Annotated in this window: 112 protein-coding genes (2 of these 112 cut by a window edge); 31 read left to right on the forward strand and 81 right to left on the reverse strand. The window is 35.3% G+C overall.

Translation table 11 applies throughout. The features are described 5' to 3' along the window. From PGC35_RS00305 to PGC35_RS00395, 19 genes are all read right to left on the reverse strand, one after another. Window positions 1-824, reverse strand: partial view of an FtsW/RodA/SpoVE family cell cycle protein gene (locus PGC35_RS00305; RefSeq protein ID WP_275790332.1) — the 5' portion only. 253 nt of this gene lie to the left of the window's left edge; the window shows 824 of its 1,077 coding nt (coding positions 1-824); the start codon lies at window positions 822-824; its stop codon lies beyond the left edge, outside the window. Window positions 825-858: 34 nt separating this feature from the next. Then, complete coding sequence (gene murD / locus PGC35_RS00310) at window positions 859-2,214, reverse strand: UDP-N-acetylmuramoyl-L-alanine--D-glutamate ligase (protein WP_375217768.1); 1,356 nt, start codon at window positions 2,212-2,214, stop codon at window positions 859-861. Between the two features lies 1 nt (window position 2,215). Beyond that, a complete protein-coding gene (gene mraY / locus PGC35_RS00315; RefSeq protein ID WP_053590099.1) occupies window positions 2,216-3,187 on the reverse strand; it encodes a phospho-N-acetylmuramoyl-pentapeptide-transferase in 972 nt (323 codons plus the stop codon). 51 nt (window positions 3,188-3,238) lie between these two features. Beyond that, window positions 3,239-5,089, reverse strand: a complete 1,851-nt coding sequence (locus tag PGC35_RS00320; protein WP_056829050.1) for a penicillin-binding transpeptidase domain-containing protein — start codon at window positions 5,087-5,089, stop codon at window positions 3,239-3,241. A 116-nt stretch (window positions 5,090-5,205) separates the two neighbouring features. Beyond that, window positions 5,206-7,368, reverse strand: coding sequence for a penicillin-binding transpeptidase domain-containing protein (locus tag PGC35_RS00325; protein ID WP_375217769.1), 2,163 nt, complete (start codon window positions 7,366-7,368; stop codon window positions 5,206-5,208). A gap of 35 nt (window positions 7,369-7,403) precedes the next feature. Further along, window positions 7,404-7,772, reverse strand: coding sequence for a cell division protein FtsL (gene ftsL / locus PGC35_RS00330; protein ID WP_053590101.1), 369 nt, complete (start codon window positions 7,770-7,772; stop codon window positions 7,404-7,406). Beyond that, window positions 7,773-8,723 carry a 16S rRNA (cytosine(1402)-N(4))-methyltransferase RsmH gene (gene rsmH / locus PGC35_RS00335; protein ID WP_375217770.1) on the reverse strand — a complete coding sequence of 317 codons (951 nt, stop codon included), beginning with the start codon at window positions 8,721-8,723 and terminating at the stop codon, window positions 7,773-7,775. A 14-nt stretch (window positions 8,724-8,737) separates the two neighbouring features. Beyond that, window positions 8,738-9,169 carry a division/cell wall cluster transcriptional repressor MraZ gene (gene mraZ, locus PGC35_RS00340; RefSeq protein ID WP_053590103.1) on the reverse strand — a complete coding sequence of 144 codons (432 nt, stop codon included), beginning with the start codon at window positions 9,167-9,169 and terminating at the stop codon, window positions 8,738-8,740. 62 nt (window positions 9,170-9,231) lie between these two features. Further along, complete coding sequence (locus PGC35_RS00345; protein ID WP_275790286.1) at window positions 9,232-9,495, reverse strand: hypothetical protein; 264 nt, start codon at window positions 9,493-9,495, stop codon at window positions 9,232-9,234. 124 nt (window positions 9,496-9,619) lie between these two features. After that, window positions 9,620-11,239, reverse strand: a complete 1,620-nt coding sequence (bshC, locus tag PGC35_RS00350) for a bacillithiol biosynthesis cysteine-adding enzyme BshC (RefSeq protein ID WP_375217771.1) — start codon at window positions 11,237-11,239, stop codon at window positions 9,620-9,622. Window positions 11,240-11,404: 165 nt separating this feature from the next. Next, a complete protein-coding gene (locus PGC35_RS00355; RefSeq protein WP_375217772.1) occupies window positions 11,405-11,773 on the reverse strand; it encodes a DUF3397 domain-containing protein in 369 nt (122 codons plus the stop codon). Between the two features lie 4 nt (window positions 11,774-11,777). Then, on the reverse strand, window positions 11,778-12,659 hold the full coding sequence (locus tag PGC35_RS00360) for a 2-dehydropantoate 2-reductase (protein ID WP_275790291.1): 882 nt from the start codon (window positions 12,657-12,659) through the stop codon (window positions 11,778-11,780). Window positions 12,660-12,724: 65 nt separating this feature from the next. Then, window positions 12,725-14,266 carry an acyl-CoA carboxylase subunit beta gene (locus tag PGC35_RS00365; RefSeq protein ID WP_375217773.1) on the reverse strand — a complete coding sequence of 514 codons (1,542 nt, stop codon included), beginning with the start codon at window positions 14,264-14,266 and terminating at the stop codon, window positions 12,725-12,727. A gap of 160 nt (window positions 14,267-14,426) precedes the next feature. Next, window positions 14,427-14,639 carry an acyl-CoA carboxylase biotin carboxyl carrier protein subunit gene (locus PGC35_RS00370; protein WP_053590107.1) on the reverse strand — a complete coding sequence of 71 codons (213 nt, stop codon included), beginning with the start codon at window positions 14,637-14,639 and terminating at the stop codon, window positions 14,427-14,429. Continuing rightward, window positions 14,636-15,997, reverse strand: a complete 1,362-nt coding sequence (locus tag PGC35_RS00375) for an acetyl-CoA carboxylase biotin carboxylase subunit (protein WP_375217774.1) — start codon at window positions 15,995-15,997, stop codon at window positions 14,636-14,638. The genes PGC35_RS00370 and PGC35_RS00375 overlap by 4 nt, the downstream gene beginning before the upstream one ends. Before the next feature lie 158 nt (window positions 15,998-16,155). Next, window positions 16,156-16,548, reverse strand: coding sequence for a transcriptional regulator (locus tag PGC35_RS00380; protein ID WP_275790300.1), 393 nt, complete (start codon window positions 16,546-16,548; stop codon window positions 16,156-16,158). 374 nt (window positions 16,549-16,922) lie between these two features. Then, the gene (locus PGC35_RS00385) at window positions 16,923-17,687 is read right to left on the reverse strand and encodes an enoyl-CoA hydratase/isomerase family protein (RefSeq protein WP_375217775.1); all 765 of its coding nucleotides are present in this window, start codon (window positions 17,685-17,687) and stop codon (window positions 16,923-16,925) included. A gap of 92 nt (window positions 17,688-17,779) precedes the next feature. Next, window positions 17,780-17,953, reverse strand: coding sequence for a 50S ribosomal protein L32 (rpmF, locus tag PGC35_RS00390; RefSeq protein WP_053590111.1), 174 nt, complete (start codon window positions 17,951-17,953; stop codon window positions 17,780-17,782). A gap of 24 nt (window positions 17,954-17,977) precedes the next feature. Continuing rightward, entirely contained in the window at window positions 17,978-18,517 is a 540-nt protein-coding gene (locus PGC35_RS00395; protein ID WP_053590112.1) for a YceD family protein, read from the reverse strand. A gap of 181 nt (window positions 18,518-18,698) precedes the next feature. Here PGC35_RS00395 and PGC35_RS00400 point away from each other — a divergent pair, with 181 nt between their 5' ends. Further along, window positions 18,699-19,913 carry a nucleotidyltransferase gene (locus PGC35_RS00400; protein WP_375218262.1) on the forward strand — a complete coding sequence of 405 codons (1,215 nt, stop codon included), beginning with the start codon at window positions 18,699-18,701 and terminating at the stop codon, window positions 19,911-19,913. Window positions 19,914-19,917: 4 nt separating this feature from the next. On the opposite strand, the gene PGC35_RS00405 is transcribed toward PGC35_RS00400, so the two are convergent. Next, window positions 19,918-21,000, reverse strand: coding sequence for a SepM family pheromone-processing serine protease (locus PGC35_RS00405; RefSeq protein ID WP_375217776.1), 1,083 nt, complete (start codon window positions 20,998-21,000; stop codon window positions 19,918-19,920). Between the two features lie 60 nt (window positions 21,001-21,060). Here PGC35_RS00405 and PGC35_RS00410 point away from each other — a divergent pair, with 60 nt between their 5' ends. Continuing rightward, window positions 21,061-21,942 (forward strand): hypothetical protein, encoded by an 882-nt coding sequence (locus PGC35_RS00410; RefSeq protein WP_375217777.1) that lies wholly within the window; start codon window positions 21,061-21,063, stop codon window positions 21,940-21,942. Window positions 21,943-22,051: 109 nt separating this feature from the next. Here the strand turns inward: PGC35_RS00410 and coaD are convergent, their stop codons facing one another. The 3 genes from coaD to PGC35_RS00425 all read right to left on the reverse strand — a co-directional run bounded on the left by coaD (window position 22,052) and on the right by PGC35_RS00425 (window position 24,626). Continuing rightward, window positions 22,052-22,537: a pantetheine-phosphate adenylyltransferase gene (coaD, locus tag PGC35_RS00415; RefSeq protein WP_053590114.1), complete on the reverse strand. Its 486-nt coding sequence runs from the start codon at window positions 22,535-22,537 to the stop codon at window positions 22,052-22,054. Between the two features lies 1 nt (window position 22,538). Further along, window positions 22,539-23,105 carry a 16S rRNA (guanine(966)-N(2))-methyltransferase RsmD gene (gene rsmD / locus PGC35_RS00420; RefSeq protein ID WP_053590115.1) on the reverse strand — a complete coding sequence of 189 codons (567 nt, stop codon included), beginning with the start codon at window positions 23,103-23,105 and terminating at the stop codon, window positions 22,539-22,541. A 102-nt stretch (window positions 23,106-23,207) separates the two neighbouring features. After that, window positions 23,208-24,626, reverse strand: coding sequence for a hypothetical protein (locus PGC35_RS00425; protein ID WP_375217778.1), 1,419 nt, complete (start codon window positions 24,624-24,626; stop codon window positions 23,208-23,210). A gap of 43 nt (window positions 24,627-24,669) precedes the next feature. Here PGC35_RS00425 and PGC35_RS00430 point away from each other — a divergent pair, with 43 nt between their 5' ends. Next, entirely contained in the window at window positions 24,670-25,065 is a 396-nt protein-coding gene (locus PGC35_RS00430) for a DUF7147 family protein (protein ID WP_375217779.1), read from the forward strand. A 6-nt stretch (window positions 25,066-25,071) separates the two neighbouring features. On the opposite strand, the gene PGC35_RS00435 is transcribed toward PGC35_RS00430, so the two are convergent. After that, window positions 25,072-25,344, reverse strand: coding sequence for a YlbG family protein (locus PGC35_RS00435; protein ID WP_053590118.1), 273 nt, complete (start codon window positions 25,342-25,344; stop codon window positions 25,072-25,074). Between the two features lie 134 nt (window positions 25,345-25,478). On the opposite strand from PGC35_RS00435, the gene PGC35_RS00440 reads away from it, so the two are divergent. Then, entirely contained in the window at window positions 25,479-26,381 is a 903-nt protein-coding gene (locus PGC35_RS00440; protein WP_053590119.1) for a glycerophosphodiester phosphodiesterase family protein, read from the forward strand. Between the two features lie 253 nt (window positions 26,382-26,634). On the opposite strand, the gene PGC35_RS00445 is transcribed toward PGC35_RS00440, so the two are convergent. Beyond that, window positions 26,635-27,084, reverse strand: coding sequence for a YlbF/YmcA family competence regulator (locus tag PGC35_RS00445; RefSeq protein WP_053590120.1), 450 nt, complete (start codon window positions 27,082-27,084; stop codon window positions 26,635-26,637). An 82-nt stretch (window positions 27,085-27,166) separates the two neighbouring features. On the opposite strand from PGC35_RS00445, the gene PGC35_RS00450 reads away from it, so the two are divergent. Beyond that, window positions 27,167-27,664: a PaaI family thioesterase gene (locus tag PGC35_RS00450; RefSeq protein ID WP_375217780.1), complete on the forward strand. Its 498-nt coding sequence runs from the start codon at window positions 27,167-27,169 to the stop codon at window positions 27,662-27,664. Here PGC35_RS00450 and PGC35_RS00455 read toward each other — a convergent pair. After that, window positions 27,613-29,235, reverse strand: coding sequence for a UDP-N-acetylmuramoyl-L-alanyl-D-glutamate--2,6-diaminopimelate ligase (locus PGC35_RS00455; RefSeq protein WP_375217781.1), 1,623 nt, complete (start codon window positions 29,233-29,235; stop codon window positions 27,613-27,615). The two genes, PGC35_RS00450 and PGC35_RS00455, sit on opposite strands and share 52 nt — an antisense overlap. Here PGC35_RS00455 and PGC35_RS00460 point away from each other — a divergent pair. Next, entirely contained in the window at window positions 29,212-29,919 is a 708-nt protein-coding gene (locus tag PGC35_RS00460) for an amino acid kinase family protein (RefSeq protein WP_375217782.1), read from the forward strand. The two genes, PGC35_RS00455 and PGC35_RS00460, sit on opposite strands and share 24 nt — an antisense overlap. Window positions 29,920-29,922: 3 nt before the next feature. Here the strand turns inward: PGC35_RS00460 and PGC35_RS00465 are convergent, their stop codons facing one another. Next, entirely contained in the window at window positions 29,923-30,996 is a 1,074-nt protein-coding gene (locus tag PGC35_RS00465) for a CAP domain-containing protein (protein WP_375217783.1), read from the reverse strand. 152 nt (window positions 30,997-31,148) lie between these two features. Between PGC35_RS00465 and PGC35_RS00470 the strand changes: the two genes are divergently transcribed. Next, complete coding sequence (locus PGC35_RS00470) at window positions 31,149-31,514, forward strand: YugN family protein (RefSeq protein WP_053590125.1); 366 nt, start codon at window positions 31,149-31,151, stop codon at window positions 31,512-31,514. A gap of 111 nt (window positions 31,515-31,625) precedes the next feature. Next, complete coding sequence (ytvI, locus tag PGC35_RS00475; RefSeq protein WP_375217784.1) at window positions 31,626-32,690, forward strand: sporulation integral membrane protein YtvI; 1,065 nt, start codon at window positions 31,626-31,628, stop codon at window positions 32,688-32,690. A 49-nt stretch (window positions 32,691-32,739) separates the two neighbouring features. Here the strand turns inward: ytvI and PGC35_RS00480 are convergent, their stop codons facing one another. The 7 genes from PGC35_RS00480 to cyoE form a co-directional block, all read right to left on the reverse strand. Continuing rightward, window positions 32,740-33,201 (reverse strand): DUF420 domain-containing protein, encoded by a 462-nt coding sequence (locus tag PGC35_RS00480; RefSeq protein WP_172794277.1) that lies wholly within the window; start codon window positions 33,199-33,201, stop codon window positions 32,740-32,742. 36 nt (window positions 33,202-33,237) lie between these two features. Then, window positions 33,238-34,149 (reverse strand): cytochrome c oxidase assembly factor CtaG, encoded by a 912-nt coding sequence (gene ctaG / locus PGC35_RS00485; RefSeq protein WP_056827414.1) that lies wholly within the window; start codon window positions 34,147-34,149, stop codon window positions 33,238-33,240. A 1,073-nt stretch (window positions 34,150-35,222) separates the two neighbouring features. Next, entirely contained in the window at window positions 35,223-35,555 is a 333-nt protein-coding gene (gene ctaF, locus PGC35_RS00490) for a cytochrome c oxidase subunit IVB (RefSeq protein WP_053590129.1), read from the reverse strand. Window position 35,556: 1 nt separating this feature from the next. Then, window positions 35,557-36,183: a cytochrome (ubi)quinol oxidase subunit III gene (locus PGC35_RS00495; RefSeq protein WP_375217785.1), complete on the reverse strand. Its 627-nt coding sequence runs from the start codon at window positions 36,181-36,183 to the stop codon at window positions 35,557-35,559. Between the two features lie 2 nt (window positions 36,184-36,185). Beyond that, complete coding sequence (locus tag PGC35_RS00500) at window positions 36,186-38,048, reverse strand: cytochrome c oxidase subunit I (protein ID WP_375217786.1); 1,863 nt, start codon at window positions 38,046-38,048, stop codon at window positions 36,186-36,188. Window positions 38,049-38,080: 32 nt separating this feature from the next. Further along, on the reverse strand, window positions 38,081-39,163 hold the full coding sequence (coxB, locus tag PGC35_RS00505) for a cytochrome c oxidase subunit II (protein WP_375217787.1): 1,083 nt from the start codon (window positions 39,161-39,163) through the stop codon (window positions 38,081-38,083). Between the two features lie 100 nt (window positions 39,164-39,263). Continuing rightward, entirely contained in the window at window positions 39,264-40,187 is a 924-nt protein-coding gene (cyoE, locus tag PGC35_RS00510; RefSeq protein WP_375217788.1) for a heme o synthase, read from the reverse strand. 325 nt (window positions 40,188-40,512) lie between these two features. On the opposite strand from cyoE, the gene PGC35_RS00515 reads away from it, so the two are divergent. Continuing rightward, window positions 40,513-41,424 carry a COX15/CtaA family protein gene (locus tag PGC35_RS00515; protein ID WP_375217789.1) on the forward strand — a complete coding sequence of 304 codons (912 nt, stop codon included), beginning with the start codon at window positions 40,513-40,515 and terminating at the stop codon, window positions 41,422-41,424. Between the two features lie 1,132 nt (window positions 41,425-42,556). On the opposite strand, the gene pyc is transcribed toward PGC35_RS00515, so the two are convergent. The 3 genes from pyc to PGC35_RS00530 all read right to left on the reverse strand — a co-directional run bounded on the left by pyc (window position 42,557) and on the right by PGC35_RS00530 (window position 47,566). Next, on the reverse strand, window positions 42,557-46,000 hold the full coding sequence (gene pyc / locus PGC35_RS00520; RefSeq protein WP_375217790.1) for a pyruvate carboxylase: 3,444 nt from the start codon (window positions 45,998-46,000) through the stop codon (window positions 42,557-42,559). Between the two features lie 16 nt (window positions 46,001-46,016). After that, on the reverse strand, window positions 46,017-47,183 hold the full coding sequence (locus PGC35_RS00525) for an FtsW/RodA/SpoVE family cell cycle protein (protein ID WP_053590136.1): 1,167 nt from the start codon (window positions 47,181-47,183) through the stop codon (window positions 46,017-46,019). Window positions 47,184-47,284: 101 nt separating this feature from the next. Continuing rightward, complete coding sequence (locus PGC35_RS00530) at window positions 47,285-47,566, reverse strand: Fpa/YlaN family protein (RefSeq protein ID WP_053590137.1); 282 nt, start codon at window positions 47,564-47,566, stop codon at window positions 47,285-47,287. 178 nt (window positions 47,567-47,744) lie between these two features. Here PGC35_RS00530 and PGC35_RS00535 point away from each other — a divergent pair, with 178 nt between their 5' ends. After that, window positions 47,745-48,242 carry a hypothetical protein gene (locus PGC35_RS00535; RefSeq protein WP_053590138.1) on the forward strand — a complete coding sequence of 166 codons (498 nt, stop codon included), beginning with the start codon at window positions 47,745-47,747 and terminating at the stop codon, window positions 48,240-48,242. 11 nt (window positions 48,243-48,253) lie between these two features. After that, window positions 48,254-48,457, forward strand: coding sequence for a YlaI family protein (locus PGC35_RS00540; protein ID WP_053590139.1), 204 nt, complete (start codon window positions 48,254-48,256; stop codon window positions 48,455-48,457). Window positions 48,458-48,713: 256 nt separating this feature from the next. Here PGC35_RS00540 and PGC35_RS00545 read toward each other — a convergent pair whose 3' ends face one another. Together PGC35_RS00545 and typA are read right to left on the reverse strand one after the other, a co-directional pair. Then, window positions 48,714-49,040 (reverse strand): YlaH-like family protein, encoded by a 327-nt coding sequence (locus PGC35_RS00545; RefSeq protein WP_231687550.1) that lies wholly within the window; start codon window positions 49,038-49,040, stop codon window positions 48,714-48,716. A gap of 21 nt (window positions 49,041-49,061) precedes the next feature. After that, window positions 49,062-50,909 carry a translational GTPase TypA gene (gene typA, locus PGC35_RS00550; RefSeq protein ID WP_053590140.1) on the reverse strand — a complete coding sequence of 616 codons (1,848 nt, stop codon included), beginning with the start codon at window positions 50,907-50,909 and terminating at the stop codon, window positions 49,062-49,064. A 106-nt stretch (window positions 50,910-51,015) separates the two neighbouring features. Between typA and PGC35_RS00555 the strand changes: the two genes are divergently transcribed. Beyond that, window positions 51,016-51,201 carry a YlaF family protein gene (locus tag PGC35_RS00555; protein ID WP_056827425.1) on the forward strand — a complete coding sequence of 62 codons (186 nt, stop codon included), beginning with the start codon at window positions 51,016-51,018 and terminating at the stop codon, window positions 51,199-51,201. A 35-nt stretch (window positions 51,202-51,236) separates the two neighbouring features. Here the strand turns inward: PGC35_RS00555 and PGC35_RS00560 are convergent, their stop codons facing one another. Both PGC35_RS00560 and PGC35_RS00565 read right to left on the reverse strand, forming a co-directional pair. Further along, on the reverse strand, window positions 51,237-52,028 hold the full coding sequence (locus PGC35_RS00560; RefSeq protein WP_056829058.1) for an inositol monophosphatase family protein: 792 nt from the start codon (window positions 52,026-52,028) through the stop codon (window positions 51,237-51,239). 103 nt (window positions 52,029-52,131) lie between these two features. Next, the gene (locus PGC35_RS00565; RefSeq protein WP_375217791.1) at window positions 52,132-52,329 is read right to left on the reverse strand and encodes a hypothetical protein; all 198 of its coding nucleotides are present in this window, start codon (window positions 52,327-52,329) and stop codon (window positions 52,132-52,134) included. 158 nt (window positions 52,330-52,487) lie between these two features. Here PGC35_RS00565 and PGC35_RS00570 point away from each other — a divergent pair, with 158 nt between their 5' ends. After that, on the forward strand, window positions 52,488-53,135 hold the full coding sequence (locus PGC35_RS00570; RefSeq protein WP_375217792.1) for a YktB family protein: 648 nt from the start codon (window positions 52,488-52,490) through the stop codon (window positions 53,133-53,135). Between the two features lie 81 nt (window positions 53,136-53,216). On the opposite strand, the gene PGC35_RS00575 is transcribed toward PGC35_RS00570, so the two are convergent. Then, on the reverse strand, window positions 53,217-53,486 hold the full coding sequence (locus PGC35_RS00575; RefSeq protein WP_053590144.1) for a UPF0223 family protein: 270 nt from the start codon (window positions 53,484-53,486) through the stop codon (window positions 53,217-53,219). Between the two features lie 12 nt (window positions 53,487-53,498). Further along, window positions 53,499-54,458 (reverse strand): NAD(P)H-dependent flavin oxidoreductase, encoded by a 960-nt coding sequence (locus PGC35_RS00580; protein ID WP_056827428.1) that lies wholly within the window; start codon window positions 54,456-54,458, stop codon window positions 53,499-53,501. Between the two features lie 202 nt (window positions 54,459-54,660). Here PGC35_RS00580 and PGC35_RS00585 point away from each other — a divergent pair, with 202 nt between their 5' ends. Beyond that, complete coding sequence (locus PGC35_RS00585; RefSeq protein ID WP_375217793.1) at window positions 54,661-56,130, forward strand: aminotransferase class I/II-fold pyridoxal phosphate-dependent enzyme; 1,470 nt, start codon at window positions 54,661-54,663, stop codon at window positions 56,128-56,130. A 54-nt stretch (window positions 56,131-56,184) separates the two neighbouring features. Here the strand turns inward: PGC35_RS00585 and PGC35_RS00590 are convergent, their stop codons facing one another. From PGC35_RS00590 to PGC35_RS00605, 4 genes are all read right to left on the reverse strand, one after another. Continuing rightward, a complete protein-coding gene (locus PGC35_RS00590; RefSeq protein WP_375217794.1) occupies window positions 56,185-56,859 on the reverse strand; it encodes an LrgB family protein in 675 nt (224 codons plus the stop codon). After that, window positions 56,860-57,243, reverse strand: a complete 384-nt coding sequence (locus PGC35_RS00595) for a CidA/LrgA family protein (protein WP_256363910.1) — start codon at window positions 57,241-57,243, stop codon at window positions 56,860-56,862. Between the two features lie 118 nt (window positions 57,244-57,361). Continuing rightward, window positions 57,362-58,177, reverse strand: coding sequence for a polysaccharide deacetylase family protein (locus tag PGC35_RS00600; protein WP_375217795.1), 816 nt, complete (start codon window positions 58,175-58,177; stop codon window positions 57,362-57,364). Between the two features lie 87 nt (window positions 58,178-58,264). Next, on the reverse strand, window positions 58,265-61,312 hold the full coding sequence (locus PGC35_RS00605; protein WP_375217796.1) for an efflux RND transporter permease subunit: 3,048 nt from the start codon (window positions 61,310-61,312) through the stop codon (window positions 58,265-58,267). A 104-nt stretch (window positions 61,313-61,416) separates the two neighbouring features. Here PGC35_RS00605 and PGC35_RS00610 point away from each other — a divergent pair, with 104 nt between their 5' ends. Continuing rightward, entirely contained in the window at window positions 61,417-62,043 is a 627-nt protein-coding gene (locus PGC35_RS00610) for a TetR/AcrR family transcriptional regulator (protein WP_053590150.1), read from the forward strand. 46 nt (window positions 62,044-62,089) lie between these two features. Here PGC35_RS00610 and PGC35_RS00615 read toward each other — a convergent pair whose 3' ends face one another. From PGC35_RS00615 to PGC35_RS00640, 6 genes are all read right to left on the reverse strand, one after another. Then, on the reverse strand, window positions 62,090-62,875 hold the full coding sequence (locus PGC35_RS00615) for an SDR family NAD(P)-dependent oxidoreductase (protein WP_375217797.1): 786 nt from the start codon (window positions 62,873-62,875) through the stop codon (window positions 62,090-62,092). Window positions 62,876-63,304: 429 nt separating this feature from the next. Further along, on the reverse strand, window positions 63,305-64,717 hold the full coding sequence (lpdA, locus tag PGC35_RS00620) for a dihydrolipoyl dehydrogenase (RefSeq protein WP_053590152.1): 1,413 nt from the start codon (window positions 64,715-64,717) through the stop codon (window positions 63,305-63,307). Window positions 64,718-64,720: 3 nt separating this feature from the next. Next, window positions 64,721-66,094, reverse strand: a complete 1,374-nt coding sequence (locus PGC35_RS00625; protein ID WP_375217798.1) for a dihydrolipoamide acetyltransferase family protein — start codon at window positions 66,092-66,094, stop codon at window positions 64,721-64,723. 31 nt (window positions 66,095-66,125) lie between these two features. Then, window positions 66,126-67,103 (reverse strand): alpha-ketoacid dehydrogenase subunit beta, encoded by a 978-nt coding sequence (locus tag PGC35_RS00630; protein WP_375217799.1) that lies wholly within the window; start codon window positions 67,101-67,103, stop codon window positions 66,126-66,128. A gap of 3 nt (window positions 67,104-67,106) precedes the next feature. Next, a complete protein-coding gene (gene pdhA, locus PGC35_RS00635; protein WP_375217800.1) occupies window positions 67,107-68,219 on the reverse strand; it encodes a pyruvate dehydrogenase (acetyl-transferring) E1 component subunit alpha in 1,113 nt (370 codons plus the stop codon). Between the two features lie 257 nt (window positions 68,220-68,476). Continuing rightward, a complete protein-coding gene (locus PGC35_RS00640; protein WP_275784314.1) occupies window positions 68,477-69,124 on the reverse strand; it encodes a YkyA family protein in 648 nt (215 codons plus the stop codon). 133 nt (window positions 69,125-69,257) lie between these two features. Here PGC35_RS00640 and def point away from each other — a divergent pair, with 133 nt between their 5' ends. Further along, window positions 69,258-69,815 (forward strand): peptide deformylase, encoded by a 558-nt coding sequence (gene def / locus PGC35_RS00645; protein WP_053590157.1) that lies wholly within the window; start codon window positions 69,258-69,260, stop codon window positions 69,813-69,815. 764 nt (window positions 69,816-70,579) lie between these two features. On the opposite strand, the gene PGC35_RS00650 is transcribed toward def, so the two are convergent. Then, window positions 70,580-71,515, reverse strand: coding sequence for a carbohydrate kinase family protein (locus tag PGC35_RS00650; protein WP_375217801.1), 936 nt, complete (start codon window positions 71,513-71,515; stop codon window positions 70,580-70,582). Window positions 71,516-71,531: 16 nt separating this feature from the next. Continuing rightward, window positions 71,532-72,308, reverse strand: coding sequence for a Cof-type HAD-IIB family hydrolase (locus PGC35_RS00655; RefSeq protein ID WP_375217802.1), 777 nt, complete (start codon window positions 72,306-72,308; stop codon window positions 71,532-71,534). Between the two features lie 283 nt (window positions 72,309-72,591). Between PGC35_RS00655 and PGC35_RS00660 the strand changes: the two genes are divergently transcribed. The 3 genes from PGC35_RS00660 to PGC35_RS00670 all read left to right on the forward strand — a co-directional run bounded on the left by PGC35_RS00660 (window position 72,592) and on the right by PGC35_RS00670 (window position 75,226). Continuing rightward, window positions 72,592-72,801 carry a DNA-dependent RNA polymerase subunit epsilon gene (locus tag PGC35_RS00660; RefSeq protein ID WP_053590161.1) on the forward strand — a complete coding sequence of 70 codons (210 nt, stop codon included), beginning with the start codon at window positions 72,592-72,594 and terminating at the stop codon, window positions 72,799-72,801. A 3-nt stretch (window positions 72,802-72,804) separates the two neighbouring features. After that, window positions 72,805-74,472, forward strand: a complete 1,668-nt coding sequence (rnjA, locus tag PGC35_RS00665) for a ribonuclease J1 (RefSeq protein ID WP_053590162.1) — start codon at window positions 72,805-72,807, stop codon at window positions 74,470-74,472. A 127-nt stretch (window positions 74,473-74,599) separates the two neighbouring features. Then, window positions 74,600-75,226, forward strand: a complete 627-nt coding sequence (locus PGC35_RS00670; protein WP_375217803.1) for a LysE family transporter — start codon at window positions 74,600-74,602, stop codon at window positions 75,224-75,226. Here PGC35_RS00670 and PGC35_RS00675 read toward each other — a convergent pair. The 3 genes from PGC35_RS00675 to PGC35_RS00685 form a co-directional block, all read right to left on the reverse strand. After that, window positions 75,211-76,560, reverse strand: coding sequence for an amino acid permease (locus PGC35_RS00675; protein WP_375217804.1), 1,350 nt, complete (start codon window positions 76,558-76,560; stop codon window positions 75,211-75,213). The two genes, PGC35_RS00670 and PGC35_RS00675, sit on opposite strands and share 16 nt — an antisense overlap. A 209-nt stretch (window positions 76,561-76,769) precedes the next feature. After that, window positions 76,770-77,429 (reverse strand): potassium channel family protein, encoded by a 660-nt coding sequence (locus tag PGC35_RS00680; RefSeq protein WP_053590165.1) that lies wholly within the window; start codon window positions 77,427-77,429, stop codon window positions 76,770-76,772. 72 nt (window positions 77,430-77,501) lie between these two features. Further along, window positions 77,502-77,945 carry a TlpA family protein disulfide reductase gene (locus PGC35_RS00685; RefSeq protein ID WP_375217805.1) on the reverse strand — a complete coding sequence of 148 codons (444 nt, stop codon included), beginning with the start codon at window positions 77,943-77,945 and terminating at the stop codon, window positions 77,502-77,504. A 194-nt stretch (window positions 77,946-78,139) separates the two neighbouring features. On the opposite strand from PGC35_RS00685, the gene PGC35_RS00690 reads away from it, so the two are divergent. From PGC35_RS00690 to PGC35_RS00715, 6 genes are read left to right on the forward strand one after another with little or no spacing between them, the layout of a single operon-like run. Further along, window positions 78,140-78,682: a helix-turn-helix domain-containing protein gene (locus PGC35_RS00690; protein WP_375217806.1), complete on the forward strand. Its 543-nt coding sequence runs from the start codon at window positions 78,140-78,142 to the stop codon at window positions 78,680-78,682. 18 nt (window positions 78,683-78,700) lie between these two features. Beyond that, window positions 78,701-79,807 carry an ABC transporter ATP-binding protein gene (locus PGC35_RS00695; RefSeq protein WP_053590168.1) on the forward strand — a complete coding sequence of 369 codons (1,107 nt, stop codon included), beginning with the start codon at window positions 78,701-78,703 and terminating at the stop codon, window positions 79,805-79,807. After that, window positions 79,797-80,621, forward strand: coding sequence for an ABC transporter permease (locus tag PGC35_RS00700; RefSeq protein ID WP_056827463.1), 825 nt, complete (start codon window positions 79,797-79,799; stop codon window positions 80,619-80,621). The genes PGC35_RS00695 and PGC35_RS00700 overlap by 11 nt, the downstream gene beginning before the upstream one ends. After that, window positions 80,605-81,408 carry an ABC transporter permease gene (locus tag PGC35_RS00705; protein ID WP_375217807.1) on the forward strand — a complete coding sequence of 268 codons (804 nt, stop codon included), beginning with the start codon at window positions 80,605-80,607 and terminating at the stop codon, window positions 81,406-81,408. Before PGC35_RS00700 ends, PGC35_RS00705 begins: the two co-directional genes overlap by 17 nt. Beyond that, complete coding sequence (locus PGC35_RS00710) at window positions 81,405-82,478, forward strand: ABC transporter substrate-binding protein (RefSeq protein WP_375217808.1); 1,074 nt, start codon at window positions 81,405-81,407, stop codon at window positions 82,476-82,478. Before PGC35_RS00705 ends, PGC35_RS00710 begins: the two co-directional genes overlap by 4 nt. Window positions 82,479-82,535: 57 nt before the next feature. Continuing rightward, entirely contained in the window at window positions 82,536-83,816 is a 1,281-nt protein-coding gene (locus PGC35_RS00715) for an MFS transporter (protein ID WP_375218263.1), read from the forward strand. 42 nt (window positions 83,817-83,858) lie between these two features. On the opposite strand, the gene PGC35_RS00720 is transcribed toward PGC35_RS00715, so the two are convergent. From PGC35_RS00720 to cbpB, 11 genes are all read right to left on the reverse strand, one after another. Then, window positions 83,859-86,456, reverse strand: a complete 2,598-nt coding sequence (locus PGC35_RS00720) for a VWA domain-containing protein (protein WP_375217809.1) — start codon at window positions 86,454-86,456, stop codon at window positions 83,859-83,861. After that, window positions 86,440-88,197 carry a vWA domain-containing protein gene (locus tag PGC35_RS00725; protein ID WP_375217810.1) on the reverse strand — a complete coding sequence of 586 codons (1,758 nt, stop codon included), beginning with the start codon at window positions 88,195-88,197 and terminating at the stop codon, window positions 86,440-86,442. The genes PGC35_RS00720 and PGC35_RS00725 overlap by 17 nt, the downstream gene beginning before the upstream one ends. 11 nt (window positions 88,198-88,208) lie before the next feature. Continuing rightward, on the reverse strand, window positions 88,209-89,084 hold the full coding sequence (locus tag PGC35_RS00730) for a DUF58 domain-containing protein (RefSeq protein ID WP_375217811.1): 876 nt from the start codon (window positions 89,082-89,084) through the stop codon (window positions 88,209-88,211). Continuing rightward, entirely contained in the window at window positions 89,081-90,073 is a 993-nt protein-coding gene (locus tag PGC35_RS00735) for an AAA family ATPase (RefSeq protein WP_375217812.1), read from the reverse strand. Before PGC35_RS00735 ends, PGC35_RS00730 begins: the two co-directional genes overlap by 4 nt. A 12-nt stretch (window positions 90,074-90,085) precedes the next feature. Further along, a complete protein-coding gene (locus PGC35_RS00740; protein ID WP_375217813.1) occupies window positions 90,086-91,600 on the reverse strand; it encodes a hypothetical protein in 1,515 nt (504 codons plus the stop codon). Between the two features lie 13 nt (window positions 91,601-91,613). Then, on the reverse strand, window positions 91,614-92,456 hold the full coding sequence (locus tag PGC35_RS00745) for an ABC transporter permease (RefSeq protein WP_053590178.1): 843 nt from the start codon (window positions 92,454-92,456) through the stop codon (window positions 91,614-91,616). Then, window positions 92,457-93,386: an ABC transporter ATP-binding protein gene (locus PGC35_RS00750; protein ID WP_053590179.1), complete on the reverse strand. Its 930-nt coding sequence runs from the start codon at window positions 93,384-93,386 to the stop codon at window positions 92,457-92,459. Next, on the reverse strand, window positions 93,383-95,788 hold the full coding sequence (locus tag PGC35_RS00755; protein ID WP_375217814.1) for a DUF7408 domain-containing protein: 2,406 nt from the start codon (window positions 95,786-95,788) through the stop codon (window positions 93,383-93,385). Before PGC35_RS00755 ends, PGC35_RS00750 begins: the two co-directional genes overlap by 4 nt. 84 nt (window positions 95,789-95,872) lie before the next feature. After that, complete coding sequence (locus PGC35_RS00760) at window positions 95,873-96,751, reverse strand: transcriptional regulator CcpC (protein ID WP_056827480.1); 879 nt, start codon at window positions 96,749-96,751, stop codon at window positions 95,873-95,875. Between the two features lie 3 nt (window positions 96,752-96,754). Further along, window positions 96,755-98,224, reverse strand: a complete 1,470-nt coding sequence (locus PGC35_RS00765) for an MDR family MFS transporter (protein ID WP_375217815.1) — start codon at window positions 98,222-98,224, stop codon at window positions 96,755-96,757. 64 nt (window positions 98,225-98,288) lie between these two features. Beyond that, entirely contained in the window at window positions 98,289-98,741 is a 453-nt protein-coding gene (gene cbpB / locus PGC35_RS00770; RefSeq protein ID WP_053590183.1) for a cyclic-di-AMP-binding protein CbpB, read from the reverse strand. A gap of 425 nt (window positions 98,742-99,166) precedes the next feature. On the opposite strand from cbpB, the gene PGC35_RS00775 reads away from it, so the two are divergent. Then, entirely contained in the window at window positions 99,167-100,102 is a 936-nt protein-coding gene (locus tag PGC35_RS00775) for an IS30 family transposase (protein WP_375217816.1), read from the forward strand. A 303-nt stretch (window positions 100,103-100,405) separates the two neighbouring features. Here PGC35_RS00775 and fadH read toward each other — a convergent pair whose 3' ends face one another. Both fadH and PGC35_RS00785 read right to left on the reverse strand, forming a co-directional pair. Further along, entirely contained in the window at window positions 100,406-101,173 is a 768-nt protein-coding gene (gene fadH / locus PGC35_RS00780; RefSeq protein WP_053590184.1) for a 2,4-dienoyl-CoA reductase, read from the reverse strand. Between the two features lie 89 nt (window positions 101,174-101,262). Further along, entirely contained in the window at window positions 101,263-103,320 is a 2,058-nt protein-coding gene (locus PGC35_RS00785; RefSeq protein ID WP_375217817.1) for a sensor domain-containing protein, read from the reverse strand. A gap of 204 nt (window positions 103,321-103,524) precedes the next feature. On the opposite strand from PGC35_RS00785, the gene PGC35_RS00790 reads away from it, so the two are divergent. Beyond that, entirely contained in the window at window positions 103,525-103,989 is a 465-nt protein-coding gene (locus PGC35_RS00790; RefSeq protein ID WP_082355233.1) for a YkyB family protein, read from the forward strand. Window positions 103,990-104,163: 174 nt separating this feature from the next. Here the strand turns inward: PGC35_RS00790 and PGC35_RS00795 are convergent, their stop codons facing one another. The 7 genes from PGC35_RS00795 to PGC35_RS00825 all read right to left on the reverse strand — a co-directional run bounded on the left by PGC35_RS00795 (window position 104,164) and on the right by PGC35_RS00825 (window position 110,017). Beyond that, a complete protein-coding gene (locus tag PGC35_RS00795) occupies window positions 104,164-105,069 on the reverse strand; it encodes a chemotaxis protein (protein WP_056833374.1) in 906 nt (301 codons plus the stop codon). Between the two features lie 129 nt (window positions 105,070-105,198). Then, window positions 105,199-106,068 carry an NAD(P)-dependent oxidoreductase gene (locus PGC35_RS00800; RefSeq protein WP_375217818.1) on the reverse strand — a complete coding sequence of 290 codons (870 nt, stop codon included), beginning with the start codon at window positions 106,066-106,068 and terminating at the stop codon, window positions 105,199-105,201. A gap of 138 nt (window positions 106,069-106,206) precedes the next feature. Beyond that, window positions 106,207-107,448: a hypothetical protein gene (locus PGC35_RS00805; protein WP_375217819.1), complete on the reverse strand. Its 1,242-nt coding sequence runs from the start codon at window positions 107,446-107,448 to the stop codon at window positions 106,207-106,209. Next, the gene (locus PGC35_RS00810) at window positions 107,441-108,601 is read right to left on the reverse strand and encodes a DUF58 domain-containing protein (RefSeq protein ID WP_375217820.1); all 1,161 of its coding nucleotides are present in this window, start codon (window positions 108,599-108,601) and stop codon (window positions 107,441-107,443) included. Before PGC35_RS00810 ends, PGC35_RS00805 begins: the two co-directional genes overlap by 8 nt. Further along, entirely contained in the window at window positions 108,598-109,536 is a 939-nt protein-coding gene (locus tag PGC35_RS00815) for an AAA family ATPase (protein ID WP_375217821.1), read from the reverse strand. The genes PGC35_RS00810 and PGC35_RS00815 overlap by 4 nt, the downstream gene beginning before the upstream one ends. Window positions 109,537-109,563: 27 nt before the next feature. Further along, the gene (locus PGC35_RS00820) at window positions 109,564-109,734 is read right to left on the reverse strand and encodes an aspartyl-phosphate phosphatase Spo0E family protein (protein ID WP_082460677.1); all 171 of its coding nucleotides are present in this window, start codon (window positions 109,732-109,734) and stop codon (window positions 109,564-109,566) included. A 94-nt stretch (window positions 109,735-109,828) separates the two neighbouring features. Then, window positions 109,829-110,017 carry a hypothetical protein gene (locus PGC35_RS00825; protein ID WP_056827494.1) on the reverse strand — a complete coding sequence of 63 codons (189 nt, stop codon included), beginning with the start codon at window positions 110,015-110,017 and terminating at the stop codon, window positions 109,829-109,831. Window positions 110,018-110,143: 126 nt separating this feature from the next. Here PGC35_RS00825 and PGC35_RS00830 point away from each other — a divergent pair, with 126 nt between their 5' ends. The 3 genes from PGC35_RS00830 to PGC35_RS00840 all read left to right on the forward strand — a co-directional run bounded on the left by PGC35_RS00830 (window position 110,144) and on the right by PGC35_RS00840 (window position 111,689). Next, a complete protein-coding gene (locus tag PGC35_RS00830; protein WP_053590192.1) occupies window positions 110,144-110,332 on the forward strand; it encodes a YkvS family protein in 189 nt (62 codons plus the stop codon). Window positions 110,333-110,394: 62 nt separating this feature from the next. Further along, on the forward strand, window positions 110,395-111,006 hold the full coding sequence (locus PGC35_RS00835; protein WP_082460679.1) for a CPBP family intramembrane glutamic endopeptidase: 612 nt from the start codon (window positions 110,395-110,397) through the stop codon (window positions 111,004-111,006). 80 nt (window positions 111,007-111,086) lie between these two features. Then, entirely contained in the window at window positions 111,087-111,689 is a 603-nt protein-coding gene (locus PGC35_RS00840) for a hypothetical protein (protein ID WP_375217822.1), read from the forward strand. Window positions 111,690-111,730: 41 nt separating this feature from the next. Here the strand turns inward: PGC35_RS00840 and PGC35_RS00845 are convergent, their stop codons facing one another. Beyond that, the gene (locus PGC35_RS00845; protein ID WP_056827499.1) at window positions 111,731-112,177 is read right to left on the reverse strand and encodes a MarR family winged helix-turn-helix transcriptional regulator; all 447 of its coding nucleotides are present in this window, start codon (window positions 112,175-112,177) and stop codon (window positions 111,731-111,733) included. A 56-nt stretch (window positions 112,178-112,233) separates the two neighbouring features. After that, on the reverse strand, window positions 112,234-113,319 hold the full coding sequence (locus PGC35_RS00850; protein ID WP_275784401.1) for an ATP-binding protein: 1,086 nt from the start codon (window positions 113,317-113,319) through the stop codon (window positions 112,234-112,236). 196 nt (window positions 113,320-113,515) lie between these two features. Between PGC35_RS00850 and PGC35_RS00855 the strand changes: the two genes are divergently transcribed. After that, window positions 113,516-115,276, forward strand: coding sequence for a B12-binding domain-containing radical SAM protein (locus PGC35_RS00855; protein ID WP_375217823.1), 1,761 nt, complete (start codon window positions 113,516-113,518; stop codon window positions 115,274-115,276). Between the two features lie 20 nt (window positions 115,277-115,296). Here PGC35_RS00855 and PGC35_RS00860 read toward each other — a convergent pair whose 3' ends face one another. After that, a protein-coding gene (locus PGC35_RS00860) for a TrkH family potassium uptake protein (RefSeq protein WP_053590199.1) crosses the window boundary here: on the reverse strand, window positions 115,297-115,343 show its end. 1,306 nt of this gene lie beyond the right edge of the window; 47 of the gene's 1,353 nt are visible here — the last part of the coding sequence; its start codon lies beyond the right edge, outside the window — the gene reads right to left on this strand; its stop codon occupies window positions 115,297-115,299.

Here is a 115,343-nt window from a genome sequence, read left to right on the forward strand (position 1 = left end):
AGAACAAAAGCTGAAATAATGATGAAACCTCCGATGAAACCCGTTTCCTCTAATAGGATAGAGAAAATAAAATCATTCTGCGGTTCCGGTAAGTATAAAAACTTTTGTCTACTGTTTCCATATCCAAACCCAAACAGTCCGGCCGGTCCAACCGCAAGTAATGATTGAATCGCTTGAAAGCCAGTACCTAACGGATCACTCCATGGATCAAGAAATGATTGAATCCGATCAAGCCTATAGGGAGCCGAAGCAATTAATGCGACTAGAGCTACTATTCCTGTTATTCCAACGGTAACAAAAAATTTCAAAGGCAATCCTGCTGCAAACAGCAGGAAAAAAGATGCAACGATTAGAACGAATGCTGAACCAAAATCTGGTTGTATCATAATAAAAGAAATAGGCAGCAATAAAATTACGGCACTTTGGAAATAGATTTGACCTTTTGTTTTTTTCTCCTTTGCCAAAGAAAATGCGAGCATTCCTAATACTGCAATTTTAGCAAGCTCAGCAGGCTGAAAGTTCATAAATCCTAGCGAAATCCAACTTTGTGAACCATTTCGAACTACCCCAATACCTGGAATAAGTACACCTATTAAAAATAATATAGAAAACACATAGATGATTAACCAAAATCTAGGAAGCCTTATAAAGCTTTTGTTTCGTATAAATAAAGCACCTAAAATACCAACTATTAAATAACTGCCTTGCTTGAAAGCAAATGGTAATTGGTCTTTATAATGTACTTGACTCCAGTAGGACCCTGCTGAGTGTACGAAAAGTATTCCGACAATAGATAAAAAAAGGACAGATGCTAAAAATAGAATTGTTCTTTTATCGTTCGTTTAGTTCATCCCTTCGTTAATCTTTTAATGCTAGCACTTGTTCAATAAATTCATCTCCACGAATCTCAAAGCTTTCGTATTGATCCCAACTAGCGCATGCTGGAGAAAGTAGAATAACATCTCCCTCATTAGAAATTCTAACTCCTTCTGCAATTGCATCGACTAAGTTACTTACTCGTGTCACGGATGGAATTCCTTGCTGTTCACCAAAAATTTGTAGTCTATCAGCAGTAGCACCATAGTGTATGAGCGCCTTCACATTTTGTAAATGTGGAACTAATTCATCAAAAGAATGCCCACGATCTACACCGCCTGCAAGTAATATAACAGGTTCTGAAAAGCCTTCTAAAGCACTTTTTGTAGCAAGCGCATTTGTAGCTTTAGAATCATTATAAAACTTTCTATTTTTCCACTCACGAACAAATTGTGTTCGATGTTTAACACCATGAAATGTCGAAAGAACATGAACAATACTATCAAAAGAACATTCCATCAAAATGGCAGCTGCGGTCGATGCTAACACATTTTCTAAATTATGTTTTCCACGTAGTGCAATAATAGATCGTTCAAATAATTTTTCTCCATTCCAATATACATAGGTATCATCTGCACTTATTCCTTCCTCTGCTTTTTTACTTACATAGAAAGGTACTTTCTTTGCATTACTTTTACTAGCATAATCTTTCACAATTTGCTGCTCACCATTATAAATAAACCAGTTAGAAGAGTCTTGATTTTTAGTAATATTAAATTTTGCATCTGTATATTCTTGAAAATTTGTATGATAGTCTAAATGAGCTTCATATAAATTCATCAAAATGGAAATATGTGGCTTTAGTTGTTCTGTACCCATCAACTGAAAAGAGGATAACTCCGTGACAATTACATTTTCTTTTGTTGCTTCTGATGCGACAGCACTTGCAACAGTACCAATATTACCTGCAACTAATGGTTGTTTACTTCCTGCTTCTAACATTTCAAATATTAAAGTTGTTGTTGTAGTTTTTCCATTTGACCCTGTGATTCCAATCATTGGAGCATCACTTATTCGATAAGCTAATTCCACCTCTGTCCAAACTGGTATTCCTCTCTTTTTAGCTTCAGCAATGACAGAATTTGTGTAAGGAATACCAGGGTTCTTTACTATAAGACTGAATCCCTCGTCTAAAAGATCCTCCGGATGACTTCCACAAATGACTGTTAACCCTTTAGAAAGTAAGTACTGTGCATGTTCATTTTCATCAAAAGGTTTCGAATCATTAACTGTAACAAATGCTCCTAAATCATGTAAAATTTCGGCAGCAGCTGTACCGCTTTTCGCAAGTCCTAATACAAGGATCTTTTTATGATATACCATTGGTAATTGCTTCATTTTATACAACCTCCAAAATAACAACTAGCATTGCTGCTATAAAGCCGATAGCCCAAAATACAGTTACTATTCTTTTTTCTGACCATCCAGAAAGCTCAAAATGGTGATGAATAGGACTCATTTTAAAAATACGCTTACCTGTTGTTTTAAAACTAATTACTTGCAAAATAACAGACAACGTCTCTAATACAAAAATAATCCCTACTAGTAACAATAAAAGCTCTTGTTTTACAAGAATAGAAACCATTGCTAAGGCTCCACCTAATGCTAGTGACCCTGTATCACCCATAAAAACTTTAGCGGGGTTCTTATTGAACAGAAGAAATCCTAATAATGCACCTGACACACTAAAGGTAAAGATTGCTATATCTGTTTGCTCATATGCGAGAGCAAGCACACCAAACGTAGCAAAAGCAACGGAGGCTGTACCTGATACTAAACCATCTAAACCATCTGAAAGATTTACAGCATTTGAAAATCCAACTAACCAAAAAATAAGGAATGCTACATAAAATTGTCCTAGGTCCATTTCTGTATTTGTAAATGGTATAGAAAGTGTTGTGTCAAATGGTCCAAGCTTTAATAAGAAATATGCCCCAACTGAGATGACAATTTGACCTATTAATTTTTGAATTGAAGTTAAGCCTAAATTTCTTTTTAATACTACTTTGATAAAATCATCTAAAAAGCCAATTAATCCGAATCCAACTAAAATTATAAGCAACACGATAGATTGCGTTGTTAGCTTATCGAAGTAAAATGAGACTGCTACAGTCGAAATAATGATCGAAATTAAAAATATAAGCCCACCCATTGTAGGTGTTCCTGCTTTTTTTTGATGGGATTCTGGTCCTTCTTCTCGAATACTTTGACCAAACTTCATCCTTCTTAAATACGGGATAATTATTGGTGCAAGAATAACGGACAAAAGAAAACTAATACTAATTGTAATAATCGTTGTAGATAAAGTCATGAAAAAATCTCCTTAGTTGCGATCAACTATCAATAAATTTACTATAGTTAATTATTTTGTGTAGACATGTATTTTTCCGTCTAATGGAATTAAACTGTTTTCCTTTGGTAATTGTGAAAGTATTTCTTCCCCATCACCATGCCAAACAATTGTAAATGGATACATATAAGATGTTATCTCTTTTTTCTTTATTCCTACTAAGTTTGGTACACGAACTTGTTGGATATCCCCCCAACGATATTCTTTTTCAAGTTGCTTACCACCTGCAGTAACTTCCAGTGAGTCCTCAATGATTTGACCTACTATAGGTGCGGCAATAACTCCACCAAATTGTGTACTATGCTTAGGATTATCAATGGCAACATAAACGATTAACTCTGGATCATCCGCAGGAGCAAATCCTATAAATGAAACGATATATTCACCGTCCATATATCTACCATTTTGTACTTTTTGAGCTGTTCCAGTTTTTCCGCCAATTCGCAATTGATCACGATAAGCATTTCGGCCAGAACCTTCCGCTACAACATGTTCGAGCGCTTCTCGAACCTTCGCTGATGTTTCCTCACTAATTACCTGGTGTTTCATATCTGGCTCAGAAGTAGATAAAATTTCGTTCGTTTCGCCGTCTAAAATATTTTTTATAATAAACGGTTTAAATAATTTTCCGCCGTTTATAGCAGCAGCAACAGCTTGAACCTGCTGTATTGGTGTTACAGAAATACCTTGACCAAACGATGTGGTGGCATGCTCTACCGGTCCATAAGCTTCCTTACTAAAAAGAATTCCTGTCGATTCACCAGCCATTCCTGACCCTGTTGATTGCCCGAAGCCAAATTTTCGTATGTAATCCGAAAGTTTTTCCGGCCCTACTCTTCTTCCTAGTTCAATAAAACCTGGGTTACAGGAGTTCTCCACAACTTCCAAGAAGGTTTGATTTCCATGTCCAGATCTCTTCCAGCATCTTAGTCGTGATCCCTCTATCATTGTATAGCCAGCATCATGAAAATGATCATCTTCCAAATCGACTACCTTTTCTTCTAATGCTGCGCTCAATGTAATAATTTTAAAGGTAGATCCAGGCTCGAAAGTCATCCAAACTGGTAAATTACGATTATAAATAGTAGAGTCAACTTCCTGATAAGACGATGGGTCAAAATTTGGGGCAGAAGAAAGAGCAAGAATTTCTCCATTTTTCGGATTCATCACAATCGCAATCGCCTGTGTTGCTTCGTATTTTTGCATTGCTTGTGAAAGTTCTCTTTCAACAACCTGTTGGATTTTCATATCGATGGTCAGTTGAACATGATTACCCGAAACTCCATTTTTCCATCCATCATCCACATGGGGAAGCGGAACTCCTTTTGCATCTGTAAACATTCGAATCGCTGATTGCTTTCCTTTTAAAACAGAATCGTATTGATATTCAATTCCTGCTAGCCCTTGAGCATCATAACCTGTAAAACCTATTAATCTTGAAAGCATATTACCATTTGGATAGTCTCGTATATAATCGATACCCGCATATAGTCCCGGAATATTTTTATCCTGGATTTGCATCGCAAGTTCGGAACTAATATTTTTCCCATGTGGTGCAATTTTTACTAAGTAATCTCTTTTATTGAGTTGTTCAAATAATTTTGCTTCCTCCATATTTAAAAGTGGAGCAATTTCTTTGGCTACTTTTTCTGGTTCATCGTTTTGTGAAGGCATGTAAAATAATGTAGGAGAAAGCTTATTTCCGACAATTACCTCTCCATTCCTATCCAATATATTCCCCCGAAGCGATGCGTAAGGAAGCTCACGATCCCAACTCTCTTTTGCTTTCGTTGTCAATTCATCAAACTGAAAAAATTGAAGCTGCACTAACTTCAACACAACAGCTAAAAACAATAAAATCATCAATACCCAAATAACACGGAGACGCAAAACTTGTTTTACTTTAGAAATTACACTTTCCCCTTTTATTCGTTTTAGATAACGTATGAGAAAATGACAAAAACTATTCTATCACTCCATTAGTCTTGGGGTGGTTCTTCCATAGATTCCTCTAATTCAGGTACGATTTTTGTTTCTTCTGGTGTCGACAAGTGAACAACAACAGGAGTATCTTTTGAAACAATAGATCCAGCAGTTAAACTTTGGCTTGTTACATAACCTTCACCTGAAATTTCAATTGGTATATTTGATAATGATTTATAAATCATAATATTACGTTTGGACCATCCGGTGAAGTTAGGAAGTTCAATGTCTCCCTCACCTTTTATATAAACTGTACCTTTGGCTAAAATCGAAGTTCCTGCGGCTGGGAATTGCTCTTTCACGTTTTCCGACTGTCCAATTATAACAGTTTTTAAGCCTTGTGACTCTAGTGTAGTCTGACTTTCCATCATATTTTGCCCGACAATATTTGGCATTTTTATGGAAGAGGCAAGTTCCAGATTTTCAGGTTGAATATTTAAGTATTTTAAGCTGTTTTCTGTTACAGAATTAAAAATGTCTGAAGTAGGCTCTGATCCTACTTCGGTGTCTTTCAATTGCGGTTTGTGGACAGCAACATAGACAATAAGTTGTGGATCTTCGACAGGTGCCAACCCTAAAAAGGAATATAAAAACAAATTACGACCCCAAAAATATCCACCCTCAGGGTTTGCAATTTGAGCGGTACCTGTTTTCCCAGCAGTAGTATAATCGTCTAATTTAAACCGTTGAGCAGTCCCTTTTTCCGATGTAACCGTACTTGCTAAAATTTCTTTCACCTGCTCTGCAGTCTTTTCGGATATTGGAGATTCCTTTTCAACTGGTTTGTGATCGCTAACTAGCTTTCCTGTGCTTGGATCTACAATTTTATCTATCACATATGGCTGCATCATTTTACCTTTATTTGCAATGGCAGTCATGGCTTGAACAAGCTGAATTGGTGTAACAGTAGTCCCTTGACCATAAGTGGTAGTTACCCTATTAATAGGATACTTATCACTAACCGTCCCAGTCGCTTCATGTGGCAAATCAATCCCTGTTTTTTCTCCAAATCCAAATCGATGAATATAATCTATAAAAGTCTCATCTCCGATTCTATTTAACAAGTAAGCCATCGACACATTGGAAGAGCGTTGAAAACCTTCTAAGTAAGAAATAGTGCCCCATCCATATACGTTGTGATCACGTATTGTTCGATCATATACTGTATAGGATCCAGATTTATACGTGGCATTCGGCTCCCATACTCCTTCTTCAATTGCTGATGCTAACGTGAAAATTTTCATCGTTGAGCCAGGTTCAATCGTTTGTTCAATTGCTTCATTTAGCCAGTTCGTAGATAATCCTTCTCTCGTATTCGGCTCGAAGGTAGGTCTTTGCGACATAGCAAGAATTTCTCCTGTTTTAGGATTCGCAACAATAGCGGTCATTTTTTCAGGATTATACTTTTCTTCTGCTTTGTTAAGTGCATCTTCTAAGAAGTTTTGTATTGTTTTATCAATCGTTAAATGAATATTGTCTCCATCTTTCGGATTCGTTATCATTTTTTCAGCATTTGGCAATAAAAAGCCTTTCGTATCACTCTTAAAATTTACTTTTCCAGGCGTTCCGGTTAATTCTTCATCATAAATATACTCCAAGCCCATCTTTCCTACCGCTACAGCTTCGCCATCTTCATTTTCTTCTTTTAAGGCGAAACCAATTAGATGCGAGGCAAATTGCCCATTTGGATAAAGTCTTTTCATATCTTGAACAAAAATTATTCCTGGTAGATTGTTATTTTTAATTTCTGTCATTACTTTATAGCTAATATCCCTACCAGCTTTTCCGAACTCCACTTGATATTTACCTGCTTTTATATATTTGTTTAGCACCTCCAATATATCTTGCTCTGGCATATCAATATATTCAGCTAACACTTTCGCAGTTTTTTCAGGATCTACTACATGCCGTGGTGCACTACTGTTATTGGTAGCTTCAGGACTTATAACTGCAATAATTTTATAACTTAGCGTATCTTCTACAATAATATCTCCGTTACGGTCTACAATTTTACCTCTACTTGCTGGAATCACTTGTTCTCTACTATACTTAGAGTCTGCTTTTGTAGATAACACTTGTCCTTCTGCAGTCCCCGTAACTTGAATAAACACAAATCGGCTTAACAATAGAAAAAAGAGCCCTCCATAAAGTAAAAACATTAGAAAGGCTCCCCATTGAAAACGAAATTTCTTATTCATTGTCCTGGTACTACCTTTACGTTTTGCTCATTTAGTTTTAAACCGAGCTCTTCCGCTTTTTTCCAAATACGCTCATAGGTAGATAATTCGCTTACTTGTATGGACAAGTCTGTATTTTCTTTTGATACATTGTCGATTTGTTTTTCCATTAGTTGTATGTCTGCATTTGTTGAACGTACAGCTGTCTGAGTTTGAATGATCATTAAAGCAAGTATAGTTACTGCTGATAATAAACCTATAAGAAGGAATCTTTCCCCTTTTGTCAATATCTTTTTCGCTTGTTTAGTCGGCTTCTTTATTTGTGGTTGTTCAGGAAAAGAAGGACGACTTATGTATGTTTGTGACTGATGTTTACGTAAAGCCATTTAAACACTTCCCTTTTCATTAATTTTTTCCACAATTCTTAGTTTAGCTGAACGAGATCTATTATTTTCTTCTAATTCTTCTACAGAAGGTAAAATAGGCTTTCTAGTGATAAGTTTTAAAGACGGCTCCATTCCTACTGGTATTACAGGTAAATTAGGTGGTAATTCTGGTAAAGACGCAGCTTCTTTAAAGATAGTTTTGGTTAATCTATCCTCTAGAGAATGAAATGTAATAACACTTATTCTTCCGCCAACCTTAATAACTTCAATTGCATCCTCTAATGAATCTTCCGCTGCTCCTAGTTCATCATTCACAGCTATTCTTATAGCTTGAAAAATTCGTTTCGCAGGATGTCCACCAGTTCTCCTTGCAGCTGCAGGGATTCCAGCTTTTATTAATTCAACTAATTGAAATGTTGTTTCAATTGGAGCGTTTTCTCTAGCTTGCTCAATCTTTCTCGCAACTTGCTTAGAGAATTTCTCTTCACCATATCGAAAGAATATTTTCACTAGTTTTTCATATGGCCAATCATTTACTACGTGAAAAGCAGTTAATTCACTTGTCTGATCCATCCTCATATCTAGTGGTGCATCGTAATTGTAACTAAAGCCTCGTTCTGGAGTATCGAGCTGTGGAGAAGAAACTCCTAAATCATATAGAACACCATCCACTTTTTCGATTCCAATATTTTCAAGTTCCTCTTTTAGATAACGGAAATTTGCATGTACAAATGTTACTTTGTCTAGGAAAGGAGCTAATCTAACTTTTGCGTTCTCAATAGCTGTCCTATCTTGGTCAAAACAAATTAACCTACCACTTTCCCCTAATTGCTGGACAAGATATTCACTATGGCCTGCTCCTCCCAGAGTACAGTCCACATAAATTCCATCTGGACGAACGGCAAGTCCATCTACCGTTTCTTTTAATAATACCGTTGTGTGATGAAACAAGCCTTTTCCTCCTCTTATATGTCAAAGCCAATCATATTTTCTGCAATGTCATTGAATGAATCCTCAGATTCCTCAAAGTAATTTTCCCAAGCATCCTTAGCCCATATTTCTAAACGATTGGAAACACCCAAAACTATACATTCTTTATCCATCTTTGCATAGCTACGTAAATTACTTGGGATATTAATACGACCTTGTTTGTCAATTTCAACCTCTGTTGCACCAGAAAAGAAAAAACGGGTAAATGCCCGAGCATCTTTTTTCGTAACAGGAAGTTCTTTTAATTTTTCCTCGAGTTTTCGCCATTCATTCATAGGATAACCAAATAAGCAATTATCAAGACCGCGTGTTAAAACAAAACAATCTTCTAAATGCTCCCGAAACTTGGAAGGTATGATTAACCGGCCTTTCGGATCAACGTTATGTTGATATTCTCCCATGAACATGCTATTCACCCCACTTTATGAGAATAACATACCACATCCCCCCACTTTCCTCCACCCATTTTTCAAAATTTAGTGTAATAATTTTCAAAATGTGTAAATAGTACTTGTTGAGATGGAAAAAGCGAAAGAAAGTTTATGTAGTTTAATAAAAATACAGGTATTTTTCCATATAAAAAATCTCCACGATTTACCGTGGAGATTTTTTTTGCTCTGATAAACTTCATTGTCATTATGCAACTTTCTCCTGATGAAAGTTCATCACCGTAGAAAGTGCTACTACATTCTGCTTGCTCTTGTTTACTTTTTTCGGTCCATAATTCGCTCATGCAATCGCCCTCTTTAAATTGTGAGAATGGTAGGGATTCAATTGAATGATGGAAAATCAAAAGTCCTGAATACTGAATTCCAAGTTTACTTCTTCACTTAAAGGGGTATTGTATCAAGAGCCTTTTATATATACACAATCTGATGCTTCCCATTAAACTCGTAAGGAAGTTCTAAAAGATCCTGTATCAATTCCATCCCAACTTCGTTTAAAAGCTGAAGTGGTGAAAATGTACGTTCTTGTAATCCTCCATTTGGATTTAATTCCATCGTTAAACGATCATAACGATAAATGGAAGCATCAAGCTTTCCTAGAAGAGTGTCTTCTATTGCATTATTTAAAAATGTTATTTGTTTTTTATGATAATCTAAATTTTTATTTACTAAAGGAGCTAACTTTAAATTCTCTTCTTCAAGAAGAATCGTTTCTAACTCTTTATATTTTGCTGTAATATCCTCTTCTATTGAAGTGAGCAATGTTGGTATCTTTTCATTTCTATGTTCATCAATAAATTGAAGCTTCGCTTTTTCAACCATGCCTTCCCATATTTCAGGAATGCGGAAGGATAGCTTCTCCAACAAATTTTGCGTTTTAGAGTTCACAATGGAAATACTTAGTCTTGGCATAATCACCGGCATTCTCATTTCAAACAATTCAAATGCAGACTTAAGTGTACCCCAGTAAGCAATTTCTCCTGGACCTCCAATAAAACTTAATACAGGAAAGACCATTTCTTGCATTAGAGGTCTTGTTACGACATTATTACTCAATTTTTCAGGTTCATTTATAGCTATATTCATCAATTCTTCTTCTGAAAAAGCTATTCCTTTACCTTCATTGACAAATTTCTTATCTTTTCTTTCTAATAAAAAACGTTCTCCATCTTCTACATAAAATAAGTGAGCTGCATTTTCCTTTGTCTGAATAGGTGTACCATATCCAGCCTTTTCAAAAACAGCTTCATTCTCAAATACGACCTCTGCGAGACGTGATGAATACTTCACCATTTTTTGAAAATACTCACTTTCTAATTTGCGTAAAGGCTCATATGCGGCATCTATCAATAACAAACCTTCTTGTTGGAAAAAGTTATTCATCAACGCTGCAAAAAAATCACTATAATTCATATTATCTTCTAATAGAGCATTTATCTTTTGGAATAAGTTTTTAGTATGCAAGGTTTCTGGCAGACTTTTAAACAACTCTTCCAAATAAGCTGTAATCATTTTTTTCTCAAAAGGACTTTTAGAGGCCATCTTTTTGATTCTCGATGCTTCAGGATAAGTCATCTTTTGAAGCTTTCGACCTCTTTCTATGTATACATGATTAACCTCATCAATATCATGATCCTCTCCCGCTATCCAAAAAACTGGAATGACAGGGACGCCTAAAATTTCTCGTTGCTGTTTTGCTAACACGATTACGGAAATGGCTTTATGAATTGAATACATAGGGCCTGACATTAGACCTGCTTGTTGTCCACCAATAACAACAATTCCATTTTCCTTTAATTCATCTAAATGCAATTTACTTTTTTCTGATATCCCAAATGGACTCATATAATTTGTTATTACTTCTACCAGTTCATTTCTTTTATGTTTACTAAAGTCAGTTTCCTGAAGTCTATTATTTAATGCATTTTGATTCCATTCATAATGATAGAAAGAAGACAAACTAGGCATATCTTCTAAATATTTCTTATAAAATGAGGAAGCGAATGGTTGTGTGTACTGCTCTACTCGCACGATTTTTCCACCTCTAAATTTCAAATTCACCTCGACATATTGTACTCAGATTAAAATAAAATCTGTAGCATTTGCCAGAGGCATATATCTAGTCATGCAGGCATCCTGCTTGACAATTTTTTATACCTTAAGAGTATATCACTTCGAAATGAAGTGTTAAAATTATTAGCTTATATAATACAATACATAGCGGATAACTCCGATTAACCAAATAAGGGCATATATCACACACAGTAAAAGGAATAATAATCTCCATATCTTCCGAAGGAGGGGCATTACTACAATTTCTTTTTCTTTCCTCCATTCAATATAAGTGAGAGTACTAGCTATAATTAACGAGATACCAATTAAAATCAGAAAAATATTCTTTGAAAAAACGATATAAAAAGCATTAGATACAGAGAAATACAACAAGAACGTTGTTATATCTGCTGCTAACCCAAATGACTTTTTTCTCTTATGTAATAAATACTTTGAAATAATAAAGGTAACAAAAAACACAATAACAGGGAATAATATTAAGAGGGTAAGCATCTTACTAATGGCGATCACCTACTTTGTTCATTTCTTTCAATAAAAGATAAAAAGTATTTAATATGGGTAACACTTCATTCCTTTTCTTCGCTTCAACCAATATCGCTCCTACAATTGTATCAATCTCCATAATGCGATTATTTTCATAATCTGATAGCATAGAAGAACGGTTATTTTCGGTATTTTTACAAAGCTCGACTACTTCCTCCCACAGTAGCATTTCATTCCATTCATCAAACACATCCATCAATTCTTCATACATATTTTTCATAATCATTCTGTAAGAATCATTTTTAATAAGCATTCCATTTGGAGCCTTTGTAATAGTCGTTAAAGGATTTATTAAACAGTTCATTAATGCTTTTTTAAATAAAGTTGTTTCAATATGGTTTGTATATATAAGGGGGAAATCATCTGACGAACTTCCGAAAAATTCATCTGACTTTTCCCAAACTCCTTTATATACGCCAACAGATGTTTTTCCAACACCTAGATGACGTACTGTAGATGGAGTAACTTTAGTAGCCCCATGCAATACTGATCCAATCATAATTGTTTCTTGTTTAAGTTGATTAGCAAATGAAAGGTGAAGTAATCCATTTTGTAAAAACAATAATGGAATATGTTTTGGTAGCAAATCCAATTCACTTTTCAACTTTTCTAAGTGATGGTATTTCACAGCAATTATTATTAAATCCATTGAAAACAAGGATTCTATTTCGATAACTTGTTTACACTTTATAAGTTCAGGATTATTAGGTACTTTTTCTATGTATAAATTTTCAGTTTCTTTGCGTACAAATAATACAATGTCATGCTTAGCCTCAGCTAAATATGCACCAAATATCATACCTACGGCACCTGCGCCTATAATACCTATTTTCACCACTTCATCACCCCGAGCTTATAAAAAAGGCCTACCAGAATGGCAGACCTTATTTTTTAGATTTATTATACAGGAAGCACAGGATGTTTTCGAGGTGCTTTCGGAATTTCTTTATTTTTATAGTATCTAAAACGATTAGCAAGCTCGCTACGTAGCTCACTTGGTGAAACTATTTCATCCACGATCATCTCAGATGCAAGTTTATAAATATCAATTTCTTCTTTGTACTCAGCATGTTTTTCTTGAACAAACTTTAAACGTTCTTTCGGATCTTCAATAGCCTCTATTTTGTTAGAATAAACAGCATTCACAGCTGCCTCTGGACCCATAACTGCAATTTGTGCAGTAGGTAAGGCAATACATACATCCGGTTCAAAAGCTGGACCGGCCATTGCGTATAACCCTGCACCATATGCTTTACGTACAATAACGGAGATTTTTGGTACAGTAGCTGAGCTCATAGCTGCAATCAGTTTCGCTCCATGTCGTATAATCCCTGCACGTTCCACCTTCGTACCAATCATGAAGCCTGGAACATCCGCTAAAAATAATAGAGGAATTGAAAAAGCATCGCATAGTGAAATAAATTTTGCTGCTTTATCAGCCGAATCAACAAAAAGCACTCCACCCTTTGCCTTAGGCTGGTTTGCAATAATTCCTACTGCTTGCCCCTCGATACGTCCAAAACCTGTAATTAACTCTGGTGCAAATAATTTTTTTACATCAAAAAATGAATCCTCATCTATTATTGCATTAATTGCTTCATACATATCAAACGGAGCATTTTGATTTTCAGGTATAATGGCTTCTAAAGTTCTGCCTTCTTTTGCTTTCTTCGGTTCTACTTTTTTAGGCTTTTCCGTATAGTTAGCTGGGAAATAACTTAAATATCGTTTGGCTTCATTAATAGCTTCTTCTTCAGAAGTTGCCAACACATCTCCACATCCACTAATCGTACAGTGCATGCGAGCTCCACCCATTTCTTCTAACGTAACTTTTTCACCAATTACTTTTTCAGCCATACGTGGTGAACCTAAGTACATGGAGGCATTTCCTTCCACCATAATAACTAAATCACAAAATGCAGGTATGTATGCCCCACCCGCTGCAGATGGACCAAATAGTAAACAAATTTGTGGAATGAAACCAGAAAGTCTTACTTGGTTATGAAATATTCTGCCCGCACCACGGCGATTAGGAAACATGTCTAATTGGTCTGTTATACGAGCACCTGCTGAATCTACTAAATATAACATTGGAACTCTATTTTTCTCTGCTATTTCTTGTATACGAATAATTTTCTCCACTGTACGTGAACCCCACGAACCGGCCTTTACAGTAGAGTCATTGGCCATTACACAAACCGTCTGACCATTAACTTTTCCTGTCGCTGTAACAACGCCATCAGCAGGTAAGTCACCTGCCTCAACATTTGCAAAGCGTCCATCTTCAATATATTCCCCATTGTCAAATAGTAAAGCTAAACGATCACGAACAAATAACTTATTTTGCTCTTTCATTTTTTCATGGTATTTAGAATGACCACCTGCAAAAATGGACGTTAACTTTTCTTCTAATCTTTCATTATACGTTTTCGTTTCTCCCAAACTAAAAACCCCCATATCTAAAGGATTGGCTCTGTATTATTTATTAGTGATTTTCAATGCGGTCATAGAATGTATTTCGACACAAACGGATGTGCGTTCGCCACACACTACTAATTAATCTCCGCAGAACTATTTAACAATGCCAAAGTAATTGAAAATTTTACTCAAACGTTACTAAAACGTCTCCTTCATTAACGAAATCGCCTTCTTTAGCATTAATAGAAGCGACTTTACCAGCGACTTCTGCTTCAATTGGAATTTCCATTTTCATTGATTCTAGAACCATCACTACTTGTCCAGCAGAAACTTCTTCTCCTACTTCTACATTCACTGTAAATACTGTACCTGCCATTGTCGATTCTAAATTTTTCATTTTGAAACTTCCTCCCCTTGATTTTGCATCCATTCCCCTAAAATGGATGTGGAATATACTCCACTTTTAAAACTTTCAGCGTGTAAAAAACGATCAAACAAGTCAATATTTGTTTTCACACCTTCTATTTTAGCAGAAGAAAATACTTTTTGCGCTTTCTCAATTGCCAATTCTCTGTTCGATTCATGAATAATTATTTTAGCAATCATCGGATCATAAAAAGGGGTTACTTTATTTCCTTCTTCGTACCCTGCCTCTATTCTTATTTCCTCCACTTCTCCCCAATTTAAATAAGTTATTGTTCCTGGTGAAGGAAAGAACGTTTTTGGATCTTCTGCATATACTCTAAATTCAAAAGCATGACCATTTGACTTAATTAACTGTTGGTCTTTTACTGGTAGTTCTTCTCCTGAAGCAACTTTTAACTGCCATTCTACCAAATCAAAACCAGTCACAGCTTCAGTAACGGGATGTTCAACTTGAAGCCTCGTGTTCATTTCTAAGAAATAAAATTGATGATTTTGATCTACTATGAATTCAACTGTTCCAGCATTAACATATTCTACTGCCTTCGCAGCATTTATCGCTGCTTCATATAACTTTTCGCGTGCTTCTTGTGGAAAGTTAGGGGATGGTGATTCCTCTAATACTTTTTGATTTCTTCGTTGTACCGAGCAATTTCGCTCAAATAAATGAACGATATTACCAAAACTATCACCAAATATTTGCACTTCAATATGTCGTGAAGCATCAATAAATTTTTCTAAAAATACAACATCATTTCCAAAATAGGATTTTGCACGTGTTTTTATTGACTCAAAATGCTTTTCTAAAGTTGCTTCATCGTCACAGCGAATCATGCCTATACCCCCACCACCAGCACTAGCTTTTAACATAATGGGATAGCCTATATTTAAAGCAGCTTCTTTCGCTTCCACTATAGATGTAAGACCTTCTTCCGTTCCAGGAACGACAGGGACATTTGCATGAATCATTGTGAGTCTCGAGCCAATTTTATCGCCCATTTTTTCAATTGTTTCTGGTTTTGGTCCTATAAATTTAATCCCTGCAGCTTCCGCTTTTCGAGCAAAGTCTGCGTTTTCTGACAAAAATCCATAGCCTGGATGGATTGCATCCACATTCTCTTTAATAGCAATCGCAATAATTTCGTCCACTTTTAAATAGGACTGTTGTACAGGGTTTGGTCCGATTAAATAAGCATAATCAGCTTCTTTTACATACGGTAGCTCTTGATCTGCTTCCGAATATATTGCAACTGTTTCAATGTTTAGCTTTTTACAAGTTTTAATAATACGTCTCGCAATTTCACCCCTGTTTGCAATAAGTACTTTTTTCATTATATTACCCCCTCTATAAAAACGTGAACCCCTTCTCTATTAGTCTATACGAATAATGAAAACGATTTCAACTAAATAACAAAAAATATTGTTATTTTGATAAATGATTTGCATTTACATTTAAAAAAGCCTCTAATAATAGAGACTTTGTGTTATTTCTATTCTATATGCGTAATCCCTTGTCTAACCCAATTAACTAATTGTTCGTAATCTCTCTTCAATAAGTTGTATGCGTTGGAAATTTGATCATAAGATTGTTTCATTTCATCATAACTTTCCATCGCTAGCTGAAGATGATTTTGCACAGATGACGAATCTGCAGCATCTCTTGCTTGCGCTTCTTTTTTAGGCATTTCTCTTTGAAGGACAATCGGGCGAAGGTTTTTATTCCACCTGAAAGCACATGCTTGTTTTGAGCGACCTAACAAAATGCTCGCTTCTTCAAATCCGGATATTTGTGTATGTCCTTGCTCTATTTTCTTTAAAACTATTTCTTTTAAAAGATTGTCTTCTTCCACAGTCCAACTATCTTTTCTAATTTTAACATTCATGTTATCACCCTTTGCTTTTTTAATAATATATGCAAATTGGGTATAAATAGACTCTAAATGTTATTACTTTTTTTATTACTTATTTATTACTGTTAATTTTTTTACTGCTAGCTTTGTTATTCACATAGAATGAGGTTTATAACACTTAATAGAATGTGTTTTAGCAACTTAGAGAGGAGAACACGGCTGTATGTTTGTCGCAAACTGCTCAAGAGCTTCCGGAGGAAGAATAGCTTCTGTTACAGGGCTCAATCTTCACACTTTTACTGCGTGTGAGACGCACATCCTGAATCCACTAGTTTCATTCTGCCCTTGAGAAAAGTGGTACTCAATCGACCGCTCCTGAAAGCTTAAAAGTACTTAAGTAAAAAAGTTTATACCTTCTTATTGTTCAAAAAGTTATTGACTGCATCGTGGTGGATATCCTGTTCCCAGAGAACAGCGCAACTTGAAACCTCTTCCATTACTCGTTCATATAATTTACTTTGCTCCCATTTACGGATTGCTTGAATTTTATATGCTTGAAGTACGGTAGAATGGGGAATGATCATTTTTTGGATAAACTTGTTTAATGCGATAAGTTTATCTCCCTCATATAATTGTGTTGCCCATCCGATTGAGAAAAGGTAATCAGCTGTATAGGGCACTGCTTCTGTAAGCATTTGTAATGCTTGGTCATGCCTCATGCCTTTTTCAAATAAATAGGTGCCGCCTCCCCAACCAGAGGTGATTGCTAATTTCCCTTGAATGTACCCACATTTCGCTTCTTTTTTTACGAGTCGATAATCACAAAGAGTAGCTATTTCACAGCCCCCTCCTACTGCTGTTCCGTTAACGAGAGCAATTGTAGGAATTGGTAACGTTGCTACTTCGTATAAGACATTTGCCGTCTCACTTAACATTTTATAGGATTCCTTTTCTGTTTTTAATTTATGAAAAACAGAAAGATCTCCTCCTGAACAAAATGTTTTTTCACCTGCTCCAGTGATTACAGCGAGTTTAATCGACTCATTTGTTTTTACATTATGTATAAGTTCCTTAAATCCTTCCACTACTTCTCCATTGATGGCGTTATGAATGTCAGGTCTATTTATTTCAAAAATTATCATGTCGTCTCTTATTTCCATTGTAAAAGCCACTTCATGCACCCCTGTTTTTGAAAATTTATAGAGAAAAAGGCTACCGAAGAGCCATGGTCTCTTTGGTAGCCTTTAATGGAACAAATACTGAATTATTTGCTCACTACTTCTTTCCCTTTGTATTGACCGCATGATTTACAAATTCGGTGAGCCAATTTCATTTCACCACAATTTGGACAAGCAACCATACCAGGTACGGATAATTTAAAATGTGTACGACGTTTTCTTTTTACAGTTTTAGAAGTTCTTCTAGCTGGTACTGCCATTGGTGGCACCTCCTTACAGATCTATTATTCGTCTGTTTGATCAAAATACTTAGCTAAGTCAGCCAGTCTTGGATCCAATTTTGGTTGATCATCTTCCTGCATATCATTTAGATCATCATCTGTTGTATATGACCAGCCGTTTCCACCCTCATGCTTAAATTGGTCTGCACCTTCTTTAAACACTTGTAATGGAATTTCTAGTAGGATTAACTCCTCTAACACTGGATCAACTTGAATAACATCGCCGTCTACTATATGAAAGTTATCATATGCTTGCGCAGTGGCAGATGCAGTTTCAGACCAGCTGAAAATTTCATCAGATTGAATCTCAAATGGAAATTCTACATCTTCCCAAGTGCGAGCACAAGGTAATATGAGAGTTCCTGAAAGCTGAAAATGACAAGTCATTTGCGCTGCACCAAACGTGCAGTGCCCTGTTACATGAACGGGTGAAATATTTCGAACGTCCGGGTTTCGCTTCTTCACATTTTCGAGAGTTACGAATTCATCTAACGTCATCCCGTTATCACGATATTTAGCTAATTGATGAATTGCCCATTTCATACGATTATCACCTCAAGACAACAAAATTTATTATATAATGACAGGATTTAGATGTCAAGATAATTTCTTGTCACTACTTCATTTTAACATTATACTCTCATTAAGGAAAGCGCTTGATTCTAGACAGCTACTATTTAAGAAAGTTATACTTTCTTCGAGGAAGGAAAGGATTTGATTGATGATGAAAGCTACAGGAATTGTTGTTGAATATAACCCTTTTCACAATGGACATTTATACCATTTAAATCAATCACGAAGTAAAACAAACAGTGATGTGATTGTAGCGGTAATGTCTGGAAACTTTTTGCAACGTGGAGAACCCGCATTAGTTGACAAGTGGGCACGTGCAAAAATGGCTGTTTCAGCTGGTGTTGATTTAGTAATAGAATTACCATACGCATTCGCTACAGCCCAAGCGAGTGACTTTGCAAAAGGTGCCATTTTATTATTAGATTCATTAAAATGTGAATTCTTTTGTTTCGGTAGTGAAGAAGGCTCTTTAGATTCTTTTCATCATACATATGACTTATTATCGACCAATAAAGCCGATTATAATACAGCTATCTCGACTTTAATGAAACAAGGTATTAGTTACCCAAGAGCTTTAAACGAAGCTTACAAAATGATTTCAAGTGATTCAACTGTTCCGTTAGTTGACTTATCAAAACCAAATAATATATTAGGGTATCATTATATCGAGGCAGCTTATCAGTTAAATGCATCTATAAAGCCAGAAACGATTCATCGGGTCATAGCAAATTATCATGATGATGCGGAGGCTTCCCAAACAATTGCAAGTGCTACAGGAATAAGAAAAGTGTTGTTTGGGGAAATGGATCTTACATCTATTCAATCTTATTTACCTAATACTAGTATTACGGAATTGCATGCTTGGCATTCAGCTTTCAATGCTTTTGGTAGTTGGGAAAGTTTTTGGATATCTTTACGATATATTATTTTAAGGCATACTAAAGAGCAATTAGCTAATTATGCAGAAGTCACGGAAGGTATGGAAAATGCCATTTGGGATGCTGCGATGAAGTGTAATTCCTTTCAATCCTTCATGCAACAAATAAAATCAAAACGTTTTACTTGGACGAGGATTCAAAGAATGTTAACGCATATCTATATTGGTTTTACATGGAATGAGTTAAAGCAAATGGACTTGCCTACTTATATACGACCACTTGCAATGAGCAGGAATGGCCAAGCTTATTTAAATTCCTTAAAAAAAGATTTACAGCTTCCACTGATAAGTAGAGTAGCTGCTCATAAAGAAAACGAGATGCTTATGCTTGATCTGAAAGCGGCAAATTTATATTATTTAGGTCTCCAATCTACTTTTGCACAAAAGATGATTGGAAGCGACTATAGAAACGCTCCAATCATTTTGTAATAACCTATTTAGGCTCTAATTGATCTAAATAGGCGAGTGCATCATCTATTGTTCTTACAGGCACAATTTTCATTTTTGTGTCTATTTTTTTTGCAGATTTTAAAGCTTCCTCATAGTTTGTTGTTAAATCAGGATTATTCGCTAAAATAGATGGATCGATTTCGTCATCTGGCGCAAACATTATTTCGATTCCTTTTCGATCAGCCGCGATAACTTTTAAATCTATTCCACCAATTCGTCCAACTGTACCATCTGGTTTCATTTCACCAGTACCCGCAATGTTATAACCTTTTGAAATATCTTCCGGAATAAGTTGATTCAAAATTTCTAACGTAAACATAAGACCTGCTGATGGGCCCCCTATATCTTCTGAGTTCATATGGACGACAGGGGTAGTTTCTACTTTTTTGTCTTCTGTGTAAGATATCCCGATTCCTGGTTTTTCAAGAACGCCTGGTATTGATTTTAAAGTAACTTCTTTTTCAAGTGTTTCTCCGTCTCTTTCAACTGTCAGTTGGACAACAGCACCTTGACCTTTTTCGCTCAAGTACGTTTTAAGTTTTTCTTCGGTCAATTCCGTTAAATTATCCATTCCAATAATTTTATCTCCAGGTTCTAAAATGCCGTCAGCAGCACTATCTTTTAAAACATTAAAAATAAATATTCCATTGTTTATTACTTTATATGGCTTATTTGCTCGATCAAATGCTACCGAAATAGCATTAAATTGAGAATCAGACATAAGCTTTAATTGACGAATATTATATTCTTGTTCATCTTCATCTGCGTTACGGATTTGACTGGCTTTATAAATTTTTTGGTTATCGACTATTTTGGCATACGCATAAGTTAATGGTGTAGCTTTTGCTAAGGAGATTGTAAGAAGACTCATTTTCCCTTCATCGTCTTCATCTCCACCTTGTACTTCTACAAATGGTGTAAGTTCATATGCACCACCTGGTTTAGAAATATAGGATTCCATTGGGTAAAAGGCTAGGGATGCTACTAGCACCAAAATTAGAAGGAGAATTATTGGTTTTCTCTTCAGCATAATATATTTATCCCTTCCTTTTAATTTCATATTCATTAGTTTATCACTTCCATTTTTACCTGACAAAACAAATGAACAATAAAGGATGTAATAATTTTGCACAAAATAATTTCAATCGGCAGTTGGGCACTCATCATTCTTTTATTTATGCAACCAGGTATTGCACATAAGGGAGCCGTAGAAGGAATGCGTATATTTACTACTGCATTACTTCCTTATTTACTACCTTACTTAGTGATCACTCAAATGTTTATTCGCTCGCAAAATTCTTTTTTAAAGACTAAAAATAAGTTTAAGTTGTATTTGAATATTTACCTTCTCAGTGCCATTGGTGGCTTTCCTAGTGGAGCAGCAATTATTTCGTCTTTAAAAGAAATGGGCACTTTAAATAACCGGAATGCTAGTTGGCTAATTGCAATTTGCCATGCCCCAAGCCCAATGTTTGTCATTGGTTTTGTTGGTATAGATATATTTAATGCAGAAATAGCTGGTCTGAAGTTGTTATTAATTATTCATATTGTAAATTTGTTATTCCTTTTAGTATTCATTATTCGATCTCCTGCTATTCAGACAAATATTGAGACTGTTAAATTTTCTTCTTCGCCGTTTCAAGAGAGTATCAAAGAAACCTCTCAAATATTACTATTAATAGGTACTACAGTTGTCTTTTTTACAACGGTTAGTATTATTGTGTTTGAATCCGTAAAAGAGGTTTTACCTAATTTATCTCCACTTCTATTAGTATTTGTAGCATCCATTTTTGAAATGACTGGAGGAATAAGTCTTGCCGGTGAAATATTATCTGGAAATGAATTTCTTCCTGTAATTGTAGCGCTGATCATTGCATTTAGTGGTATAAGCATACATATGCAAATAATCGTTCTGGCGCAAAAAGCAGGTATTTCCATTCGCCGTTACATAGTCTTCCGTTTTCTTCACATAATCATAATCCCAATTCTTTTCTACTTTTTTGCATAAGTAGGAATGTTACGGTTGCATTACTGGTGCCAGGCACCAGTAATCTACTCGTAACAATAAGGAAATGAGAGGAAAATGAACAGAGAAAAACCTTGCAATGGTTGCAAGGTTAGTCGAGGTTGTATTTAAGTTTAAGTGCTGCTTCTACTTGAGGTGGAACAAGTTCACTAATTTGACCGCCATATTTAGCGACTTCTTTTACTATGCTCGAGCTTAAGAAAGAATATTGATTTTTTGTCATGATGAAAAATGTTTCAATTTCATCATTCAACACTCGATTCATTGAAGTGATTTGCATTTCGTATTCAAAATCCGAAACTGCTCTTAAGCCGCGGATAATAGCGCTTGCATTTACACTTTCCGCATAATCCATTAATAACCCAGAAAATGTTTCTACTTTCACATTCGGAAGATTTGCTGTCACTTCCTCGATGAGTTTTACTCTTTCCTCTACAGAAAACAGAGGATTCTTCGAGGAATTGTTTAATACAACTACATGAACTTGTCCAAAAATAGCTGCTCCTCGGTGAATAATATCTAGATGTCCATATGTAATTGGATCAAAACTTCCCGGTACGACTGCAATTTTAACCAATTTAATTCCCCTCTTCCATCCGTTTACGGTAAATAGAGATAACTGTATTCCCATATGTTTCTCTTCTTGTTAGAGTAAACGTTTCTAAATCAGTTTCTAAGTCGACGGTTTTATCATGTTCGCAAACAATTATCCCCGTGTCTTTCATACACCCTATCTCTACAATCTTTTTAGCTAAATCATAAAATTGTACTTTACTATATGGTGGATCGACAAATAACAAGTCAATTTGAAGTTCTCTTTTCTCAAAAGCCTTCACTGCTCTAGAAGCATCAATTTTATATCTTTCGCTTGATTCTTCTAAACGACTTTTCTGTAGATTATCCACAATAGTTTGCATCGCTTTTTGGTCTTTTTCAATAAAAATACAAGTATCAATTCCTCGACTGAGTGCTTCAATTCCTAAATTGCCACTACCAGCGAACAAATCGACCGCGATTCCTCCATCGAAATAAGGACCAATCATATTGAAAATAGATTCTTTTACTTTATCTGTAGTTGGTCTTGTATTAGTTCCGGGAACCGCTTTTAAAGGTAGCCCTTTTTTCGTTCCTGATATAACTCTCATTTTAATACTCCTAGCTATCAAATTCGCCTTAGCGAATTTGTGTGACAAGATTTTTCGCCTACCTATAGGCTATCTCCCCAAAAACAGAAGACTTTTACTAAATTAAAATAACCCAGATTGTTTAATATTAATTCGCTTTTCTTCCTTTTCTACATCCAGTAAAAATAAGCGAATCATCCATGCTTCTTCAATATAATAAACGGCACCAATTTTTTCAAACGGTTCGGACATAGCATCATATCTTTTTTGGTTTAATACATAAAAAGGCTCTTGAATAGGAAAACGGAAGGCTCTTGTAGCATTTTGTACATATAATCCCTTATCCGTATCATTTATCGTATAACCTAATTCAGAAAGTAGTGGTTCTACCGAGTACAATACTTTTCCTTCTTTAAATAGCACCTTCATATTTTCCTGTTCTAATTCATTTATATAAACTGGTCTAGAATCCTCAAACAGCAATGGAAAATGCTCAGCACCGGCTTGTACATTAAAGGTAAAAAAAGATGTTTTCAATTTGAGAATATTTGTTAACATAGTATCTAATTTTTCAGCATCAACCTGTTTATTTTTCTCTAAAGCTAGTTTCCAATTTTCCAATTGATCTGTTGTAAGATAGCTAACAAGTGTATCATACATCCATCTCGCCTTTTCAGATCCAATAGGTTGGTCCAGTAGAAAACTACTGATTACTTCTGCTAACAACGTGTCTGGCGAGTCTATTCCGTATATTAACTGAACATGTTTAACAATTAGCTCTCGCTGAATAGAGACTATATCCTCACTTTCAATAAAAGCAATTCTAGAAGAATTCATTTCAAGTTTTTTATTTGAAAAAAGTACTGACACATGTTCTCTGTTTGGTAAATGTAATTGTTCTAACTGTCCTATTAACTCTTTTGGTATTTCTTTATGAGAATAGAGACTGTAGTTGTTATCTTCATATTGAATAGGTACCACTTCTTTTTGCCAATATAATTCTTTAACATCTCCTTCACCGATGGAAAGAGAGTAGTCAATTAAATCTAATGACGTGTTGCCTAGAACTGACAATCCACTTACCCACATTCCACCTCTTTTTAACTCATCCGTTATATGAAGTGTTGTATAGGAAACGCCACCTTTATCTAATTTCACCAGAAAGTCAGAAAAAATTTGAGCCTCTTTTAATCCATCTAGAAGTGGAATTTCATATGAAATACTTTGGCTTGAAGATTCTCCTTCTTTAAAGGCTGTCAAGTCTTCTGTTAAACGATCACAGTCAGAGTTTTTACTTAAATCACAACTTCTATTTTCACTAGAAATTGGCCAAACTACTGCAATTTTTTCTGAAGGCAAGTTATTAAAATGTTGTTTTACAATAATTTTATCTGCTTTGAATTTCAATTCAATCTCTTGCTCGTAAAAGTATGAAGCCTCATCAGCATCCAAGCTAGAGGAGTAGACGTGATACTGCGATAACAATAAAACGCTATTCGTCACAATGAGTAACATAGATATAAAGCTAATAATAAATTTCATAGAAATGTCCTCCAACAAAATGGTAAGATGAATTGGAAAGGAAGTGTTATCATTGATTCAACGTTTTATTGAGCTTGGCAAGGGCTATGGAGATATTTTTGAGCTTTGTGAACTTGCACGAGTAAACAAAAATCGAATTCATCGGGCTTTTATTTTTACTTCTAAAAAAGAGAATAAAGAATACTGTTCCATTGCAATTGCCCTAAAACCAATTAATTCTGCTAATTTTTTCCCGATTTATATATGTCGTGAAGGAATACCTAATACCAATCCAATTACACAAAGGCTATCGACCTTTCAGGCAACATTAGATGAATTAAAAATTATACCAATTCAATTGGAAATCAAACATTCATCCATTTATGATGATAAGGAACTATTCTATCAGTACGTGATCGGAGTTTTACGTTTAAATCATTTAATACCGCCGTTACAATAGATTACGTTACAAACCGATTTTATAATCATATTCTTTCGCTTTATCAGGCTTACTATTTTCAAATTCAGTTTTTAAAAACGGCCGATAGGATTCTAAAATTTCTTTCACAAAAGGTAGTTTACTCATCTTTTGTTTTGCAATTTCAATCATATCTTGGTCACAGTATAAGACTACATATTTTAATCTTTTCGAAATATAATGGACATGCCCATATTTACGTAAAGACTTTGCTTGTTTTAAATGATGCACATAGACAATTAAACCTTGTCTTTCTGTCATACGATTCCCTCATTTCTTCTTATAAAAAGAATAACATATGGAGGAAAATGATAGCAACAACAACTAGCTGACAGTTTTGCATCAATTCGATATAATTAAAACTACCTTTCGTTAAAAAGGAGGATTAGAAAGTAATGGGTAAAAAAACAAATGTAGCAATCGCCATTGCAGCAGCAGCTGGAGCAGCTTGGGCAAGTACAAAGGCTCTCTCTAAGCCACTTAGCCGTTCTGCAAAAGAAGCACTAGAATACAATCAACCAATTATTCTTGCTCATCGTGGAGGATCTGCTCTTGCACCCGAATGTTCTCCATCCGCTTTTGAAAATGCAGCTAAGCTTGGTGTTCATGGTTTTGAAATAGATATAAGACTAACAAAAGATGAAGAGATTGTGGTTTTTCACGATGAATACACTGACAGAGTGACTAATCTTACTGGAAGAGTTGCCGATTATACGTTAGTAGAGCTTAAAAAAGCAGATTTAGGATTTCACTTCCTAGATTTAAATGGAGAAAATTCTTATAGAGATTGTGGAGAACAAATAATGACATTAGGAGAGTTGCTAGACAAGTACCCTCAAATGCTTATTAATCTGGATATCAAAGATGCCCCACAGTCCTACGAAGGAAGCTTAATGCCATCTAAGCTTTGGAGACTATTAGAAGAAAAACAGGCATTTCACCGGGTTGTCGTCACCAGTTTTTATGACGAACAAATTGATCGATTTAATCTTTATGCTCAAAACACAGTAGCACTTGGGGCTGGAGAAAGAGAAGTACGAAAAGCATATACAGCATTCACTAGTCAATTCAAACACTTATATCATCCAAAGGCTGATGTATTTCAAATCCCAGTGCGATCAAATATGTTCCCTTTAGATAGTGCAAGTTTCATAAAATTTTTAAATTCTTTAAATATCCCTGTTCACTATTGGACGATCGATGATCCAGTTGTTATGAGAAGGCTAATTGACAATGGTGCAAAAGGTATTATCACAGACCGACCGGACCTAGCTATTGAAGCACTTAAGCTAGATTAGTTAAGTAAAGCATTGCAAAAAAAAGGATGTGTGCCAATGCACACATCTAAGGTTGTAAACAAAGTCATTTTTTTGGTTGGTGTCTCTTCAGACTGACTTGAAAACGCTTGTCAGTCGAGGCGCGCTGCACTAGGCGGAAGCGAATAGAACAAAAGTTCATGAGCTTACAACGAAGTGCAAGGAACGAAGAATGCGAGCGTTTGTCAACAGTCTGGGATGTGTGCCAATGCACACATCCTTCCTTATTCCATACTTAAGCTGAACAAGAGCAGGAACCACCTGTACCACAGCCACTGCCACAGCTAGAACCGCTTGATGCAAAAAATGGATTGCTTACTGGTACTTTGACACCTTCTGAAACAGATTTACCGATTAACAAGCTCACTTCGTCCAACAAGTCTTGCAAGTCATTTTCAGCGATTTTTAATATCGCAACTTCATCCACCATATCGAGCTTTCTTTTCGTAACTCGAATATTCTTCATTACTGTTGAATAATCTGGATGGTATTTTCCGAAACGTTGAACCTCTTCGTATTGGTCCTTAAGTCTTGCAAAATCATTAATTTCTCTGACTAAGCTAGAATTTGTATATACAGCACGATGTGCGTCTAAGTAACGATAAAATTGTTCAGAGGAAAGTATCATACTACATAGTTCGTCTGATTGGTCCATTATTGTGGCCCATTCATAGGTCATAATCATTTCCATTCCTCCAATCATCTTTATCATAACAAAAACTAGAAACAATTGCTAAACTATTATCTTATCGTTAGGAGTAAAATAAATGAATGAATTAAACTCTTTAATAACTCAAGTTACAGAAAATGCATCAGAGGTAGAAATAAACTTACTAAAAGAATTTTTAAAAGGTATACAAAATAAACAACAAGAAAAAGCTCCTACCTATTTAAATGCAGTTTTTCATATGGATACTCAATATGAGGAAGATAAATGCATTGTAACTCTACCAATCACTCCATTATCTTATAATAGTTTTGATATTCCACATGGTGGCGTAATTGCAACACTTGCAGATAATGCGATGGGTTTTCTCGTTAATAAAGATTTACGTTCCGAAGGAAAAGGTGCTGTAACAACAAATATGACGATCCATTATGTAAAAGCAGCAACAGAAAACACTTTAGTTGCTACTGCTACTTACTTACACAAAGGTCGCCAAACATTAGTTATGGAATGCACGGTAACACAACCTAATGGCAAAAAAATTGCTTATGCAACCGGATCATTTTTTGTTATTGATCCAGCTAACTCTCCAAAATAACTTTTCACTACTTCATGATCAGAAAAAGGGACTACGAGATCATTCACGATTTGCTCTTGTTCATGTCCCTTTCCTGCAATTAATACAATATCTCCTCTCGTTGCAATACTTAATGCTAATAATATTGCTTGTTTTCGGTCCATCTCTACGATGGCTTTATCTCTTTTCGTGCCTTGTAAAATATCCGCGATAATGTCAACAGGATTCTCATATCTTGGATTATCATTCGTTATAATAGCTTTAGTAGCATACTTAGTAGCTACTTCTCCCATCCCTCTTCTCTTTTGCCTGTCGCGATTTCCACCACAACCAAAAACAACATAAACTTCTTTTTTAGCATATGTTTTAATTGCACCTAAGCTAGCCTCTAGTGCATCCGGAGTATGTGCGTAATCTATTAATACTTCGATTCCTTGTTCATTTTCAATCCTTTCTAATCTACCTTTTGGGAGCTTTACAGGTTTTAACTCTTCAATCGATATACCTAGAGCTTTCATAACTGCTATTGCTGCTGCTAGGTTCGACCCATTATAATATCCACTATTAGTCATCTCTGTATGCAATGCTTTTTTACCAACCAAAAATTTATACTTTATCTTTTCCTTTGTATAATCTACCTTTTGATAAATGACATCATTTTTTTGATTTTCTCCAAAACGTGTTACAGGTAAATAAGTCTTCTCTGCGATGGACTTACACCATGCATCATCATCATTAATCACCAAATGCTTGGAAAGTAAAACAAGCAGTTCTTTCGATTTTTTATATGGAACCATTCCGCCATGGAACTCAATATGATCTTTACCTATATTTAAAAATACACCTACATCAATTGGATAATTACACAATCGTTGATCTAGTAAACCTTGAGAAGATGCTTCCAAAACAATATAATCTACTTTCTTCTCATAACAATACTTCACTACTTGAATAAAATCATAAAAAGGTAAAGTAGTATTGCTTCGTAAATAATGATCTAGTCTATTACCATTCTCGAATACACCTAGCGTTCCAATGACACAAACTGACTTTTTTTGTTGCCTCAATAGCTGTCCAACAAAGGATGCTACTGTAGTTTTACCATTTGTGCCAGTTATACCTATTGTTTTTATTTTACTACCATATAGTTCATATGTTAATGTTGATAGTTTTCTTTTAAAATGATGCATATCTGTAGGAATGATTATTTGTGGAACCATACAATCCGGTATAAAACACTCGGTTAGGATTGCAACAGCTCCTCGTCTTATCGCTTCATCTATAAAGATACGATTGTTCGTTTGAGAGACAAAAACATCTCCTACTGTTATTTGCTTTGAATGATCAATACACCTGTTTATTGAAACGTTTTGAAAATCACCACTAATCTCGTACTGTAATCCTTTTAATAATTCTTTTAAAGGATAAATAATTATCCACTCCCTACACCATTCTTGTATGTTCGCATAAAGTAAAATGAATTCCTTGTATCGTATGAACGGAGTGTTTAAAATGTCACGAGTAAAGTTGATGAGGTTATGATTGTTCAGAAGTATGGTGGTGTTGCTATGCAGAATCATCAAAGTAGACAATTAGTTATATCACATATTAGAAAAGCTATTAGCAAACACCAGAAAGTGCTTGTTGTTGTTTCTGCCATGGGAAGAAGAGGTCAATATTATTCAACCGATACACTTTTAGATCTAATACCAACATCTAATAATAATAATAGCGTGGAAACGGATTTACTATCTGCCTGTGGCGAATTAATCTCTGCATCTGTTTTGTGTGCAGAAATAAAAAAGGAAGGAATTCCTGCTACAATCCTATATGGAAAAAGTGCAGGTATAATTACAAATGAGGCATATGGTAATGCAGATATTTTATATGTAGAAACTAAAGAAGTAACTAATACGTTTAAGGATTATCCTTGCATTATAGTTCCAGGCTTCCAAGGTCTTTCGGAAAATCTTCAAACTTTTACTACATTAGGTAGAGGTGGGAGTGATTTAACAGCAGTCGTTTACGGGCATCATTTAAATGCAGATATTGTTGAATTTTACAAAAATGTTCCAGGTGTTATGACTTCCGATCCTTTTAAAAACGAATCAGTACAATTAATTTCTACAATGTCATATGAGGAATTACAAAACATAATCATAGAGCCTGTTGAAATCATACAAAAAAGAGCAGCGAAATTTGCTGCTCTTCACAAAGTACCTTTGCACATACGTTCTTTATATGAAGAAAGAGATGGAACTTATGTTTTTCAATAACCGTTATCTGTCTTCTTTTGGTATAGCTCTTTCAATAAAGTTTTGTGTGTAATAATTACCGTAAACCCCTACTCCAGTATGTGTATACCATTTTCCTAATATTGTATCTCGATGATCTTTCGAGTTTAACCATCCATTGACTGCATCTCCAGCATCAAAATAAAAAGCTGCAGTATTTCCACCAGCTCTGTTAAAATCAATTGCTGATTCCTGTAATGTATCACTAAATTTAGGTACCTCAAAAGAATCGTTTTTTACAATATTGTTCTTTGCCATTTCTTCACTTTGTTGCCTTGCAATTTTTTGAAGATCAATATCAGATTCTAGAACTCTATAGCCATGTCTCAGTCTAAACAAATTAGTGATTTCAACAATTTGTCGTTCATTTGCTCGGTCTACAGAAACTTGCAAATCAGATGGTGGAGTTGTAGATTCCACCATTGACCCATTGTATAAAATATCATATGGTTTTTGTAAAAGAAGCGTTTCTGCATCAGAAAATCGAACAGCTTCTAATTGATTATCTTTCCCGTCTATATATAACATTGCATATAAGTTCTCAAATGGAACTAAAATTCTATTTGTTATGTCTTCTTTATTTAAAGAGAACGTATATATATTGGAGTCAATGGTCATTGTTATCTCAGATTGTACTATCGTAAAACGATAAATATCCTCCAATGATTGACCAATATCATATGGTGTTACGTCAATCTTATTCCCGATAGCAAGAATCTGCGAAACTTTATCTTCTGATACACCAATCATTTGATAATCTGAAAAAGAAGAATTATATATCCACCAATCATATCCAAAAACAGAAGGTTCTACTCTATCCGGCTTCCCTAATAGTTTTACTACCTCGTTAGAAGATCGACCTATTAGAATGGAGATACCTGTATTTGGTCTTGTAAAGATATTGTTCGATTCCACTACTTCTGTTGTTTCTTGAGGAATAACCTGTCCTGAGTTCTTTGATCCTGTAATTAGCTCATTTTCTTTCACAGGATTATCCAAATATATAAATATCACTAGTACTATAGCAATAAAAATTAAGATTCTAAATAGATTTTTCATCTTATATAACTCCTTACCAATTACTCCATTATCACTAGTATAACAAGCTTCTATAGAAATACACAATGTTGTCATTGCAACATTTTCAAATTTGAATTAATATTAATGAGAACGTACACTATGTTATATTGAACGTGAAGGAGGACAATTTAATGTATTTCGAAAACACAGGTATTGAAAACACGGTCATCGATCTAAATGTATTAGATGATGTTATGAAAAAACATGGTTTAGTTCGTGAAGGCCAATGGGACTACGAACGAGTTACTTACGACAAAAAGTATGAAATTAAAGAGGGTATTTTTTACCTTCGTGTATTTGGTTTTACTAAAGATGGTGATGTTGGTGCACACGATGCAAATATCACTTTACTTAAACCAGTTGTTGGTAAGCATTATTACCCTCATGGTGTTGAATATGGAGAAAATGAAGTTTTCCCAAATCACTTAGTTAAATCTTGTGAACAAACTTTAGCTGCTTTAAAAGAAGATTTAAAAGCTTTTGAAGCACGTGTATAATAGTATTACTTATAAAACGTTAGAGAATGTGTTCTCTAGCGTTTTTATCTGTTCAATTATAAATATCTTGTCTATACTAATAAAAAGAATAGAAAGGAGGAATTATAAAACATGGTATGGAAAATCTTAAAAAAAGAATACGTTAAGTACATAATAGTAGCCATTTTCTTTTTAATAATTGCTTTTTTTATCCTTCCAGTTTCTGTTCCTATTATTTTAGCATTGCTTACTGCAATTATAATTGAACCAGCTGTAAAATTTACTCAAAGAACATTTAAATGGAAACGAAAGCCGGCAGTAATTGCTAATTTCACATTTTTCATCATTATTATTTCAGGCCTATTATACTTCGCTGTCACTAAACTAATAAGCCAGTTGATATATACGTCTAAAGTATTCCCATTCCATTTAAATAACCTCACTGGTATTTGGATAGATATTCAAAATAACCTTTTTAAATATACGGAAGGCTTGCCAAAAGAAGTGGTAACATCCATTCAAGATAAAGTGGATTCAACATTAAATAGCATGAAGGAATCTTTACTTGATTTACTTAGCTATTCTAATATATCTGCTATTCTCACAAATATTCCGAATTTTTTAATAAGTTTCATTGTTTTTATCATCGCCCTCTTTTTATTCATGTTGGACTTAGCTAAATTACGTGCGAAGCTATTTTACTATTTATCCGATAGTACCGCAGAAAAAGTACGATTTATGTCATCAAGTATTAAAAAAACTGTTATTGGTTTTTTCAAAGCTCAAATATTAGCAAGTTTTATCATTCTAGGAGCAGCATTTTTAGGATTACTTTTTATTATTACACCAAGGTACGCTTTTATTATGGCGGTTGTAATTTGGATTATCGATATTATTCCAATACTCGGTTCCATTGCAGTATTGGCACCTTGGGCAATTTATCACTATTTAACTGGAGACATCGTTCTTGGCACAAAACTTACTGTTCTTGCAATTATATTATTGATTATAAGAAGAGCGGTAGAACCAAAACTAATGGGGTCCCAAATGGGGATTTCTCCACTTGCTATACTAATAGCTATGTTCATTGGTGCAAAACTATTTGGATTTCTTGGTTTTATGATAGGTCCTCTTATGGTAATCCTTTTTATAACCGCTAAAGAATCCGGGATGATCAAACTAAACTTCAAATTATAAATAAAACAGTAACCACCTAGATGCGGTTACTGTTTTATTTTGCTTTTAATTAGCTACCAATTATAGCTTTAATAACGGAAGTAGTTTCCCCTCCATGGTAAAAAACATAAAGTAACAGGTAGACAGCCACGCCTGTAATTGCAACAAAGAACCAGATAACGCTCGTAATTGGCCCAATTTTACGATGTTTTACTATATTATTTTTGTAACCTAAATACAAGGTTACTATTCCAAAAACTGCACCAACTGTTGCCAAAGTAATATGAAAAATTAAAAATATGGTGTAGTAAATTTTAATATCATCGGGACCACCAAAAGCAGTATTTCCTATAAAGATTGTCCGAGATGCGTAGATAATAAAAAAAGTTAATGCAGATAGAGCTGCAGCAAACATTGTTTTTTTATGTGCTTCTATTTTTCTTTGTTTTACTAGTATCCAACCAATTGCTACTAGTACTGCACTTAATACGATAAAAAAGGTACTAATTGTAGGTAATAAAGGTAAACTCATCATCATTCTCCTCGGTAACAAAAATTAAATAATTAGTTAGGCTCTACTTGAATTATGAAGATCATCTAATGCCTTTTGCGTAATTTCATCAGCAGTTTCCTGTTCTTTACGATACCATTGGAAGAAGATTGAAAATAGCACTACTCCATAAATTATTTCTTGAATAATTTTCATAATAATTCCACCAAGTTGTTGATCCTCGAATGGTGGCATATCTGAAAATAACTCAGGTCCAGATAAAGATAGACCCGATAACGTACTTGTTGGTACACATAGCTCCATTGCTTTTAACCATGAATCAGGATTCGTATACGTATCATACATTGGAGATCCAGAAAAAATGATAAGTGCACATGCAGGAGTAATTAATACTGCACTTGCAATAAGGTAACCTATTTTCTTTAATCCATGTAATCCTTTTCCATCTTTAATAATTTCAACAACTGACCACCACATGAAAATCGCTGACATAAACAAGATGAACGTATATGTTCCATGTAATACCTCATTCAACTTAATATAATCGAAAATTAAAGGTATATGGTAAAAAGAGAATAGCCCTGAAAACACGATTAATGCAAACAAAGGTTTTGTTAATAGAGGGAATACTTTTCGAACTACTGGTAATTCAATTACTACCTTCCAAACCCACCAAGGAATTCCCTTCATCATGAGAGGTGGAACTAGTAATAACAAAATAGCCATTTGTGTCATATGAAAAGAGAACATAATATGACCCATCAAGTCTATAGGCGATCCCTTAATAATATATAAAAGAACTAAGCTTGTTAAAAAATATGCAGCTTCTTTACCTTTTAATGGTTCGGAGATTTTAAAATCCTTTCTCCATTTTACAGTGATTAAAAAATACAATATTGTAATAAATACTAAAACGCCAATCATGACAGGACTCCACAATGCTTGAAAACCAAATATACTTAAAGGCATACGTATCCTCGCTCCTTTTTACATTACTCCCACTATTATAATGCTCTATCGCCATAACTTCAATGAACGAACTATGACAAATGAGATTACAAACTATAAGAGCCCGAAGAGAAGAGGCCCCTTAGCCTTCCTTCCTCTAGTACAACTAAGGCACTGAAAAAGTCTATCAAACTTGACTTTACTAAATAATGTCGTCCGATAAATTAGAAAATCGTTGAAACGGCTGCCTTTCCGCGGGCGTTGCCTTAGCCTCCTAGGCCAACACGATGTTGGTAATGCAATCGTTGCCGCAAAAGTTCTTTTGCGACGAGCTTTGCGCAGGAGCAGGATGCGGCGAACTTAGATTGCCTTCCCCTCAACTGCGGGGTCTTGAACTAACGCTATTCCCGCAGGAGTGTCGCCTTTTTCAACGATTTTCTATAAATCCTAATTAAAATACCTTAAGTGATAAAAAATTGCTCTATTAATGCATGATTGTTTTCAAATTCAAAAGCGGATAATAGTTGATTGGAGTAAAGGCGGCGACTCCAGCCGGAATAGCAAATGTTTTCTGCACCGAAAGCGAAGGGGCAGGTGCATGAGCGAAAAGATCCTGGACTGAGCGTAGCGAAATTAATTTTTGCGACTACCTTGCGCAGGAGCATCGTTTTTTTTTGCGACGAGCTTGCGCAGGAGCATCGTTTTTTTTTTTTTGCGACGAGCTTGCTCAGGAGCATCGTTTTTTTTTTTGCGACGAGCGACGAGCTTGCGCAGGAGCAAGGGGAGCGGCTGAGGCCATGCCGGCGGAAAGCGTCCACTTGGAACGGAAATAAACGGATCCAAAATAAGAATATGTGAACAACTTAACGTTCACATATTTTTATGACATCTCATCGAGGACTTTTTCAGTGCCCTCGCTACGCTCCTGCAGGGTCCGGTCTGTCACCGCAGGGTTTCTAGCAGAAGCTTGTCCAAACTACTCCTTATTGATTTTTATCGGGTTTGCCCAACTGGCTCTAGGCTTGCCCTCTAAAAGTGAGCATAAAGTATATAAAAAAAACGAGACTAAGCATAAACTTAGTCTCGTTTTAATATTACCACCAAATAATCGTTAAGAATGTAAGGAGCATTGTAAAGCCAATAGTGGCTGCTGTATATAAGAAGAACGTTGTTACAGCATGACCCTTTTCACTCATATGCATAAAATAATAAAGTTGCAATACTACTTGAATTGCAGCCAACAATAATATTATTGGAACAATATAGTATTTTGAAAAACCTGCAGCTACTGAAGTAAATGAAACAAGTGTCAAGAAAATCATTATTGCAAATGTTGTTACTTGAGCACGCATATCTTCTCTTCTCTTGCGGCGAGTATATTCATACTCTGTTTGTGATTTCACATATACGTGAGCGTCGTGTGACATATTAACCAACAACTCCCATCAAGTATACTACCGTAAAGATGAATACCCACACAACATCGATGAAGTGCCAGTATAAAGAAGCAGTATAGTATTTTGGTGCATTATACAAGCTAAATCCACGTTTAGCATTACGGATAATCAATAAGATAATCCAGCCTAAACCGATTACAACGTGAAGACCATGCGTTCCTACCAATGTAAAGAATGCTGATGAAAACGCACTTTGCCCATAAGTAAATCCGATGTGTACGTACTCATAAAACTCATAAATCTCTAATGCTAAGAAAGCTAAACCAAGTAATACAGTAATCGCTAACCAAGTTTGCATTCCTCTAAAATTATGGTTCTTCATGTGGTACATTGCGTATACACTTGTTAGAGAAGATGTAAGAAGTAACATCGTCATAACAAAGGCAAGTGGTAATTCAAATAAAGTTTGAGTTGAAAACTCCATACCACTTGGCCCTTTGTTTTTAAGAGCCAAATAAGTAGCAAACAAACTAGCAAATAGTACAGTTTCTCCACCTAGAAACAGCCAGAAACCTACGAATTTGTTTTTACCTTCTAAGGTTACTTGCTCTGGATGATCTGGCCAAGATTGTGGGGTGTACTTCGTATTAAAGTCCATTATTAATTACCCCCTTCTTCATTCATTAAATCTTCTTTGTGAATATGGAAACCATGGTCATCTTTTAATGAACGTACAGCCATTGAAAGTAATGTTATTGCTAATCCAAGAACGATAACTGGAACTGCCCATGATTTTTCACCATTGTAAAGAGCTCCGAATGCTGCTACGAATAATCCAAATGACATTACAAAGGGAATAAATGAGTTATTTGGCATATGAATATCAGATAGTGGTTCTGCATATGTCATACCTTCTTTATTACCCTCTTGTTTTTCAATCCAGAAAGTATCGAGTCCACGAACAAGTGGAGTTTGTTTAAAGTTATAAAAAGGAACTGGTTGTGGAATAGCCCATTCTAATGTACGGCCATCCTCCCAAGGATCTTTTCCAACAGGAACATTCTTAACAACTGTAATGATAATATTGATTACTAAAATGATTACACCAATTGCCATGAAAATCGCACCGATTGAACTGATTAGGTTGAACAGATCCCAACCTTGATTTGCTCCATAAGTGAAAACACGACGTGGCATACCCATTAGACCCAAGAAATGTTGAATAAAGAAAGTAAGATGGAAACCGATAAAGAAGAACCAGAATGTCCATTTACCAAGTTTTTCACTTAACATTTGGTTAAACATTAAAGGCCAATATAAGTGCAATGCTGCTAAGATTGCTAGTACTACCCCACCAACGATTACATAGTGGAAATGGGCAACGATAAAGTAAGAATCGTGTAATTGATAGTCAAGAGGTGCTGCAGCTTGCATAACACCAGTAACCCCACCTGCTACGAATGAAGGAATGAATCCTAATGCATAAAGCATTGGAGTGGTTACTTTAATACTACCTCCCCACATCGTAAGAAGCCAGTTAAAGATTTTCATACCAGTTGGTACAGCAATAGCCATTGTAGCGACAGCAAATATCGCATTAGCTGTTGGTCCTAATCCAACTGTAAACATATGGTGAGCCCAAACCATGAATCCTAAGAATCCAATTAATACTGTAGCAAATACCATGGATGAGTAACCAAATAAACGTTTACGTGAGAAAATAGCAAAGATTTCTGAGAAAATACCGAATGCAGGCAATATTAAGATATATACTTCAGGATGCCCAAAAATCCAGAATAAATGCTCCCAAATAATTGTATTACCACCCATTGTATGGTCAAAGAAGTTTGCTCCAAACATACGGTCAAAGATTAAGAAAAATAATCCAATTGTTAAAGGTGGGAAAGCGAATAATATTAACGCACTTGCAACAAATGTAGTCCAAGTCATTAATGGCATACGCATGTATGTCATACCAGGAGCTCTCATATTAATAATTGTTACAAGAAAGTTAATACCGGCTATATATGTACCGGCACCGGATATTTGAAGTCCTAGTGCATAAAAGTCAATCCCATGACCTTCGGATGCTAGCGATAGAGATGCATAAGAAGTCCATCCAGCATCAGGTGCTCCACCCATAAACCAAGATAGGTTAAGGAAGATACCACCAAAAAGGAATAACCAAAAACCAAGTGCATTTAAGAATGGGAATGCAACGTCACGTGCACCAATTTGTAAAGGCACAACAGCGTTCATATATCCAAATAATATTGGCATGGCTGCTAGAAAGATCATTGTTGTACCATGCATTGTAATAATTTCGTTAAATAAACCAGCACTTACAAAATCGTTGTCCGGTTTTGCCAATTGTATACGAATAAGCATTGCCTCGATACCACCGATTACAAAAAACAATCCGCCGGCAGCGAGGTAAAGGACAGCGATTTTTTTATGGTCAACCGTTGTTAAATAGTCCCATAAAGTTGCGCCAAAGCCTTTTTTCTTAGCGATTGAACTCACAACTTTAACCTCCTTTATTTTTATCTATTGATTTACTTTTCAATAGATAATCCCATTAAATATTCCGCAAGAGCATCTAATTGCTCTTCACTAAATTTGTTGCCATTGTTGATTGCTTCAGGCTGTGGCATTAGGTTACCTGGTTTGTGACTTTGTGGATCATTGATCCAAGCTTTTAAGTTTTCTTCGTTATGCTCCATGAATCCTGCAACACGGTTACGGTCTCCAAATGCAGCTAAGTTAGGACCTACTCCACCACCAGTACCTGCAGCAGAAGTTGCATGACAAGCGATACAACTTGTGTTAAAGATTTCTTCACCAGATTTAGCAAGTTCGCCTTCAGCAGCAGGTTCTGTTGTTTTAGCAGACTCTACCCATGCGTTAAAATCTTCTCTTTCCATAGTTTTAACTTTGAAATCCATCAAAGCATGTGAAGGACCACAAAGTTCAGCACATTTACCATAGAAAACACCTTGTTCTAATCCAGCAGAAGCTTCATCAAATTCTAAATAGAATTGGTTTACGTTTTCCACGTTTGTATCCATTTTACCACCAGCTGATGGAATCCAGAATGAGTGCTTAACATCTGCAGCTTTTAAATTAAAGTACACTTTTTCATCAGTAGGAACTACTAATTCCTGAGAAGTAACTACACCTAAATCTGGGTATTCAAACTCCCACCAGTATAATTTTGCTGTAACATTTACAGTAACTGCTGTTTTGTTACCTCCCTCATCTACTTTTTCCATTCCTGCGACATCCGCATGCTTATAAGTTAAATAAACAGTTGGAACAGCAAGTACTAATAATAGAAGAATAGGAATAACTGTCCAAATAATTTCTAGAGTATGACTTCCTTCCACTTGCTTTGGAATGACGTTTTCTCCTACTTTTTTACGACGGAATTTCACTAGTGCAAGAACATAAATAATTACTACTACTATAATAACTAAAGCCATAATAGCAGATGACAGTAATAGTAAGTTAAATTGATCCCTTCCGACTTGTCCTGCAGGTGTAAGCGTAGATAGATATTCTTCGCCACAACCCGATAGAAAAATCGTAAGAGCTGCTAACAGTGAAAAAAGTCGCCATTTTTTAAGCCCTTTCATCATAGCTAAATCAAACCCCTCTTTCATAGTTGTATTCATGTGCAGATGGACTGTGGTTCTGTTCTATATGAATTCTTATTGATTAAAGAAAGAATTCCAGTAGTTAAATAAAGATAGAGAAGATTATCATTGATACGAACAGGATGGTCATATAGTTTAATGAATAAACAAACATACGAGTAGCCCATTTCAAATCGTCTTCAGCTCGTAAACCTTTAATAGCAAGTATGAGCCAACCTATATTAAGAGCGGTAGCTAATACGATAAAGAATGTTCCAAGTTCCATTAGCAAAAATGGTAATGGGAATAAGAATATTACCCATAAAAGCATAGAACGCTTCGTACGTTCAAATCCTTTTACAACTGGAAGCATTGGAATATTAGCTGCTCTGTATTCCTCTGTTCGTTTCATAGCTAGTGCATAAAAGTGCGGTGGTTGCCACACGAACATTATTAAGAACAGAGCTAGAGCTCCAAGGCTTAAACCAGGTTCTACTGCTCCCCATCCAATTAAAGGTGGAATTGCACCAGAAATACTGCCGACTACTGTGTTACTCACATGTTTTCTTTTTGACCACATGGAATAAAGAACTACATAACTAATGATACCAGCAAGTCCCCAAACTCCCGCAGAAGTTGAAGCCATAAATAACAAAATTTCACCTACAACTAACAAAGTAAGAGAAGTTATCAGCACGGCCGTAGGATTAAACCTTCCAGTAACAGTTGGTCTTGCTCTTTTACTCTTCATAATAGGATCTATATCACGATCTATATAGTTATTCATCGCACCTGATCCAGCGATAATTAAAGCCGCCCCAAATAGTGTGTAGAACAACAAATCTAATTCATGAAGAAAATTTCGGTTAGTAAATTGAAAAGCTAACCAAATACCAGTAAACGTCGTTATTAGATTTGAATTTACAATCCCAATCTTAATAAGTGCAAGAAAGTCTTTAATGAATGACGCTGTTTCTGGATTTTTGTCAGTCTCGGTATTCGCGGTAATTGATTGACTATTCGACATGCTGCCCCCTCCTTTCAAAGTTGTAAGCATATTCCGCTATCTTTTACTATATCGAAAATCATCTCTAATTTCTATAGCGAAATATGTTTTTCGACTTATAAGTATTAAAAGATTCTCCTAAACAATACAACAATATTAATAGTAAATCATTTCTTTTTATTATTTGTGAAGGTTAAGGCACGAATTTATGAACAATTTGTGAAATAGCATTATCATACCCTATTCATTAAATGATAAACATTGTATTTTCTTCTATGTTTCGATATTATCAAAAGGCAGATACCGTCTTTTTAAGACGATCAAGATACATAAAGTAGGTGGCATATTGCACATTCACAAAAGTTTAAAATGGTTGGCTGTGGCCTCTACAGTTGGTATGCTTCTCATTCTATTAGGTGGAGCTCTTGTAACCAAAACCGATAGTGGAATGGGTTGCGGTAGACATTGGCCAGGCTGTAATGGACAACTAATACCTGATGAAATAACGACAGAAGTTCTTATTGAATTTTCTCACAGACTTGTTACAGGTGCTGTTGGAATACTTATTGTAGCTTTGGCAGTTTGGGCATGGCGTGCATTGGGAAATGTTCGCGAAACAAAGTTTTTATCATTGATGGCAATTTTCTTTTTGTTTCTACAAGCTTTAATTGGAGCAGCACAAGTTAAGTGGGGTCAAGGCGATTTCATTCTAGCACTACATTTTGGAATATCACTCATTTCTTTTGCAGCAGTCTTATTATTGACCTTACTGATCTTTGAAGTTGATCGAAAATTTGACACAGATAAAATTAGAATTGGTAAAACTTTAAAGTTTCATACAATCGGAGTCACATTATATTCATATATAGTAGTTTATACTGGTGCATTAGTAAGGCACACAGAGGCAAGTTTGGTTTGTAAAGATTGGCCATTATGTAGAAATGACGAGTTTACACTACCTACCAACTTATATGAATGGGTTCAGATGGGGCATCGTGCTGCAGCTGGCTTGATAATCATATGGATATTGATTATTGCTATTCATGTAATTAAGAACTATAAAGATCAACGCGCTCTTTATTGGGGATGGATTATTGCTTTAATTCTTGTTCTGTTACAAGGTTCTACTGGCATGCTAGTAGTATTAACTAAACTTAATCTTTATATTGCATTATTGCATTCTTTAATTGTTTCATTACTATTCGGATTGCTCTGCTATATGATTTTACTTTTATCTAGAAGTCGGATAAAAAAATAATAAGCCGATTCACCTTTGTCCTTATTTGACCAGTAACTGTTCGCTAGTGACAATTACAGATACTAAACCAATTCCTATGAGCGTGGAGAGAAGAGACGTTGTCCCTTCTCTCCACGCTTTTTTGGTATATCTCGTTAAGATTAGCTACTAGTCTAAACATTAATATAATTGATGTTTCCTAATAGAGATTAAGAGTTGGAAACGTATGTGCACTTGCCGCACGCTACGTCTAAGCCTCCGCAGAATGAATCTCTTCTCCTTCGCTTTCACATCCTTTACGGGGTCTCATTCTTCACGCCCTATCGCCGTGTAATGTGAACATCTTGGATGCATCAGATTAATTTAAACATTTCAATAAAAAGATAAGCTTACTCAGGGATTATTGATTAACAACCATATAAAAGAATCTATTTTAGTTTTAGAGAATATACTGGTATTCGCGCCTTACCAGCCGCATGACGTGCCGTATGAGACAGATGTATGCGCTTGAGCATACAGCGGCTCATGCGGACGTGCGGCCAGCGCGAATGCCAATAGAGAGTAGATTCCCTTCCACCTTAATCCCATTGAATCCGCTCCATAGAAAGTAGAATTTCGGATGCGTGTTTGCCGCACGATCTTTCTAAGCCTCCGCAGGATGAGTCGCTCCTAAGTCGCTCTCACATCATTTACGGGGTCTCATTCTTCGCGATCTTGCGGTGTGTAACGCGCACATCTGGGATGCATCAGTTTAAATTGAAACAATCCATTAAAAAGATAAGCCTACTCAGGATTATTGATTAACAACCATATAACAGAATCTACTTTATTATTAGAGAAGATACTGGTATTCGCGCATTGCCAGCCGTATGAAACAGAGAAGTACGCTAGTGCATACAGCGGCACTTGCGGACGTGCGACCAGCGCGAATGCCAATAAAGAGTAGATTCCCCTTTCACTTAAGCCCAATGATTCCGCTACATAGAAAATAGAAATTTGTATATGCGCTTGCCGCACGCTACCCAGGATGAATAGCTCCTCTGTCGCTCTCACATCCTTCGCGCTCTTGCGACGTCTAAGTCGCTTATGCTGGAAATAGTTTTACTCACATCAAAAAGACTGTTTGACAATTTATATCAAACAGTCTTCATAATTATTCTTTTTCTATTTCAATTAATAAATCACCAGTGGAAATAGCTTCTCCTGCAACTACATGAATCTCTTTAATTACTCCGTTGAAAGGTGCTTGAACTGTTGTTTCCATCTTCATGGCTTCCGTAATAAGTAAGTGTTGCCCTCTTTTCACTTTACTTCCAATCGAAACAGCTACTTTTAGTACAGTACCTGGCATAGTTGCACCTATATGTTGCTCATTAGTTACATCTACTTTCGGTCGAGACAAATGACTAACTTCGATTGTCAGATCTTGAATGGAAACTTCACGTGGCTGACCATTCAATTCAAAGTAGATAATTCTGTTGCCATCGTGAGTTGGCTCACTAATAGAAACCAATTTAATCATTAAAGTCTTTCCTACTTCAATCTCTACTTCGATTTCTTCTCCAAGCTTCATGCCATATAAGAAAGTAGGTGTATCTAGTACTGAAACATCTCCGAAGTTCTTTTCTGTAGTAGCATATTCATCGAATACTTTAGGATAAAGCGTATATGCTAAAATTTCTTGACTCGTTACAGGACGTCCTAGTTTATTGAATAATTCTTCTCTCACTGCTTTAAAATCAATTGGCTCCAGTAATTCTCCAGGTCTTACTGTAATTGCCTGACGATCCTTTAATATTACTTCTTGCAGTTCTTTTGGGAACCCACCGTACGGCTGACCAATATACCCTTCAAAAAACTCGATAACAGAGTCTGGGAAATCAATCGTTTTTCCTCGTGTTATCACTGAAATTTCATCCAGATTATTTTGTACCATGAACAGCGCCATATCCCCAACAATTTTAGATGAAGGCGTAACTTTTACCACGTCTCCAAAGAGTAAGTTAACTCGAGAATACATCTCTTTTACTTCTTCCCAGCGTTCGCCTAGTCCTACACCCTTTGCTTGTTGTTGAAGATTACTATATTGTCCTCCTGGCATTTCATGTACATAAATCTCTGTATGTGGGCTCATCATTCCACTTTCAAAATCTTGATAGTATTTACGTACATCTTCCCAATAATAGGATAACTTTTCAAAAGCATTTATATCACCGATTACTTCTCTGTTGCTCCCTTTTAACGCATAACTCAATGTACTTGCGCTCGGTTGGGATGTCAAACCAGCCATCGCACCTAAAGCCGTATCTACAATATCTACTCCAGCTTCTATAGCTTTTGCATACATATAAATTCCGTTTCCACTTGTATCATGTGTATGCAGATGAATTGGTAGATCCACTGTGCTTTTAAGTTCACTAATCAATCTAAAAGCCGCTTCTGGCTTTAATAGACCCGCCATGTCCTTAATCGCCAAAATATGCGCTCCTGCGGCTTCTAACTCTTTTGCCATATCTTTATAGTACTGCACCGTATATTTGGCACGTGAGTCATCTAAAATGTCTCCTGTGTAGCATATAGCCGCCTCAGCTATCTTTCCAGATTGTCGAGTAGCATCTATTGCAACTTCCATCCCTTTGATCCAGTTCAGGCTATCAAAAATTCGGAATACATCTATACCTGCTTCTGCCGACTCTTGAATAAACTCTCGAATGACATTATCCGGATAGTTTTTATATCCAACAGCATTTGCCCCTCGGAATAACATTTGAAAAAGAACATTTGGAATCATTTGTCGCATTTTTAGTAGACGATCCCATGGATTCTCTTTTAAGAAACGGTAGGCAACGTCAAACGTAGCTCCTCCCCACATTTCAAAAGAAAACAAGTTATGCATCCCATGGGCTGATTCTGTTGCTATTTCAAACATATCGTACGATCGAACACGCGTCGCGAGAAGTGACTGATGGGCATCCCTAAAAGTTGTGTCTGTTAGTAATACACCTTTTTGTTCCTTCACCCAGTTGACTACCCCTTCTGGGCCATGTTGCTCTAAAATTTGTTTTGTTCCAATTTTAGGTAGTGCTGTTAAGTCAACTTTTGGTTTTCTTGCAGTACTAAAAATAGGTTTAGATTTTTTCTTCTCCACACCAGGAAAACCATTAACAGAAACATTACCAATATAATTTAATAGCTTTGTTCCACGGTCTTTCCTATTAGGGAATAAAAATAGTTCAGGAGTTGAATCAATAAAACTTGTATTAAATTTTCCTGAAAGGAAGCTTGGATGCTTTACAACATTTTCTAAAAAAGGAATATTAGTTTTTATCCCTCTTATTCTGAATTCCTGCAAATTTCTGTCCATTTTAGCTGCAGCTTCTTTAAATGTCATGCCCCAAGTCGAAACCTTCACTAACAATGAATCATAATAAGGAGTGATAACAGCTCCTTGAAACCCGTTTCCAGCATCTAAGCGTACACCAAAACCACCACCTGACCGATAAACCATAAGCTTTCCTGTATCAGGCATAAAATTATTCAATGGGTCTTCTGTTGTTACACGTGACTGAATCGCAAAACCAAAGAGCGGAATATTATCCTGACTCGGAATTCCCATTTCTTCACTGTTTAAAGCTAAACCATCAGCGATTTTGATTTGTGCATGTACAATATCAACACCAGTAATCATTTCTGTTATCGTATGTTCTACTTGTATACGAGGATTTACTTCAATAAAATAAAAATCATTTTCCGTTACTAAAAATTCAACTGTTCCTGCATTTATGTAAGATACATTTTTCATCAACTGAACTGCAGCTTGGCAAATGCTATCTCGTAATTCGGAACTCAAAGAATTAGAAGGAGCAATCTCTACCACCTTTTGATGTCTTCTTTGAATCGAACAGTCCCGTTCATACAAATGGATGAGATTACCTTGATTATCTCCAAGAATTTGGACTTCTATATGTTTTGGCTGATCAATGAATTTTTCTACGTACACTTCATCTGATCCAAATGCCGCCTTTGCTTCTGATTTTGCACGTTCATATGCACTATCCAATTCCTCTTCTGTTTGAACGACACGCATTCCACGTCCTCCGCCACCAAGAGAAGCTTTAATCATTAGCGGATAGCCATGTGCTTTACCAAACGCACGAACATCTTCCAAATTTTCTACTGGACCATCGCTTCCTGGAATAACAGGTATACCAGCCTTCACAGCCTGATCACGTGCTTTAACTTTGTCTCCAAACATATCGAGATGCTCGGATGTAGGTCCAATAAAGATGATGCCTTCTTCCTCACAACGTCTTGCAAAGTCAACATTCTCTGAAAGAAAACCATATCCTGGATGAATAGCATCAGCATTACTTTTTTTCGCTATTCGGATAATATCTTCTATATCCAAGTAAGCGTCAATTGGTTTTTTTCCATCTCCAACCAAGTAAGATTCATCTGATTTAAATCGATGAAAAGAGCCAATATCTTCTCTTGAATAAATAGCTACTGTACGTAGATTTAACTCTGTACAAGCCCGGAAAATTCGAATCGCTATTTCCCCTCTGTTAGCGACTACTATTTTATTGATTTTTTTCATCCCTACACCCCTTATCTTATCCTTTGGTTTTCTCATACTTTACAAACATTGAGACATTCATCAGTATCCCCATTGCTGCGGATAACAATATAATGGAGGTCCCCCCGTAACTGATAAACGGTAAAGGCACTCCGGTAAGTGGGATTATTCCCAGCATGCCACCTAAGTTAACAAATGTTTGAAATCCTATAATACTACCAATTCCAGCAGCTATCATACGAGCCTGAGGATCTTTTGTAGTGATGGCAATCATTATTGCCTTAAATACAAGAAAAAACAGTCCTAATAAAACGATTAATACCCCTATAATCCCAAGTTCCTCGGCAATAATTGCCATTATAAAATCCGTATGTGGTTCCGGAAGATATCCAAATTTCTGATTCGAGTTCCCCAACCCTAAACCTTTTAAACCACCAGAACCTATCGCAATATAACCATTTACAATCTGATAGCCATAGCCTTGTTCATAATCAAAAGGATTAAAGAAAGCTTCTAGTCTGCCTCTTCTATGTGGAGTCAATAAAGTATCCTTCATCAAGTAAATCGCAACGAGACCTAATGTAATTACCATACCAATTAATCCAATAATTTTGGAAAATGACTTAAATTTTATTCCACTAGCAGCAATTACAGAAATTGCAACAAAGCTAATTATCATTGTATTTCCTACATCTGTTTCCATCATAATTGACACAAATACAAAAAATAACACGATGAGAGGCGGCCCAACAGATTCGTTTAGTTTATCTAATGTTCCATTTTCATATTTCTTCGTAAATATCCCTGCAAAATATAAAACTATTACAATTTTCGCAACTTCTGATGGTTGAATATTACCAAAACCTAAGTGAATCCAACTCTGTGAACCACTTTCCCCACCCGAACCAATAAAATGCACTAAAAATAAAAGCGTAAACATCACGAGTAGCATTAACTGCATTACAACTTTATTTTTATAATGTTTATACGGAAAAAAAGCAGTCAGGAAGAAAACTGGAATACAAAGTAATAAGTTTAGCTTTTGCTTGTTAAAAAAATAGTCGGGTTCCCAACCATAATTAAGAACCGACCAACCAAAACTAGCACTATATATCATTACTAAACCAAATAGGCAAAGTAACAAATAAACAAAGAATAACGGATAATCAAAGTTTTTTACATAACGTTTAATATACGGAATCATTTTAAAACCTCTATTTCATAATTTAAAACTATTATTTTAATATAACAAATAAATATTTCTAGAAAAAAAACTCAAACAGTATTTTTGTTTGAGTTTTATAATTATTTTTCTGTATGGATCTCATGTAAAATTGATAACTCTTTTTCAAGTGAAGCTATAATTTCTTTTCCTTCACTTTTCTCTAAAAGCCCTAGCTTTACCGCAAAGTCAATTTCACGTGACAAACCAAACATTTGAGTGTCCAGAACCTCTTCATAGAGAGGGCATTGAGGCATCGTTAAGTTATCCATCTGCACTTTTATAAGTTGTGCAATCTTTTCCGCATCTTTTTTCAAAAGCTCTAATGCTTTATCTTGATACGAAATTTGTATATTAGTATCCATGAGGACGCCCCCATTATTATAATTTCTAATTGTTTTACCTCCCTAAAGTGTATCTTTTGCGTAAGAAAAATGCAAGTGTTCTCTCATCTTACATTTTGATATAATTAATTATTCTTTAAGACTTTTCGATTTAAAGGTATACTTATATAGATTAGATAGTCTAGAGGAGGCAATTGTTTTGGAACAAATTATTCCTATTAAGGGTGCAGTAAAATTTAATATTACTTTAGATCCTACCGTATGGATTTTTGATGATCGTAGAATCGATTTGGATGATTTCTTTTCTGGTAAGTACGAATATAAAGATGAGTTAGAGGAGTATACAAAAGTTACTTCTGCTCATTGGTCTCGAGAAATCATTGAAGGCTCAACTAACCCACCGACATTAAAAACTGAAAAAAAATACGAGCGCACAAAAGTATTAACAAGTACTTTTGGTATTGACCTAAAGCAATTCATTTTAAATGCTGAGCCTTTAAATGATGCTACTACACTTGTTGTGGAAACTACTGATAGTGAACATACATTTTCTTTAAAAGAACTAGACTCCCTCTTATTGAAGTTTAGCCATAAAGGAAAGCCACTACGAGAAGATGGTCCTGTTCACATACTAAAAAAAGATGGATCCAATATCAATAACCCCATCAATAATATTACAGCATTTCGTATAGAATAGGAGGTAGCTTTATGAAGGTACAATGTGCCATTTGCGACCGAATTGACGAGCTTCCAAATGACTTGCCATTAGCGAAGAAATTAAGAAATCGACCTATTCACACTTATATGTGTCCAACCTGCCATGACAGAATAGAAGAAAAAACACTTGACCGATTAGCGACCGGCAAATTTATTTTTTACAAAACTTCAAAGCTTATTGAAAATGAATTTTAACTAGAAAAGAAAAAGCTCGACTACACTAAGTAGTCGAGCTTTTAGGTTGCGGACAAAGTCATTATTAGTCGGTGTTTCTTCAGGCTGTCTTGAAAACGCTTGTCAGTCGAGGCGCGAGCACAAGGCGGAAGCGAATAGAACTTATAGTTCATGAGCTTACAACGATGTGCAAACGCTCTTGTTTGCGACGAGCTTGGCACAGGAGCAAGCAACGAAGAATGCGAGCGTTTGTCAACAGTCTGAAAGCTCGACTACACTAAGTAGTCGAGCTTTTTCTTTTCTCCAGTCGTAAGCGAATTTTATAAATAATGAGGATTAATGCTGCAACAATTAGCCCTTCTACAACAGGAAGGAAAAAAGCTAAAAATGTTAGCATCAAACATCCGATAAATAAAAACGCATAAATGACTATATTTTGACCAATACGTAATTTTTTTGCAAATCCTAGCTTATAAACAAGGACGGATAGCAAGAAAATCACTAAAAATAATACATAACCCGCTATATCGTAGGATGGCATTGCCTCGTAAATATATCTTGCAATACTAGACATTCTACCAAATACGAATTGCTTTTCCTCCAAGGTTTTTCACCCTTTCAGTTCCTATTCCAGTTCTGCATTTTTCTTTTTCTTTGCGACACGTTCGCGTTCATTTTTATCTAAAATTTGTTTACGTAAACGAATTGATTGAGGAGTAATTTCTAGATACTCATCTTCGCCTAAATATTCTATCGCTTCTTCAAGAGTTAAAATACGAGGTTTTTTAATCACGTTTGTTTGATCTTTGTTAGCTGAACGAATATTCGTTTTTTGTTTCATTTTTGTAATATTAACAGTGATATCAGCATCACGAGTATTCTCTCCGACAACCATACCTTCATAAATTTCAGTACCTGGTTCTACGAATAATGTACCACGATCTTCTATTTGCATCATTCCATAAGTTGATGCTTTACCAGTTTCCATTGAAACAAGTACTCCTTGGTGACGTCCACCAACACGACCTGAAACTACTGGTTGATAACTATCAAAAGTGTGGTTAATGATACCAAATCCTTTAGTCAGAGACATAAATTCAGTAGTATACCCGATTAATCCACGAGCTGGAACCATGAAGATCAAACGAACTTGACCATTACCATTGTTGACCATGTCAATCATTTCACCTTTACGAGTACCCATAGATTCGATAATAGAACCTACACTATCTTCTGGCACATCAATTTGAACACGCTCAACAGGTTCGCATTTTACACCATCAATTTCTCTAATAATTACTTTCGGTTTGGAAACTTGTAATTCATATCCTTCACGACGCATATTTTCGATTAAAATCGATAAGTGAAGCTCACCACGACCAGAAACTGTCCAAGCATCAGGAGAGTCTGTATCTTCAACTCGTAATGATACATCTGTTTGTAATTGAGCACGTAAACGTTCTTCTATTTTACGTGAAGTAACCCATTTACCTTCACGACCTGCGAATGGTGAGTTATTTACTAAGAATGTCATTTGTAGAGTTGGTTCATCGATACGTAATGGTGTTAAAGCTTCAGGATGGTCTGTAGGACAAACTGTCTCACCTACATTAATTTCTTCCATACCAGATACCGCAATTAAATCTCCTGCTTTAGCTGACTGGATTTCTTCACGCTTTAATCCAAAGAAACCGAAAATTTTTGTTACACGGTAATTTTTCACCGAGCCATCTAGTTTCATAAGAGAAATTTGTTGCCCTACTTCAATTGTTCCGCGGAATACACGACCAATACCAATACGTCCTACATAATCATTATAGTCAAGTAATGCTACCTGGAATTGTAGTGGTTCGTCTGAGTTATCAATCGGTGCTGGAATTGCTTCGACAATCATGTCGAATAGACATTTCATGTTTTCTTCTTGGTTAGCAGGGTCTGGATCTAATGAAGCAGTACCGTTTACACCAGAAGCATATACAACTGGGAATTCTAATTGATCTTCATCTGCACCTAATTCTATTAATAGTTCTAAAACTTCATCTACTACTTCTAGTGGACGAGCAGAATCTTTATCTACTTTGTTAACTACAACGATTGGTGTTAATTTTTGTTCTAATGCTTTTTTCAATACGAAACGCGTTTGAGGCATACAACCCTCATATGCATCGACAACTAGTAAAACGCCGTCTACCATTTTTAAGATACGTTCTACCTCACCGCCGAAATCAGCATGTCCAGGTGTATCCAGGATATTGATGCGAGAACCATTATAATCTACTGCTGTATTTTTAGCTAAAATCGTAATACCGCGTTCACGCTCAATATCATTCGAGTCCATTGCACGTTCTTCAACGTGTTCATTTGAACGAAATGTACCAGATTGTTTTAATAATTGATCGACTAGTGTCGTTTTTCCATGGTCAACGTGTGCTATAATTGCAATGTTTCGTAAATCTTGACGAATTTTTGTCATATTTCCACTCCATATTCTTTTTTTCGCGTCCATAACTGTGTTATTATAGCACAAGTGAAACTAAAGTAATAATATTTTTTATCATTATTTTTTGGAGGTAATCATTTTGGGCAACATTAAATGGATTTTTGTTCTATTTTCTCTTGGTGCAATATTATCTATGGCTTTTGTTGGAATTGCGATTGCACTTAGAAGTATCCCATTAGTAATACTAGGACTTGTCTTACTTTGCGTGGTTATGGGATATGGTTTTAAAACAAAGAAAAAAATGAGAGATCAAGGTCTACTATAATAAATCGTCGACAAGAGTTTTCTTGCCGACGATTTTTATTTTAATTTTATATAATTTGTTACTAATTCCTTATGAAGACCCGGCTTTGCAATCAAAAAAGTATTTTGTGTCAATAAATTTATTGGTTTATCTGCCAGATCCGTAACAATCGCCCCCACCTCTTTTGCAACGACCATTCCACCTGCTATATCCCATGGTGATAGCCGCATCGACATATAGGCATCCAGTTTTCCAGTTACAACATAGGCTATTTCCAATGCAGCTGACCCGTAAGATCTAGTTCCACGTACTGTTTGTAAAAGCTTAATCATACCATCATGTTCAATGTATTTATTTGGTACTACCCAACTGGCATTAATTCCAATAATGGATTGTTCAATCCTTGCTTTCTCAACGTTTGGTATTCGTAAATCATTATAATATGCTCCTTCACCAAGCGATGCAGATATTAAATCATCTTCCATCACATTATAAATATAGCCAAGTAGCCCTACTCCATCCTTATAAATACCTAGTGAAATAGCAAAGTTCTTTTTTTGATGAATAAAATTCATTGTTCCATCTATTGGATCCAACATCCAGACATACCCATTTAAATCTTGAATATCGTCACCAAATCCTTCTTCTCCAAAGATTCGATGTTCAGGAAAATCCTTTTTTATATGGCTTATAAAAAATTGTTCCGTTTCTTTATCAATATTTGTAACCAAATCGTTTGCTTCGGATTTTGTTTCAATAATAAGCTCAGTAGTAAAAGATGCTTGTATTCTACCCGCAGCTTCTTTAATGAGCGACTTAGCATATTTATCTAACTTATGTATATCCACTGCTCCCACCCTTTCTTCCCATCTACTATTCAGTATAAAGAAAAAAACACCGGCTGTCTTTTAAATAGCAGGTGTTTTTTATCTGGTATCCGAAATTATATCATCAGTTGAGCGCATTAAGTTCTCCTAACTGTTGATGTATTTCTTTAAGTCTTTCCTTTGACTTATTAATGTCTTCTTCACTCTCATCTGTCATGGCATCAAAAAGAGTCGCCAATTCATAATCCAATTCCAATTTCAAAGTTTGAATTTTTTCTTTTTCCAAGTCATTTTTACGAATAATGTGAACAACCTGTCTCATAACTAACACCCCTTCTCTTTTGAGTTGTTTCGTAATATTCGGAACTTTTTTAATAATTTATGCTAGCTATAAATTATTGGCAACTTTAAAATCCTACTTACAAGATTTTTACCCATATTTGCTATAAAATAAACATAGGAATTGAAAGGAGTTTTAAAATGAGCAATCAATTTTGGGAAAGTAAAGATTTTAATGTATTTCAAATAGATGGGTTAGAAAATAGAATGGAAGCACTCATCTCAAATATAAGACCAAAGTTTGAATTATTAGGTGAACGTTATAGCCTCTATTTTTCTGGTGTTCTTGGTGATGAATATTTTGCCCATGTTGCAAAACATGCAAGGCGTTCCGTCAACCCTCCAAAGGACAGTTGGGTAGCATTTTCTCCTTATAAACGAGGATATAAAGCTTTACCTCATTTTCAAATAGGACTTTGGGGAAGCCATTTATTTATTATTGTGGCTGTTATTTATGAAGCCCCAGATAAAGTTGCTATTGCCGAACGCTTATTAAAGAAAAAAGCGTTGTTCAATAAACTTCCTAAGGATTTTATTGTATCGGGAGATCATATGAAGCAGGATGCTATACCTTTAAAGGAAGCCAAGAAAACAGAACTTGAGCAATTATTGACTCGCCTTCGTGATGTAAAAAAAGGAGAGTTTCTAGTGGGTAGACATATCCCTAGGGAAGAAGCAGTTAAACTAACGGAAGAAGAATTTTTGCGAATAGTGGAAGATACTTTTGAGCAGCTTTTACCTATTTATAAAGCAATGACAAATATGAAAGTAGCACGCGCTACTAAATAATTTGATAAATTAGCCCCTTTTTTAAAGGGGCTTGTTTATTTTTAACTGGATAGAAAACATTTTACATAAAGTCTGTTTACATTAACCTTTTATAATGGTGCTATCATCTTTTTCTTTCATTTGTTTTATGATGGGATAACTTGCATATCCACTTTCTTTTTCAAAATCACGAAAATACGTTTTTTCTTCTGCAATAGAAGGGACTATTTCTTTAAAACGACGATACTTTTTCAATAATTCCTCTCGTTTTATACCCTTTTCATAAGCTTTTTCAATTGCCTCGAAAAACTGAACGACATCAACTATTTCTTCTGTCGACCAGTCAATGGAGAATGGATATGTATATTCCATTTCCTCAACCTCCTATAATGACCATTTTTTCCTTATTTCTGTAGCATCTGAAACCATTTGTTGAAATAATTCTTGTACAGAAGGGATGTTATTTATCAATCCGACCCCTTGACCAGCCCATCCAAATCCTTTTTCAGCGTTACCTTCATAAATGAATTGTTTGTTTGCCTCACCACTAATATAGTCCTTTAAAGCATCATATGTCGGATTTTCCTTTTCAATACTCAGAATCGTTTGGGTCCAACTACCTTTTAGCGCTCTAGCTGGAGCTCCGATCGACCTTTTAATAACTACTGTGTCTGTTTCTCCACTTTCTAATATGGCATTTTTATATGCAGGAGATGCATGTACACACTCCTTAGTAGCGATGAAACGAGTACCCATTTCGATTCCCTCAGCCCCTAATGCATGTGCTGCCATCCAACCTCGTCCGTCTGCTATTCCACCAGATGCTATTACCGGAATCGATACTGCGTCTACAACCTGTGGGATTAGTACCATAGAACCTATATCATCTCTTCCAAGGTGCCCCCCACCTTCTTGTCCGACTACCATTACTGCATCAGCACCAAGCTGCTCCGCTTTTTGTGCTTGTCTTTTTGCCGCTACCAATACTAATTTTTTAATGGACGTTTTTTCCAAAGCCTCTAATATTGGAGCTGGATTTCCACCAGTCATTGAAATAACAGGAACGTTTTCATCAATTGCCACTTGCAGCATATGTTCATAAGGTCGTCCTGTTTGTCCAATAGCAAAATTTACTCCAAATGGTTTATCTGTCAACTCTCTTACTTTTTTAATTTCCTCTCTTAATTCTTCTGGTGTTTTTAAGCTCATTGCCGTCACTTGACCGAGTCCACCTGCATTTGATACTGCCGCACATAAGTCCGAATATGCCAAGTAGGCAAGTCCACCTTGAATAATTGGATATTCTATCCCTAGTAGATCTGTTACATTTGTTTGAAAATTCATCCTATTCCCTCCCTTGATTTTAAGTGTAAAATAATTAATCACTTGAATCAATTCACAAATATTTTTATAGAAATAGAATTAGCGAAGTGCTATAATTCATTTGTTTTAAAAAAAGTGTTTGAAGTTGTTGGATTATGTCAAAATTTGTAGTAATTAATGTCATTAAACTAGACAAAAAATAATATTAGAGGTGGTATGAGCGTTGTCACAATTAGAAACTCCTTTGTTCGATGCATTATTGAAGCATCGTAACCGTCATCCTATCCAGTTTCATATTCCTGGGCATAAAAAAGGGAAAGGGATGGATCCTGCATTTCGAGAGTTTGTTGGAGATAATGTACTTTCCATAGATTTAATCAATATCGCTCCTTTAGATGACTTACACTCTCCTAAAGGTGCTATAAAAAAAGCACAACATTTGGCTGCTGAAGCCTTCGGAGCAGATCATACATTTTTCTCTGTCCAAGGTACGAGTGGTGCCATTATGACGATGATTCTTACTATTTGTGGTCCTGGAGATAAATTACTAGTCCCACGAAATGTTCATAAATCTATTATGTCAGCAATCGTTTTTGCAGGAGCAATACCTATTTTTATCCATCCAGAAGTTGATAAAGTGTTAGGAATTTCTCATGGGATATCTGCTGAATCTGTTGAAAAAGCGCTACAAGAACACCCGGATGCAAAAGGTTTACTTGTTATTAATCCAACTTATTTCGGATTTGCGGCTAACTTAAAACAAATTGTAGACATCTCACATAAACATGGGATTCCTGTAGTTGTAGATGAGGCACATGGTGTCCATATTCATTTCCATCCTTCCTTACCAATTTCAGCTATGCAAGCAGGAGCAGATATGGCAGCTACATCTGTACACAAATTGGGCGGTTCGATGACACAAAGCTCTGTGTTAAACGTAAGAGAAGGTTTAGTTTCAGCAAAACGAGTACAATCCATTATTTCAATGCTTACGACAACTTCGACTTCCTATCCACTTCTAGCGTCATTAGACACTGCTAGACGCCAATTAGCAATTCATGGGGAGGATTTAATAGGAGAGGTCATAAGGCTTGCTAAAGATACACGTAAGCGGATTAATGTAATACCACATTTGCATTGTGCAGGAGAAGAAATTTTACAAACTTCTGCTACCTTTGATATGGATCCAACAAAATTATTAATAAGTGTAAAAAACTTAGGTATAACTGGTTATGCTGCAGAATCTTGGTTAAGAGAAAATGCAAATATAGAAGTTGAACTTTCCGATTTATATAATATTCTATGCTTATTTACTATTGGAGATACGAAGAAAGAAGCAAACATCTTAGTCAATGCACTCACTAGAATGGTAGCGGCATTTGAATCTGAAGCTGTTATTGTGGAGCCATCGGTTTCTTTACCAGATATACCAGGTTTAGCGATGTCCCCACGCGATGCTTTTTATGCGAAAACGGAATCCATCCCTTTAGTTAAAGCAAGTGGGCGGATTTCTGCAGAGTTCGTAATGGTTTATCCACCTGGAATTCCTATTTTTATTCCCGGGGAAATAATTACGCAAGGGAATATCGATTATATTCAAATGAACATAGAAGCAGGGCTACCTGTACAAGGCCCCGAAGATGATACGTTAGAGATGATTCATGTGATTAGAGAACAACAAGCAATAAAATAAACAAAATAAAACAGTCTTGCCTGAGCAATAAGATCTCGTTGGCAAGACTGTTTTTTATATGATTAAAGCAAATAGTGGACATATAAAAGCACCTAACACCGCACTTAGCGTCATTGATACGGAACCCATCGACAAGACCTGTTCCCCGTATTCTGATAGTTTAGCCACACCAAATCCGTGTGAAGCACCGCCTATAGCGACTCCTCTACTAATCGCTTTTTCTATATGACAAATTTTAAAGATAAAAGGTCCTAATAACGAACCTGTTAATCCTGCAACTATTACGAATACAGCAGTCAAAGCTGGATTTCCATCTATTGATTGACTTATTTGCATAGCTACAGGAGTTGTAATCGATTTCGATAGCAATGAAAGTATTAATTCATCGTCTAATCTTAATAATTTTGCAAATAATATTATACTAATAAGTCCTGAAAACATGGCCACAATAATACTAGTCATTATAGGGAACTTATATTTTTTTATAATGCCTCTTTGCATATATAGTGGATATGCAAGACTTACAACAGCTGGACCTAACATCGCATCTATCCACTTAGCTCCATGCATATATTGTTCATAAGGAATGGAAAGAGAGCTTAATAGAATAATTAATATAATCGTAGTTGTTAACACCGGGAATAAAAAAGGAGATGAAAAACGCATATATATCTTAGTCATAAGGTAATAGATTAATATAGTGCCCAATATTATGGCGATTACATCCATTTACTCTTCCTCCTTTACTGCTTGCTTAGTCTCCAAGTATTGCCCTACTCTTCCAGAAATGATTATCGTAATAATAGTACTTATAATAACAGATAATATAAGCAACAAACCTTGGAAAGACAAAAGTTCTGGATAATTCATTACACCAACTGTGGCTGGTACAAAAAATAAGGTCAATACACTAAGTAAAAAACCAGCTCCATCTTTTATTAATGAAATTGGTATTAGTTTAAAATATAAACCGGCAAACAGTAATATCAAACCTATAATACTACCTGGAAACTTAATATGTAATGACTGTACAATAACTGTTCCTAAAAAAGAAAACATATATAAGATAAGAATTTGAAATACAACTCGTAAGTATTTAAATATATATATCAATTTAAAGCTCCTAACAATTAGTAATATGCAATATTTTACTCCTTTACGTTCCATCGGTCTATTAGAACAAAAAAACATCTGGGAGAATATATGTATCACCCAAATGTTTTAAAGATTTTTATTCGATTCCTTTAATAGAATGTGGGTCAATCAGGTCATAACCTTTTGCTCTAAAACCTTCCACAATACTAGGCAACGCACCTGCTGTCCATGAACGATCATGCATCAACAAGTTTGCACCATCAGTCAAATATTCTGTATTCAACATGATTTCTGTAAGGCTATCTGCATCCATATATTGTTTTTCCCAGTCATAGCCATACGTCCAGTTCATGAGTAGCATACCTTCACTTTGGACCAAGGATCTACTGTAATCTGTATTAACACCAAAAGGAGCTCTGAAAAATTTAGGCTTCTCTCCAGTTACTGCCTCCACTGTCTCATTTACTCTAATTATTTCTTCTCTTTGCTCTTCCTCTGAGCTATTTTTTAAATTTACATGTGTCTGCGTGTGATTACCTATAGAAAAGCCCATATCATAAATCGCTTTTAAATTAGCTTTTTCTTCCTCTGTTTCAATAAAATGTCCATTAACAAAAAAGATGGCAGGCGCATTCAATTCTTTCAATATTTTCGCCATTTCTAAAGCATTTTTATCTGGTGCATCATCAATTGTTAATAAAACAGCCTTCGGATTAGCGGCTCCAATAGGTTTCAATGTCCAGTTTGCTTCGTTTAATTCATAAAGTATTTCCGGTACCTCTTCTACAGGTTCCTCTTCTTGTTTTTCTGTATCTTGTACAGTCTCTTCGTCAGCTGTTACTTCAATCTTTTCTTCGCTTTCTTTTTTTACTGTCGGTTCTTCCTTTTCTGCTCTACAAGCTGAAAGTACAAGAATCAATGCTGCAAGTATTACCCATTTTGTAAGTTTCAATATGATCACCCTGCCCTTCCATATGTATTTTACCACTAAAAAAAGGATGTTGTGTAGAGTATTTCCACACAACATCCTTCAAACTATTTAGCTATTTAAACCTTTCTTTCTTCTAAATTTTGCAAAAAACTCATATACCATTGGTACAAAAATTAGAGTAAGTAAAGTCGAACTTGTTAAACCACCTATAACCGTAACTCCTAGACCTTTTGAAATAAGTCCGCTACCTTCTGCTCCTATTGCAAGTGGAATTAAAGCTCCTATAGTTGCAAGAGCAGTCATTAGAATAGGGCGTAATCTTGTCGCTCCAGCTTCTAAAATAGCTTCTCTTGTAGGGTGGCCTTCATTTTCTTTATGAATAACACGGTCGATCAATACTATGGCATTTGTTACAACAATACCTATTAACATTAGCAACCCTAACATTGCAGACACACTTAATGTTTCTCCCGCAATAGCTAATCCTACTAATGCACCAATAATCGTAAATGGAAGAGAGAATAGAATTGCAAACGGAGCAAGCCCTCCACCAAATGTGATGACTAAAATTAAGTAGACGATAGCAATTGCCGCTAGCATCGCCAATCCTAACTGTGTAAACGCTTCTGTAATGTCTTCTGTAACTCCAGAAGTATTAATTTCTACTCCTGCCGGTACATCTAATTTGTCAATTTCTGCTTGAATATCTTGAGATGTTTTAGCTACATCCTTAGCAGTTAATGTTCCTGATACACTCGCGAAAACTTTTCCTTCACGGCGATTTACAGTATCTGCACTTGTTCCTTCTTTCACTTGAACAAGTTCAGAAATAGGCACCTCAATTCCAACTGGAGTCGCAACTGTTTCGTCTAATAAATCTTCCAACGAAGTCTGTTTTTCCTTTTGTTGATCAATGTATACATCCACTGTTTGTTCATCTTTTGTAATGGTTGTTAATACTTCTCGTTGGACATTTGGGTTTAACTTCATTCCAATTTGCGCTGTCGTTAAACCATATTGCGTTAACTTTTCTTTATCAACAACAAAAGTATACTCAGTGTATGATTTTGATAAACTTGTATCTACATCTTTTAAGTCTTTCTCGTCTTCCATAATAGCTGCGATATCTTCTACTACTGGTTGAATAGCCTCTTTGTTTTTACCGTATACAAAATAACTAATTTGATTACTCGATCCACTAGTTGAGAAATCTTGAGATTTCCATTCTCCTTTAACCTCAAATTCCTCAATTTCTTTCATTACATTCTCTTTTACTTTTGCAAATTCTTCCGTTTCTGGGTCGAATGTAACGAACATCAAAGAACCATTACTAGCTCCTGGAGCCATTGGATTTGCGCCACCGATAGATACTTGAACAATATCTACTTGATCTTTATCTAGGAAATAATTTTCTACTTGTTCTACACTCGCACTAATATCATTAGCAGTTTCCCCAGCATCAGGCGTATAAGTTACATACATCATCTTTTGCTCTTCTTCAGGTAAGAAACTTACTCCCACTACTGGTATTAGGAATAAACTTGCTACTAGAACTGCAACCGCTGCAATGGATGTAATCAGCTTATGATTTAATGCACCATTCAATATTTTTTTATATCCGGCTGCAAGCTTACCTTGCGACTCTTTATGAGCCATCTTTCCATTTTCCATATTCTTTCTAAATAATGTATGAGCTAGCATTGGAACAATTGTAATTGCCACCAATAAGGAAGCAAGCAATGCAAATACCATTGTTAATGCAAATGGTAAAAATAATTCCCCTACCATACCACTAACTAACCCAAGTGGTAGGAATACCGCTATTGTTACTAAAGTTGAGGATGTTATTGGAATAAACATCTCTTTTGTTGCTTCACGAATTAAATCTTTCCCTCTTAGTTTTTCTCCAGGAAGGTTCATTCGTCTGAAAATATTTTCTACAACTACGATTGAATCATCAATTACACGAGCAATAGCAACTGTCATTGCTCCGAGTGTCATCATATTTAATGTAATATCCATTTGGTTTAATAATATAAACGCAATTAATATAGACAATGGAATGGAAATAATCGAGATAATTGTAGACTTAAAGTTTCTTAAGAACAATAGGATGACAATTATTGCAAATAATGCTCCAAATAATGCTTTGCTGACCATTGTTTCTACTGAAGCCTCTATTGGTTCACCTTGATCTAATGTTATTTGAACATCTATGCCATCAAAATCTTTTTTTAACTCAGGAATCATATCTTTTACAGCGTTTGCTACCTCAACGGTATTTGCTTCTTGCGCTTTTACTATTTGAATGGCAATTGCTTCTTGCCCATTTGTACGTGAGATAGATTCTGCTTTTCCTATAAATTCGATTTTAGCTATTTCTTGTAAGGTTACTGTAGACATTCCTGTAGGACTAACTACTGGAATTTTTAGATTTTCTAAGTCTTCTAATGTAGCTACCTTTCCATCAACTACAACCGATTGTTCTTCTTTTTCAAATTGGAATAATCCTAAAGGCATCGTTATGTTAGTACCTTGCACAATTCCTTTAACTGTAGCTTCATCAAGTCCAAGTTGAGCCAATTTCTCTTGGTCGAAAACTAAACTTACTTCTTCTACTTGTTGACCTGAAACAGCAGCAGAAGAAACACCTTCAATACCTTCAATTTGTGGAACTATAATATTTTCTACGTCATCTGTAAGTGCCTCTAAATCTTTTTCACTATTAGAAACACTTAAAGCGATAATAGGAAATGCATTTATACTAATTCTAGCAACCGAAGGATCTTGAACATTTTCGGGTACTTTTGCATTAGTTAATGCTTCTTTTACTTCCGCTTCCGCTTCTTTCATATCAATTCCGTACTCATATTCAATTTGTAGGGATGATGCATTTTGATACGAAGTGGAACTTACCGTTTTAACACCTGATAAATTACTTACTGCTTTTTCAAATGGCTCTGATACATCTTTTGCCACTTGTTCTGGTGTTGCGCCAGGGTAAACAGTAGTAACGGTTACTACTGGAATTGTAATATCAGGAATAGTTTCAAGTTTCATTTGTGTTCCTGCATAAATACCTGTCGCCGTAATGATTAACGTTAATAACAATACCGCAAGTTTATTTTTCATAACAAAGTTAATGATGGAATTCATTATTTTCCCCCGTATAGATATATTTTGACCAGTCAGTCACATTACTTTATAATAGTAATTGACCAGTCGGTCATTCGTCAACTAATAAGGAAGTAGGGGTTCATTTGCCTGACAAAAAAGTTTTAATAATTGAAAAAGCGGTAGAGCTCTTTGCTAAAAACGGTTTTGAGTCTACTTCTGTTCAAGAAATTACAGAAGCTTGCGGTATTTCAAAAGGTGCATTCTATTTACACTTTAAATCAAAAGAAAGTTTACTTTTTAGCATCTTTGAAATTTTTATTGATAGAGCAATTCAAAAGATCTCAAGCGTTTTTGAAATGGAAATATCACCGAAAGATAAACTAGAACTTTTTTTATGTATCCAATTTGAAGAAATTGAACAATACTCTGACTTCATCTTGATGCTCTTAAGAGAACAAACTAAACCAGATGAGACCGAATTGTTTGTCCTTATGCAAAAGATGGATCACCAACTTAATAACGCATTGAATACACTATTAATTGAAGTCTATGGAGAAGACATCAATAAGCACGTTGCTGATATGACCGTCATAATAAAAGGAATTATTAAAGGCTATATTGAATTAATTGTCTTATCTAATCAAAATTTTAATTTGAAAAAATTGTCAAACTTTCTTCTACATCGAATTGATTCAATAGTATTAGGGTTAACAAACCCTTTTTTAGAAGAAGATTTGTTATTAAACATTTGCTATAAAAAAACTACTTGAAGATGAACTTTTCATCTGACAAGTAGTTTTATTTTGCAAATAACAATTACATAGCTGCACCAGATCCACCATCAATGTTGACTGAAGTTCCAGTTACATACGATGCTGCATCAGATACTAAAAAAGTGATGACATTAGCAGCCTCAGATGTATCCCCAATTCTCTGAAGAGGAATAGTAGGTCCTACAACACTTTTGGAATATTCATCCCAACTTAAATCTGGTGCTTCATTTTTCCAACGCTTCTCAATTTGCTCACTTCTTATTAATCCGATGCATACTGTGTTTACACGAATATTATCTTTTCCTAAATCTTTGCTCATTGCTTTTGTTAATGCCATACCAGCAGCACGGCTAACAGTTGTTGGTAGAGAAGATGCAGGAGGAGTTTTTCCTAATACGGCTGTTACATTCACAATAGCCCCTCCACCTACTTCACGCATAAATGGAATCGCTGCTTTAGATGTGTGAATGGCACCAAATAGCTTTAAATCCAAATCTGTTTGCCATAATGCAGTTTCAACAGATTCAAAAGCATTTGCTGAAGAAGTACCCGCATTATTAATAAGAATATCAAGACGACCGTAATGATCCACTGTTTTCTGAATGATGTTCTTGCATTGTTCTTCTTTTGTAATGTCAGCAGGAACAACCAAAACCTCTTCTCCAGTTACTTGCTGGATGAAATCGGCAGCTTCTTGTAAACTTTCTTCACCTCGTGCACAAAGAGTCACTTTTGCTCCTTCTTTCACTAATTGTAAAGCTGTATGTAGTCCAATGCCCTTACTAGATCCAGTAACAATTGCTACTTTACCTGTTAATCCTAAATCCATAAAATCATCTCCTTATTTTTATTACATTTCTTCTACCATAGTAACATCCTTTTAATAATTTGTTTGAAAATTACTACTATAATATCATATAAGAAAATGCTTGCTCCCTTTAAAAGCTATTCTTCTTTCAATCGTTTCCTAAGTGTTTAGGTCAGACTTTTCTTTTAAGAGATTAGGATCTTTTGTCCATTTGAAACTTTTGTAGACTCGTTGATAGGATACTAAAAAATAGATTCTATGCTTTCCTATTGTGAGGTCCCTTCTACTCTATGTTTTGGTGACTGTTTAATATTTACAACCTTCACGGAAATAAACGTAATGTTCAAAGCAACCCTAATACAATAATGATAAAAAGAGTGATCATATACATTTCAACTAACATGAAAAAACCACTCAAAGCAAGGTTGCTTTGAGTGGTTCCGAAATAAATTATTTTGAAATGATATGAATTGGGTGACCCATAACAACTTCAGCAGCTTCCATTGCTATTTCACCTAATGTTGGATGTGCGTGAATAGTCATTGCGATATCTTCAACCGTCATTCCAGCCTCAATAGCTAAACCTAGCTCAGCAATCATATCAGAAGCTCCTTGACCTACAATTTGAGCTCCAAGAAGTAATCCATCTTCTTTACGAGAAACAAGTTTTACGAAACCTTCTGCAGCATTGAGTGCAAGTGCACGACCATTCGCACCGAATGGGAATTTCCCAGCAGCTACATCATATCCTTGTTCTTTAGCTTGCGCCTCGTTTAAACCTACTGTAGCCATTTCTGGATCTGTAAAGCAAACTGCAGGAATCGCTAAATAATCTACAACAGATGATTGACCAGCAATAGCCTCAGCAGCTACTTTACCTTCGTAAGAAGCTTTGTGTGCAAGTTGAGGTCCTGCTACGATATCACCGATTGCATAGATATTACTAATGCTAGTACGGCATTGTTTATCTACTTCTAGTAATCCGCGTTCACCGAACTTAATGCCAATTTCTTCTAGACCCATTTCGTCTGTATTAGGACGACGACCTACTGTTACTAATACATAATCAGCTTCGACTTTTTTCTCTTCTCCGCCTGCTTCATAAGTTACAACAACACCATTTTCAGTTTCTTCTACACCTTTAGCAGAAGCTTTAACTGAAATCTCGACACCTTTTTTCTTAAGGCCTTTTTTAACGATTGTTGTCATTTGCTTTTCGAAGCCAGCTAAAATGTCATCGCCGCCTTCAATAATTGTTACTTTTGAACCTAGGTTAGCATATGCAGAACCTAATTCGGTACCAATATATCCTCCACCAATTACAACTAAGTTCTCTGGAATCTCAGGTAAACTTAAAGCACCAGTTGAGTTAAGTACGCGTTTTGAATATTTGAATGTTGGGATTTCAACTGGGCGAGAACCAGTAGCAATAATCGCATTTTTAAATGTATACGTTTGAGCAGATTTTTCGTCCATAACACGAACAGTGTTAGCGTCTACAAAATATGCTTCACCCATTACTACTTCGATATTGTTACCTTTTAATAACCCAGAAACACCGCTTGTTAATTTTTTTACTACACTATCTTTGAAAGCTTGTGCTTTAGAAAAGTCAATTTTCACATCAGTAGCAGTAATACCCATGTCGTCCGCATGTTTTGCTTGTTCAAAACGGTGACCAACAGAAATTAATGCCTTTGATGGAATACAACCAACGTTTAAACAAACGCCACCAATATATTCTTTTTCTACTACTAAAACTTTTTGTCCAGTTTGTGCTGCACGAATTGCAGCTACATATCCACCAGGGCCTGAACCAATTACTAAAGTATCTGTTTCAATCGGAAAATCTCCTACAACCATTTTTTACGCCTCCATTAATAATAATTCTGGACTGCTTAGCAAACGTTTAATATGGTTCAACGCATGTTGAGCAGTCGCACCATCGATCATTCGATGATCAAAGCTCAATGATAATGCTAACACAGGAGCAGCTACAATTTCACCATTTTTTATTACAGGTTTTTCTGAAATTCGACCAATTCCAAGTATTGCTACCTCTGGATGGTTAATAACTGGAGTAAACCATTGTCCACCTGCAGAGCCAATATTCGTTATAGAGCAGGAAGCACCTTTCATTTCAGAAGGTGAAAGTTTTCCTTCACGTGCCTTACCAGCAAGTGAATTAATTTCATCCGAAATAGCAAATACAGATTTTCTATCCGCATGTTTAATGACTGGAACAAGCAATCCTTTTTCAGTATCAGCTGCAATTCCAATATTAAAGTAATGCTTTTGAATTACTTCACTTGTTTCATCATCATAAGAAGTATTTAATTGTGGGAACTCACGTAAAGTACTTACTAATGCTTTCACCACATATGGTAAGTAAGTTAACTTGATATTTTTTTCCGCTGCAATATCTTTAAACTTCTTGCGATGAGCAACAAGTTCCGTCACATCCACCTCATCCATTAAAGTTACATGAGGAGCAGTATGTTTTGAATGAACCATTGCTTTAGCGATCGCTTTTCGAATACCAGAGATTTTCTCGCGAGTTTCAGGGAATTCTCCTTCTATAGAAACTGGTGCAGATGTTCTTACTTCTGCTTTTGTTTCTTTTGATATTTCTTCCCCTTGTACATTACTTGAAACCTCTTCAGATTTCTGATCACCAGATAAGAATGATTCAATATCCTCTTTTAGTATTCGTCCATTTTTTCCTGTTCCAGAGACATCTGCAATATTCACTTCATTATCACGAGCAAACTTACGAACAGATGGCATTGCAATCACACGTTTGTCACCTTTTGGATCCACTCTTGGCTGTTCTGTTGTTTCTGTTGTTTCTGTTGTTTCTGTTGATTTCTCAGATTTTTCAGGAGCCTTTGTTTCTTCTTTATCTATAGATTGACCAGCCTCAGCTGTAGATTGTACTTGTGCTTCGGTTTTCTCGTTTGCCGCTTCGTTATCATGCCCTTTAAAATGTAGATCCTCATATCCAGGAGCATCTAATCTTATAAGCACATCTCCAACGACTGCAACTGTACCTTCGCTTACTAATACTTCCGTAACTTTCCCTTTTACAGGAGAAGGAATTTCTACTACAGCTTTATCGTTTTGGACTTCGCATAAAATATCATCTTCTGCTACTTCGTCTCCTACTTTGACAAACCATTTAACGATTTCGCCTTCATGTATACCTTCACCGATATCCGGTAATCGAAATTCAAATGCCACAGTATTCACCCTTTCTTTTAAATGCTATTTATTAAAACATTAAGACTTTTTTAGCTGTTTCTACTATATCCTTTACTCCAGGTAACCAAACTGTTTCTGCTTGAGAAAATGGAAATACTGTATCAGGAGCAGCAACTCTTAGCACAGGCGCTTCTAAGCTTAAAATAGCTCTTTCTGTGATTTCAGCAACTACGTTTGCAGCGATACCAGCTTGTCTTTGAGCTTCTTGAACGACTATTGCACGTCCTGTTTTTTCAACAGAAGCAATAATTGTTTCAATATCAAGAGGTTGAACTGTACGTAAATCTACAACTTCTACAGAGTGACCTTCTTTTTCTAGCTCTTCCGCAGCTTTAATACTTTCATGTACCATTGCTCCATAAGTGATGATTGATAAATCTGTACCTTCACGTTTAACATCCGCTTTACCTAGTGGAATTGTATATTCTTCTTCTGGAACCTCACCACGGAATGAGCGGTACAATTTCATATGCTCTAGATAAATAACAGGGTCATTATCTCGAATAGCCGAAATCAATAATCCTTTTGCATCATAAGGTGTAGAAGGAATAACTACTTTTACCCCTGGAGTAGATGTCATTAATAGTTCTAAGCTATCTGCATGCATTTCTGGTGTGTGCACACCTCCACCAAATGGTGAACGAATTGTAACAGGGGCATTAAAAGATCCTCCTGTACGGAAACGCATACGAGATAGTTGTCCACTAATAGAATCCATTACTTCATAAACGAATCCAAAGAATTGAATTTCAGGAACAGGTCTGAATCCTTGAAGTGCTAGACCAACTGCAAGACCACCGATCCCAGACTCTGCTAGAGGTGTATCAAATACTCGATCTTCTCCAAACTCTTTTTGTAGACCTTCAGTTGCACGGAATACTCCTCCGTTAACGCCTACGTCTTCACCGAAGACTAGAACGTTTTCATCATTTTTAAGCTCAGTACGGAGTGCGTCCGTAATTGCTTGAATCATCGTCAATTGTGCCATCGGTTACTTCGACTCCTTCTCTGTATAGTAAGCTAATTGCTCATCTAAGTTATATGGGTTTTCTTCATACATAATATTAATTAAATCAGTAACTTTTTGTTTTGGTGCACTGTCTGCTTTTTTAATAGCTTCTTTAATTTCCTCTTTAGCTTTTTCGATTACTTCTGCTTCTTTTTCTTCATTCCATAGTCCTTTTCCTTCTAAGAATGTACGGAAACGAACAAGTGGATCTTTCTTTTCCCAAGCAGAATCTGTTTCAGACGTACGGTAACGAGTTGGATCATCTCCAGCCATAGTGTGTGGACCGTAACGGTAACAAAGTGTTTCAATTAGAGTTGGACCTTCTCCTCTAATCGCACGTTCTCTAGCATCTTTTGTCGCTACATAAACAGCTAAAGGATCCATTCCATCTACTAACACACTTGGAATACCTGCGGCAATACCTTTTTGTGCAATAGTTTTTGCTGCTGTTTGTAATTCACGTGGAGTAGAAATAGCATATTGGTTATTTTGAACAATAAATACTGCCGGTGAGCGAAAAGCTCCTGCAAAGTTAATTCCTTCATAGAAATCACCTTGTGAAGATCCACCGTCACCTGTATAAGTAATGGCAATCGCTTTTTTACCACGTTTTTGCATTCCAAGTGCTACCCCAGCAGCTTGGATAAATTGCGCACCAATAATAATTTGTGGTGGGAAAACGTTTACACCTTGTGGTATTTGATTTCCCATGAAGTGTCCACGAGAGAACAAGAAAGCTTGCCATAATGGTAAACCATGCCATACGATTTGTGGCACATCTCGGTACCCAGGTAAGATAAAATCTTCTTTTTCAAGTGCAAATTGGGAAGCTAGTTGGGAAGCTTCTTGCCCTGCAGTTGGAGCATAAAATCCTAAACGTCCTTGACGGTTTAAAGAGATGGATCGTTGATCTAGAATTCTCGTATACACCATACGGCTCATTAACTCTACTAATTCTTCATCGGATAGGTTAGGGTTTGCTTCTTCGTTAACGATTGTCCCTTCTTCGTTTAAAATCTGGAACAATTCAAACTTTTCTTCAATCTCTTGAAGCGTTTTCTTTGGATCTAACTGCGGTAATTTTTTTGCAGCCATAATAGCAACTCTCCTTTTCTTCTGTATTAAAATTTCTTATAAGACATAGTGATACAACAATATTTCATTTTTAGTATACTCAAGTTTAAATCTACGGTCAATCATATAAAACTAGGGTTTGTTTTTGCAAGAAAATTTAAAACCTTTCAAACTGTATCACTAACTATTTTTGTCTGTATTATATCAGTTTACTAATGTAACAGTTATATATAATACAAAAGGCTATCCTAATGTTTCCCATTAGAATAGCCTACTGTTTACTTTTTTTCTTCTTGCAAGGAAGTAAATATATCTTCCTTCACTTTGTTTAACTGTGTAGTAAGCTCATTAAACTTCTCTACCGCTTTCTTGACCACTTCATTCTGTTTATTCACTTCTGCAACTTTGTTTTGAATTGTTTTTACTTCTGCTTCTTCAGTAATTAGTAAGTTATATAATTCTTCTTGCAAGCTAGCAAGAGAATTATACTCTTCAGTTAAAGCATCATAGGCTGCATATCTATTTTTTAATGCTTCTTCCATTTTTTCTAAATTTGCTTTTTCAGATTCATCTTTTGTTTCGGATATTAGTGTTTGTAATTGTTTCAATTTTTCAGATGCTTTAGTAATGGAAGCTGCTTCTTTTTCTACTAAAACTAACCGTTCTTCCAAAAGTTTAGAAGTTTCACCTACTTGTTTTGTAAGCTCTTCTTTTTGGTCTTTAGTTAATTCCATCATACTTTGAAAATTAGCTTGCTCTTTTTTTTCGATTGCTATTAACTCTGATTGTACAGCTCTATAATCAGATTCAGATTCATATAATTCAGTTAAGATGTTAGATAACTTTTCTTCTGTTTGTTGACCAAAAGAGCATGCAGACAGAAATAAGATAGAGCATAGAATAACTAGATATTTCATTTTTTTCATAAAGCAACCTCCTATATTCTTAACACTATAATTGTTCTTACCTTTAAATTCAACAGACCAATCGGCTCTTTTTGTTTAGTTAATGACCTTTTTTCGATATAATAGCTATATGAATATGGAAAGGACGATTCAAATGATACTTATGAACGACATTATAAGAGATGGTCATCCCACTCTTCGTAAAAAAACTTCTGAAATGACTTTCCCTTTATCAGCAGAAGATCAAAAACTTGCAGCAGACTTATTAGAATATGTTATAAACAGCCAAGATGAAGAAATGGTTGAAAAATATAAGCTAAGACCAGGAATAGGCATAGCTGCACCACAAGTGAATGCTGAAAAAAGAATGTTTGCATTACACTTAACAGATGAAGAAGACAATATTGTTAGCTTTGTTGCCGTAAATCCAAAAATTATTAGTCATTCAGTTGAAAAAACCTATATTTCTGCAGGCGAGGGCTGCTTGTCAGTAGATGAAGTAATTGAAGGCTATGTTCCTAGATATGCAAGAATTACAGCAACTGGTTTTTATCCAGATGGTAAACCGTTTAAAAAACGTTTAAAAGGATTACCGGCAATTGCTTTCCAACATGAGTTAGATCATTTAAATGGAATTATGTTTTATGATCATATTAATAAAATGAACCCTTATGCAGAAATACCCGATTCTACACCTTATGATCGTGGATAATAAAATAAGCGCCTCCTTGGCACCTCTCTAGCTGTTGAAAAACTCAAAAAAGAGTTGTTACAGTTACGCTGAGGGCACTGAAAAAGTATATAGAATTTGACTTTACTAAATAATGTCGTCCTATAAATAAGAAAATTGTTGAAACGGCTCCCTTTCCGCGGGCGTTGCCTTAGCCTCCTAGGCCAACACGATGTTGGTCATGCAATCGTTGCCGCAAAAGTTCTTTTGCGACGAACTTTGCGCAGGAGCAGGATGCGGCGAACTTAGATTGCCTTCCCCTCAACTGCGGGGTCTTCGGCTAACGCTATCCCCGCAGGAGTGTCGCCTTTTTCAACAATTTTCTATAAATACTAATTGAAAAAATTTAAGTGATATAAACTTACTCTATTAATAGCGTGATGGCTTTTTAATTGAAAAGCGGATAATAGTTGATTGGAGTGGAAGGTGGCGACTCCAGCCGGAATAGCAAATGTTTTCTGCACCGAAAGCTAAGCGGCAGGTGCATGAGCTGAAGACCCTGGACTGAGCGTCGCGAGGGAAGCGGCTGAAGCCATGCCGGCGGAACGCGTCCGCCTGGAACGGAAATCAACGGGCCCGAAATAAAAATCTAGTATGTGAAAAACCTGTCCTTCAACTACTGTCTCTTCTGCCTCTCTTTCTCGCAGGAGTCGAGTGGACGCTTCTCCAAAATAACAAAACGCTATATTTTTCAATTTGTCTTTAATCTAAGAGGCGCCTAAAAAGGCACCTCTTTTATTTTATTGCTAACTTAATTCTTCTATTCTCGGCATTGCCGATAATGCGCCAAATTTTGTCGCACAAATTGCTCCTAGCTTGTTGCCGAATGATACATAGTCCTTCCATACATCTATAGTAGTAGGGGCTCCATATAGATGAATCTGTCTTAATATCCCTGCCATAAATGCATCACCAGCACCTGTTGTATCTACAGGGTCGACTTTGACAACTGGAATGTGAATTATCTGTTCATTCATCACAATATAAGCTCCCTCTTCTCCCATTGTAATAAGAACTGTTGGTATGGAGTAATACTGCAACTTTTCAATACCCGCTTCGAGCGTATCTGTTCTTGTTAAGAAAAAAAGCTCTTCTTCTGTTAATTTTAATAAATTTACATCTTTGAAAAAAGAAATAATTGTATCTCTACATTTTTCTTCATTTTCCCATCTTAATGGTCTAATATTGGCATCAAATGATAAGAAAGTTCCTGTCTCTTTCAATGTAGCTACTATTTCTTTTGTAGTATTAAAGGCAACGGGATGAAATAAAGTTCCCGAACAAAAATGAAAAAGAGAAGCATTTTGAAAAGCTGATTGTTCTAACGTACAGTATTCTACTTGAACATTTGGCGTTTCATCTACATACTTATAAAAAATTCGGTCATTGTCAGTGGTCAAATGAACATATACTCCACTCACTCTTTTTTCTGGAATGATTTTTGCGTAAGTAAGATCTACACCTTCTCCCGCTAGTTCAGTTCTAACAAACTCTGATGTTTCATCTTCGCCAGTCACCGTTATAAAAGACGCTGGAGCTCCTAATCTAGAGATGCCAGCTGCGACATTTACAGTAGCCCCCCCTAAAAACTTCGTGAATTGTGTATTGCTTGAATCATTTGCAATATAATCGACAAATGCATCCCCGTATATTAGTACATGTTTATTTTGCATGTTATTCATGTATATCTCCTTATTACTATTGTATAAGTTCTAACTTCTTCATAGCATTTATTAAACCATTTTCAGAAACATGCTCAGTGACAATTGTCGCACGATCCTTTAATGCATCTACAGAATTTCCCATTGCAACGCCTATCCCAACAAAATCGAGCATTTCTATATCATTGAATCCATCTCCGAAAGCAATACTATCATCTGGAGATTTCCCTAAATGTTTAAGCAATAATTCAATACCTTTAGCTTTTGAAACTCCTTTTGGTAGAACATCACAAGATACTCGATGCCAACGAACAAATTTTAAGTTTGGAAATGCACTTTCATATTCCTTTTGTTCTTCTAAGCTACAAAATATTAAAGCTTGATGGATGTCATTTGTTAAAAAGAAGTTTTCTTCTGTTCGAGGTAGCGCCATTTTTAAAGATGAAATACTTTCAAATACATCTTCATGGTCAGGTATATTCGATACAAATTCCTTACTATCCATATAAACTACCGGTTGCTCCCTATTTTGAGCAAAATCTGTTAACTGTTGCAACTCTTCTTTTTCTAGTACTCCTTTATAGATCGTTTCGCCTTTATACTGCACGATTTGGCCATTATAGCAAACAAAGGAGTCTAGGTTTAACTGGTCTAAAACAAATTTAGCTGTAAATGGAGCTCTTCCTGTAGCAATTATAATTTCATGCCCGTTCGATTTTGCTTCATTAATAGCTTCTATTACACCTGTGGGGATATTTTTATCACCATCTAGAATCGTTCCATCAATATCAAAAAATAAAATTTTATTTTTCATAAAAATAATCCTCTTTTCATTATGCAAATAGTTTGACTTTTCTGCGAAAATCCTTTACAATTTTTCCATTCTTGTATATAATGTAGTACAAGGAGTGGGTGGCCATGTTGAAACGCCTGAAAAGGAAACTGTTGAGACGGCTCGGTGGAATGCTCAGAGAAAAAACGATAGCATAGATTTTTATGCCCTTCAAATTTTGGAGGGCTTTTCTTTATTTTAAATAAGCGTCATGATAATATAAAGAGAATTGATTTATTTTGAACGTGAAAAAGGAGAGTATAAAATGATTTATAAAGTTTATTATCAAGAAAATGCACTAGAAGTACCAGTTCGCGAAAACACTAAGAGCCTATATGTAGAAGCAGAATCAGAGCGTGAGGTTCGTTCTCTTCTGAAAGATCGAAAGTATAATATTGAATTAATTCAATTGCTTGAAGGTAGTCATTTAGAATACGAACAAGCAAGCGCGAATTTCAATGTTGAGAAGATATAATCTATGAAATTTGTAAAGAATGATCAAACTGCGGTTTTCGCCCTCGGCGGACTAGGCGAAATCGGCAAAAATACTTATGGCGTTCAATTTCAAGATGAAATAATTTTGATTGATGCTGGAATCAAGTTTCCAGAAGATGATTTATTAGGAATTGACTATGTTATTCCTGACTACACGTATTTAGTAAAAAATGTGGATAAAATTAAAGGCCTTTTTATCACACATGGTCATGAGGATCACATCGGTGGAATTCCTTATTTATTGAAGCAACTCAACGTTCCTGTTTATGGTGGAAAGTTAGCCCTCGGCCTACTACGCAATAAATTAGAAGAACATGGTTTACTTCGTCAAACTAAAATGAATGTTATTGAAGAAAACGATGTCATTAAGTTTAGAAAAACTGCAGTTAGTTTTTTTAGAACAACACATAGTATTCCAGATGCGTTCGGTATTGTAGTAAAAACCCCTCCAGGTAATATCGTTCACACGGGAGATTTTAAATTTGATTTCACACCTGTTGGTGAACCAGCAAACTTAACGAAAATGGCTGAAATCGGTAGTGACGGAGTGTTGTGTTTACTTTCCGATAGTACAAATGCAGAAGTCCCTAACTTTACAATGTCTGAACGTAAAGTAGGCGAAAGTATGGATTCTATCTTTAGAAAAGTAAATGGTCGTATTATATTTGCTACTTTTGCTTCTAATATTCATAGACTTCAGCAAGTAACAGATGCTGCTGTACATCATAATCGTAAAATCGCTGTATTTGGTAGAAGTATGGACAATGCAATCACGATTGGGCGTGAGCTTGGATATATCACTGCTCCTAAGGAAACTTTTGTTGACGTTAGTACATTAAATCGATTACCAGCAAATGAAGTACTTATTTTATGTACGGGTAGCCAAGGTGAACCAATGGCAGCTCTTTCAAGAATAGCAAATGGCACTCATCGTCAAATTCAAATCCAGCCTGGAGATACTGTAGTATTTTCTTCCTCTCCAATTCCTGGAAATAGATCAAGTGTAAATCGCACGATTAACTTACTTTACCGTGCAGGAGCAGAAGTAATTCATGGATCTTTAAATAATATTCATACGTCTGGTCATGGTTCACAAGAAGAGCAAAAGCTTATGCTACGCCTGATGAAACCAAAATTCTTCATGCCAATACACGGTGAGTATCGTATGTTAAAAATCCATTCGGAACTTGCTATCGATTGTGATGTACTTCAAGAAAATACATTTATCATGGAAAATGGAGATGTACTTGCATTGAGTGCAAACGAAGCACATGTAGCTGGTAGAATTCCTTCTGGTGATGTATACATCGATGGTAGTGGGATAGGTGACATTGGCAATATCGTACTTAGAGATCGTCGTATTTTATCTGAAGAGGGATTAGTTATTGTCGTTGTCAGCGCAGATATGGAAAAGAAAAAAATTGTTTCTGGACCAGATATTATTTCACGAGGATTCGTTTATATGCGTGAATCGGGGACGATGATTAACGAGGCTCAACAAATGTTAAACAAGCACTTACGATTAACAATTCAGGACAAGCCTGCTGAATGGTCTGAATTAAAAAATGAGATTACAGACGTTCTAAGTCCTTATTTATATGAAAAAACAAAAAGACGACCAATGATTTTACCAATTATCATGGAAGTTTAGTATGTATGCTTAAACCTCAGATTTCTATAATCTGAGGTTTTTTTTGAATAATTTTGTTTGCATTTAGTTGTACAAGACACTCCAAATGAATAAGATACAAGATATCTATTTCGATGGAGGACATACAATGAATTCAATTTTCACTTACATCTTGTTAGGAATTTCTTTAGCGGCACCAGTTGGACCTGTTAATGCGGCACAATTAGATACAGGAATCAAAAATGGTTTTTTTCATGCATTCATTTTTGGTTTTGGTGCATTAACAGCGGACATCCTCTATATGATTATGGTTTATTTTGGGGTTGGGCAATTCATAGATTCACCCTACATAAAAATATTTTTATGGACTTTCGGGTGTTTCGTTCTAACTTATACAGGCATAGAAAATTTACTAACCCTTAACAAAATTAAAATTAACATGTCATCAGGAAAGCGCATTCGTCTTAGGCAGGCATTACTGTCCGGATTCCTAATTTCCCTGTTGAATCCTCTAACGATTCTTTTTTGGTTGGGAATATACGGTTCTATCCTTGCGGAAACATCCGTCTCTCTCCAAGACGATCAATTAATTATTTTTAGCTTAGCAATTATAGTTGGAGTAATTTTGTGGGATACGATTATAGCTTTTCTTTCAAGTGGTGCAAGAAAGTACCTATCAACTAGGTTTCTTATTATTATCTCCTTACTCTCTTCCCTATCGATGATTGCATTTGGTATATATTTTGGCATTCAAGCTTATCACACACTCTTTTGAGACTCTTCCTTTTCCCAGCGCTTACGTAACACTAAAATGACTAGTGCAATTACAGATATGAAAACTAAACTGATAAAAAAACCTGGTCGACTCGTAGAATGAACAAGTGATCCGCTTACTGCAGCGACTACTAGAATTATGCCGATAATTCTTTTAACTTTATCCGCATTAGTTAGCTCAATCAATTTGTGATAAAACATTAACATAAATAACCAGTTATAAAGCAACATTAATGCTGCAGCAGTCGTTATATATTCATACACTTTATCAGGTAACACTAAAGAAGTTACAATAGATATTACAAGTCCTAAGGAAGTTAATGCAATAGCAGGTAAAGGCATTTTGAATTTTTTTTTCGTTTGTTTACTGAATATTGCTGGAGCATCTCCCTCTTCCGATAGCGTCGTAAGGATTGTGGTGACCGAAAATAAGGAAGCTGACATTGTTGAAAACCCAGCTATAATAATAGCCGCAGTAAAAACGTGGGGAAAAAAATCTAAATTAAAATCCGCTAAAGCAGTAACAAAGGGACTTTTCTTATCTTTAAATTCTGTATAGGGAACGAGTAATAGCGCCAAAGTAAGTGAAATTACATAAATTAAGCCAAGAAGAGCTAACATTACTTTCCCTGATTTTGGTGCATCTTCTTTCTTTTTTAGATGAATAGCCATAACACCCATTACTTCTATTCCACCATGAGCGAAAAAGGCAAATAAAAGTGCACTCCAAAATCCAAAGACTCCTTTTGGAAATAATTCACCAATGGTTTTTGGAATATCTCCTTTTGGATTTCCATCAATAACACCTGTTAGAGCTAAGATAGCAATAACAATAAACATAAAGATTGCTGCAATTTTCATAATAGCAAATATACTTTCTACTTTTCCAAATGCTTTTGCTCCTATAAAAAGCACGATAAGTCCACAAATGGCGTATATTAAAGCAAAAATCCATAAACGAACATCTGGGAACCAAAGCTTTGTCAAAAGTGAAATTGCTGTCAACTGACTACCTATTATCAATATTTCAGAACACCAATAAACCCATCCACTACTAAATCCTGCCCAACGACCATATGCTTTTTTTGCGTATGTTCGAAATGTCCCCTTTTGTGGATCTTTAGCAGACATTTTCGCAAGAGCTTCAAACACAATGTATGTCGCAGTAGCTGCCAATATAAAAGCAAAAATAACGGATGGTCCGGTCATTTGAATGGCTATACTTGATGCCAAGAAAAAACCTGTCCCAATTATACAACCAACCCCGATTAAGGATAGTTGCCACCAAGAAAGATGCCCCTCACTATTATTTTTTTCAGACGTTTGTTTTGCCACAATTTCCACCTCCTTGTAAATAGTCTTTCACAAGGAATTGTAATTATGATGTTTTTGTTTTTGTAAAAAAATGGTTCTGAAATGTATGAAAAAGATTGAAATATTTTATCTCTTTATAAGAAAGCTCTTGTGGGAGATTATTTAGTGGTTTCGTGCGCAAATAAAAAAGCCCACATCTGGGCTTATGTTTTAGTATTTACAGCTTTTCATTAAGATAAAACTTTTTTCTCAAAACGATTAATATCGACATCTGCTCCAATAATGATGAGCACATCATTTAATTGAAGCTGCTCATCTGGAGGTGGTGAAACAAAAATATCATTTCCCCTTTTGACAGCAACAATATTTATTCCGTATTTTGCGCGAATATCTAAATCGATAATTGAATGACCTGCTATTTTTTCATTTACCTTTATTTCCATAATTGAATGTTTGTCAGATAGTTCAAGATAATCGAGAACATTACTAGATATTATATTATTTGCAATTCTAATACCCATGTCTCGCTCTGGATGAACAACTTGATCTGCCCCTATTTTGCGTAGTACTTTTTCATGATAATCATTTTGTGCTTTTACAGTAATTTTTTTGACACCAATCTCTTTAAGCATTAGTGTTGTAAGAATACTGGATTGAATATCATCTCCAATAGCAACAATTACATGTTCAAAATTCCGAATACCAAGAGATTTTAAAGCTGCTTCGTCTGTGGTATCTGCTACAACGGCTTGTGTTGCAATTGCCGCAAATTCATCTACACGTTCTGGTACTATATCGATTGCCATTACATCTGCACCTTGAGTAATCAGTTCTCGTACAATACTCCCTCCAAAACGACCTAATCCAATAACTACGAATTCCTTTTGCACGCCAATACCTCCCTACCATTCGACTGCACTTAGTTTACCATATGGAATCAAATAGTAGATAGATTTATCGTCCTATTTTTCTTTCATTAAAAAGGTCAATCGTTTTTCAAGCATATGCATCCCGTTCTCACCAGATTGGACATGTCTTAACAAACCATTTTTATCAAATAAATAAAAGGAAGGAACAATTCTATTTTGAAATGCTTTGGTAACAATTAATTGATGGTCTAAGCAAACGGGATGGCTCATGTTCCATTTCTTAGTAAGAACTTGAATTAACTGTTCATCTATATCCTCTTGTTTTCTTGGCATATGCACACTAACGATTTTAAATTTTCCACTGTGTAACACTTTCCATTTATTGATTGTTTCCACTGAGGTCTTACATAAATTACAGCTTACTGACCAAAAATGGACAAGAAGGGGTACTTCACCTATCAATTGCTCCTTAGTCTGTTTGCCATTCATCCACTTTAAATCCCGAGAAAAATCAGGTAACTCCTCTCTTAGCTTCAATTACTTCTCTCCTTTTTTGTATAAGTCCAAAGCTATTGTATGCAAATGAAAGTAAATTGACTGTTCCTTTTATAGGAGTACTAACAATTTTTTGATATTAATAAAATAAGTTGTTAAAGTAAACTTTAAGTTGTGTTAAAATAAACTTTGTTTAAAATAGGAATTCATTTTCACTTACGAAGGAGTTTCTTTATATGCAAATAGGGAAAAAAATAAAGAGGTTGCGTTTAAAAAAGGGACTGACACAAGAAGAACTTGGAGAAAGAACAGACCTTAGTAAAGGTTTTATATCTCAGTTAGAAAGAGATATAAATTCACCGTCTATTGAGACCCTTTTTTCCATATTAAGTGTGTTAGGAACAAAACCTAAAGATTTTTTTGACGATGAGTACGCAAGGACAAAGGTTGTTTTCACGCAAGAAGAACAGACTATATATGAAGATGAGGATAAGAACTATGAACTAAGATGGCTTATTTCTGAATCTAATGATAATGAAATGGAGCCTGTTTATCTTAAGTTTGGAGTTGGTGGTCAATTTAAACAATTTGAGCCTTCACTTTCTGAGACTTTTATTTATGTATTACAAGGAAGAGTTAAACTTACTTTAGGAAAGCAACAATACATAGCTTCAAAAGGAGAATCTATTTACTTTGAAGCGTCTGATCATCACCTGCTTGAAAATAATTCTACCGAAGAAGCACACGTTATTTACGTAGTTACAAATTCATATTTATAGAAGTTATGGAGGGATTTTATGTCGGAAACAACAATCATTCGTTTCGAGAATGTTACAAAATTCTACGATTCAGACACTACAGTACTCGATAATATTAACTTGGAATTAGAACGTGGAAAGTTTTATACTCTTCTAGGACCATCTGGTTGTGGGAAAACAACAATATTGAGATTAATAGCAGGATTTATGCAGCCTTCCAGTGGAAACATTTATTTCAATGGGAAACTAATTAATAACGTTCCTGCAAATGAACGTCAAGTAAATACCGTATTCCAAGACTATGCATTGTTTCCACATTTAAATGTGTTTGAAAATGTTGCATTTGGTCTTCGTATTAAAAAGTTAGGAAAAAAAGAAATAGAACAAAAAGTATTTGAGGCACTTAAATTTGTTAATTTGACAGGATATGAAAATAGAGAAATCGTTGAAATGTCTGGTGGGCAAAGACAGCGTGTTGCAATAGCTCGTGCAATCGTCAATGATCCTGAAATAATTTTATTAGACGAGCCTCTATCAGCTCTTGACTTGAAACTTCGCTCTGAAATGCAATACGAGCTTCGTGAATTACAACAACGGTTAGGAAAAACTTTTATATTTGTGACACATGACCAAGAAGAAGCACTTGCAATGTCTGATGAAATTTTCGTATTAAATGCAGGTCACATTGAACAAAGCGGTACTCCTATGGACATTTATGATGAACCAATTAATCGCTACGTAGCTGATTTTATTGGGGAATCTAATATTGTATCTGGAACGATGGTTGCGGATTTTCAAGTTCGAATTGGCGGAAAAGTATTTGAGTGTGTCGATCAGGGGTTAAATACAAACGAAAAAGTTGATATTGTAATCCGTCCAGAAGATTTAGAAATCACAGAAGTTGAAAAAGGAAAAATGAAAGTAAAAGTAGATACTCAGCTATTTAGAGGGGTTCACTATGAACTTTCAACTTACGATGATGAGGGAAATGAATGGCTTGTTCACTCAACCAAAAAAGCAGAAGTCGGTGAATTTATCGGTTTAGATTTTGATCCAGAATCTATTCATGTAATGCGTCTCAATGAAACAGAAGAAGAATTCGACAAACGTTTAGAATCTTACGGAGAAGAACAGTATGCAAACTAAAAATACGAAAACTTTATATTTAGTACCGTATTTTGCTTGGATTCTATTATTTGTAATAGCTCCAATAGCATTGATTGCGTATTATTCTTTCTTTGACTTAAACGGTAACTTTACGCTTACAAATTATCAAAACTTCTTTACTTCTGTTTATTTAAAATTGACCATTAGCTCTTTCTGGTATGCTTTTTTAATTACATTGTTTTCTTTACTAATTGCTTACCCTACAGCATATTTTTTAACAAAAACAAAACATAAACAATTATGGCTATTATTAATCATTATTCCTTCTTGGATAAACTTACTTCTAAAAACATATGCTTTCATTGGAATTTTTGGTTTATATGGACCTATAAATGCATTTTTAAATGTATTTGGAATCGGAGAGCAGCAAATATTATTTACTGATTTTAGTTTTATTTTTGTCTCCGTCTATATTTTTATTCCTTTTATGATTCTACCTATCTTTAATGCATTGGATAAGTTAAATCCATCCTTAGTTGATGCTGGTAGAGATTTAGGTGCATCAAGTTGGACGACCTTTACAAAAGTGATTTTCCCATTAACGACGAATGGTGTGAAAGCTGGTATTCAAGCAGTATTTATCCCTTCCCTTTCCCTCTTCATGATTACACGTTTAATCGCTGGGAACAAGGTAATTACACTAGGTACAGCTATTGAACAACAATTTTTAGTTACACAAAACTGGGGAATGGGTGCCACAATTGCAGTATTCCTAATTATATTCATGGTAATAATAATGATAATTACAGGCCAAAGAGATAAGGGGGCTAATTTACATGGAAAAAACAAGTAAGTCAGCAAAGCTATATTTAGCCCTCGTATTTATTGTTTTATACGCACCGATTTTTTATCTAATCTTTTATTCTTTTAATAGTGGCGGTACGATGAATTCTTTTGAGTCATTTACATGGGAACATTATGGAGCTGTCTTTTCTGACACTCGACTGATTATGATACTTATTAATACTATAATTGTTGCATTACTTTCTGCATTAATAGCAACGATTATTGGTGTGTTTGGTTCACTTGGTATTGTCTATATGAAAAATAAATCTATCCGTAATTCCATTTTATCTTTAAATAACGTATTAATTGTAAGTCCAGATGTTGTTATTGGTGCTTCCTTCTTAATCTTGTTTACAATGGTCGGTGTTAAATTGGGATTTGCTTCTGTGTTAATTTCTCATATCGCATTTAGTATTCCTATTGTTGTACTTATGGTTCTTCCAAAGCTACAAGAGATGAACAGCTCTTTAATCGATGCTGCAGCTGACCTTGGAGCGACGAACAAAGATATATTATCTCGAGTGATTATTCCATTTATCAAACCTGGAATATTTGCGGGATTTTTTATGGCATTAACCTATTCACTAGATGATTTTGCAGTGACTTTTTTCGTTACAGGGAATGGTTTCAGTACGCTTTCTGTTGAAATTTACTCCATGGCACGTGCTGGTATAACCTTAACGATTAATGCGCTATCTGGTATCATTTTTGTAGTTACTTTGTTCCTAGTAGTTGGTTATTACTTTATTAGTCAACGTGGTAAAAACCCTGTTGGAATGGGGGTAAGAAAATGAAAAATATTATAAAAGCTTCAGTAGCAATAATCGTTGTATGTATTTTATTATTTCTTGTTAATGACTATTTAAATAAAAGCTCAGGAAAAGCTGGGAATGATACAGTTACTATTTATAACTGGGGAGAATATATTGACCCCGAGTTAATCGCACAATTTGAGGAAGAATCCGGATATCGTGTTGTATATGAAACGTTCGATTCAAATGAAGCGATGATGACTAAAATTGAGCAAGGTGGGACTTCCTACGATATTGCCGTCCCCTCTGAATATGCAATAGAAAAAATGAAAGAAAATAATTTACTATTACCAATTGATCATTCCAAAATACCGAATTTAAAAAATATTGATCCATATTTTTTAGACTTGTCCTTTGATCCTAAAAATGAATTTTCTATTCCTTATTTTTGGGGAACTGTAGGAATCGTTTATAATCCGAGCTTGCTAGATGGACAAACCTTTGAGAGTTGGGAAGCACTCTGGGATCCATCTTTAAAAGGAGAAATTCTATTAGTAGACGGTGCCAGAGAAGTTATTGGAATGGGCTTGAATAGTTTAGGCTATTCTTTAAACTCAACAAACGAAAACGAGTTGCAAGAAGCTACTGATAAGTTGAAAAAACTTACACCTAATGTAAAAGCTATTATTGGAGATGAAGTAACTCAACTAATGGTTAATGAGGAAGCTGCTGTGGCACTTACTTGGTCAGGACAAGCTGCTGATATGATGTGGGAAAATGAAGAACTTGACTATGCAGTTCCACAAGAAGGATCCAATTTATGGTTCGATAATATGGTTATACCGAAAACCGCTGCTAATGTGGAAGGAGCCCATGCATTTATTAACTTTATGTTAGATGCTGAAAATTCTGCTCAAAACGCAGATTATGTAGGTTACTCTACACCAAACGTTGCAGCAGTTTCCTTAATGGATGAAGAAGTTACCTCGGATGAACGTTTCTATCCTCCAGAGGAACAACGAGACAATTTAGAAGTTTATAATAATCTCGGTCTAGAATTACTCGGTAAGTACAATGAATTATTTTTAGAGTTTAAAATGAGTTCAAACTAAAAACCTAGAACCGTCTATTAATAGACGGTTCTAGGTTTTTAATTATCTAAATATAAAATTAACAATAATTCGTGTTGCGAAAGTTTTTATTATGATAAGAATGTGATAGAATCGATAGACGTATATAAGTATTTTTTAGAAAGTAGGAAACGTATGAAAAAGAAATCAAATCAATATGCCCTTTACATATTAATGTTTAATATGTTTATAGCGATGGCAGGAATCGGTTTAGTTATTCCGGTTATGCCTCAATATCTTGAAACATTTGGTGTAGCAGGACAAGCACTCGGATTTATTATTGCTTCCTTTGCATTAGGTCAGTTTTTATTTTCTCCTTTAGCTGGAGATTTATCTGATTCGCTGGGACGCAAAAAGCTAATTATAGTTGGCCTAGTTATCTTTTCTGCTTCACAGTTATGGTTCGGAATGGCTACTCATGAGTGGATGCTTTATTGTGCACGTTTTGTTAGTGGAATTGGAGGAGCCTTTTTAATTCCTGCAACGATGGCATTTGTTGCAGATATCACCTCTCTGGAAGAACGAGGAAAAGGAATGGGACTCCTTGGTGCTTCTATGTCTCTTGGATTTATGATTGGTCCAGCAATAGGAGGATTTTTAGCTAACGTTAGCTTAACTTTCCCATTCTATATGGCTGCCCTAGCAGCAATCCTATCTGCCATTGTATCTTTTTTCATTTTGCCGGATATTAAAAATGCTGTTTCGGCAAATCCTCCTGAAGAGAAAAAACGACAAGATATTTTTGTTCAAATGAAGAACTCTGTTAAAACACCTTATTTTATGATGCTTATCATCATCTTTGTTTTCTCATTTGGTATTGCCAATTTCCAAACGACCTTCTCATTATACGTGGATCATAAATACAATTATACTCCACAAGACATAGCAGTCGTATTAACAGTTGGTGGATTTATAGGTGTAATTGTTCAAACAGTCGTTGTCGATAAGTTGTTCAAGCGTTTCGGAGAAATAAATGTTATCTTAATTAATTTAGTAGTAGCTGCCTCTGCTTTATTACTATTCTTCCTGGTAGATGGTTTCTGGCTAGTATTAACAGTGGCTTCTATATTTTCTACTGCAACTACTCTTATTCGACCAGCTGTCAATACGGTTGTTTCAAAATTGGCCGGGCATGAACAAGGATTTGCTGCAGGAATGAATAATGCTTATATGAGTTTAGGAAATATGATAGGTCCAGCACTAGCGGGAATCTTTTTTGATATAAATATCAATTTTCCATTTGTCATAGGTTCAGTCATATTATTATTTTCATGGGGTTTAACTCTAGTTTGGATTAAAAAAAGGAATCCCGTAATATAACACAAAAGCTGCCAGTGAATTTCTTATCACTAGCAGCTTTTTTTATCGTTTCTTTTTCTCTTTTACAAGTTTTTCAACATTACTCGTAGAAGTTACGTTCGGTATTTTTTCTTTTCTTTTCAATTTATAGAATGGAGCTATAAGTTGTCTAAAACCAAACCTTCTAATCGTAATATCTATAAAAAACAAAATAATCGCAGCAAGTACAAGCATTTGTTGAATCGATTGTTTTTCAGAGCTTTTTATCTCTATAGGTCGAAATACTTCAGATGCTTCTGTAAGCAGCTTGCCCCCTGTTTGACTTGCAATCTGCTCCAGCAAATTTGAATTTGCCTTCTGCACCTTATATTCTGCACTATATGGTATCGATATGCCTGCTTGGTATAAGGCATCTTGTTCATTTGAAACACGGAAAAATACAAGACCAGGATCACTTTCAACTGTCACTCTTGATTTTCCAGGTGCTATCGGTTCTGACATAACAGGTAGCTCTTCTCCTTTTTCATTGACTGCAGTTACTTCAATAAACGAAGACTTCCCAGTAGGATCCGCTACAGTATAACTACCATCACTTGATTTTTGAATCGTGAAAGGTACCTCACTATATGCAGGTAAAAGTCGAGAAACTGCTGTGTTCCAAAAATTACCCCAATTATTCCAATTTGCGAAATCACCACTCCACTCTCCTGTGGAATCAGATGTAAAAGCAATTGTTCTACCTAACCCATACATCCATTCTGCCAGAACAGGATCTTCTTTTTCACTTTCCGCAACAATAGATGCTGTTTGTTTAGGGGTAGTCGCGATATACGCGTTCATTTGTGGTACACCATCGGCAAATAAACTCGTCCATGCTGCATCTCCATAAATGGTGGGATAAAACGGATTATCTTCAATATACGTGCGGGAGATCATGGCCGTTTCGGTAGACATTATGGCTGGAATAGTAGATTCATCTGCCACATCATAAAAAGATCCACCACCGATTTCAGCAATATTTTCCAATAACGCTCTGTCTGCATCCTGCCCAACTGCAACAGTAGACACTGTTATTAAATCCTGCGAGCCTTCCTCAATTAATGCCTCATAATCGTTTGAAGTAGCTGACTGTCCATCTGTTAATAAAATGATATGCTTTCTTTGCAGTTTTAAAGGAGATAGGCGTTCATAAGCTAAAGCTAAACTCGAATATATTTCTGTACCCCCGCCTACCCCTACAGATAAAATAGTGTCTAAGGCTTCTTCTTTATTCTCTAAAGATGCTGTCTCTATAATTTCCCAAGGACGATCATCGAATGCTATGAATCCAAGCGTATCTCCTTCACGTAACATTTCTACTGAACGGGCTGCTGCTTCTTTCGCATATTCGAATTTTGAGCCACTCATACTTCCAGAACGATCCATAACAATTACTAATCCAAGAGAAGGCAATTGATGCTTACCTTTAATCTCCATCTCCACTGGAAGTAACTTTTCAATAGGAGTTTTAAAGTATCCACCTAAGCCAAAGCTATTTTTGCCGCCAACCATCATAAACCCTACACCGAAGTTCTTCACTGCCTGTTCGATGACGGTCATTTTTTGCTCTCCCACAACATGCCCAGGAACATTATCAAAAATAATTGCATCATACGCCAAATAATTGGATAGATCGAATGGAAGCTCGGTAGAATCAATCACGTCCGTCTTGATAGCAGCTTGATCGATAACTGATGCAATATTAGAGTTATTTCTTTCATGTGTCACGATTAGTAGTTGTGGTGAACTTTCAACATTCGTGACACTTGTCAGTTTATTATTTTCAATTAAACCGTCCCCCGCAATGACTACTTGAACCTCATACTTTAAAAGGCCCTCCCCAGCAGATGAATTTCGAAAAGTATACGTATTTGTACCTTGTTCAAGCGTTAAATGCTGACGTGATATTAACTCATCATTTTGATAAAGAAGTATTTCTCCTTTTGTATTAGTAGTGGATTCTAATTCGACGTTTAACTGTTGTTGCTCTCCTTCAAACGCAACGGGTGGCGTCTCAAAAGAGGTTATTGCAACATCTTCTGTAGCTATCCTATTCAGTTGAACTACGTCAATCGTTACATTTCCACCAGTAATTTTAACTAACTCATCTGTAACAGAACCAGTAGTTTCGATACCGTCTGTGAAAAGAACAATACGTGTAGCTTTGTTGGGTTCCACAATACCCGTAGATAGTTGTAATGCTCTTGCTATATCTGTATCACCTGGATCTTTCATTGGCGCAAAAACAGGTAAATTTATTTCTCCACTCGTCAATGCGACTTCTGATTGAAAGTCTTCTGCAAATGTATAAACTCCTACAAGATGAGAATCCTTTCGGGTAGACATGCTTTTTTCAATCCATTCTGCCACTTGTTGATCAGTTCCTTGAACAGAAGCCGAACGATCGACTAAAAACAAAACTTGTTCTTCTTTAATAGGTAATAATAGATATGGATTTGTTAACCCTAGGATTAAACAGAAGATAGCAAGTAGACGTATAAAAAATACTACTTTTGCTTCTTTTCGAAAACTATTTTTATCTCTTCTCCATGTCCAAATCAAGTAAATCAAAATTGGAATAAATAATAGTAGCCATAGTGGTTGATCAACTCGTAAATCCACGTCGTCTTTGCACCTCCCACTCTAGGACAAATAGTAACAATAAAACAATTAATAGGTAAGGAACAAATGAATGTTGACTAAAGTTTTCCTTCGATTCTATTTGTTGTCCACTTAATGTATAAGTCGCTCCTTTTTGAATTTCTTTTTCTTTTTGAGATAGAGCAACTGAAATATTTTTTTCTTTTTCATCTGAACGGAGTACATATAAACCTGGTTTCTTAGGTGCTATAAATGCACCCCCGTTTTCAATGGAATATTCATACTCATCAGCCATCGTATAAAGCTCCCACTCATTGCTTGCACTTCCAAGCGACAAGGCTTTGCGTTCATTCGGTGAAAAAGTCCCTAAATAAGTATTACCGGCAGATAGCTGCTCTTTCACACTCCACATAAACAGAGGAAACGATGGACTCAGAGGCCAATCAGTCATTTGAATATCAGAAAGGACAACAATATCTCCTCTTGGAGAAACTTGAATGAATGGTTCTTCTCCCACTGTTGCAATCGTCGTATATCCTTCTATAGGTGGATATACACTATTCACATATATATCTGTTAGATTAGCAAAAGAAAAAAGAGGATGTTCCAATGTTTCTACAACACCATTAACTTCTATTGGTGTAACATCATTTCTACCAATAAAAAAAGATGGAAGCTCTAACTGTTCCATTAATCCGAATTGATTTGTTACGACAATACCTTCTTCTTTTAACAAACCTACTTGTTCAGAAGGTATGCTGCTTACTTCTATATCTAACGATTGAAAAGCAGTTCTAACGAGGGAATGCAAAGAACTATCAATAAATACTTTTGATAATTGGTCTTGCATAAAGACAGTCATGGAATCATCAAGAGAATAATGATCCTTTATATTTAGGTTTGCTTTTAATAAGGACGATTCTTTAAGGTCATTAAATGATAAAGTAACTGTTTCATTTGGAGGTATGGTAATCTTTTCTTTTACCATTTCTGTCTGTTCATTTGACAGTGTCAATTCAGTTACTTCTTCTTTATTTGACTGGTTTTCAACCTGAATTAAAGCGGAGATTCCAGTATTCGTTTTGGTAGCGCCAAATCTCTTCAAAGATACATTTCTTACATCCTTTGTTTGTCCAACTACATTCCAACTTACTTGCTCATATTGTAAAGGCAACGATTGCTTGTCAAGTTGATCGGTAAATATGTAAACAGAGGTCGCTTTGTTATGAAAAAATGATTGAGCAAAGTCTAATGATTTCGACATACTTTCTTCTTCATAGCTTACTTCTAAATCGTTTATAATATTTTTAATTTCATTCAAGTTCGTTTCTTGGCGAGCGATAACTTCCGGTTGATTGCCTGTAGTTATTATTGTTAACGGTTTACCTGAAAGCTGTTCCACAAGTGTTAACATATCCTTTTTATGTTGCTCAAAAAGAGATGTACCATTTGTATTCACTTCCATCGTTGCAGATGTGTCTACAATAAACAAAGCTTGTTCTCCAGCCAATGACTTTGTTTTCCAAAATGGTTGTAGTAAGGCAATAACCAATAAAATCATTGCGAGCATCTGCAAATAAAATAAAGCATTTCGTTGTAAATGCTTCAAATAAGGAGATGCCTTTGTTTCCTTCATAGCTTCATTCCAAAAGAGAGTGGACGAAACATTCTGTTTCGCATATTTTTTACGAAAGAAATAATAAAGTAAAACCGCTAACGGAAAAATAACTGTCCATAAAAACCCTAACTGATTAAAACCCAAATAATTTCACCTCACTGTACCCAGTTTGCACGTAATAGTTGATGAAACATAGTTTGTGAAATTCCATCTTCTGCATTTACCTGAAGCAGTTTTACCCCGAATTTTCTACATAACAATTCTAAAGCTTGCTGATGTAATTTTCTTTCTCGCTCATATGCTTCCAATACGCTGGTAGACATAGATATATTTAATTGATGATTAGTTTCCACATCTTCTAATTGCACATCACCTGTATAAGTTGGCTTTAACTCGTCTTCCGTTACTACTTGTAAAATACGTATGTCACCTGCGAACTTCGGTAATTTTTGAAGTAATTTTTCCCAAGATTCTATGGTTTCTAAGCAATCTGAAATAATAAAAAGAACAGTACTGTCCTTTGGTAGAAAAGAAATGACATTGTCAGTGAACGACCTTGTCATCATGGGTTCTTTTAAATCAGAGATTATTTGAGTATATGCCTTTCGATATGTTGCCCCTTTTCGTCTAAATGGTGGTTTCTTATCATCTGTTACTGCAGTGAAAGATAAACGATCATCACGCTGCAAAACGAGAATTCCAATGGATATAGCTAGTTGTTTAGCAAACGTCCATTTCATTTTATCCCCCATAGATTTGGTGGAATCAAGTATTATATGTACTCGCATTTCTTGTTCATCTAGAAATCGTTTAATAAAATACTTTTCTGTTCGAGCGTATACATTCCAATCTATTTGCCGTACATCATCTCCAGGGCTATACTCTCGAAAATCTGAAAAATCGAGAGAAGCTCCAAATCGTTGGGAGCGATGGGAACCTTTATGTTGACCACGCAGTTTGGAATTGGTTGCTAAAGAAAGTCTACTCAATTTACCAGCCCAATCTTTTGGTACTAATGGCTCTGTACTCATATTGTTTGCCCTTGTTTAATAGTTTGTAAGATTAATTCCACCATTTCGTCAGCAGTTTTACCTTCTGCTTCTCCTTCATAATTCAATAACAAACGATGTCTTAGAACAGGTCTTGCCACTGACTTTATATCCGCGATGGACACATGATATCGGCCGGCTACTAACGCACGTGCTTTTGCAAGCTTTATAAGGCTTTGTAAACCACGTGGTCCACTTCCATATTGTACGTATTGTGCAATTTCAGGGACAATTGCCGCTTCTGGATGCGTAGCTTCAATAATATCAACGGCATATTCCAGCATATCATCTGCAATTAAAACTTCTTTCACCATTTGTTGTGCATATACAATATCTTTTGCATTCATTATTTTATTTAATTCAATGGAATTACCACCTGTTGTCCGTTTTGTAATTTCCATTAGTTCTTCTTTTGTTGGATACGAAACAAGAATTTTACAAAGAAAACGATCCATTTGTGCCTCTGGCAAAGGATATGTCCCTTCCATTTCGATGGGGTTTTGTGTAGCTAATACAAAGAAAGGTCGATCCATCTGTTTCGTATCTCCCAGTATTGTGACGGTTTTTTCTCCCATTGCTTCTAAGAGTGCACTTTGCGTTTTTGGTGTAGCACGGTTAATTTCATCTGCTAACACCATTTGACTAAATATTGGGCCTTTTTGAAAGGTGAATTGCTGTTTTCCATTTTCTAAACGTTCAATCATACTTGTTCCCGTAATATCTGAGGGCATTAAATCTGGTGTAAATTGAATTCGAGAGAAAGACAAATCGAGTACTTCAGAAATTGTTCTAATAAGCATTGTTTTACCTAGACCAGGTAGCCCTTCTAAAAGAGCATGACCATCAGCTAAAACACAATAAATTGCAAACTCAACTGCCTCTCTTTGTCCCACAATAAATTGACCTATTTCTGTCTTAACTTCTTCTAAACGTTTACTCATATTCACATAATCTTCTGTAGTATAAGTCATAAGTATCCTCCATTAATCACTATTTTCAACTGTAGAGAAATAATCTTGAACAATTCGTTGTAAATCAGATGGTAGTTGCATTCTTTCCGAGCTTTTTAAGTAAGAGTCAGCGTATTCATTTACCACTTCTTCATATGGTTTAACGGATCCCCGAGTTACAGGTACCTCACCAGATTGTTCACTAGCTGCATCCCCCTCACCAAGTTTTCCACTATCGACACTAGTTTCGCCATTTCCACCAATTCTTGATGGGATAGAAAGGAGGTCTCTTCCTCCGGAACCTTTACCTGCACCAGACCCTTGCCCCTGGCCTTGACCTTGACCTTGGCCCTGTCCCTGACCTTGACCCTGGCCTTGGCCTTGTCCTTGGCCCTGTCCTTGACCTTGGCCCTGTCCTTGGCCTTGGCCCTGTCCTTGGCCTTGACCCTGTCCTTGGCCTTGGCCCTGTCCTTGGCCTTGGCCCTGTCCTTGGCCTTGGCCCTGTCCTTGGCCTTGGCCCTGTCCTTGGCCTTGGCCCTGTCCTTGGCCCTGTCCTTGGCCTTGACCCTTTTGTTCTGTTCCTTTATTTTCACTTGCACCTTCTTGTTTCTTGTTGCCATTCCCTGATTTTCCTGAAGTATTCGTGCTATTGTTATTTGAATTCGAGTTTCCTTGAGCTATTTCATTTGTGCTAAAGGGGAATGTCTTACCCATTTTACTTAAAGCTGTTTGGGAGGATGCCGCACTTTTTGCTAAAGTATCATTTACATCTTCCAAAGAGGCAAGCTCTTTTTGTTCTTCCGCTGATAGAGATGTTTCGGTTGTTTCCCCATTTTCCGAGAGCTCTTTCTTTTTCTCTAGCTTTTGTTCTTTCAAGGCCAATTCTTTTTGTTTTTTTACTACTTCGAGCAATGCTTCTTCCGCTGTATTTACTTCTTTCAATTTTTCCTTTAATTCCTTCAAATCTTTTTTCACAGACTTTACCATTTCTTTTTTCTCTAATTTATTTACTTCTTTCTTCATTTCATTTACAACTTGATTTTCCTTTTCTATATCCTTCGCTTCTAGCTGTGTTGCAGAAGGAAATGCAAATAGGACTAATGCAAATGCAAGCGCTAGAACGAATCCTGTTATCCATTTAGGTTGAATATAAGATTTTTTTCGTTTCTTAAATGCCTCTAAAGCTTCTTTACTATCACTTTCTGCTTTATTGACAAGCCCTGTAATAAGTTCGGTTTTCTGTTGAAGAAAGGATAAAGCAGTAATCAAAATATTGTCTGGGAAGAAAGAATCTAGCCTTTCTAATGCCTCCTGTTTTGTAGGTCTTTTCCAAAAAGCGTATAAAAAAACTATTAGGAAACTAAGAAATCCAATAATTATAGAAGAGCGTAAATAATACGGAAAGACAAATAAGCGAGAAACAAATAGAACAGACGAGGCACATGTAAATCCATAAAATAAGGCTGCTTGGAAATATCTCGTATAATGCTCTAATGAAAGGCTTCGTCTAGCTTTTTGAACTAGACGAATAAGCTTTTGTTGGCTCATCAAAGGGTCCTCCCTATTTTGATCGTTTCATATTTACACGTAATTTCTTCACTGCGATAAAAAGAGATAATATCGTAATTACCACATAAAAAATGGTATAACCTGCCCATATTGGGAACTCGATCTTTGTTGTTTCCGTAATAAAGCTATCCGATCCAGGTGAAATAAGTGTAAGCATTAACACTACAGGGTTAATACTTGCAAAAAAGTGACCGATAGGAGATGAAGTCAACGAACCGGTTGCCATACTATTCATTCCTGTAATGACAAGATAAATAAAACCAGTAACAGCCGTTAAAAAAATCATCGTTCCATACGTCGCAATCATCGCTACAATTGTTTTTCGAATAATTGTAGAGAACATGATTCCTATTCCACCTATTGTAATCATTGTAAGAAAATAAAATAAGAAAATAATTCCTAATTGACCTGGAGAAACTCCTCCAAAGAGAAATACTAAGCTATAAATTGGTAACCCTGCTAATACCATCAAGAGAAGAAATGCAATGGACGATGTTAGCTTCCCAAGTATAATTTGTAAGGATGTCTGTGAAGTTGTTAATAATATATTCAGCGTTTGTTTCTCTCGCTCTGTACTAATAGCACCTGCTGTCAGTCCTGGTGTTATAAATAGAATTAGCCCTAACTGGATATAAGTTAGCATTGAAAAAAGGAAGAAGCTTTCCTCCGGACGAAAGTATCCTGTTCCTGTAAAAGAAGTGGTAAGCATTATAAAACCAAATACAAAAATACACATCGCAATTAAGTAAAAAAGAATTCCCATAAAGCTTTTAAGAGAACGAAAGCGTAATTTAATCTCTTTTACTAACACTGGATTATATAAAGCCTGTTTCACTTATTTCACCCCTTTCGTGATTTCCATAAAGACATCCTCAAGATCTGTTTCGGTTTCTGAGAACGAAATAATACGTAAATTATTATCCAACGCTTTTTTCAACAAAGTAATTTGATCGTCCTCTGTACCTCTATAATGGAACGTTAAACTATTTTTCTCCAAATGCTGTTCTACTTTGAAAGCGAAAGGATCCTCTTCAAAAAAGGAAGCTGCATTGTCAAGTAAACCTTTTACTTTTACAGTAATCTGCCTTTCTCCAGCAAGTTGTGCCTGTATTTCAGCTACCGATCCGTGAGCAATCAGTTTTCCACCATCAATGACCCCAATTTCATCACACATTTCCGCTAGCTCTGGCAAAATATGCGAGGATATCAATATTGTCTTTCCCATCCCTTTTAGCTGTCTTAGTATATCTCGCATTTCTACGCGTGCACGTGGGTCTAACCCGGATGCCGGCTCATCCAAGATCAAAACTTTAGGGTCATGAATGAGTGCTCTTGCTAAACATAAACGTTGTTTCATCCCACGTGATAACAAATCCACATATTCATAGCGCTTATGTGATAAGTTAACTAGCTCAAGTAATTGTGGAATTAATGTTTTTCTATCATCGTCTGATAATCCGTAGCTAGCACCATAAAAATCTAAATATTCATTTGCTTTTAACTGATCATAAACTCCAAAAAAGTCAGGCATATATCCGATTTGCTTTCTTACTTCATGTGCTTCCGTCTTAACACTTTTCCCATTAACAAATGCATCCCCAGCAGTCGGTTGTAACAGCGTTGCCAAAATAGAAAAAGTAGTAGATTTACCTGCACCATTCGCACCTACAAACCCAAATACTGTACCTTCATCCAATGTAAGATTTAAGTCATTTAATGCATAAAAGGAGCCATATTTTTTCGTTAATCCTTTAATCTCAATCATTGCTTAACCTCCCCTTTTAAACGAACTTCTGGAAGTCTTGAATAGGTATCCCCTTGAATCGCTTTTTTGGTAAGTTTATAATGCACTTCGCCATTTTTATTAATATAACTTTGTATGTTATCAGTTACTGTGTATCTACTTTCATCTATTGCTTCATAAGCTTGAGTGTCATTATTCCATATTTCTATATTTTGCGAATTTCGATCAGTATTAGCTATTTGGAGTTGTGTCCACAATACTTTATCTGTTGGGATAGTATCTGGTGCTTTCCAATAAACATTATATTCTCCATCTTGTAAGTGCCACTCTAAATTACTATTTTCAACCGGTTCCATATACTTACCATATTGCTCTGTGTTGACGTTCACAGTGAAAGTATTAGCTGGTAATACAAATTCTCCTGCGAAGATTGTTTCTGCTTTAAATGGTTGAATGATAAGATGTAGTGCGGACATTTCCACCTTTTTATCTTTTAATTCAATTGGTATTAAATTATCTTCTGAAAAAGCTGTTATTGCTGGACTGGTGCCTAGTTGGCTAAACATTTGGCTGGTAGAAAATAACGATTGCTTTCTTTGCTCTAATAAATTGTCATTATTCCTAGAAGGCATACCAAAATTCCTATTAAAATATGGATTAGAAGTCGGAGTTAACATGACAGTACCTAATTCTTTGTTTACGTCCATTCTTTCTCCTGGTTGAAGATCTCCCAATGAAATTAATTTACTTCCAGACCAAACCGACACTTCTTTAAGTGCAAAAGGAAAATTATTTTGTACAGTCCCTATTAATTTACTTGACTCTACTCGTAAATCTACTCCAAAATTACCTACTTCTTGTAATTGTGTATTTCCGAGAAAAGTAGAAACTGACCAATATCCTACATCGCGAAATGTCAGCTCACTATTTGTCGCATGTTTTTCTAAAATGACTTCTTCATGTACGTTAGGAGACTGCCCAGTAAACGCATTCATACTTCTTTGAGCAATCATAGTTGTTGTGGAAGGGGCAGAGAATGCAAATTCTCCACTCTTATTACTTAATAAAGATTCGGAATAATATCCATTCAAACTATTATCTTCATTAACATATAAAAAAGAAGATTGTTGAACTTGTGGACGAGCTATTCTATCTCTCGCACCATATCCAAATATGGCCGCTGAAGCAATAATAGCAGTAAGAGGAATTATTCCCCATGCATACTCTCTTTTATCTTTTCTTTTCAATAAAATATATAAAAGCGGTCCGACTAAAATCATGTAAAAGACAACAATCCCAATCATTAACGGAGTTGAAACTTTAAAGGAGCTAAACAAGGAATTCGTACTACCTAATTCATAAACAAGTTGATCCTTACTGTTATATCCATACATATTCGAATTCTTCTTGACTTTTACTGACTGCATAACAGTAGTCAGTAAGTCGCTATATGCTGGATCCTTTGCTAACGGTTCATCGCCAAGGGAAAATGTCGTTTGAATGATGGATCCACTACCTAAAGTTTCTTTGGCTGCAATGGTAGTTCCATCCAAATTTAATAACTCAATAGCTCCCTCATTTAAAGAGGCCTCATAAACTTTTAAATCATTTGATAGTTTATTGTTTGCTGTTAACGCACTTACTTTGTCTGCTGACAAAGAAACTGTACTTGCTTGGAGATTCAAAGGCAAATTGCTTCCTAGCTTCCCAAGTTCAGCAGCTGTATTGTCTGATGCACCTACAATTACATTTCCACCAACATTCACATAGTCTACTATTGCTTGTTGTTGCTTTTCCTCTAGATCCGCAAGAACAAATTCATCAATGACAATATAGTCTGCCATTTCCCAAGCTGCTGCTTCTGTTGGGAATGTAAAGTTACTTAATTGGGCAACATGTACTACTTCTCCACTTAATTGTCCCTGTTGCTTTATTTGACTAAGTACTTTTAGACGATCTGCACTATTTGTTAATGTAAGATAAAAATTACTTGCTGGATCTGTGAAGCTCGCTCTTAAATTTTTGGTTCCTTTAAAATCAATCGACTTACCTTTTTCCCATCCACCTTCAAAGAAATGTATCAATTGTGCATTAGACCCTTGATACATATAGTCCTCTGTTAATCCCGATGCTGCTATTTGAATGGTCTTTGTCTCACCAGCTCCAATTTCAAATGGAACTGCCTGCGCATTTCCTAGATTATATGATTCAACAATATCTAGAACTATATCCCCTGAAAATGCATCCCCTTTGTTCTCGACGGTAATGGTAATAGGCAATCCTTCCCCATACTTTGCTTTACCATTAAAGCCTGCTGTTGCTTTAACTTGTAAGTTAGGAGCCGCCAAGGCATCAATCGTCGGAAATAATGTTAAGTATATAAAAAGTGCTGATATAACCAACGCAAACTTTCGGATAAGCATACTTTGTCCCCCTTTTTCTTTATATGTATTAGTACGTTAATTACAGACAGAGGTTCCTTCAAAAAAATGAAAAGGAAGTTCTTCTCAATTATTGAAACTCTCCGCATGTTTGTATACAATCTCCACAAAAGCTTCTACTTGTGGAAGTTCAAAAGAGGCATCATAGCCGATCAGCCATGTATCTCGAGTCAATTCAAATTGTTCTTCTTGGTTTGTTAAAGGGATTTTATGTACATCTTCTTGTCCATTTAGCGTAATGGATGGAAGAATAGCATAACCTATCCCATTTACAGCCATTTGCTTGCAAGTTTCAATTTGATCTACAATAATTTGTCTTTTCGGATTGGTAGAAAAGTGTTTTTGCCACCATAATTGTATTTCTTGATAATAATTTGAATCACTTTTAAATTGAATAAATGGTTTCTCTGTCGTTAAAACATCGTCTACGGATGTCATCTCTTTATCCACTAAATAAAGTGTATCTCGGAACAAATGTGTCTTCTTCCCTTTCCAATCAGATTGACCACGAACTATACCAATATGTGCTTCACCGTCATAAATTGACTTAACAATCTCCGAACTCCATCCTGTGAGTAGGGAAATTTTAGCTTCTGGGTATGTTTGAACAAAATCTTTTAATACTTTCGGTAGCCAATTCTGTCCTACTATAGAGGCGCATGCTATTTTTAAAGTTCCATGCACTTTAGAGGATAAGGACTGAATACTTTCCATTACTTCTTCTCTTTGTTGAATCGTGTTATTGGCAAACTCTATTACTAATTCTCCTTCTGGTGTAGGAGTCAGACCTTTTTGAGAGCGTAAAAACAGTTTTGCATTCCAATCTTTTTCTATCGTTTGTAAACGTAAAGAAAGTGCCGGCTGTGACAAAAAAAGGCGCTCAGCAGCTTTACGCATATTTAATTCTTCCGCCAATACTTTAATAATTTGAAAATCAGAAGTCATAATTTATACCCCTTTCTTTTTTGGTATTCCAAATACCAGGATGAAACAAATAATCGCAATAATAAATGATGCTATAAACACAGTATGTAACGCATTATCTAGACCTGCTTGCAAAAAGGACAATTCCTCTACTGAAAAAACGTTTCTTTCTTCTGCATCTAGCAATTGATCTATAATACTCAAATCTTCAGTAGACCCGTTATGTTTTAAGTATTTACCTAATGTTACATTAACAATTGTACCTAAGAGCGCAGCACCTACCGTGTTGCCAAAGTTACGCATAAATAGATTGCTTGCTGTTGCCACACCTCTCAATTCTTGTCCAACAGTACCCTGAATAGTAACGATAAAAGAAGTGCTAGTTAGTCCCATACCTATACCTACTAAGAAACTGCAACAAGCAATAACAATAGGGTTAAGAGTTGGATTAATAAAAATAAACGAAAAGGTACCAATCATTAAAAATAATGTACCTACAAATGACAGTTTAGAAGCTCCGTGTTTCGTTAATAATCGACCAGCTATGGTTGATGCTATTGGCCATCCAATTGAAACTGCTGTTAGTGTAAATCCAGCAACAATAGCCTTTTGTTCCATTACCCCAGTAACATACATCGGTATATAACTAGATAAACCAATTAATATAACCCCTGTGAAAAAAGAAATTAGATTGGCAAATAATATCGTTTTATTTCTCCATATAGAAAATGGCATAAAAGGATCACTTGCTCTTTTTTCCACTTTTATAAAGAAGTAAAGTCCGACAATAACTACTAGTATCAAGCTTAAACTAGTAAGTGATTTCCATGGGAACGATTGACCACCCTCCACTAGCCAAAATAATAAGGACGAAAGGAGAGCAGTTAATAAGATAGCTCCTTTATAATCCACAGTCGTATCTTTTCTTGGACTTGTTTCATGTAAAAACAATCCAATGCCTATCATGGCAATTAGACCTAAAGGTATATTTACCCAGAACACAAATTGCCAGCCAATTGTTTCAACCAATATACCCCCTATAGCAGGTCCGGACACAGCAGATATACCCCAAACGCTTGACAAGTAGCCTTGAATCTTCGCCCGTTCCTCTCCTTGATACACATCTCCAATAATAATAGTTGCAATTGGTTGGACAGCACCAGCACCTAAACCCTGAATTAGTCGGTAAATAATAAGCTGCTCCATAGTAGTTGAGAATCCACATAACAATGATCCACTTAAAAATAAACTAACTCCAATAAAAAAGACTACTTTTCGTCCAAAAATATCAGCAAGCTTGCCATATATTAAAACAGTAATTGTACTCATTAATAAATAGGCCGAAAACACCCAACTATACCTAGAAAACCCACCTAAATCAGAAGTAATGCTCGGCATTGCAGTTGCTACAATAGTTGCTTCCACGGCTCCCATAAACATTGCTAACATTACGGATATCAGAACAAAAGGCCGTTTGGTCACTTTAGATTTCATCATAAACCCCTCACTTCAAAAAAAAGAAGACCTTCATAAAAGGCCTTCACTAATCGTAAAACAATTATACTTCAGATTCTTGCGTTTGGTATAAATACTTTTTCATTTGCTTCAATATCACTCTTCTAGTTAAGATTCCCAAAAACGTACGCTCATCATCGACCACACAAACATATGGATTATTTACAAGTAAGTCTAACCCTTTTTGAAATTTTTCTTTAATATGAATGACTGGTAAATCTGTCTTCATTATATCGTCCACTTTTAAGGAAGGTAGTCTTTCGTATTCAATATGTTCTAACCCTAAAATTTCATCTGTAATTTGCTGTGTGCTTATTAATCCTTGTAGTCTGTATTTCACATCCAATACGGGGATTGAAGAATATCCTGTTTTTGTTAAGACTAACAGCGCATGCTCTGCATTATTTCCTAATTGAACATGTGCTACTTTTTCTGCTGAAATAATATATCCCTCAATTGGAATTTGTAAAAAGTCTTTACTGCTCACCGTAATCATCGCCTTCTACTCCTTTGTTTGTTTTCATCATTTGAAAACATAACCTATAAAACTATGATAGCATATGCGAGGAATAAAAAACTATGAAATCGCTTTCAATCAAGTATAATTTTTTCTTTTCCATTGTTACTCAAAAATCATGAGTTAGTCAGCTTAATAGAATCTTTATTAGCAAATTAGAGCAGAGAAAACCGATGTGCTCCTGCCTCCGATACACATGAGCCTTCATAGGATGAGTCGCTCTCCAGCGGTCTGAAAAGGTGCACATCCTTAATACAACTTACATAAAAGAATCGTTTTCTTTCATATTTTTATATATGATGAATTGTAATATTAAGTGCAACACCTATAGTAAATAAAAGTAGCCCATAACAACCTCGTGTAAAATGTAGTTACCACACAACATTTAAACGGAGGAAATCATTATGAGCTATACCCATCTTACCATATCTGAACGTGCGAAAATAGAAGCTTATCTTGACCTTGGTTACTCCATTCGAAGGATTGCCAAATTACTGGATCGTCAACCTTCCACCATTTCAAGAGAGTTAAAACGTCATGAAAATTGTACAGCTGAAGAGGCACATATACGCTATCAACTTAATAAATCTAATTGTGGAGCCAAGTCCAAATTTACACCAGAGCTAAAAGAGGCTGTTCAAGAAAAACTATTGGATACCTGGTCACCTGAACAAATTGTCGGCCGCTTGTATAAGGGGCGTCTAAGTTTTAAAACGATTTATCGTTGGATTTACGATGGACTTGTAGAGGTACCTATGTCGGTTCTCCGTCAAAAAGGAAAGCGTCAAAAACCCCGTGAGACAAGAGGACGTTTTAATATCGGTACACCAATTTCGAAGCGTCCCAAAGAGGTCCGTAAACGCGAAACATTTGGTCATTGGGAATTAGATACGGTTGTTTCCGGCCGTGGGCAAGCCAAAGGCTGTGTAGCTACGTTTGTTGAACGGATGACACGTTGGTATGTAGGGATTCTTATCCCAAATCGCTCCGCACAATCGATGGAAGATGCCGTACGAAAATTACATTCAAAGCTCCCAGAAGGAGCCATCAAAACTGCTACTACAGATCGAGGGAAAGAGTTTAGTTGTTATAAGGCGTTGGAAAACGATCTGAAAATTGATATTTATTTTGCGGATGCCTATTCTTCTTGGCAACGAGGAAGTAATGAAAATAGTAACGGCTTACTTCGAGAGTTCTTCCCTAAAAAAACTAATTTTGATAAGGTTTCGCCAGAAGAACTCACGAGAGCACTAAATTTAATTAATGATCGACCAAGAAAATGTCTTAGTTGGAAAACAGCAAGCGAGACTTTTAATGAGCAACTGTTGCACTTAATTTGACAAAGTATCATATAAAAAAAGTAAAACACGGATGCTCGCTTGCCGCACGCTAGGCATGAGACTCCGCAGGATGAGTCGCTCCTTTGTAGCTCTCACATCCCTTTACAGGGTCTTATTCTTCGCTCTCCTGCGGCTTTTAAGGCGCTCATCCTGGAAACACCCACTGTAATACAGTATAATTTCCATAATATATTGTATTTAGTATTACATGAGACAACAAATAGTTATTACGACTTGGTATACATGGCGTATAATGACGTGCGACTAGCGTGAATGCTTATAGTTTAGTGTGATAATTTGGAATCAAAATGGATGCTGATTTAACCATTGTCCGCCATCTAAAGTTACGATTTCTCCGTTCATATAAGAAGCCTTCTCTGACATAATGAACGCAGCAAGCTCAGCTATTTCTTCAGGCTGGCCTAGTCTTCGTAAAGGAACAGACTGAAGTGTTCTTTTCGCTGCCTCTTCAGATTCCCAAAGCTTACCCGCTCCCCCTGTACGTTCTATTGGACCTGGTGCAATTCCATTCACTCGAATCCCATACTTCGTGCCCCATTCAACAGCCAACGTACGAGTTAGAGACATTACACCGGCTTTTGCAGCAGCTGAATGAGCTACTCCAGCACCGGCACCCCAAGCATATGTCGCAAGCATATTTAATATTGAACCTTTTCTACCTTTTTCAATCCAATAGTTTCCTACTGCACTCGAACAATAGAAAGTTCCATTCAATACAATATCAATTACAGCTTTCCATCCATTTGGAGAAAGCTTCTCTGTTTCTACAATAAAATTTCCTGCAGCATTATTTACTAATCCATCAATTTGTCCATACGTATTATCTGTAAAAGATACCATTGCACCAACATGTTCCGGGTTACGGACATCCATCTGAAATATAGAAATCGTACTTCCGATAGATTCAATTTCTTCTTTTGCTTTTTCCAGTTTTTCTAAATCACGTCCAGTAATAACAACATTTGCTCCTTCTGAAACAAACTTCATTGCCATATACTTTCCCATACCATTTGATCCACCTGTAACAATTATCGTTTTACCATTCAACATAAAAACACCCCTTTTTTTGGAATTGAATGAACATTCACTCATATTTTATCATAATAATATAGAAAAAGCGTAAAACTCTAAAAAGAAATTTACGCTTTTTCTATTTTCATATAGGACTCATTAATAGCTTCAATCGGTACTGGTCGACTAAAAAAATATCCTTGTGCTTTTTGGCATTTTGCAGCTTTTAATATTTCTACTTGTTTGTCCTTTTCCACACCTTCTGCCACAACTTCCATGCCTAGGCTATGCGCTAACTGGATAATAGTATTGGCAATAGCTGCATTTTTATCATCAGTTTCCATGTCCTTAATAAAAGATTGATCTATCTTAATAATATCAATTGGGTATTTTTTAAGGTAACTCAAGGATGAATAACCTGTACCAAAATCATCAATTGAAATGACAATACCAATCTCCTTCAATTCTTTTAACATTATTAACGTATCTTGTAAATGAGTCATGGCACTTTCAGTAATTTCTACTTCTAATGATGAAGGAGTAATTTGATATTTATTTATTTTTTCCCTAATTTTTATCGCAAAATTTTCTTGCTTGAACTGCTTTGGTGAAATATTTACCGCAATTCGAACTGGACGATATCCTTTTTCCTGCCAATATTTCAACTGTTTACAGGCTTCTTCTAATACCCAATCGCCTATTTGCATAATCATACCGGATTCCTCAGCAAGAGGAATAAATTGCATAGGTGACACGTATCCAAATTTTCTATTATTCCACCGTAGTAACGCTTCGAAAGAATTTATTTCCCCAGTGACTAAATTCACTTGAGGCTGAAAATGAATCGTAAGTTCATCTTTTTCAATAGCTCTTCTTAAATGTGATTCCATAAGTGCCTCATTTGGAAAAGATAAGTTCATTTGATCTTGGAAAAAACGATAATGTGCTCTTCCTCTATCTTTTGCAACGTATAATGCTTGGTCTGCTTTGATAAGTAATTCGTCTAAATTTTTTCCATCAAACGGATACATAGATATACCAATTGATGCAGTAACAAAATACTCTTGATGATCTAAGTATATAGGTTTTGATAACTCAGCTAAAATAGTTTCTGCAAAAACACTTGTTTGGTCCCTAGTTTTCCCTTTTAAGATATAAACAAACTCATCGCCACTTTGTCTATATAAATTATTTTTTTTATCAATATACAAACCAAGCCGATCAGCAATTTTCTTTAACAATTCATCGCCTGAATTATATCCCAGTGATTCATTTATCAACTTAAATCTATCTAAGTCTATACGAATAATTGAAATTTGACTTTCATTTTTTTCAGCTTGTTCTAAATTCTCTCGTAAATGCTCTTTTAATGCCCGACGGTTCCATAAGCCTGTTAAATGATCATGGTATGCTAAATAAAATAATTGGTCCTTTTCATCTACTGCAGCTGTCATATCTCGTATGAAAAGATGAAAACCGTGTATTTCTCCTAGTATTTCGTTAGGAATAGCCTTTAAATATACAGTTATGTAATGACCTTTTTCATGCAGTATTAAACAGTTATGCATTTCAGTAGGGTAACCACTTAACGTTTGTTTCATCATTAATTGAAAATTCCTTAAAGAATTTTCTTCGATAAAATGCTCCACTGGTTTATTTTTTACAAATTCTGTTTCATATCCTAGTTCTTTTAATGCAATAGAATTTGAATACGTTATTGTTCCATTTTCATTGACAAAGAAAACAGAATCCAAATTATTACTTACTAAAGATAAATATTTTTCCTTCGCTTCTATTAAAGCCTTTTTTTCAACTTCTTCATTCGATTTATTGTGCATAGTTAATCCAAATATTTTTTTCTTTTCATCGATTTGTTTTATGGAAATATCAAAAATATATTCTACCTTTTCGAATACAATGGATTGTTGAAGGAACAGTTTTTCGTTTGTGTCCGAAACCAAATTAAAAAGACTTTGCATTTGTTTAGAAATAACCTCAGAAAGGAATTCATTTTTAGATTGTAATGTATGGGTAAAAAAACTTGCTCCAGAGTTATTTGTATATATGAGTGAGAAATTCTCACGTTCATCCATTCTTATTATGAAAGTAAATATTAAAGAATTTTCATTTATTATATCTACTATATAATTTTTTACAGCAAGTGCTATTTCTGCTGAATTATTCATTTAATCCTCCAATATATACATCAAAAATTTATATGCCCTCTGTATTTTAAAGTACTTTACTATATTTTATCGACCAATTTTTATTTATGTTTAATTTACCAATCGATATATTTTCATATGATATATTCATTGATTTTTGTATACAATTAAACTGGAAATTGGTATGATTAAAGTATCTATATGAATAAGCGGAGGAGGGATGTTATGACTAATACAACCGATGATAAACGTATCGCTACAGCTATTTATACTGTTAATCGACATGCTAAAACCGCAATTGACAACAAGCCGCTATACGAATTAAAGAAGTTAGCACTCCATAAAATGTTAACCGAAAACAAGGCAAAAAAAATTGGACTACACTTTGTTCGAAACCCTAGATTCAGTCAGCAACAATCCTCAGTATTAATACAATGTGCAGACTATTATTTTCATGTAATTCCAGTAAAAGAGGATTTTAAGAACTTGCCACACCTCGGCCATCTTGATGAAACCTATAGAAATCCAATACGTAAAATGAATTTACGGTTAGCAAAACAATTACTAACGGAATATATAGGACCTCAGTCTATAAAAGACATAAAAAAAACCTCTAATCGAATTCCTTTATATCCTAACAAATATGCAAATACTTTTAAGAAACCATCAAAATCTTATTTAGATCAATAATAATGAAATCTTGCATTATACATAATAAGCTAGCATGGTAAACATGCTAGCTTTTTTGTGGCAATAGGTATTTATTGTTGTATTTAATTTAAGGCACTATTAAACTTACAAAATGGATATAAGCTGCAGCACCTGATGGAAAGCAATAAGATATGTATAATCTACTTATCCTTTTTATAATATAAATTGATCTATTTTTAGAACTAATTCTGCTATTTCCGGTTTACTAATTTGATCTTCAGCACCTACTTGGTCCCCTTTATGGCGGAGATCATCGGTAATTAAACTAGAGAATATTAAAACAGGAAGCTTACCTAAATTACTGTTTTCTTTAATTTTTCTTGTTAAGGTATGTCCATCCATTTGGGGCATTTCTATATCCGTGACAACTAATTGAACATGCTCCGATACATCTGGTGATACTTTTTCCAAGCTTTCTAAATAAGCAAGCGTGTCTATTCCATTTTCAAAAAATTCAATGTTTACGTAACCTGCTTCACTTAATGTGTCATTCAATAACTTTCTTAGAAGCGGTGAATCTTCTGCAACTACAATTTTCTTATTAGAACGTTCACGATTTCCAAGTTTTTTTACTGATTCTACATTAATTCCTGATTCTGGATTAATATCTACGATGATTCGTTCAAAATCAAGCAATAGAATCATTTCCTCATTTCGCTTAATTACCCCAATCACATGAGAAGCGCTACCTTGATATATATCCGAAGGTTTTTCTATTTGGTTCCAAGATATACGATGAATCTGTGTCACATTATCGACATGAAAAACAACTCTTTGTTTGTTAAACTCCGCCACTATATATTTTTCCTGTTCATTTTTAGGTCCTACAGGCAATGCTAGAACCTTTGCCATACTTACAACTGGAAGAACCTCTCCTCGTAATTGCACAATGCCCTCCACATGTGGGTGTGCATGAGGTATAAAAGTAACTTGGATTGGCTGAATAATTTCCTTAACTTTAATAACGTTTATACCAAACTTATTTGAACCAACTTGAAACTCAACGATTTCTAATTCATTCGTTCCACTTTCAAGTAAAATACCTTTTTGCTCATTCATATGACTCGTCCCTTCATCTACAAATCTTTAAATAGATTGTACCATAGAGTAGTTAATAGTTCCTATACCATTTGTATTATTTTAATTCTCTATATGAAGAAGAAGTTTGGCCTTATTAAAAATTTGATATCAAACGTACGCTTTTATTAAAGTATGAGTACCATTATTTTCATAGCCTTGTTCGACTAGTTCTTCATACATAGACTTCGCAAGTTGCAATCCAGGAAGCTGTAGATTCATTTTTTCTGCTTCATCTAATGCAATCTTCATATCTTTTACAAAATGTTTAATATAGAATCCAGGTTCAAAATTCTCCGCAATCATTCTTGGCGCTAAATTGCTTAATGACCACGATCCTGCTGCTCCCGTTGAAATGGATCGTAAAACTTCTTCTAAATCCAAACCAGCTTTTTTACCATAAGCGAGTGCTTCACAAACCCCAATCATGCCTGTAGCGATTGTAATTTGATTACACATTTTTGTATGCTGACCAGCACCAGAAGGGCCTTGGTATATTACTGTTTCCCCAAATAAGCTTAAAACAGGTAGTACTTTTTCGAACGTAGCTCTTTCTCCACCGCACATAATAGAAAGCTTACCTAATTGCGCTCCTACATCTCCTCCAGAAACAGGAGCATCTAATGAGTGCATTCCTTTTTCTTTCGCCTCTTTTTCTATTTTTTGTGCTAGTGTTGGTGTTGAAGTTGTCATATCGATCATTATAAGTCCCTTGTTATCTGCTCTTAATATCCCTTGTTCACCTAAGTATACTTCCTCTACATCATATGGGTATCCAACCATTGTAAAAACAATTTGTGAAGTGCTAGCTATTTCCCTTGGAGTGCTTGCCCAAGTTGATCCTAACTCAATCAGTTCTTCTGCTTTTTCTCTTGTTCTCGTATAAATATTTACTTCATGACCAGCCTTTAATAAATGCTTTACTAGACTTTTCCCCATTACACCTGTTCCAATAAAACCAATTTTCAGTTTATTATCCATTTTGATTCCCCCAGTAATATTTAATAAGTATAGTGTACCAAAAAAAGAGGACCATCCAAATAATTTGGATGGTCCTTAAAAAGGGGGAAATGAGAATGTTGCTGTGTTCTTTATTACTATGCCCCGTATTTCATAGTTTTAAACATCTTTATAAATAAAAAATTTATTTTTTATTTCATTTAATGTTTTAATAAATACTTCTGCTTTTGGTGTAGCAATTGTATGCCCACCGTACCTTACTTCCTCATAAATTTGAAAAAATTCATCATTAACTTTCCAACCCATTTTATTAAACCACTCTCTTACTGTCTCATCCCGTTTTCTACCTAAGTCAAATGAATTCGATTCAACTTCAAACTGTAAATATCTTTCTCGTAATAGAGACGTTTCAACTTTGTAAATGGTTTTTAATTGGCTCTTTTTCTTTTCTTGTTCATCATTCATTTCTTCATTCTCATATTGGATATAAACTTGCTCCAATTCTAACTTCTCGGGTTTATTTTTTAATAAATATCGAACTAATAATATACATGCAATAGTTACTATGCCAAATAGAATCCATTCAAATGGGAAATTCGTAATCATTTCTTCCTTTATAGGTTCTCTTAGCTTGTTTTCGCTTTGCTCCCCAACCTGTAAGCGTTCGCTCTCTTCTATTTCTTTAATCTGTAATCCACCTATGAAATTTTCTAGATATTCTATTAGAGGTCTAAATGGTATTATTAAAATACTAAAAATAAATACTAACAGGATATCTATCCCTTTTCTAATGATCGGGGCAATAAAATAAATACAAACAGATAGACTAGCTAAACAAACGATACTAACTAGATAGAAAACAAAAATTTTTGCTTTCGAAATGGAATTAGACTTGTCTGTATTCACTAAGATAGAGAATACTCTTATGCCCATGAACAGTGCTATTCCGGTTAAAAACACAGTATAAAGAAGATACTGATAGTTTTCATGCCCCAAAATAAAACTAACAAAATGGACTAAGAGAAAAGTTGCAAAAAATATAAGCATAAAGCTGCTATCTAAATGGTACCCATTTTGAGATGTATTAAATCTTGCGTGAAGTCTCCATATTGAAATCAATACTCCTATCAAAAATAACCAAAAAGGAGATCCGAAAAGGAAAAGCAACAACAAGATCAATGAAGGGAGAATAAAAGGTACAACCATATTTGGACCCGTTTTTCTAAACACTAATAGGGAAACGACTGAAATGATTACTTGTAGACCAATCCAAATAATAGGTAACGATATAGCCGTTTGATTTTGTATCAATACAAAAATCAAAGCAACGATCCATATATCTCTCAAATAGTTTCCAAACGACTGAACTTGAATATTGATCATTCGGGTAGACTTATACATGAGAAGCCTCCCTTTGAATTATATCCGTTACGTACAAAACGTTTGACCGTTGTTCCCATTGACTTAAAAATGGTAAAAACTGTTCTAGATTATGTGTCATAATATAAACAGCAACTGGAAGTTCTTCCTTCATATTTATGTACGCAATCATCTTATCAAATGGAACTAGACTGTCGCTCCAAGATAATACGGATAGTAGTTCTAAAGCTCGTATCCTATGCGTATCCCCACTTCCTATTGGTAAATATACAAAAGGGAATTTCCCATATGTTCGTATATTTATTGCAAAAGAGAAAGGTATATCTTCTTTATAACAAGCGTCTATATAGGAAGCTAACCACTCAATTTTTTCTTCAAAATCTGCCACTACCCCATGCTTGTTCTTTATATTTAAGACAAAAAGGATAGATACATTCGCTACCTTAGTAAATACTTTCGTTTGTAATTCTTGCATTTTAGCACTAGCTTTCCAATGTATATGATGAAATTGGTCTCCAGGTTCATATTGTCTTGTTCCAACTGGAAAATAAGGATCATCATATAAAGAAGAATTCAATTGTAAGTGACCTTGTTTTACATTAGATGGATGTAGCTTCTCATTGATGGGATATATTTTGGGGAATACAATTGCATCTATTAATATAAATGGCTTAAAATCAAGCAAAACTGATCCGTCGATTAAAGGATGTGGAACTTGAATTTCGATTTGGTTTATCCTAGCAAGCCCTCTATGGTCACCTGTTATGGGTATTTTTATCGTTACTCGCTTGTTAAAGCCTATAGAGAAAGGAGCTTTCACTTCGTGTAAACCTGCAATAGTTCTATTGGTGATACCATATGGGGTTATAGAATCTTGAAAAGATATTAATAGAGTTCCGTTCCAAATTGGTAACCCTTTGTTTTGAAAAGTTAATACCAGATTAGAAGTCGATCCTATTAATAAACGAACTCTCTTTTTTTCATTAATTAGAACTAATTTCTCTCCGACTTTTTTAAAATAAATCATTTGCAAAAAAACTATAAATAGCATTAAAGTTAAAACAACTAATAATAGATATTGTTTGAGGAGAAGAGTGATTATACATATAACGATGAGAAAATCTAAGAATAATTTTGTATTTCTCATACCAAAATCTTGACGTATCCAATTCATCGAGAAATAGCCTCAACCGGAACTTCAATTTCACTGACTAGTTCTCTCATTATGTCTGCTAGATTATGAATTAGCATTCCTTGAGGAGAAAGTTTCATGCGATGAAGGCAGACGGGGTCAATCACTTTTTTTACATCATCTGGAGTAACATACATTCTACCATTAATATAAGCATGAGCTTTAGCTGCTTGAAGTAATGCAAGAGAAGCACGACTACTTAACCCTAATTCAATAAATTGGTGATTTCTAGTACCATTTACAATTTGGACTATGTAAGTCATGATGTCGTCATGCACAGCTACTTCCTTTACTTGCTCAGCCCATAGTTCAATTTGTTCTAATGTCACTACTTTTTTTGTTCTTACTTCCCCTGGTAAACGTCCAAATGTTTGTAATATAACTTTTTCTTGTTCCATAGATGGATAGTCAATCGTTAGTTTAAATAGAAAACGATCTAATTGTGCAGCAGGAAGTGGAAAAGTACCCTGCTGAGACTCTACTGGATTTTGAGTTGCGATAACCATAAAAGGGGATAACAAATTAATTGTTTCTCCATCAATTGTTACTTGTTTCTCTTCCATGGCCTCCAGTAAACTTGATTGAGTTCTCGGTGTTGCACGGTTTATCTCGTCTGCGAGTAGGATATTACTCATCACGGGTCCTATTCTTAGAATAAATTCTTGCTTTTGAGGATGAAAAAAACTAATTCCAGTTATATCTGAAGGTAATACATCTGGTGTAAACTGTATTCTTTTAAAGTCTCCATGAATAGCTTCGGCAAAAGACTTAGCCATCATAGTTTTTCCAGAACCTGGTACACTTTCTAAAAGCACATGCCCCCCACATAGTAATCCCATCAGCATCAATTCAATTTCTCTTTCCCGTCCAATTATAGATTGGTTTAGTTCCTTTTGTAGTACTAAGATACTATGCATGAACAATTTCTCCCTTAAATAACTAATCTATTTTTTATATTGTATATTTTGGCTTTCTTCATATTGAAATATATTTAATAGCAAATCAAGCTCTTTACTTAATCGAATAGTATCTTGATCTTGCATTCCCTTTTCTATAGCTGTTTGGATCATCTTTTCCCTTGTAAATTCCACTTGTTTCAAAATAGATTCTACCATTTAGAACAACCCCTTTTACAAAATATATATTTTCATTTCAATATACCTTTTGCTTTAAGTGTTTAAACAAAAACATTTCGACAATTCACGACAATCAACTTCTTGGTGTTAGTAAATACGTATAAATGACATGACCACCTTGTTTAGCTTTTCCTGAAAAATGTTTAAAATCTTCTCTTTTTAATAATACTTCTCGAAATGGAAGAAATTCCTCTTTTGTTATTTCTAATGTATTTATAGTACCATTTTTTAGCATATTTAGCTTCTCTTCAAAAGATTCCATATAGCTCGTTCCTTTCTTTTTATTAATCGATGTATATTTTGCCGCTTTCGGATTAAAATACTTTACGAATACCTTTTTTTAGGGCAAACTGTAATGTATTAAGTTCTAAAAGGGGAGGGACAATCTGTGAAAGTTGCAGAAGTTGGTAATATAATAGAATTTAGAGATGGTCTCCAAGGTATTGTTGAAAAAGTCAATGAGAACTCTGTAATCGTTGATTTAACATATATGGAGAACTTTAATGAACTTGAAATGGAAGAAAAAACCGTAGTCAACCACAAGCGTTATAAAATATTATATAGTAATGAAGACTAAACGTCATGCCGTTCCTCGATTAGAAGAACGGTATTTTAAATAATTTTTAGGATGTGCTTTTATTGAACAGAAAAATACCCTTATTGGGTTTAATCATAACCTTACTTTTAGCTTATACCTTTACTTGGATCACATTTTCTAATGAAAAGGTATTTTGGTACTTTTACACTTTTACGGTCCTTTTTCTCATGTCGATTGCATTTTTTTACGCTAAGATAGATGATAAGATCAAAACAATTGAATATATTCTTTATGGTGTAGGATTTGGATTTTTGATGTATGCCATAATTGCAGGAGGATATAAATTACTTGAGTGGATTCCAGGTATATCGACCACAAGTGTCAACCAATTTTTTGGTAACTTTGCGCCTACTTCCATTTGGCATTTTCTATTGCTTTTGTTCATTATAGCACCTGGTGAAGAATTTTTTTGGAGAGGGTATATACAGCAACAATTGAAGCGGTGGATGACTCCTTCAAAAGCTATTATTGCTAGTTCAGTACTATCTAGCCTTTCTTTTATATTTAGCGGATTTTGGCTAGGTATGTTAGGCGCTTTCATTTGTGGACTCATTCTGGGAATTTTATATGAATGGAAAAAAAGTATGCCTCTTATTATTTTAGCCCATATCATTTTGTTAGTCTTGTTATTTTTAGTGTTCCCTATTGTCTGAAACAATTATTAATCAGTTACGTCTAATAATATGTATAAATAAAGAAGTATAACTTATTTTTTTAAAGGAGCTGGAAAATCATGAAAAAGTTTTATTCTTTATTGTCTGTTATGCTACTTACAGTTTTAATTTCTGCTTGTGGTACAACAACTAATGAATCTGAAAACACTAACGATCTACCTACTACTGAAGCAACTGAAAATGGACAATCACAAAATAATTCAACTAGTTCCACTGAGCCGCAACAAGTACTTGAAGGTACTACTACAGAAAGCGAAAGCCAAAACTACTCCATCACAGTTGTAGAAGGTTTTGAACTGACTGGAGAAGAACCGAACAAGGATTTACTTTTCAATAAAGAAAATGATTTACAGTCGATGAGAATTGAAACCTTTAATAAGGAAGAAGTCAATTTAGAAGAAACTACAAACAATTTAATGGAAACACTAAAGGCTTCCAATGAGGAAGGAACATTAGAAGAAATAACAGATGAAAATCAACTGCCTGCTAGTGATACTATTCAGCAAGCTAAAGGGTTCCAAATAGATACTCCAGATGGAAAAGTTACGGGATATACTTTTGAAACAGACGGATTGATAGTAAAACTTACTATATTTGATACAGCTGATACTCCTGCATTAGAAACTTTCATACAAATGGCAGGAACAATAAAAAGTAAATAAAAAAAAGCTTCTGATTAGTAGTTAATCAGAAGCTTTTTTTATTAATACGACAAATTTTTAATGGATAAACCAAGTTTTTTTACAAGGTCGATAACTTCTAGTTTTTCTTCCTCTGAAAGAGCTCCCATTAATTCAACCAGTTGTTTCTCGTGTCTTGGGAAAAGTTCGTCCATGAATGCATTTCCTTCATTTGTAATTTCTGCAAAAGTCACTCGACGATCAGAATCACAAGAAACACGACTAATATAACCTCTTTTTTCTAACTTGTCTACTACATATGTAATAGAGCCACTTGCCAAAAGGATTTTGTTCCCAATTTGCTGAAGTGGTTGTCTCCCCTTATGATATAAGAGTTCCAATACTGCAAATTCAGTCGGGTTTAAACCATTTTCTTGAAAGAAATGATTCGTACTTTCATGAATTACTTTATGAGCACGTGACAACACAATAAATAACTTTAATGCACTGTTCGATTGTTCATTTGTCATTCTCGTCATCCTCACCTAAATAAAATACACTAAACACTATTATATAGGTCAGGTGATTAGATTGTCAAAATATGTTTGTTCTCATTATGAAGAGGAAGCAGAAATGTAAAAGTAGTTCCTTTTCCTACTGTACTACTTACTTCAATATTTCCTCCATGTTCACCAATTACTTTGTTAATATGTGCCAACCCTAAACCTGTCCCATATGTTTTAGTTGTATAAAAAGGATCAAAAATCTTTTCTAGAACTTTTTCTTCTATACCATGTCCTTGATCTTCAATGGAAACACACACATAGGGTTTATCACCCATGTCCGAAATATTTATATATATATTTCCTCCATTTGACATTGCCTCTATTGCATTTTTTATCGTATTTATAAATACTTGTTTTAATAAATTTCGATCACCTAATATTTTTCGAGTATGGTCAATCTCAAAATTGATAGTAGCATTTATGTTTTGCATCAATGCTTGAGGAGCCATAAAATTAACTACTTCAAGAATTAGATTCTTTATCTCAAAGTTTGTAAATATAGGAGTAGTAGGCTTAGAAACTTCTAAGAATTCCGTTAAAATCTCTTCCATTCTATTAATTTCATCATTAATAACGGATAAATACCTTTTTCCATCATCATTTGCAGTAGAATACAATAATTGGGTAAATCCTTTTAATGACGTCATTGGATTGCGTATTTCATGTGCAATACTTGCTGCCAATTGCCCCAGAGTGCTAAGAGATTCTGTGTGGTCTAATCTCTTTTTCATTCTCATTTTTTCGGATTCATCATGAACTTCCGTTAAGTAAAGATCTGCATCCTTTTGTTTTGAAACTCTAATTCTTATATATTTTAATTCACCCCTGAAGGTTTGTATTTCACAAAAAAACTCCGCCTGCCCTTTATGGTGAAGTTCTTGTATAAACTCTTTTTTATTTTCAAGGTTAGCTTTTAGCATTTTCAAAATATGAAATGCATTCATCCCACTTAACTCATTTCTATCGGTTTGTAGAATATTCTCTACTTTTGAATTTACTTCTAGAATTATTCCTTCTTGATTAATGAAAATAAGCCCTCCAGAATAAAGCTGAAAAACATGTTCAAATCTTTGCTTATATTTAGCTTCAACTACCACAAACGTCACCCATCCTCTCCTAACGATTAAAAAATCATCCCAAAAAGGGGTATTTACAGTATGTAAAAAAGAAGCATTTAAAATATTTGTTAATTCTGATTATTCCACAAATTTTTTTATAATGAAATGATTCCTTTTACCTATATTGTCGACAACAACAATCATTGTTGTTACAATAGAAATAAGTAAAAAGGAGTTATTAACAATGAATATAATCTTAACAACACTAAATGCAAAATACATTCATACTAATTTGGCACTTCGCTGCTTAAAATCCTATGCAGAACCAGAATATTCCCCCCTTATCACTGAATACACCATTAAAGACCCCACATTTAACATTGTCGCGGATTTATATCAGAAAAAACCCGATATTGTAGGTTTTAGCTGCTATATTTGGAATATCGAAGAAACGTTAAAAGTTATTAAAATTCTCAAGACTGTGGATCCAAAAATTACTATTGTTTTAGGTGGTCCGGAAGTTTCTTACGACACAAATATTTGGTTACGACAAGTAAAAGAAATAGATTATATTGTCGTTGGTGAAGGAGAAATTTCTTTTAAGGAACTGTTAAATTTCCTACACGGTAAACAGTCTCTTGAAAACATACCTGGTGTAGCATATGTACAAGACGACAAATTTATTCTAAATCCGCTACCAAAAAAATTAGATTTAAGAGAATCTCTTTCACCATTTCGCTTTGAAGAAGATTTACCCACTCTGTCTAAGCGAATAGTTTATATTGAAACAAGTCGTGGTTGTCCTTTCTCCTGTCAATTTTGTTTATCTTCAATTGAGGTAGGTGTTAGATACTTCAATAGAGATAAAGTGAAGGAAGATATTCGCTTTTTAATGGCAAATGGAGCGAAAACAATAAAGTTTGTGGATCGAACTTTTAATATAAGTAGAAGCTACGCAATGGAAATGTTCCAATTTTTAATAGATGAACATTTACCTGGAGTAGTCTTTCAGTTTGAAATAACTGCTGATATTATGAGGCCAGAAGTAATTCAATTTTTAAATGATAATGCACCAGCAGGGCTATTCCGATTTGAAATTGGCGTCCAATCAACAAATGATTTAACGAACGAACTTGTCAAACGTAGACAAAACTTTGAGAAGTTAAAACGTACAGTTACAATGGTTAAGAGTGGAGGCAAAATTGATCAGCATTTGGATCTAATTGCCGGTCTGCCAGAAGAAGATTATGATTCCTTTAGAAATACTTTCAATGAAGTATTTGAAATGCGCCCAGAGGAATTACAGTTAGGATTTTTAAAGTTGCTACGTGGGACTGGATTACGTGTGGAAGCAAAAAAATACGGTTATGTTTATGTAGATCAAGCGCCGTATGAAATCTTTTCTAATAATGTGTTAACTTTTGACGATATCCTTCGCATAAAACAAGTGGAAGATGTTTTAGAGAAATATTGGAATGCGCATAGGATGGATCGAACACTTGAATACTTGTTCGATCAAATTTTTGATACTCCATTTGATTTCTTCCAACAATTTGGTACCTTTTGGGAGGAAAGAAATTGGTCGAAAATTGGTCATCAATTAGAGGATTTATTCATTAGATTGAATACCTTTTTAATGGGAATTGAAAACTTATCCTTACCAGTTGTTCAAAGTGTTATGAAACTAGATTATTTATCTAAACAAAAATTCCAACCACGCAAACCTTGGTGGTCAAACGACATTGCTAAAGAAGAACAATCCTATCTATATAAACAACTTCTGTTAAATCCATCTATTGCAGGGGATGAATTTGCATCACTTCAGATGAACGAACGTGAATTATATAAACAAACTTTTATAACACCAATCTCTATTTGTGTTGACTCATATTTGCAGGGAATAATAAAAGAAAGAGAAGGATACTTACTTACTACTTTTGGAAAAGGTCCAACCCCACATTTCTTTTTTATCGAACAAAAACAACAAAGCCAATTAATCCTTTAACGGATTAATTGGCTTTTCTATTATCCGATAATCACTCGCTCTTTCGGGTAATGATATTTACTTTTAT

The sequence above is a fragment of the Psychrobacillus sp. PGGUH221 genome (genome assembly GCF_042055255.1).
Classification (GTDB): domain Bacteria; phylum Bacillota; class Bacilli; order Bacillales_A; family Planococcaceae; genus Psychrobacillus.

Coding starts and splice junctions, on each gene's coding strand:
- murD (WP_375217768.1), bottom strand. CDS start 2,214: ATGAAGCAATTACCAATGGTATATCATAAAAAGATCCTTGTATTAGGA.
- mraY (WP_053590099.1), bottom strand. CDS start 3,187: ATGACTTTATCTACAACGATTATTACAATTAGTATTAGTTTTCTTTTG.
- PGC35_RS00320 (WP_056829050.1), bottom strand. CDS start 5,089: ATGATTTTATTGTTTTTAGCTGTTGTGTTGAAGTTAGTGCAGCTTCAA.
- PGC35_RS00325 (WP_375217769.1), bottom strand. CDS start 7,368: ATGTTTTTACTTTATGGAGGGCTCTTTTTTCTATTGTTAAGCCGATTT.
- ftsL (WP_053590101.1), bottom strand. CDS start 7,772: ATGGCTTTACGTAAACATCAGTCACAAACATACATAAGTCGTCCTTCT.
- mraZ (WP_053590103.1), bottom strand. CDS start 9,169: ATGTTCATGGGAGAATATCAACATAACGTTGATCCGAAAGGCCGGTTA.
- PGC35_RS00345 (WP_275790286.1), bottom strand. CDS start 9,495: ATGAGCGAATTATGGACCGAAAAAAGTAAACAAGAGCAAGCAGAATGT.
- PGC35_RS00355 (WP_375217772.1), bottom strand. CDS start 11,773: ATGCTTACCCTCTTAATATTATTCCCTGTTATTGTGTTTTTTGTTACC.
- PGC35_RS00370 (WP_053590107.1), bottom strand. CDS start 14,639: ATGAAAAATTTAGAATCGACAATGGCAGGTACAGTATTTACAGTGAAT.
- PGC35_RS00375 (WP_375217774.1), bottom strand. CDS start 15,997: ATGAAAAAAGTACTTATTGCAAACAGGGGTGAAATTGCGAGACGTATT.
- PGC35_RS00380 (WP_275790300.1), bottom strand. CDS start 16,548: ATGAATGTTAAAATTAGAAAAGATAGTTGGACTGTGGAAGAAGACAAT.
- rpmF (WP_053590111.1), bottom strand. CDS start 17,953: ATGGCAGTACCAGCTAGAAGAACTTCTAAAACTGTAAAAAGAAAACGT.
- PGC35_RS00395 (WP_053590112.1), bottom strand. CDS start 18,517: ATGAAATGGGCAATTCATCAATTAGCTAAATATCGTGATAACGGGATG.
- PGC35_RS00400 (WP_375218262.1), top strand. CDS start 18,699: ATGAAAGCTACAGGAATTGTTGTTGAATATAACCCTTTTCACAATGGA.
- PGC35_RS00405 (WP_375217776.1), bottom strand. CDS start 21,000: ATGAATATGAAATTAAAAGGAAGGGATAAATATATTATGCTGAAGAGA.
- rsmD (WP_053590115.1), bottom strand. CDS start 23,105: ATGAGAGTTATATCAGGAACGAAAAAAGGGCTACCTTTAAAAGCGGTT.
- PGC35_RS00425 (WP_375217778.1), bottom strand. CDS start 24,626: ATGAAATTTATTATTAGCTTTATATCTATGTTACTCATTGTGACGAAT.
- PGC35_RS00435 (WP_053590118.1), bottom strand. CDS start 25,344: ATGACAGAAAGACAAGGTTTAATTGTCTATGTGCATCATTTAAAACAA.
- PGC35_RS00440 (WP_053590119.1), top strand. CDS start 25,479: ATGGGTAAAAAAACAAATGTAGCAATCGCCATTGCAGCAGCAGCTGGA.
- PGC35_RS00445 (WP_053590120.1), bottom strand. CDS start 27,084: ATGATTATGACCTATGAATGGGCCACAATAATGGACCAATCAGACGAA.
- PGC35_RS00450 (WP_375217780.1), top strand. CDS start 27,167: ATGAATGAATTAAACTCTTTAATAACTCAAGTTACAGAAAATGCATCA.
- PGC35_RS00460 (WP_375217782.1), top strand. CDS start 29,212: ATGCAGAATCATCAAAGTAGACAATTAGTTATATCACATATTAGAAAA.
- PGC35_RS00465 (WP_375217783.1), bottom strand. CDS start 30,996: ATGAAAAATCTATTTAGAATCTTAATTTTTATTGCTATAGTACTAGTG.
- PGC35_RS00470 (WP_053590125.1), top strand. CDS start 31,149: ATGTATTTCGAAAACACAGGTATTGAAAACACGGTCATCGATCTAAAT.
- ytvI (WP_375217784.1), top strand. CDS start 31,626: ATGGTATGGAAAATCTTAAAAAAAGAATACGTTAAGTACATAATAGTA.
- PGC35_RS00480 (WP_172794277.1), bottom strand. CDS start 33,201: ATGAGTTTACCTTTATTACCTACAATTAGTACCTTTTTTATCGTATTA.
- ctaG (WP_056827414.1), bottom strand. CDS start 34,149: ATGCCTTTAAGTATATTTGGTTTTCAAGCATTGTGGAGTCCTGTCATG.
- ctaF (WP_053590129.1), bottom strand. CDS start 35,555: ATGTCACACGACGCTCACGTATATGTGAAATCACAAACAGAGTATGAA.
- PGC35_RS00495 (WP_375217785.1), bottom strand. CDS start 36,183: ATGGACTTTAATACGAAGTACACCCCACAATCTTGGCCAGATCATCCA.
- coxB (WP_375217787.1), bottom strand. CDS start 39,163: ATGATGAAAGGGCTTAAAAAATGGCGACTTTTTTCACTGTTAGCAGCT.
- cyoE (WP_375217788.1), bottom strand. CDS start 40,187: ATGTCGAATAGTCAATCAATTACCGCGAATACCGAGACTGACAAAAAT.
- pyc (WP_375217790.1), bottom strand. CDS start 46,000: ATGAAAAAAATCAATAAAATAGTAGTCGCTAACAGAGGGGAAATAGCG.
- PGC35_RS00525 (WP_053590136.1), bottom strand. CDS start 47,183: ATGATTCCGTATATTAAACGTTATGTAAAAAACTTTGATTATCCGTTA.
- PGC35_RS00530 (WP_053590137.1), bottom strand. CDS start 47,566: ATGGATACTAATATACAAATTTCGTATCAAGATAAAGCATTAGAGCTT.
- PGC35_RS00540 (WP_053590139.1), top strand. CDS start 48,254: ATGAAGGTACAATGTGCCATTTGCGACCGAATTGACGAGCTTCCAAAT.
- typA (WP_053590140.1), bottom strand. CDS start 50,909: ATGACAAAAATTCGTCAAGATTTACGAAACATTGCAATTATAGCACAC.
- PGC35_RS00565 (WP_375217791.1), bottom strand. CDS start 52,329: ATGAGACAGGTTGTTCACATTATTCGTAAAAATGACTTGGAAAAAGAA.
- PGC35_RS00570 (WP_375217792.1), top strand. CDS start 52,488: ATGAGCAATCAATTTTGGGAAAGTAAAGATTTTAATGTATTTCAAATA.
- PGC35_RS00575 (WP_053590144.1), bottom strand. CDS start 53,486: ATGGAATATACATATCCATTCTCCATTGACTGGTCGACAGAAGAAATA.
- PGC35_RS00580 (WP_056827428.1), bottom strand. CDS start 54,458: ATGAATTTTCAAACAAATGTAACAGATCTACTAGGGATAGAATATCCA.
- PGC35_RS00590 (WP_375217794.1), bottom strand. CDS start 56,859: ATGGATGTAATCGCCATAATATTGGGCACTATATTAATCTATTACCTT.
- PGC35_RS00605 (WP_375217796.1), bottom strand. CDS start 61,312: ATGAATTCCATCATTAACTTTGTTATGAAAAATAAACTTGCGGTATTG.
- PGC35_RS00615 (WP_375217797.1), bottom strand. CDS start 62,875: ATGGATTTAGGATTAACAGGTAAAGTAGCAATTGTTACTGGATCTAGT.
- lpdA (WP_053590152.1), bottom strand. CDS start 64,717: ATGGTTGTAGGAGATTTTCCGATTGAAACAGATACTTTAGTAATTGGT.
- PGC35_RS00630 (WP_375217799.1), bottom strand. CDS start 67,103: ATGGCACAATTGACGATGATTCAAGCAATTACGGACGCACTCCGTACT.
- pdhA (WP_375217800.1), bottom strand. CDS start 68,219: ATGGCTGCAAAAAAATTACCGCAGTTAGATCCAAAGAAAACGCTTCAA.
- PGC35_RS00640 (WP_275784314.1), bottom strand. CDS start 69,124: ATGAAAAAAATGAAATATCTAGTTATTCTATGCTCTATCTTATTTCTG.
- def (WP_053590157.1), top strand. CDS start 69,258: ATGATACTTATGAACGACATTATAAGAGATGGTCATCCCACTCTTCGT.
- PGC35_RS00650 (WP_375217801.1), bottom strand. CDS start 71,515: ATGAATAACATGCAAAATAAACATGTACTAATATACGGGGATGCATTT.
- PGC35_RS00655 (WP_375217802.1), bottom strand. CDS start 72,308: ATGAAAAATAAAATTTTATTTTTTGATATTGATGGAACGATTCTAGAT.
- PGC35_RS00660 (WP_053590161.1), top strand. CDS start 72,592: ATGATTTATAAAGTTTATTATCAAGAAAATGCACTAGAAGTACCAGTT.
- rnjA (WP_053590162.1), top strand. CDS start 72,805: ATGAAATTTGTAAAGAATGATCAAACTGCGGTTTTCGCCCTCGGCGGA.
- PGC35_RS00670 (WP_375217803.1), top strand. CDS start 74,600: ATGAATTCAATTTTCACTTACATCTTGTTAGGAATTTCTTTAGCGGCA.
- PGC35_RS00690 (WP_375217806.1), top strand. CDS start 78,140: ATGCAAATAGGGAAAAAAATAAAGAGGTTGCGTTTAAAAAAGGGACTG.
- PGC35_RS00695 (WP_053590168.1), top strand. CDS start 78,701: ATGTCGGAAACAACAATCATTCGTTTCGAGAATGTTACAAAATTCTAC.
- PGC35_RS00700 (WP_056827463.1), top strand. CDS start 79,797: ATGCAAACTAAAAATACGAAAACTTTATATTTAGTACCGTATTTTGCT.
- PGC35_RS00705 (WP_375217807.1), top strand. CDS start 80,605: ATGGAAAAAACAAGTAAGTCAGCAAAGCTATATTTAGCCCTCGTATTT.
- PGC35_RS00710 (WP_375217808.1), top strand. CDS start 81,405: ATGAAAAATATTATAAAAGCTTCAGTAGCAATAATCGTTGTATGTATT.
- PGC35_RS00730 (WP_375217811.1), bottom strand. CDS start 89,084: ATGAGTACAGAGCCATTAGTACCAAAAGATTGGGCTGGTAAATTGAGT.
- PGC35_RS00735 (WP_375217812.1), bottom strand. CDS start 90,073: ATGACTTATACTACAGAAGATTATGTGAATATGAGTAAACGTTTAGAA.
- PGC35_RS00740 (WP_375217813.1), bottom strand. CDS start 91,600: ATGAGCCAACAAAAGCTTATTCGTCTAGTTCAAAAAGCTAGACGAAGC.
- PGC35_RS00750 (WP_053590179.1), bottom strand. CDS start 93,386: ATGATTGAGATTAAAGGATTAACGAAAAAATATGGCTCCTTTTATGCA.
- PGC35_RS00755 (WP_375217814.1), bottom strand. CDS start 95,788: ATGCTTATCCGAAAGTTTGCGTTGGTTATATCAGCACTTTTTATATAC.
- PGC35_RS00760 (WP_056827480.1), bottom strand. CDS start 96,751: ATGACTTCTGATTTTCAAATTATTAAAGTATTGGCGGAAGAATTAAAT.
- PGC35_RS00765 (WP_375217815.1), bottom strand. CDS start 98,224: ATGAAATCTAAAGTGACCAAACGGCCTTTTGTTCTGATATCCGTAATG.
- cbpB (WP_053590183.1), bottom strand. CDS start 98,741: ATGATTACGGTGAGCAGTAAAGACTTTTTACAAATTCCAATTGAGGGA.
- PGC35_RS00775 (WP_375217816.1), top strand. CDS start 99,167: ATGAGCTATACCCATCTTACCATATCTGAACGTGCGAAAATAGAAGCT.
- fadH (WP_053590184.1), bottom strand. CDS start 101,173: ATGTTGAATGGTAAAACGATAATTGTTACAGGTGGATCAAATGGTATG.
- PGC35_RS00785 (WP_375217817.1), bottom strand. CDS start 103,320: ATGAATAATTCAGCAGAAATAGCACTTGCTGTAAAAAATTATATAGTA.
- PGC35_RS00790 (WP_082355233.1), top strand. CDS start 103,525: ATGACTAATACAACCGATGATAAACGTATCGCTACAGCTATTTATACT.
- PGC35_RS00795 (WP_056833374.1), bottom strand. CDS start 105,069: ATGAATGAGCAAAAAGGTATTTTACTTGAAAGTGGAACGAATGAATTA.
- PGC35_RS00800 (WP_375217818.1), bottom strand. CDS start 106,068: ATGGATAATAAACTGAAAATTGGTTTTATTGGAACAGGTGTAATGGGG.
- PGC35_RS00805 (WP_375217819.1), bottom strand. CDS start 107,448: ATGTATAAGTCTACCCGAATGATCAATATTCAAGTTCAGTCGTTTGGA.
- PGC35_RS00810 (WP_375217820.1), bottom strand. CDS start 108,601: ATGAATTGGATACGTCAAGATTTTGGTATGAGAAATACAAAATTATTC.
- PGC35_RS00815 (WP_375217821.1), bottom strand. CDS start 109,536: ATGCATAGTATCTTAGTACTACAAAAGGAACTAAACCAATCTATAATT.
- PGC35_RS00820 (WP_082460677.1), bottom strand. CDS start 109,734: ATGGTAGAATCTATTTTGAAACAAGTGGAATTTACAAGGGAAAAGATG.
- PGC35_RS00825 (WP_056827494.1), bottom strand. CDS start 110,017: ATGGAATCTTTTGAAGAGAAGCTAAATATGCTAAAAAATGGTACTATA.
- PGC35_RS00840 (WP_375217822.1), top strand. CDS start 111,087: ATGAAAAAGTTTTATTCTTTATTGTCTGTTATGCTACTTACAGTTTTA.
- PGC35_RS00845 (WP_056827499.1), bottom strand. CDS start 112,177: ATGACAAATGAACAATCGAACAGTGCATTAAAGTTATTTATTGTGTTG.
- PGC35_RS00855 (WP_375217823.1), top strand. CDS start 113,516: ATGAATATAATCTTAACAACACTAAATGCAAAATACATTCATACTAAT.